This is a genomic window from Dactylosporangium sp. NPDC051087, assembly GCF_055586325.1.
In genome coordinates, this window is the sequence record NZ_JBVJIJ010000017.1 from 163,478 (window position 1) to 278,820 (window position 115,343).

A 115,343-nucleotide genomic window follows, 5' to 3' on the forward strand; every position below is an offset into this window, starting at 1 on the left:
TCTTCCACGCCCCCCCTGTCCGTGTCGTTGGCCTCGCTCCCCCCCCCCCCCCCCCCCCCCCCCGGAGCGCCTCGGTCAGCTCGGGCGCGGTGACCGGGTCGGCCATCGCGGTGAGGATCCGGCGGGGCGGGGTGAACGGCTCCCGGGCGTGCGCGGCGAGCATGTTCTCCACCAGCAGCACGTCGCCGCGCTGCCAGTCGAAGGATCGGGTCTCGGCGGTGTACGCCGCCCGCAGCTCGGCCAGCACCTCGTCGGGGATGGGCGTGCCGTCCCCGTACGCGGTCTGGTAGGGCAGGTCCTCCTCGTCGAGGGCGGCCCGCAGGCCGGCGCTGACGTCGTCGGGCAGGGAGGTGATGTGGAAGAACAAGGCGTGGTTGAACCAGGTCGGCTCCCCGGTGACCGGGTGGCGGCGCACCGCCGGGCGGACCTGCCGGGTGCGCAGCTGCCGGTCGCTGACCCATTCCACGTCGATCAGCGCCCGGGCGCAGTACGCCTCGACGTCCTCGCGTCGTTCGGTCTGGAACGCGGTCTGCCAGGAGAGGCTGATGCCGGGCAGGTAGTTGCGCCGGTAGAGCACCCCGCGCCGCTCGAACTCGGCGACGGTTTCCGGGCGGAGCCGGGCGAGCACCCGGCGGCTGTCGGCCAGCGGGGTGCGCCCGCCGGCGGCCGGCGCCACCTCGCAGTGGAACACGATGCGCAGCGGCCAGTTCACCGTGTACGACTGCTCGTTGTGCAGCACGATCGGTTGGTCGGCGGGGTGCTCGGTGGAGGTGTACACCCCCTCGGTGACCTTGCTGCGCGGTGAGGAGCGTTCGCCGTAGGAGAGCACGTCGTCGGAGAGGGCGGCCATCACGGTGCGGAAGTCGGCGGCGCCGGCCACCGCGAAGCCGCGGAACAGCACGGCTCCGGCGCGGCGGGCCAGCTCGTCGACCTCGTCGCGGTGACCGTCCAGCCAGGCGGCCAGGTCGACGTCGGGCACGTCGGCCCGCACCAGCGCCGGCAGCGGGCCGCCGGGCCAGTCGGGGCGCACGTCCACCAGGTTCCGCTCGCGGCCGCGCCGGGGGATGGCCCGCGCGACCCGGGTCTGCTCACTCATGTTTCGCTCCAAAGGTGTCGGCGAAGTCGGCCAGACTGCGCCGGGGGTCGGCGGCGGCGGTACGCAGCAGCGCGGTGAAGCGGCGGTGCCACGCGACCACCCCGTCGTGGTCGAACAGGTCGGTGCGGTAGGTCCAGAGCGCCTCCAGCCCGTCCCGCCGCTCGTCGAGCCAGAGGGTCAGGTCGAGCCGGGCGGTGTCCGGGGTCAGTTCCACGCCGGTGAACGTCCCGGCCGCGCCGCGGTGCCGGGCGGGCGGGGCGTTCTGCACGCCGAAGGCGACCTGCACCAGCGGGTTGCGGTGCGGCCGGCGGGTGGGCCGCAGCCGCTCCACCAGCCGGTCGAAGGGGACGTCCTGGTGGGCCGCAGCGAACAGGGTGACCCGGCGGGCGTCGTCGAGCAGGTCGGCGAAGCGGCGGCCGGGTGCGGGACGCAGCCGCAGCGGCAGCGTGTTGACGTAGCAGCCGACGCTCTGCTCGGCGGCGACGCTGGTACGGCCGGCGAAGGCGACGCCGATCAGCAGGTCGTGCCGGCCGGTGGCGGTGCCGAGCAGGGTGGCGAAGGCGGCCAGCCCGACCATGTGCAGGCTGACCCGCTCGGCCCGGGCCAGGTCCCGCACGGCGGCGGCGGTGCCGGCGTCCACCCGGGTGCGCAGCGCGGCGCCGGACGGGGCGCCCTGGCCCGGACGCGTGACGCGCGGCGGTGGCTGACCCGGCCGGGGCGGGGCCGGTGGCAGGTCGAGCAGGTCGGGGGCGCCACGCAGCTCGTCCAGCACGTCGGCCACCGCCTGCCGCCCCGCCGGCCCGGCGAGCCAGTCGCGCTGGGCCAGGGCGAGCGTCGCCGGGCCGACCACCGGGGGTTCGGGCGCCGCCGAGCTGTCCGCCCCGATGTCCGCCTCGGTGTCGTACGCGCGGGCCAGGTCCCGCACGATGACGCCGAACGACCAGTCGTCGCAGACGATGTGGTGCACGACCAGCAGCAGCGCCACCGCGCGGCCGGCGTCGTCCGGCACCAGACGGGTGCGCAGCAGCGGGCCGGTGGCCAGGTCCATGGGTGCCCGGGTGGCCTCGGCGGCGAGCCGGGTGAGCCGCGCGTCGAGCGGTGTGCCCGCCCCGGGCGGCGCGACGACCGGCGCCGCGCCGGCGGAGGGGTGGACGTGCTGCACCGGCCCGTCCGGGCCGGAGGGGAACACCGTGCGCAGGGCCGGATGCCGGTCCAGGACCCGGCGCAGCGCCCGTCCCAGCCGTTCCGGGTCCAGCGGCGTGGCGAACCGGATCGCGAAGGCCAGCAGGTAGGAGGTGTCGTCCGGGTCGAGCTGGTGCAGGAACCAGAGCCGGGTCTGCGGGGCGGACAGCGGGGCGGGACCGGCCGGCGCCGGGACGGACGGCTCCCCGGCCGGCGCCGGGACGGCGGTCAGCCCGTCGAGGTGGGCGGCCAACGCGGCGACGGTCGGGTGGGCGAAGAGGTCGCCCGGCCGGACCGGCCGGCCGGTCGCGGCGGCCAGCCGGGTGGCGCAGCGGACCGCGAGCAGGGAGTCGCCGCCGAGGGCGAGGAAGTCGCTGTCGGCGCCGGTGACCGGAACGTTGAGCACCTCGCGCCAGACCGCCGCCACCGCGCCGGCCGTCCCGTGCGGTGGCTCGCCGTCGGGCCCGGCGTCGGGCCCGGCGGCGTCGCTGAAGGTGGGGCCGGGCAGGGCTGAGCGGTCCACCTTGCCGTTGGGCAGGGTGGGCAGCCGGTCCAGCCAGAGCACGGTCGCGGGGACCAGCGGGGCGGGCAGCACCTCGGCGAGCCGGGCCCGGACGTCGTCGCGCCGTTCGCCGACCAGGTAGCCGACCAGCAGCGGGTCGCCGCTCGGTCCTTCCCGCACGGCGGCGCTCGCTTCGCGGACCCCGGGCAGTGCGGCGAGGCGGGCGGAGACCTCACCCAGCTCGATCCGGTGGCCCCGCAGCTTCACCTGGTCGTCGAGCCGGCCCAGGTATGCCAGCTGCCCGTCCGGCCGCAGCCGGACCCGGTCGCCGGTGCGGTACATCCGCTCGGCGGGCCGGAACGGGTCGGGCAGGAACCGGGCCCGGGTCTCCTCCGGCCGGTTGAGATACCCGCGGGCCAGCCCCTCCCCGGCAAGGTACAGCTCGCCCGGGGCGCCCGGCGGGACCGGCTGCCCGTCGGGGTCGAGGACGTAGGACCGGGTCTGCGGCAGCGGGCGGCCGATCGGCGGGTCCCCGCTGTCCGGTGGCACCTCCGCCCAGGTGGAGTAGGTGGTGTCCTCGGACGGGCCGTAGAGGTTGCACAGCCGCCGTACGTGCGGGCGCGACCACACCCGGGCGGCCAGCGCGGCGGTGAGCGGCTCGCCGGCCAGGCAGACCGTGCGCACGCTCTGCGGCAGAGCGTCCGCGGTGAGCAGCTCCCCCATCGCGGAGGGAACGGTGTTGACCAGGGTGACGGGCAGCCGGTCCGCGTCAGGGGCGGCGAGGGCCAGCACGTTGTCGGCGAGCAGCACCCTGCCGCCCCAGCAGAGCGGGGCGAAGATCTCGAAGACGGACAGGTCGAAGCAGACCGAGGTGGCGGCGAGCATGCCGCCCAGTTCGGCGTCGTCGAAGGTCTGCCGGGCCCAGTGCATGAGCACCGACGCCGAGCGGTGTTCGATGGCCACGCCCTTGGGCCGTCCGGTGGAGCCGGAGGTGTAGATGACGTAGGCCAGGTCCGTCGGTGTGGACGGCACCGACGGGTCGGTGCCGTCCCCGGCCGGATCCAGCCGGTCGACCGGGATCGCCGTGCCGGGGAACCGGTCGGCGAGGTCGGAGCGGGTCAGCACCAGCCGTACGCCGGAGTCGGCGGTCATGAAGCCCACCCGGGCCGGCGGGTAGGCCGGGTCCAGCGGGACGTAACAGGCGCCGGCCTTGAGCACGGCGAGCAGGGCGATCACCAGCTCGGGTGTGCGCGGCACGCAGACGCCGACGCGTTCCTCCGCGGTCACCCCGCGCTGGAGCAGCACCCGGGCGAGCCGGTTCGCCGCCTCGTCGAGCTCGCGGTAGGACAGGGTGCGGTCGGCGTGCCGTACCGCCTCCGCGTCGGGGGTCCGGGCGGCCTGCGCGGCGACCATCCGGTGCAGGCAGTCCGCGACAGGCGTCGCACCGGTCGCGCGCCGGTCGGTGGTCCGGCGGGTGGGTCCGGTGGGCCGGGTGGGTGCGCTCATCGGCGTGAGCCTCCGCTCCTGTGCAGCGCGAGCTGGCGGTCGGCCGCTTCCTGCAGGCGTTCCTTGTCGGCCAGGACGATCGTGCCGGGGTCGTTGTCGGGGAGTTCGTCCTCGACGTCGCGGATCGGCCGGTAGGCGATGCCGGCGGCGGCGAGGCCGAGGGAGCAGAGCCCGGCGACGATCGCCGCGAGGGCCATGCCGCGGCCCGGTCCGGTGCCGATGACCGAGGCGAGCACACCGCCGGAGGACACCATCGGGGCGAAGACGTGCTCGGCGAGCGGGCCGCCGCTGAGGAATCCGGCCGGCACCATCAGCCAGGACAGCATCTGGCTCATGGCCAGGACCCGTCCCTGCAGCTCGAGACCCACCTTGGCCTGCACGATGGCCAGCCAGTGCGTGTTCACCAGGGCCGTGGCCAGGCCCATGCCGAACAGGCCGAGGGTCGGGAACAGCGGGCTCGGTCGCAGGCCGACGGTGAGCAGCGACGCGCCGAGAAGCACGACGCCGACCAGGATGCCGGTGGTACGCCGGGGCGTGCCGCCCCACACGCCCATGAGGACAGCGCCGACGAGCATGCCGACCCCGCTCGCGGCGAGCACCCTGCCGAGCGCCGCCGGATCGCCGAACGAGAGGGTCAGCGGGGTGACGAGGACCTCGACCATGGCGAAGAAGTAGTTCAGCGACGCGGTCAGCACGACCAACGCCACCAGGCCGTGCCGGCGGGTGATGAACCGCCAGCCGCCCAGTACCTCCCGCAGGAACGGCTCCTCGCGCTTGACGAACAGGGTGTCCGGGAAGCGGACCGACAGGGCGACGGTGACCGCGCAGGCGAAGGTGAGCAGGTCGATGACGACGATCCCGCGCAGCCCGACCGCGATCACCAGAGCCCCGCCGACCAGCGGCGCCAGCACGGTGCTCGTCGCCGTGGCGAGGGAGACGATGCCGTTGGCGCGCCCGTAGTACCGCTTCGGTACCAGCTGGGTGACGGCCGCCAGGTATGCGGGTTGCTGGAAGGCGGTCGCCACCGCGGTGACGGTGATGGCGGTGAACACGTGCCAGAGCTGGAGCTGACCCAACCACAGGAGCAGGGCGAGGCTCACGGTGCCGGCGGCCGCCAGGGAGTCCGCGAGGATCATGATCAGCCGCCGGTTCCACCGGTCCGCCAGCGCACCCGCGAACGGGGAGAGGACCACGGCGGGCAGCAGCGCCAGGACGGTGGCCGTGGCGAACAGCGAGACCGACCGGGTCTCCTGGTACACCCACAGGCTCATGCCGAAGCCGGTCAGTCCGCTGCCGATGAGCGAGACGAGCTGACCGATCGCGATCAGGTAGAACACGGTCAGGCTGGGCATCGCGCGGCGCGCGGCCGGCCGCTGAACGGCCGGCCGGGACTGAACGGCCGGCTCCTGCCGCGCCACGGACACCGTCGTCGGCCCGGTCGGCTCGGCCGGCTCGGCCGGTGCGGCGCACCTCGCCAGGATGATGCTCGCCAGCTCGTCGGGCTGGTGCTTGGCGAAGTAGTGGCCGGCACCGTCGATGACCTCCAGCGACACCCGGTCGGAGAAGAACTCCCACTCCAGGTACCGCTCCTGGTACAGCTCCGTGGCGCGGTCACCGCTGCCGACGACGCAGACGAGCGGAGCCGCCAGTTTCCGGGTCAGCCCTTCGGCGTAGACATCGGTGTAGTAGTCCTCGCCCATCGCGGAGTCGGCCAGGACCACACGCATGACGAAGTCCTTCTCGTTCTCGTCGAAGACCTCGGTGAAGAAGCCCATCGCGCGCAGCCCTTCGAGGGTCCGCCGTTTCGACGTCCAGCGCTCCGTCGGGAACCAGCGGCGCAGCCAGGAGAACAGCCGGCCGGGCAGTCTCGGGGCCGGGAAGTGGGCGCCGACGACCACACCGGTGAGCTCGGCGCCGGCCGCCTCGAGCCGCCGGCCCAGCTCCACCGCGATGGCGCCGCCCACGCAGTGCCCGTACACCGCGACCGGGCCGCTGATCCCCTCGACGACCTCGGCCACGCAGCGGTCCACCAGCTCGTCCGTGCCCAGCAGGGGCTCGTCCGGGCGGTTCAGGTCATGACCGGGCCGCTCCAGGGCGAACAGCGACACGCCCGGTGGGAGGGCGTCCGCCAGCGGCTGGAAGGTGATCGCGCTGCCGCCGCCGAACGGCACGCACAGCAGCGTCAGCCGCGTCGGCGTCGCCGGTCGGGAAGGGGTCAGCTCGTGCAGCAGCCGTCCGGCGGAACCCCCGGTCACGTCCAGGTGCTCGGTCAACGACCGGATCGTCGGGTGGCGGAACAGGTCCAGGACGCTGATCGCGGGGTCGTTCCCGGCCAGCGCCTTGATGGCCTTGAAGGAGTCGCCGCCGAGGTCGAAGAAGTCGTCGTCGATGCCGACGCTGTCGTAACCGAGCACCGCCGCCCACCGCTCGGCCAGCGCCTTCCGCAGCGGGGTGTCCGCGGCGGTGGCACCGACGCCCGCGCCGCTGCGGCGGGGCGCGGGCAGGGCCGCCCGGTCGACCTTGCGGTTGGCGCTGAGCGGCATCCGGTCGAGCACCACGAAGGCGGACGGCACCATGTAGTCCGGCAGGTAGGTGCGGGCGAAGGCCCGCCACGGCGCCGGGTCGGCGTCGAAGTCGGCCGTGACGGCCGCCCTCGCCGTCTGGTCCGCGGACGCGTCCCCGCCGGGTTCCGCCGCGGTGGTCAGCGTCAGGTAGGCCACGATCGTCTTCTCGCCGTCGTCCTCGCGGACCACGACGGCGGTGTCGCGCACCGACGGGTGGCGGCGCAGCACCGCCTCGATCTCACCGAGTTCGATGCGGAATCCGCGCACCTTCACCTGGGAGTCGCCGCGGCCGACGAACTCGATGCGGCCGTCGGCCAGGTAACGACCGAGGTCGCCGGTGCGGTACAGCCGGCCGCCGCCGAACGGGTCCGGCACGAACCGTTGCGCGGTGAGCTCCGGGTCGCCGTGGTAGCCCCGGGCCAGTCCCGCACCACCGAGGAACAGCTCGCCCACGACGCCCACGGGGACCGGGGACAGCTGCGGGTCGAGCACGTAGACGCGCATGTTGCCGATCGGGCCGCCGATGGTGAGGTGGGTGAAGCCCGGCTCGACGCGTTCCATCGTGCACCACACAGCGGCCTCGGTCGGGCCGTAGAGGTTCCACAACGTGCCGACCCGCTCGGCCAGCCGCCGGGCGAGCGGCGCGGACACCGCCTCGCCGCCGCACACGGCCGTCAGGCCGGGCAGCCCGGTCCAGCCGGACTCGATCAGCAGCCGCCAGGTGGCCGGGGTGCCCTGGGCCAGGGTGACCCCCTCAGCGGCGAGCAGTTCGGCCAGCCGCGTCGCGTCGTAGGCGACGTCGCGACCGACCATCAGCATCCGGGCGCCGACGACGAGGGGCAGGAAGAGTTCCGGCACGGACATGTCGAAGGCGAAACTGGCCATCGCGAGCATCGTGCCGTCGCTGGTCAGACCCGGCCGTTCGCGCATGGCGGCCAGGAGGTTGACGACGGCGCCGTGCGTCACCCGTACGCCCTTGGGGCGTCCCGTCGACCCGGACGTGTAGATCACGTACGCGAGGTCGTCCGGCCCGGCCAGCGGCTCGAGGTCGGTGTCCGGCTCCGGCAGTGCCTCGCCGCCGTGCACCACCTCGCCGGCGTACCCGGAGAACCGGTCGGCGAGGTCCGCCTCGGTGACCAGGACCGCGGCGCCGCTGTGCTCCAGCACGTACCGCTGCCGGTCGATCGGGTAGTCGGGGTCCACCGGGACGTACGCGCCGCCCGCCTTGAGCACGCCGACGAGCGTGACCGGCAGCTCGTGCGAGCGGTTCAGGCAGACGGCGACGGTGACGTCCGGGCCGACGCCGGCCCGGCGGAGCCGGTGGGCCAGCCGGTTGGTCCGGGCGTTGAACTCGGCGTACGTGAGCGTGGTCGCCCCGAACGTCACGGCGGGCCGGTCGGGGTTCGTCGCGACCTGGTGTGCGATCAGCTCGACGAGGGTCGGCACGCGCGGGGCCGGCGTCGCCGCGTCCTGTCCGGACCAGTCCGGTGCGGTGGCGGTGTCGTTCCAAACGGCGACCCTGGCCAGTTCGGCCGGGGTGAGGACGGCCACGTCCGCCAGCCGGACGCCGGGGTCGGCGACGACGGCGGCGAGCAGCGTCTGCAGGTGTCCCATCATCCGCTCGGCGGTCGCCGCGTCGAACAGGCCGATGTTGTACTCCAGCCGGAACCGGAGCCCGTCGTCCACCTCGTAGGCGTACAGGGCCAGGTCCTGCTGGGCGATGCCCGACTCGACGGCGAACGGGACCATCCGCAGCGCGGTCGTCCCCAGGTCCCGTCCGGGCACGTTCACCATGTTGAACATCACCTGGAACAAGGGGTTCCGGCTGAGGTCACGCGGTACGCCGACGAGGTCCACCAGCCGCTCGAACGGCACCTCCTGGTGGTCGTACGCCCCCAGCGCCGTGCGCCGTACCTGCCCGAGCAGCTCCTCGAAGGTCCAGTCGCCGTCGACGACGGTCCGCATCGGCAGCATGTTGACGAAGAAGCCGACCATCGGTTCGAGCTCGGCGTGGACCCGTCCGGCGACCGGGGTGCCGACGCAGATGTCGGCCTGGCCGGTGTAGCGCCAGAGCAGGGCCTTCAGCGCGGCCAGCACCGTCATGGCCAGGGTGGCGCCCCTGGCCTGGCTGAAGCGGCGCAGGTCGTCCGCCGTCTCGGGAGGCAGGACTCGGGTGACGACCGCGCCGTCGAAGGTCTGCACCGGCGGGCGTGGCCGGTCGGCGGGGACTTCCAGGACGCTCGCCACACCGTCGAGCTGCCGGCGCCAGTACCGCATGTCGTCGCTGTCGGTGTCCGCCAGCCGGCCGCGCTGCCAGCGCGCGTAGTCGCCGTACTGGACGGCCAGGTCGGGCAGCGGCGAGGGGCGGCCGTCGACGACGGCGCCGTAGAGCGCGGACAACTCGCCGGCGATGACGCCGAGGGACCATCCGTCGGAGACGCTGTGGTGCATGGTCAGCGACAGCACGTGCCGGTCGCCGGCGATCCGCAGCAGCACGGCCCGGAACAGCGGCCCGCGGGCCAGGTCGAACGGGCGCCGGACGTCGGCGGCCAGGGCCTGGTGGACCCACTGCGGCACCGCGTCGGCGACCGCCGGCTCCACGATGCTGCGCGCACCCGGCGCCGGGGTGTCCGTCTCCGCACCCACCGGCGCGGACACGGTCGGCAGGTCGACCACGCCCGGCGGCAGCACCTCCTGGACCGGGTCGCCGTCGGGGCCGGGCGTGAAGACGGTGCGCAGTGCCTCGTGCCGCCGGACCAGCTCGGCCAGCGCGCCGCGCAGGGCGTCGACGTCGAGGGCGCCGTCCAGCAGCAGCGTGGTGCCGACGGTGTAGGCGTTCTGGTGGTACGCCTGGTCCAGGAACCACAGCCGGTACTGCCCGGAGGACAGCGGTGCCGGTCCGGCGCCGGGGTCGGCGCGAGGGATGACCGGCAGGGCCGGCACGACGGCGGACTCCACGGCCACGGCGGCTGCGGCGCGGGCGGGTGCGGTGCCGGCCGCGGGCAGCGTCGCCGCGATCTCGGCGACCGTCGGCTGCGCGAAGACCGCCTCGAGCGGCAACGCCACACCGAGCCGGGCACGCAGCCGCACGACGAGCTGGGTGGCGAGCAGCGAATGTCCCCCCAGCTCGAAGAAGTTGTCGAGCGCCCCGATCGGCCGGATGCCGAGCAGCTCGCTCCAGATCTCCGCGACGCGCGCCTGCGCGGGTGTGTCCGGAGCGACGTAGGACGTGCTGAGGGCCGGCCGGTTGCCGGCGTCGACGGGCTCGGGCACGTCCGGGCGGGCCGCGGGCGTTGCGCCGTCCAACGGGGCGGGCGCCGTGTCCGCCGCGATCGTCCGCGGCGCCGCGTCCACCCAGTGCCGGTGCCGCTCGAACGGGTACCCGGGCAGAGCCAGGCGGCGGCCCGGGTCACCGCGGAACCGTGTCCAGTCGACCGGTACGCCGGACAGCCACATCCGGCCGACGGCGTCGAGCATCGTGACGAGGTCGTCGGCGTCCTGGCGTGGATGCCGCATCGCCGCCACCACCTGACCGGGCCGCAGGCCGGCCAGTCGCGCCAGGCCGCCGAGGGCGTGCCCGGGGCCCAGCTCCGCGAGGACGACGTCCTGCTCGGCGAGCAGCGCGGCCGACTCGGCGAACCGCACCGGCTCGCGCATGTGCCGCACCCAGTACCCCGCATCGGTGACCTGGCCGGGGGTGACGACGCCGCCGGTCAGGTTGGCCAGGTAGGGGCGCTCGGGTTCCCGGTAGGTGACGCGGCGGGCGTGTTCGGCGAACTCGTCGAGCACCGGGTCGAGCAGGGCGGAGTGATAGCCGCGGGTGACCCGCAGCGGCCGGCAGTCGACCCCGTCGCCGGTCAGCCGCAGGCGGAGTTCCTCGATCGCCCCCGGTTCGCCGGACAGCACGCACAGTTCCGGGGCGTTGACGGCGGCCAGCGAAACCCGGTCGTCCAGCAGCCGGGCCACCGCCGTCTCGGGCAGGCTGACCGCCAGCATCGCCCCGGCCGGGGTCCGCTGGACCAGCTCACCGCGGGCGCACACCAGGCGCAACGCGTCGGCCAGGGAGAAGACCCCGGCGAGGCACGCGGCGACGTACTCGCCGAGGCTGTGCCCCACCATCAGGTCCGGGGTCACGCCGCGGGCGAGCAGCGTCCGGGCGAGGGCGTACTCGGTGACGAACAGCGCGGGCTGGATCAGCCGGGGCTGCCCGAGCAGCCGCTCTGCCCGCTCGTGTCCGCCGGGCTCGGGGCAGAGCAGGGTACGCAGGTCGAGCCGCAGGTCGTCGCGGAGCAGCTCGGCGCATTCGTCCACCACGGCCCGGTAGGTGGGCTCCGCGCGGTACAGGCCGGCGCCCATCGCCACGTGCTGGGCGCCGTGCCCGGGGAAGGCGAACACCAGCGGCCGCCGGCCGCCGGGGTGGATGCCGGTGAACTGCCGCCGCGGCGCGTCGAGGGCCTCGAGGGCGTCGGCGCGGTCCGCGGCGACGAGGAAACGCCGGTGGGTCATCGACTGGCGCCGGCCCAGGTTGGCCGCCGCGTCCCCGAGGTCCACCCCGGGATGCGCGTCCAGCCAGTCGCGGACCTGGCGGGTCTGGCGCGTCAGCGACTCGGCCGACCGGGCCGACACGGCCAGCACCTGCGGCCCGGCGGCTGCCGCGGCCGGCCGCGCGACTGTCGTGGCCGGCGGCTCCTCCAGCACGACGTGGGCGTTCGTGCCGCCCATGCCGAACGAGCTGACGCCGGCCCGGCGGGGGCCGTCGGAGGGCCACGGCTGGGCGGTGTCGTTGAGGTAGAACGGGCTGCCCTCGAAGTCGATCGCCGGGTTGGGCCGGCCGGCGTTGATCGTCGGGGGCAGCGTTCGGCTGTACAGCGCCATGATCGTCTTGATCAGGCCGGCGACGCCGGCCGCGGCGTCGGTGTGCCCGATGTTGGCCTTCACGGAGCCGAGCGCGCAGAAGCCGCGGTCGCCGGTGCCGCGCCGGAACGCCTCCGTCAGGGCGGTCACCTCGATGGGGTCGCCGAGGGTCGTGCCCGTCCCGTGGGCCTCCACGTAGCTCACCGAACGGGCGTCCACGCCGGCCGCGGCCAGCGCACTGCTGACCACTTCGACCTGGCCGTCGACGCCCGGCGCGGTGTACCCGGTGCGGCGGGCCCCGTCGTTGTTGATGGCGGAACCGCGGATCACGGCGTAGATCGTGTCGCCGTCCGCCACGGCGTCCTCGAGCCGCTTGAGCGCGACGATTCCGACACCGCTGGAGGCGATGCTGCCGCGCGCGTCCGCGCTGAACGGGCGGCAGTGCCCGTCCGGGGAGTACACCCCACCGTCGTGGTAGAGGTAGCCGCGCCGCTGGGCGGGGAAGATGCTGACGCCGCCGGCCAGGACCAGGTCGGACTCGCCGGTCAGCAGGCTCTGCCGGCCGAGGTGCACGGCCACCAGCGAGGTCGAACAGGCGGTGGCGACGGTGACGGCGGGGCCGGTGAGGTCGAGCTTGTAGGCGACCCGGCTGAGCAGGAAGTCCTTGTCGTTGTTGATGGACAGCTGGTGCTCGCCGATGGCGCTCATCAGCTCCGGCCTGCCGCTGAGGTGATCGAGGAGGTAGGAGCTGCGGCCTGACCCGGCGAACAGTCCGATCCGGCCGGGATGGCCGGACGGGTCGTAGCCGGCGTGCTCCAGGGCGTGCCAGGCGCATTCGAGCAGGAGCCGGTGCTGCGGGTCGAGGGTCTGCGCCTCGCGGGGCGTGATACCGAAGAAGGCCGCGTCGAACTGGTCGATCCCGGGCAGGTAGGTGCCGGACCGGACGTACCCCGGGTCGTCCAGCCTGCTCGGGTCCGCGCCGTCGGCCAGCATCTCCTCGACGCTGAACTCCTGCACCGACTCCACGCCGGTGCGGATGTTGTGCCAGTACTCGTCGACCGTCCGCGCGCCGGGGAACCGGCAGGCCATGCCGACGACGGCGATCATGCCGCCGGGCAGGCCGGTGCCGTCGCCCGCACCGGCGGACGGCCGTGCGACGCGGGCCGGCGCGGGGCGCGGGGCGACCGGTGCGGTCGTCGTGGCGGTGGTGGCGGTGGTGAGGAACGCCGCCAGGGATTCGACGGTGGGGTTCCGGAACAGGTCCGTGACCGTGAGGACGTCGCCGAGCTGCGTGCGCAGCCGTTCGAGGACGCTCAGCAGGCGCATCGAGTGGCCGCCGAGGTCGAAGAAGTTGTCCCGTACCCCGACCTGGGGCACGCCGAGCACGTCCCGCCACACGTCCACGACCAGCCGCTCGATGCGTATCCGTGCGGAGTCCCACCGCGCCGGGCCCGGGTCGGCGGACGCGGTCACCGGCGCTTCGGGCGCGGACCGCTGCCGCGGCACGGAGGGGGCGGGCAGCGAGGTGGTGTCCACCTTGCCGTTGCCGGTCAGCGGCAGCGCGTCGAGGAAGACGAACGCGGCGGGAACCATGTAGGACGGCAGGTCGGCGGCGAGGGCCGTCCGGAGGACGGCGGTGTCACGGCCGGTGGCCGCCCCGCCCGCCACGTACGCGACGAGCTGCGGGTCGTCGGGGTCGTCCCGGCGCAGCCGCACCGTCACGTCGCTGTCCGGCAGGCGCCGCCGGACGGCCGCCTCGATCTCGCCGCACTCGATACGGTAGCCGCGCAGCTTGACCTGGTTGTCGGTGCGGCCCAGGTATTCGAGGTTTCCGTCGCGGCGCATGCGCACGAGGTCGCCGGTGCGGTACAGCCGCGCGCCGGGGACCGGCGAGAACGGGTCCGCGACGAACCGCTCGTCCGTCAGCTCCGGCTGGTTCAGGTAGCCGCGCGCCAGGCCGGCCCCGCCGATGTACAGCTCTCCTACCACGCCCGCCGGGACCGGGTTCCCCCATGCGTCGAGCACGTACAGCTCGGTGTTGGCGATCGGCCGGCCGATGGGGACGGAGCCGTCGGCCGGTGTGGCCGGGTCGACCTCGTACGTGGCGCAACCGACCACCGTCTCCGTCGGCCCGTACTCGTTGACCAGCGCGGTGGCGGGCGAGTGGGCCCGCCAGGGTGCCACCTGGTCCGCGCGCAGGTTCTCCCCGCCGATGACGAAGCACCGGGTGCGGTCGGCCATCTCGGCGGGGCGGAGCTGGTGGTTGACGAGGTCGAGCTGGGCGGGGGTGATCTTGACCAGTCCGAACGGCTTCCGTTGGCGGCGCAGCGCCTCGCCCAGCGCCTCAGGGCCGAGGTGTTCGCCGATCATCAGGACGGTGGCCCCGCTGACCAGCGGGACCAGCAGGCTCGTGACGGTCAGGTCGAACCCGATCGAGGAGTGCAGCGGGACGGTGTCCTCGGGTTGCAGCCGGTAGGCCTGGGCCGCCCAGCGCACGTAGTTGCACACGCCGCGGTGCGTGACCATGACGCCCTTGGGGTGGCCCGTGGACCCGGAGGTGTAGATGACGTACGCGAGGTCCTCCGGCGACGGCGCCGGCAGTCGCCGCGGCCGGCGCTTCGGCCCGCCGCCCGCGCTGCCGGCCCCGCGACCGGGGTCGGGCGGCGTGACCGGCGTCGCCAGGTCCGGCACCAGCAGCGCCGTGCCGTCCGGCACCAGGTGCGCCAGCTCGGCGCAGGTGAGGACGACCGGGGCGGCCGTGTCGTCGACCATGTACCGCAGCCGGGCGGGCGGGTTGGACGGATCCATGGGTACGTAGGCCGCGCCGGTCTTCAGCACGGCGAGGACCGCCACGGCGAACGGGACCGAGCGCGGCAGGAGCACGCCCGCCAGGCCACCGATGCCGACGCCCCGCTGGCGCAGCGTCTCCGCCAGCGCCTCGGCCCGCGTATGCAGCTCGTGGTATGTCAGCGCGGTCTCGCCGTCGGTCACCGCCACGCCGTCGGGGGTCCGGCGCGCCTGCTGCTCGATCAGCACGTGGACCAGTTCGTCCGGCTCGGCGGGGGTGGCGGTGTGGTTCCACTCCACGACGAACTGCCGGTACTCGCCGGGGGTGAGCATCGCGGCCGAGCCGACCGGCGCGCCGGGGTCGGCCACCAGCGATCGCAGCAGCGTCTGGAAGTGCCCGCCGAGGCGGACCATCGTGTCGTCGTCGAACAGGTCGGTGCGGTACTCCAGCACGGTCCGCACGCCGTCGGCGTTCTCCCGTACCGAGACGGTGAGGTCGAACTTGGCGGTGCTGCCGGGTGTCTCGAGCGGGATGACCTCGAGGTCGTCGAAGCGCGGCGGCGCAGCCTCCCGGCCGTACACGAACATCACCTGGAACAGCGGGGTGAAGCCGGGCCGGCGGGCCGGGCCCAGCGACTCGAGCAACGCCTCGAAGGGAAGCTCCTCGTTGCCCAGGGCCTCGAGAGCGGCGGTACGCACCCGATCGAGCAGCGTCTCGAACGACGGGTTGTCGTCCAGCCGGGCGCGGATGGCAACGGTGTTCAGCAGCATCCCGACGAGTTTCTGCGCCTCGGGCCGCTGCCGGTTGGCCGTGGGCGTGCCCACCACGATGTCGCGCTGTCCCGTCCAGCGCGCCAGCAGCACCTGCACGGCGGCGAGCATGACCATGTACGGGGAGACGCCCACCCGATGGCAGAGCGCCATCAGCGTCTCGGTGGACACGTCCAGCGGGAACGACAGGGTGGACCCCGCGCTGGACGGCACGGTGGGCCGCGGCCCGCGGGTGGGCAGTTCGAGGACGGCGGGTGCGTCCGCGAGCTGGGCGCGCCAGTATTCACGCTGGGCGGCCGCCTCCGCGCCGCTGAGCCAGTCGTGCTGCCACGCCGCGTGGTCGCGGTGGTCGACATCGACCGGGTCGAGGTCCGCCGGCCGCCCCGTGCGGTGTGCGGTGTAGAGCCGTTCCCACTCGCCGAGGAGGATGCCGAGCGACCACTCGTCGACGGCGACGTGGTGCATCGTCAGCAGGAGCACGTGCTCCTCCGGCGCGCAGCGCAGCAGGAGGGCGCGCAGCACCGGTCCGCGGCCCAGGTCCAGCGGGGTGCGCGCCTCGGCGTGGATCCGGGTCTGCACCTCCTGGTCGCGTTGCCACGTGGGCAGCCCGCTCAGGTCGTGCACCCGCAACAGCCCAGGGCGCGGGTCGTGGACCACCTGGACCAGACGCCGCTCGGCACCGTCCGACGCCGCGTCCGACCGCCCGGCCGGGTCGTCCGCCGCCGGGTCGAGGGTGGTGCGCAGGGTCGTGCGCAGGGCGGTGTGCCGGGTCACCAGGGTGTCGAGCGCCGCCGACAACGCCGCCACGTCCAGCGGCCCGTTGAGCCGGTACGCCAGAGGCACCAGGTAGGTGGCGGCCCCGGGGTCGAGGCGGCTCAGATACCACATCTGGCGTTGCGCGTACGAGGCCGCGACCAGGCCGACGGCAGGGGCAGCGGCTTCGGAGCCGACCTGGAGCGGCACGACGGACGTCGCTCGCCGGGACCCCCGGACGCCGGTCGTTGCGTCCGCCTGCTGGATGCGTGTCGTGGCCTTCTCCAACACCCGGCACAGCTCCCTTCCTTCTGCGATGCCGGGCCATGCGGTCCGGCAGGCGCTATTGAAGGTCGCGCGACTTGTGACCGAATTGCAGCGCCATGTCGCCAATCGGACGGCGAATTGCGGCGGCCGGCCGCGGGGTTCGCGTATCGAGAAGGGTCACGGTGCCGCGGCCCGGAGTTGCCCGGAGCATGCCGCCCGAACAGCGCATACCGTGGGCGGGGAACCGTTCAGGCCGTGAGCGTCCGACCCGGGTCGGCACCGTCCCGGACGATCAACCGGGGCACGTCGTGGTCGGGCGTCCCGTGCAGCATCAACGCCGCGACGCCCTGGTCGAACGACTGCCGGACGGGCCGGCCGAAGCCGATCGCGGAGTAGAACGCGGCGGCGAAGATCGCGGCCGACCGGTCGTCGACCGGCGCCCGCATACCGATGACGAAGTCGATGTACCGTCCGATCGCCTGTGCCTGGACGGCGGAGTGGCAGGCGTTGAGCAGCACGACGCGGGTGTCGTCGGGGGTGGCGCGGAACACCGCCGCGAGGGCGTCCGCGGTGACCGGCTGGGCGCCGCCCCCGGCCGAGGCCAACACGATCTCACCGGTGTGGGTGCCGTGCCCGGAGAAGTGCACGATGTGCGGCCGGTGCTCGTTGATCGCCTGCAGCAGGTCGGCCGGGCGGACCGCCCACCGGGTGACCAGGTCGAAGTCGTCACCGTCCCGGGCGAGCCGCAGCTTCTCGGTGATCTCCCGGGCCTCCACGTCGAGGGCCAACCGGGCGTCCGGCTGGGGATTGGCGGCCAGCATGAGAATGCGCACCCGCCGGGCGGCGGGGTCCGGCAACGAGGCCGCGGCCGGCGCGTGGTAGATGATGTTGCCGTGCTGGGCGCCGAACGCCGTGCTGCCAGGGCCGGAGGCGGTGATGTGCATGACGGACTCCGGGGCCGGGTCCCGGGGGTCGGCATCGGTCACGGTCGCCTCCGTCCGTCAGATCCGCGCGGGTCCGCGCGCACCATCATCGCCGAGATCGGCCTCGACATGCGGGCCTTCCCCACCCCGGGACACCTCGTGTCCCGGGCCGGACTTTCCCACCATCAGTGGCGGTCGCTCATCCGCCGAGTTGACGACGCAGGGTGGCGGCCTCGCGGTGGCGCCCGGCGCGGTCGAGCAGTTCGGCGACGACCTGATATGCGGTGATCAGCTGGTCGCCGTAGACGTCGGGGTCCGGTTCGGCCAGCCGCTCGTAGATGTCCGCCGCCTCGGTCGCCGCCGCCCAGGCGCGGTCTAGGTCCAGCCCGCCGGTGGCACGTACGACGGCGAACCCCAGCAGCGCCCCGGCGAGGTCCGGCGACATCGGGGTCCCCGCCTCGGCGGCGAGCGCCCGCCGGACGTCCACCGACTCGGCGCTCAGCGCCGCCGCGCGGCGAAACTCGCCGAGATCCGCGAGCATGACCGCCAGATTGTTGAGCGCCCCGGCGAGCGAGTCGGCCTCGGCCCGGCCGGCGCTGCCGAGCCGGCGGTGGATGTCGAGCGCCTCCTCGGCGGCCGACACGCCGTCGCGCAGGTTGCCGAGCCTGCCGTGCGCGGCGGCGAGGTTGGTGAGCGCGAGGGCGAGCGACGGCGCGAAGGCGTCCGGCCGGTCCTGGCACAGTCTGCGGTGGATGGCGACCGCCTCGGCGGCCTTGGCCCGGGACTCCAGCGGCCGGCCGAGCCGGCCGTAGAGCATGCTCTGGCCGGTCAGGCACCCGCCCAGGTCGGCCAGGTGGGTGCGTTCGTTCTCGTGGACGAGCCGCCGATACGTGGCAGCCGACTCCTCGATACCGGCAACCCCGATCTCGGGCCGTCCCGCGCGGGCCTGGGTGAGGCCGAGGTTGTACTGCGCGCGGGCCAGCGCGGCGCCGTGGGTGGCGGGCGAGACCGCGGCAAGCTCCTGGCAGATACGCAGCGCCTCCTGCGCCGGTGCGAGCGCGTCCTCGGCACGCCCCAGCTCGCTGAGCCGGTTGACCAGGGCCTCCAGGGCCGCGGCGAGCCGATCGAGGTGGCCCTCCGGCGCGGCCTCGACCTGCGTGCGCAGCGCCGCGACCGCCTCCTCGGTCATCCGCAGCGCCTCGATCGGCCGGCCCATGGCGGCAAGCACCGCCCCGAGGGCCTTGCGGGCGGCACCGACCTCGGAGTGGTAGAGGGCCGGCTCGACGGCCGCCAGCCGCTCGGCGGCGGCCAGTGCCTCCTCGGCGGCACCCAGCGCATCCGGCCACCGACCGGACGCGGACAGCGCGGCGGTGCGCCCCTGCAGGCCTTCCAGGAGCGCCATGGTGTTAGCGACGGGGTTGCGCTCGACGAGCCCCCGGCTGACCGCGACGGCCTCGGCGAGCAACTCGGCCGCCTCGACCGATCGACCCGATCGGGTCAGCGCCTCGCCGTACGTCCGCAGCGCGGTGGCGAGCACGGGCAGGTAGCGCATCGGCGCGGCCGCGGCGAGCCGCCGGGCGTACGACAATGCCTGGTCCAGGACCGCGATCGCGTCGTCGGGCTGCCCGAGGAGCGACAGCAGTTTCCCGGTGGTGCTGAGAGTGTCCGAGAACTCGGGCACGAACCGGTCGTCGGTCTCCAGCACCTGCTCCCACGCGTCCACGGCGCGCAGCGCTTCCTCGAGCGCGTCGTCCGGCCGGCCGAGGTCGGCGAGGATGCCGGACAGGCCGGCCAGCGCGTGCGCGCGACCCCGCCGGACGAGGAGGTCGGTGTCCGTGACCCGCCCGTAGATGTCGCGCGCCTCCAGGGCCAACGGAAGCGCGTCCTGCGGCGCGCCCTGCTTCGCCCGTACCAGCGCCAGGTTCGTCAAGGCGAAGGCGAGCCCCGCGAGCTGCCCCGGGTCGGTGTCCGCGGCACGGCGGCGCAGCTGCACCGCACGCTGGTAGGCCCGGTCGCCCTCGGCGAACCGGCCGGAGTTCGTGAGGCGGAATCCCCACTGCGCCAGCGCGGTCGCCTGCTCCCGCTCGTCCCCGGTCGCCGTGAGCTGCTGCGGTACGAGCCGGTCGGCGAGCACGGCGGCGCCGACATCCAGGTCGGTGTCCGACTCGGGCTCCAGCACGGCGTCGATCGCCCGCAGCAGCGGCAGGTCGACCGCGGGCAGCCGGGCGATGAGACCGAGACCCGCACTGCCGGCCGCGACCGCCAGGGACGGATCGGCGCGTAGCAGGGGTGCGAGCAGCCGGACACCGACGTGCGGCCAGCGCGTCGCGGCGGAGGCCAGGAAGATCACCGCGCGGGAGACGTCCCGCGGACGCTGCTCGCGGGAGGCGAGCAGCGCTGTCGCGTGCCGGGCCGCCCACGACTGCGCCGGGTAGTCGGCGTCGTGGCCTTCGACGGTCAGGGCGAGGAAGTCCTCAGCGAGCCGGTCCGGGTACATCGGCTCGAGGACCAGCGCCGGCCCCGGGGCGGGCGGGTAGCACTGCGCGTGGTCGTCGAGGAGCTGGTCCGGGTCGGTGCCGATGTGCAGTTCTTCGACGAGTGCCGTCGCGCCGGGCCGGGCAGTGGAGCCCGTGAGTGCCGCCACGAACACCGCCTGGTTCATGGTCGCGGGCGGAGTGCGATAGGAGCGGCGCGCCGGGTCGGTCTCGTGACCGGCGTCGCCGTACCGGTTGGCCCAGTGCTGATGCTCCCGGTCGAGCAGATACAGCGTCAGGCCGCTGTGGTCGCCGGGCGGCGGATGTTTGCCGGCGGCGTGCGCGTCGACGGCCACCAGCGCGGCGAGGTGGACGGACAGGGTGAGCGCCATGTCGGGGTGCTCCAGCGGACCGGGCGGCGCGATCGCTTGCCGGTCGGCTACGCCGTACCGGGACGCGAACGCGTCGCGCGCCGCCCGGAACATGCCGCCCCGGTCGCCCGTGCCCTCGGGCAGCGGCGCGAGCGCCTGACTCGACGTCGATGCCTGCAGGTTGGCCACGGCGGCGCGTACCGCCGGCCAGCCGTCGGTGCCGCGGGCCAGTAGCAGGATGCGGGCAGGCACGCCGGGGCGATGCAGCAAGGCGTTGCTGAGCAACCACGTCAGATGCCCCAACGGCCACCGGTCGGCGTAGTCGACCACCAGCAGCACGCCACGGAACCCGTCCAGGCGCAGGTCCTGGCTGCCCGGCGGCGGCAGCACCGTGCCGGGACCGTGGACGGCGGTGACCACCTTCCAGCCGGCGGCCGCGCAGTCCGCGGCGAACCGCGCGGCGAGCCGGGTCTTGCCCTGCCCGCCCGGTCCGTGCAGCCACCTCAGCGCGAGCCTGCCGCGGCCGTCCCGCCAGCGGCGCAGCTCGCCGAGTTCGTCGGCGCGCCCGGTGAACGGGACGACCTCGTGCCGGGCGTTGAGCATCCGGCTCGGCAGCTCGGTGAGGTACTCGTCGTCGACAGTCCCGTGCGGCTGCCATTGCTGCAGCACGTACACCGGCAGGCCGTCACCGAAGACGTGGATGTCGGCGCCGATCACGCCGTAGCCGAAACCGCCCTCGACGCGGATGTATTGGCCGGCTCGGCCGTCAGCCGGCGAGCCGGGTCCCGCGGTCACCGCGGCGAAGTGCCGGAACCGCCGGGGTGGGCTCCGCTCTCGTGGTGGGGGATGTTGCCGTCCATCCCGTCGCGGGCGGCCTGCCACGCGTCGGTCACCACCGACTCCACCAGCGTGGTCGCGCCGGCCGAGGCCAGTGCTGCCAGCACCGCTTCCGTCAGCATCGGGCACCCTCTCCGCACAGCCCGGCCGTCCGGCCGAGCGCTCACCTGTTGACGCTGCCGGGCACGGCGCCGGAGCGGATCGGCCGAACAGCTTGCCGTGCCGGTCGTTTGCATGATGGCCGTACGATTTCGCCGCCGACACCGGGAGGAGCCGGTCGAGCAGGCCGGCATGGAACGGTTGCAGAACCTGACCGAGTTGACCGCCGAGCTGCTGGACGAGAACGAGGACCGAACCGCCTTGGTGCTGCAGCCGGCGGGCCGAGGCTGAGGTCCGAACCCGGGTTCCCCGACGCGGCGCCGTGCAGTTCAGCGGCCGAGGGTGAGCAGGCCGGTGACGACGAGGACGAGGAGCAGGACGAGCAGGAGCACCTTGACGGCCCGGCGGCGGGCGCGACGGCGGCGGCGCAGTTGCTGACGTTCGCGGCGGCGGCGTTGACGGGCCACGACCCGGGCGGCGTCCCGCTGCGTGGCGGCGGCGGACCGCTTCGGACCGACCGGCGCGTCCTGCGGCCGCGGCACGGTCCCGACGGGCTCGACCTCGACCGCCTCGACCGGCACAGCCTCGACCGGCACGGCTTCGACCGGCACGGCTTCGACCGGCACGGTCTCGTCGGGCGCGGGAACCGGCGCGGGCGCGGGAACCGGTGCGGGTGCGGGAACCGGTGCGGGTGCTGGGCGGGGCGACGGGATGCGGTGGGTGTCGGCGTCGGCACGGGCGATCAGCTTCGCGACGCGGAGGCTGGCCGCGCGGAGCCGGGCGGCCTTCTTCGACGTCAGCTTCCGGCCCGCGATGATGCCGCACGCCCGCGCGACGGCGACCACCAGCACCGGGTTGGACACGAGGTCGCGGTGGCCGACGAACAGTGCCGCCACCATGTTGCGGTCCACCCGCAGGCCCGGTGCGAGCTCGCCGGCGCGGATGACCTCGGCGATGTGGTGCCGGGTGCTCTTCGGGCGGCGGGAGCGTTTCCGGCCGCCGGGGCGCAGCCGGGTGTCCCGTCCCGCGGTCCGGGCCGCCTCCGCGAGGAGCGCGCCGACGAGTGACTCCACCGCCGCGTCGGCCTCCTGCCAGCGCGGCGACATTGCCTCGGTCAAAGCGGACGTCCCCCGGTGCGAGCCTGATAAAGACCATCCGAACCGTACCCGTTCGACGTCCGCCGACATCTTCCGCGGTGCGCGACCCCGCGTGCATCGGCGGCGGAAGTGGGTATGGGGAAGGAAACCCTGGAGGTGCAGCATGACAACCCCGTCGCAGCAGCCGATGCCACCGATCGTCCCCGTCCTGCCCGACTACGACCTCACCGGCGAGGGCGAGGACGGCGTCAACCGCGACTCCGACGGCACGCCGGTGGGGCGTGACGACCTCCGCGCCGACGTCGAGCGCTCGGGCGGCGACCCGGCCGACGTGTAAGGCGATCGTTTCGGCACAAACGATCCCGGCGGTGCGAGAATAGACGGATGCTGTTCCGTCGATGGCGTACACCGCAGCATGCGCAGGACGTCCTCGCGGCCGCGGTGTACGAGGGCAACGCCAGGGCGCGTGACCGGGTCGAGCGGTGGTGGGCCGCCGGCGGGGCCGAGCGCGAGCAGGTGTGGCGCGGCGCGTGGTTCCTGCTCACCTCGGCGTCCTTCCGGTTCGGCAACCACGAGCGGCCGGAGCGGGTCACGCCGGTGCTGGAGTTCCTGCTCGAGCCGGACCCGGCGGCGCCGTACCGGCCGCAGGTCCGGCTGACCGCGTGCCTGCCGCAGACCGCCGCCGCGCCGCCCTCCGGCGTGTACCAGGGCGACCCGGACGTGCAGCGGCTCGTCGACGCCGCCCTGGGCTTCCCCGACGCGAGGATCCGGCAGCGGCTGGCGGAGCTGCTGTCCGGCACCGACCAGCCCGGGCTGCTCGACGCCCTCGAGGTCGCGTTCCGGCCGCGGGCGAAGCCCGGCCCGACCTACCTGGGCGCCGCGCCGGACGGCGCCGAGACCCGGTGCAACCTGTGGTCCGGTGGTGAGCCCGGGTCGCTGCTGAAGATCGTCTCCGGCAACCCGAACCTGCCCCGGCTGCCCTCGGATCCGGGCGACATCGACCTGGCCCTGCTCGTGATGCTGAAGGACCGGCCCGGGCTGCTGCCGGCGTACGACCAGGGCGCGCTGGCCGCACGGCTGCTGGAGTACCTCACGTTCTGGCTGCCCGCCGCCGTCCACGACATGTGCCAGCGCGCGCTGCGGGACATGCGGGCCGAGGCGGGCGTCGCGGTGCTGTGCGAGCGGGCCATCCTCGGCGATGCCCAGGCCGCCGGCGCGGTCCGCGACGCCGGTCACCGGCCCGCCGACCCCGCCTGGACGCCGCTGCTGCTCCTGCTCACCCGCCAGTTCGACGCCTACCGCGCGGCCGATCCCGACGCGCGGGTGCTGCAGCTGGCGTGCGCAGCCCGCGGGACGGGCCTCGAGGCGGACGACATCGTCGGCCGGGTCCTGGCCGTGCTCGGCCCGGACCTCCCGGACGACGTGGCCGCGGCCGTCCGCCGGTCGCTGCGCACCCTTGAGCCGCTCGGCAGGCCCTCGGTCGAGGACCTCCGGCGCCGGTGGATGCGCCGGGCGCTCGTCGCCCGCGCGGTCAAGCTCCAGCCGGAGGCGGTCGCGGCCGTCGTCGACGCGGGCTACCTGCCCGAGGACGACGAGCGCGCGGTGCTCCCGCTGCTGTTCCTCACCGGGCAGTTCGCGCAGTACGACCGCGAGGACCCGGACGGCTCGAAGCTGCGTGCCGTGCTCACCGAGCGGCGGTACTGGTACGAGCGCGAACACTTCCGCAGCGTCGCCGAACGGGCCGGGCGCCCCGATCCGTGGCCGCCCGAGCCGCCGCCGTCGCGGACCAGGCCGGCGTCGGTGCACGTCACCACCTGGCCCAGCAGCATGGGTGGCGGTGGGCACTTCGGCGGGCACTTCTGAGCGCCGCCCGGCGAGGGTTCAGCGGCGCCAGGTCAGCTGTTTCGTGAACCGCAGCATCGTGCCGGTGCCGTCGACGGACACCACGTCCAGGCCGTCCACCACTGCGGCGACCATCTGCAGCCCCCGTCCGGAGTCGTCCAGCAGGTCGCCGGGCCGGACCAGCAACGGGTCGAACCCGCCGCCGTCGTCCGTCACCTCGATCACGCACCGGTCGCCCTCGACGGTGACGTCGACGTGATACGTGGCGGCGAGCGCGGCGTGCTCGATGACGTTGGTGCACGCCTCGGTCAGCGCGATGCGGATGTCGTCGCGGCACTCCTCCTCGACGCCCGCCCCGGCGAGGGCACCGTCGAGCATCCGGCGCGTCTGCCCCACCCGCTCGGACTCCCGGGGCAGATCCAGTGACATCTGCAGATGCACCTCGTCGGTCATGCGCCCACTCCCCGTCTCGGTTGCGATGCCCGACGGAATACCCAATGGGTGGCCGCGCGTAACGAGGCCGGCGGCCGGATCTCAGCCGCCCGCCGGTGCCGCCAGGACCGCGAACGCGTCGCGGAGCGCGCCGAGGGCCTGCGGGATCCGCCAGGCCGACCGGTCGCGGGGGCCGACCTCGTTGGAGACGGCCCGCAGCTCGCCGAACGGCGTTCCAGCCGCCGCGGCGGCGGTCGCCACGCCGAAGCCTTCCATGCCTTCCGCCGCCGCGTCGTGTACCCGCCGGCGCAGCGCCTCGGTCCGCGCGGCCGACCCGGTGGCGGTGCTGACGGTCACCACGGTGCCGACGGCCGCCGCGGGCAGGGCCTGCCGCAGGCGGCGCAGCAGGAGCGGGTCGGCGGCGTGCCGGCTGCGGCCGAACCCGAGGCGCTCCAGGTCGATGAACTCGGCACCGTCCTCGGCACCGAGGTCGCCGGCCGCGCTGAGGTGGCCCAGGACCAGGCCGCCGATGCCGGCCCGGCCCGGGAACGCGCCCCCGATCCCGGCGGACAGCACGGCGTCGAACGGCCGGCCGGCACACTCGGCCCGGGTCAGCAGCCTCGCGGTGGCGGCGGCCGCGTCGGCGGGCCCGACCCCACCCGCGACGACCACCACCGAGGCCGGGTCGACCTGACCGGCGGCGACGGGCGCGCTGCCGGATGGCGACGACGCGAGGCCGAGGCCGGTGAGGACGGCGGCGCGCTCCGGCTCGACCGCGGTCACGATCAGGACCCGCCGGAAACCGGGCAGGCCGGGCAGCGCCGACCGGACCGACCCGGTCGGCCCGTTGGCCCCCAACGGCCCGGGCGCGCCCGATGGCTCGGTCGGGTCGGTCGGCGCTGCCTGGTTCATCGGGCGGCCGGCACGAGGTCGAGGACCGGGGCCAGGCCGCGGTCGCCGGTGCGGTGCTCGGCCGGCAGGATGTAGCAGCGCAGCCCGGCCGCCGACGCGCCGCCGTCGCGGACCGGGTTGTCGCCGACCATGAGCGTCGCCCGCGGGTCGGCGCCCAGGTCGGCGCATGCCTTGCGGAACAGCTCCGGGTCCGGCTTCTCCCGGCCGGCCTCGTACGACAGGGCGTAGGTGTCGATCAGGTCGCCAAGACCGAAATGCCGGACATGCGCCCGGATGTCCCAGGCGATGTCGCTGACCACCCCGACCCGCACGCCACGTGCCCGCAGGCCGCGCAGCACTTCGGCGGTGTCCTGGTACGGCACCCACGACTCGGTGTGGATCATCCTGGCGTGCGCGGCCGGCTCGTGGCCGCGCAGGAACGGCACGGCGGCGAACCAGGCGAGCATCGCGTCGCGGTGCCGGTCGGCGGACAGGTCGCGGCCGGTCTGCACGGCGAGGACGTCGGGCAGCTGGTAGGCGGCGGTGAGGTCGGCGAGGGCCGCGGCGAGCGCGGCCGGGTCGTCGAGCTCGCCGGCCCGGCCGGTGTCCTCGGCGATCAGCCGCAGCCACCGCGAGGCGTCGATCATATGGAAGATCGTGTTGGCGAAGTCGAAGAGCACCGCCTGCACCGGCGGCACCGGGCCCGCCGAGGAGGCCGGGTCGAGCGTGTACGTGGAAGGCGTGTCGAACAAGGTGCGCATCGCCAGCACGCTACCGGTCACCACGCCTTGGCCCCGCCGCCGGGCAGCAGGTCCCGGCTGCGCCTGCGCTGGACCTTGCCGCTGGTGGTGCGGGGCAGGCCGCCGGGGCGCAGCAGCGTCACCGACGCGACGTGCAGCTGGTGCTCGTCCGACACGGCCCGGCGGACCGCGGTCACGACCTCCTCGTAGGGGACGCCGGGGCCGTCGGCGTCCCGGGTGACGCGGACCTGGCGGGCGGTCTCGGCGACGATGCCGAGCTGCCCGTCGTCCCCGTACGGGAACGCGGCCACGCCGTCCGCCGCGATCGCCGGGTGGGCGGCGCTGACGGTGCGCTCGATGTCGGTCGGGTAGTGGTTGCGGCCGTCGACGATGATCAGGTCGTCGATGCGGCCGAGCACGAACAGCTGCCCGTCGCGGACGAAGCCGAGGTCGCCGGTCTGCAGGTAGGCGGCGTCGGGCCGGTCGGCGAGCCGGCCGCCGAAGCGGGCCGCGGTCGCTTCCGGCTGCCGCCAGTAGCCGCTGGAGACGCTGTCCCCGGCGACCCAGATCTCGCCCACCCGGCCGTCGCCCGCCGGTACCCCGGCGGCGACGATCCGCACGTCGAGGTTGGCGGGGATGCGGCCGCAGGCGACGATCTGCCGTGCCGGGTGGCCCTGCCGCGCCGCGACGAGCTCGCCGCGCTCCTCCAGGGCGGCGGCGTCGAGGTCGACGCGGCGGGCGTCGCCGGGCGAGCGGGCGCCGCTGATGTAGACGACCGCCTCGGCCAGGCCGTAGCAGGGCCGCAGCGTCTCCGGGCTGAACCCGGCGCCGGCGAACGCGTCCATGAACCTCGTCAGGGTGCTGTACCGCACCGGTTCGGCGCCGTTGAGCGCGATCCGCCAGCCGCTCAGGTCCAGCCGCGCCTTCTGCTCCTCGGTGACCTTCGCGACGCACAGCTCGTAGGCGAAGTTCGGGGCCGAGGAGACCCAGGCACGGTAGCGGCTGACCGCGTCGAGCCAGACGAACGGGCGCATGAGCAGCGCCATCGGCGGCAGCAGTACGACCCGGCCCGCCGGGTACAGGGCGCCGAGCAGCTGCGCGAGGCCCATGTCGTGGAAGATCGGCAGCCAGCTCACCACGCAGTGCCCGCCGGGCGGGCAGTTGGGCGCGTCGGTGAGCACGGCGATGGCGGCGGCGTTGGCGAGCACGTTGCCGTGGGAGAGCACGACACCCTTCGGCGCGCTGGTGGAGCCGGACGTGTACTGCAGGAACGCCGGGTCCTCCGGCCGGACGCCGGGGTCGCGCCACAGCCCGGCGAGGCCGGCCGGCACGTCGGCGACGACGATCGGCTCGACGCTGCCGAGGTCCGCGACGAGCGCCGACTCGGCGTGCTGGGCGGTGGTGAGCACCACGGCCGGGTCGGCGTCCTTGACGATCCCGTCGAGCCGGCCGAGGGTCCGCTTCCCGCCGTGGATCGCGTCCGGCGACGGTGAGGGCACCGCGACCAGCCCGGCGTACGCGCAGGCGAAGAACGCGACGACGAAGTCGACGCCGTTGGGCAGCATCAGCATCGCCCGGTCTCCCGGCGACGTGGTCTGCTGCAGCAGCGCCGCGGTGTCCCGGACCCGCCGGTCCAGCTCCGCGTAGGTGAGGGTGGCCACCTCCGCGCCGTGGCTGTCCAGCTCCGTGCAGGCGGGCCGGTCCGGGATGCTCGCGGCGTGGTGGCGCAGCAGGTCGCCGAGCGTGTGCACACCCTCCAGCACGTGCAGCGGGTGCCGGTCGGCGGTCACGACTCCCCCACCGCGCCGGCCAGGATCGTCCGCGCGCCGGGGAACAGCCCGTTGGCGGTCATCGCGTCGGCGGCCTTGACGACGACCGCGACGATCCGGTCCAGGTCCTCGTCGGTGTGGGCGAGGGACAGGAAGCAGTTGCGCCCTTCCCAGATGTACAGGCCGTCGTGCACGAGCATGGTGTGGAAGATCTCGGTCCGCTCGGACTGGGCCGGCTCCTCGACGAGCCGCAGCCGGAACAGCGAACCGAACCGGGCGACCCGGATCGGCACGTCCGCCGCGGTGAACATCGCGTCCAGCTGCGCGCCGAACGCCTCGGTCCGGGCGTTGAGCTGTTCCTGCAGCGCCGGTCCGCGCCGGACCAGCTCGCGCAGGACGGCCCGGCCGGCGGCCAGCGACAGCGGGTGCTTGCAGAACGTGCCGGAGAAGAAGGTGCGCACCGACTGCGGGTACGGCTGGTCGCCGAACTCCCACGCGCCGCCGTCGATCGCGTCGAGGTACTTCGCGTCGCCGGCGACCACGCCGATCGGCATGCCGCCGCCGAGAACCTTGCCGTAGGTGGTGATGTCGGCGGTGATGCCGAAGACGCCCTGGGCGCCGTTCTGGTGCATCCGGAAGCCGGTGATGACCTCGTCGAAGATGAACGGGGTGCCCGCGTCGGCGGTGATCGCGCGGACCTCGCGCAGGAACTCGACCGGCTGGACGTCGGGGCGGCGGCTCTGCACCGGCTCGACGATCACGGCGGCGAGCTCGTGCGCCCGCTCCCGCAGCACCTGCAGCGACGCCGGGTCGCCGTAGGGCAGGACGAGCGCGTTGGCGCTGACCTCGGGCGGGATGCCCGGCGCCATCGGCACCGACTCGCCGGAGGAGCCCTCGATGTCCTGGCGGGCCAGGATCGGGTCGGCGGTGCCGTGGTAGGCGCCGGCGAACATGGCGATGCGGTGCCGTCCGGTGACCGCCCGGGCCAGCCGGACCGCCACCATCACCGCCTCGGAGCCGGTGTTGCAGTAGACGACCCGCTCCTTGCCGGTCAGCTGCCGGATGAGGTCGGTCATCTCCGGTACCAGCGGCGAGTGCGGGCCGAGCTGCATGCCGTCGGCGAGCTGGGCGGTGATCGCCTCGTTGATGAACGGCTCGTTGTGGCCGAACAGGTTGACCCCGAAGCCCATGGTGAGGTCGATGTACTCGTTGCCGTCGACGTCCCACACCTTGGCGCCGTGGGACCTGGCGACCACGATCGGGTAGCGGGTCTCCTTGAGGTTGAGGTACGGCTGCGGCGCGTGCCGGACGTCGGCGTGCCCCAGCCGCTCCGCGCCGGCCTGGGCGCGGGACCCGGCGGTGCGGGCGCAGTAGGCGCGGGACAGCTCGGCGATGAACGCCCGCTGCTCGTCGGTGAGCTTGCGCGAGGTGCCGCCGGTGCGGGGCCCGAACGCGACGAAGGTCCCCTGCGGCGCGGCCGGGATCACAGTGCGCGGCGCCGGCAGGACAGGCACGGCGGCCGTGGGCGCCGGCCCGGCCGGGGCCGGCTGGGCGGCGCCGGTCCGGCCGCGGCGCAGCAGCTCGAACGCCTGGTCCATCACCTGCGCGTGCACGTCGAGGAACCGGTCGACGGCGCCGCCACCACCCGGGCCGGCCGGCGGCAGCGGCACGGGTCCGGCAACCGGCGACGACACCGGCAACGACACCGGCAACGACACCGGCGCAGCCGCCGGCACCGGCATGGCCGCGGGCGGCGGTTCGCGCAGGGCGAGGACGCCGGCCGGGGCGTGCTGCGAGATGTAGCCGGCCAGCCGCCGCAGCGTGTTGACCTCCTCGAACAGCAACCCGATCGGGATGACCACCTCGAAGGTGCGCTGGATGCTCTGGATCGTGTGGAACAGCGTCATGGAGTCCGCGCCGAGCTCCAGGAACGACATGTCCGGGTCGATCGGGGAGGCGGACTCCAGCAGCGTCGTCACGACCTGGCCGAGCTCCGCCAGGATGCGGTCGTCCGCTCCTGCCGACGTCGGTTGTGCCACGTGCTCCTCAGCCCCTCTCTGGATGGGGATCACCGCCGGTGCGGCCGCCGTCGGCAGCCAGTACCGTCTGCGCTGGAACGGGTAGGTGGGCAGGTCGACCCGCCGGCGGCGGAACCCGTCGTGGAGCCCGGCCCAGTCGAGGTCGTGGCCGGCGGCGTACAGCTGGGCGAGCGAGTCGGTGAGCACGTCGCCGTCCTCGGCGCCGGTGCGCAGCGACGCCACCCACCGCGCCCCGGACACCACCCGGCGGCCGGCGCCGAGCAGCACCTGGCCGGGGCCGACCTCGACGAACGTGGCGCAGCCGGCCGCGGCGACGCTCCGCACGCCGTCGGCGTAGCGGATCGTCGAGGTGAGGTGCCTGGTCCAGTACGCGGCGTCGGGGCGGTGCGTGTCGTCGAAGTACCGGCCGTCGAGGTCGCTGACCAGCGGCACCCGCGGCGCCCGGTAGGTGACGGCGGCGGCGACCTCGGCGAACGCGTCGCGGGCCGCGGCCATCATCGGCGAGTGGAACGCGAGGTCCGACCGCACCGGCCGGACCGTCACGCCACCGGCGGTCAGGTGCGCCTCCACGGCGGCGACGGCCTCGGCGGTGCCGGCGACGGTGACGTTGGTGTCGGCGTTGACGGCGGCGATCGCCAGGCTCGGGTCGGCCACGGCGGCGAGCGCGGCGCGGACCGTGTCCTCGCCGGTGAACGCGGCCAGCATCGCGCCGGGTGCGCTGTGCTCCTGCACGAGCCGGCCGCGCGCGGCGACCAGGCGCAGCCCGTCCTCGAGGTCGAAGACCCCGGCGACGCACGCGGCGACCAGCTCGCCGACGCTGTGCCCGAGCAGGTGGCCGGGGGTCACGCCCCAGCCGGTCCACAGCTGCGCGAGGGCGTATTCGACGCAGAACAGCGCGGGCTGCGTGTAGCGGGTCTCGTCGAGGAGGTGCTGCTCGCCGGGCTGCGGGAACAGGACCGTCTGGATGCTGCGGCCGAGCAGGTCCCGCAGGGTTTCGTCACAGCGCAGAAGGGTGTCGCGGAAGCGGGCGTTCGTCACGTACAGCTGCCGGCCCATGTCGGCGTACTGCGACCCCTGCCCGCTGAACAGGAACGCGACGCTGCCGGCGCCGTCGGGTGGGCGCAGGCCGTTGTGCAGGCCCCGGTGGGCCGTCCCGGTGGCGACGCGGCGCAGCTGTTCGGCGGCTTCTTCGCGGGTACGCGCGGCGAAGGCGGCCCGGTGCCGCAGGTGCGACCGTCCGGTGTGCACGGACGAGGTGAAGTCGGCGAGCGGGAGCTTGTCCTCGAGCCGGTCCGCGTACCGGGACGCGAGCGCGGCGAGGGCCGCCGGGGACTTGGCGGCGACGGTGACCAGGTGCGAGGAGCGGACGTTGCCACCGGCGGGCGGTCTCGCCGGTGGCGGGGCGGCCTGGACGATGACGTGGGCGTTGGTGCCGCCGAAGCCGAAGGAGCTGACGCCGGCGGTGAGCGTGCCGTGCCGCGGCCGCCACGGCTGCCCGGTGGTCGGCACGGTCAGCGGCGCGTCGGCGGGGATCCGCGGGTTGCGCTCGCGCAGATGCAGGTGGGCGGGGACGTGCTCGTGCTGGAGCATCAGCACGACCTTGAGCACCCCGGCGATCCCGGCGGCGGCCTCGGCGTGGCCGATGTTCGTCTTCACCGAGCCGAGCAGCAGCGGCTCGCTTGCGGGCCGGCCCTCGCCGAGGACGGCGGCGAGCGCGGCGGCCTCGATCGGGTCGCCGAGGGGGGTGCCGGTGCCGTGCGCCTCGACGTAGTCGACCTCGCCGGGTGCCAGGCCCGCGTCGTGCAGGGCGTCGCGCAGCACGTCCTCCTGGGCGCCGCCGTGCGGGGCGGTGAGCCCGTTGCTGCGCCCGTCCTGGTTGACGGCGGAGCCGCGGATGACGGCGAGGACCCGGTCGCCGTCGCGGACGGCCGCGTCGAGCCGCTTGAGCAGTACCAGGCCGCAGCCCTCGGCGCGGACGTAGCCGTCGGCGGCGGCGTCGAACGTCTTGCACCGGCCGTCGGCGGCCATCATGCCGGCCTGCTCGAAGACGTCGGTGCCGTCGGTCGCGAGGAGCAGGTTCACGCCGCCGGCGAGCGCGGTGTCGGACTCGCCGAGGCGCAGGCTGCGGCAGGCCATGTGCAGCGCCACCAGCGACGACGAGCAGGCGGTGTCCACGGCCATGCTCGGGCCCTTGAGGTCCAGGGCGTAGGAGATGCGGTTCGCCGCGACGCTCAGCGCCTGCCCGGTCCCGGAGTGCGGGGTGTGCAGGTGCGGCTCGCGGGCGAGGAGCCGGCCGTAGTCGCTGCCGCTGATGCCGACGAACACGCCGGTGCGGGTGCCGGCCAGGCTCGCCGGCACGACCCCGGCGTGTTCGAGGGTCTCCCACGCCACCTCGAGCAGCAGCCGGTGCTGCGGGTCGACGTGCGCGGCCTCCTTGCCGGAGACGGCGAAGAACTCGGCGTCGAACTGGTCGACGCCGGCGAGCAGCCCGTGCGGCCGGCCGAGCGGCGGGTGGCCGGGCACGTCACCGCCGACGGCGTCGGTGCCGGACTCCAGCAGCCGCCAGAACGCGTCGGGGCCGTCCGCGCCGGGGAACCGGCAGCCCATGCCGATGACGGCGATCGGCCCGCCGTCGGCCGTGGCCGCCGGCGGCCGGGCCGGGCTCGTGGCGGGTCCGCCGGCGCCGGTGAGGTGCCGGGCCAGCTGCCGGGCCGTCGGGTACTGCCAGAACACGGTGGCCGCGACCGGCCGGCCGAGGTGTTCCTGCAGGTCGCCGAGCAGCACCAGGGCGTCGCGGGAGGACAGGCCGATGTCGGCGAGGACCGCGTCGGGCTCCACGCTGTCCGTGCCGGCCTTCTCCGCGACGTGCCGCAGGATCCATGCCTCGACCGCCGCCGCGTCGGTCGCCGCCTGCTTCGCTGGTTGCACGCCCGCCTCCCCCATGGTCGGGTTCGAGCATCGGCGATCACGCTTAGGGCAACCCCTAGATAGGCGATCGCGCCGAGAGGGGCGAGCGCGCGCCCGGTAGCGTTGGGGCAGTGACCACCGTCGAATCTCGCCGCCGCGCGGGCCTGCCGATCGCCACCGCTGTCTTCGCGGTGATCACCGCGCTCGGTGCGGCCGCCCAGCTCAACGACCCCGACGTCCTGGACCGGTTCCGGCGCAACTATCCCGCGCTGCACGACGGGGAGTGGTGGCGGTGGTTCACGCCGCTGCTGGTGCAGTCCGCCGGGTGGGGGCAGATCCTGTTCAACATCGGCTCGCTGATCGTCGTCGGGGTCATCGCCGAGCGGCGCTTCGGCACGCTGCGGTGGCTGGTGCTCTACGTGGGCATCGGGCTGGCCGGTGAGGCCTTCGGCGAGCGGCTCGACCCGACCGGCGCCGGCAACTCCCTCGCGGTGTGCGGCCTCGCCGGCGCGCTGGCGACGCTGCTGATCCTGCGGCCCGGCGCGGCGACCCGGCCGCACGCGTTCGTCGCCCCGTACTACGTGGCGTGCGTGGCCGGGCTCGGCTTCGGCGGGATCACCGGCGCGATCGTCGCGCCGACCGTCGTGCTGGTGGTGCTGAGCGTGCTGCTGCGGCAGGAGACCTACACCGGGGTGGCGTTCGTGGCCGGGCTCGCCGCGATCGCCGGCGCCGCGGCCCTGGCGGTGAAGCCGGACCAGCACGGCATCGCCCTGCTGTGCGGCGCGGTCGCCGGGCTGCTGCTCTTCCCGCCGCGGCACCGCGCGGGCCGGGTCTCGCAGGAGTGGCCGGTCCCCGCCCGCCGCTGACGACGCACAGGCCCGGCACCCAAACGGTGCCGGGCCTTCGGGTGTGCGCGGGTCAGCCGATGAGCGCGGGTTTGCGGGCCGGGACGGCGATGCTGGTGAGGACCAGGCCGCGGTCGACGAGCCAGCGGCCGCCGAACCCGGCGACCTCGACCCCGCCGACGACCGGGCCGGGCACCAGCAGCCACGCGTGGAACGTCTCGCGCTGCGGCGAGATCGTCACCGTGGCCTCGGTGAAGTCCAGCCAGCGGCCGGTCAGCGGGTACCACGCCTTGAACACCGACTCCTTGATGCTGAACAGCAGCCGGTCCCAGTGGACGCCGGGCCGCTGCCCTTCCAGCTGCCGCAGGTGCCGGCGCTCCTCGACGAGGGTGATGCTGGCGAGGACGCCGTCGGGCAGCGGCTCGTGCGGCTCGGCGTCGATGCCGATCGTGGTGAGCTGATCGGCCCGGGCGACGGCCGCGGCCCGGTAGCCGGCGCAGTGGGTGATGGTCCCGACGACGCCCGCCGGCCACAGCGGCTCCCGGCGCGGCCCGGACGGGATCGCGACCGGGCCGAAGCCGAGCCGGCCGAGCGCCTCGCGGGCGCACCGCCGGGCCGTCATGAACTCCGCGCGGCGCTTCGCCACGGCGTTGCCGAGCGCCGTCAGCTCCTGCGGGAACAGCGGCGCCGGCACCGAGTCGTCGAACGCCTCGACCACGGCCGTGCCCTCCGGCAGGAGCCTTCCGAGCAACGTCAGCGCGCCCTCGGCCGTCGTCATCGTCATGGCCTTACGCCTCTGGACCGTAAACTTCGACGCCGTCGTGCCGGCGGCGCACGTGGATGCAGTCGCCGGGGCACTCGTTCGCCGAGTCGATGACGTCCTGGGCCGCGACGAGCGGCACCAGCACGGCCGTGCCGGGCGAGTGCCGCAGCTCCCCGTCGTCACCCTTGACGTAGGCGAGCCCGTCGACGTCGAGCTCGAAGACGTCCGGCGCGTACTGCGCGCAGATCCCGTCGCCGGTGCACAGCCCCTGGTCGATCCAGACCTCGAGCTGCTCCTCCTGCTGTGCCGCCGCGGTCATCCGCGTTCACCTGCCTCGTCTCGTGGTTCGGTGGCTGTCACGGGTCAGACCCGCATCGGCTGGGGCGTCTCGCGGCGGTCGAGGTCGGGGCCCTCGAACTCGCGGATGACCTCGTAGCGGGTGTTGCGCTCGACCGGCCGGAACCCGGCGTTGCGGATCAGGTCGAGGAGGCTCTCGCGGGTCATCTTGTCCGGGGTGCCGAACTCGTCCGCGTCGTGGGTGATCTTGTACTCGACGACCGAGCCGTCGATGTCGTCGGCGCCGTGGTTGAGCGCCAGTTCGGCGGTCTGCAGGCCGTGCATCACCCAGAAGACCTTGACGTGCGGGACGTTGTCGAACAGCAGCCGGGACACGGCGAAGGTCTTGAGCGCCTCGGCGCCGGTCGCCATCGTGGTGCGGTCCATGAGCTTGTTGCGGATCTTGCCGTCCCGCGAGTCGTGGAAGTCGTGCTGGTAGCGCAGCGGGATGAAGACGTGGAAGCCGCCGGTCTCGTCCTGCAGCTCGCGCAGCCGCAGCACGTGGTCGACGCGGTGCTTCGGCTCCTCGATGTGCCCGTACAGCATGGTGCACGGGGTCTTGAGGCCCTTGCTGTGCGCGAGGCGGTGGATGCGCGACCAGTCCTCCCAGTGGGTGGCGTGGTCGACGATGTGCTGGCGGATCTCCCAGTCGAAGATCTCCGCGCCGCCGCCGGTGAGCGACTCGAGGCCGGCGTCGATGAGCTCGTCGAGGACCTCCTCGGCGGACAGCCCGGAGATGCGCTCGAACCAGTGGATCTCCGTCGCGGTGAAGGCCTTGATCGCCACGGTGGACGGCAGGGCCTCCTTCAGCGCCCGGATCGAGCGCGGGTAGTAGCGCCACGGCAGCGTGGGGTGCAGGCCGTTGACGATGTGCAGCTCGGTGAGCTGCTCGGACTCCATCGCCTTGGCCAGGCGGACGGCGTCCTCGATGCGCATCGTGTAGGCGTCCTTCTCCCCCGGCTTGCGCTGGAAGGAGCAGTACGCGCACGACGCCGTGCAGACGTTCGTCATGTTCAGGTGCCGGTTGACGTTGAAGTGGACGACGTCACCGTTCTTCTTGGTGCGGACGTGGTGGGCGAGCCCGCCGAGCCACGCGAGGTCGTCGCACGCGTACAGCGCGATGCCGTCCTCGCGGCTGAGCCGCTCACCGGCGAAGACCTTCGCCTCCAGTTCCCGCTTCAGTCCTGTGTCCACCAACGACTCCTCATCGACTCTTTTGTGGGGGCTTGCGGGCGGGGCTCAGTAGAGCCCTTCGGGCGCGGCGGAGGTGATCTGCAGCGGCCGTACATTGGCGACGGCGTCGCACGGCCAGCCGTCGACGCGGTGCCGGACGGCCTGGTCGCGCTCCATGATGTTGGGCAGGAACAGGTCGTCGTGCAGGACGGTGAGGCGCACCCGGCCGGTCTCGCCGTAGCCGACGGTGCGCCGCGGGTCCTCCTTGTCGACGACGGCCATCGTGACCTGCGGGTAGTTCGGCAGGTAGGGCAGGATCGCGCCGTCGCGCTCGACCGGCAGGCCCATCGCGCAGCCGAACGTGTTGCCGTAGGTCATGCCGATCAGCCCGCCCTGCAGCGCCTCGGCGATCTCGGTGTACATCGCCGGGGTCAGCTGGGTGCCGCCGAGGCCGACGCCTTCGAGGCCGGCGACCAGCTCGGGGCGGCGGGAGATGAGGGCCTGCAGGATCGCCGGGGTCGTCTCCAGGTAGTGCACCCGGCCGGTCTCCAGCACGTCGGTCATCTGCTCGATGGTGTGCTCGACGTACATGTTCATCTCGACGAGCCGGCTGTCGCGGATCAGCGTCTTGATCCACCGCGGGTCGAGGTCCATCGTGTAGACGGTCGAGTCGTACAGCTCGGCGATCTGGTTCGCGCCGCGGCCGACGATGTGCGGCCCGCTCGGGCACGCGTAGAGCCAGGTGCGGCCCGGCTCGAAGCCGGTCAGGCGCAGCCCCTGCAGCCGCCACGCGGTGTGGTGCTCGGCCATCGACGGGGTGTGGAAGATGCGGCACGGCTTGCCGGTGGTGCCGCCGGACTCCCAGATCCGCCCGGCCAGGGGCCGCGGCACGTCGGACGGCACGAGCTGGACCGGGTCGAGCTCGCGCAGCGTGGCGAGGGAGAACGGCCCGAACTGCGCCAGGTCGTCGTAGCGGGTGATCTCGAGGGGGTCGAAGCCGAGGTGCGGCCGGCGGGCCAGCCAGTAGGGGCTGCCGGTCGCCGGGTCGAAGTGCCGGCGGACCACCCGCACGGTCCACTCGTCCAGGTCGGCGGCCAGCCATGCGTCGGTGAGCGCCGCGGCGGGTTCCATGACGGTCGTCATCGATTCGTCCTTCGGGTGCCGGAAGCGAGCCCGGCTGGGATGCGCCGGACACGGGGAAACGGGCAGCGGTCTGCGACCGACGCAGTTCTGCTGGTGGCATCGTGCCGTGGCGGAGATTGGGGAAATCACCACACTTGATCCCCTGACGACCTGACGCCCCTACCGAACCGGGACAAGCCGCCCCGTCCGGCCGTAAGATCCGCCCATGACCGAGCGGCCGCTGTCGATCGCCTACTCGCCGTGCCCCAACGACACGTTCGTCTTCCACGCGTGGACGCACGGGCTCCTGCCGGACACCCCGGCGACGACCGTCACCCACGCCGACATCGACGTCACCAACCACCTGGCCGGCAGCGACCGGTTCGACGTCATGAAGATCTCCTACGCGGCGCTGCCCGGCTTCCTGGACCGCTTCGCGCTCGTGCCGTGCGGCGGGGCCCTCGGCCGCGGCTGCGGCCCGCTGCTGGTCGCCCGCTCGCCGCTGACGCCGGCGCAGCTGGGCGAGGCGGTCGTCGCCGTGCCGAGCGAGCAGTCCACGGCCTACCTGCTGCTGCGCCTGTGGGCCGAGCGCGGCGTGCCGGGCGGCTTCGGCGGCATCGTCGTCATGCCGTTCCACGAGATCATGCCCGCGGTCCGCGACGGCAAGGTCGACGCCGGGCTGATCATCCACGAGGCCCGGTTCACGTACCAGTCGTTCGGCCTGCTGGAGCTGGTCGACCTCGGCCGGTTCTGGGAGGAGGACACCGGCCTGCCGATCCCCCTCGGCGCGATCGTCGCCCGCCGCGACCTCGGCCCCGAGCGCATCGCCGCGGTCACCGGCGCGGTCCGCGCGTCCGTGCGGCACGCCTGGGCGCACCCCGAGGCGTCCCAGGACTACATCCGCGAGCACGCCCAGGAGATGGCGCCGGAGGTGACGGCGCAACACATCGCCCTGTACGTCAACGGGTTCACCGAGGACCTCGGCGACGACGGGCTGGCCGCCGTCCGCGCGCTGCTGGACCGGGCCGCCGCCGCCGGACTGTGCCCCGCCGTGCCGCCCGGTGCGCTCGACGCGGTACAACCGTCACCCGTGCCGTAACGCGGCAGATCCGTTCCACCGACCCCGGAGGTACCCCCGCACATGAAGCCGTCCGCAGTGCGTCCGCTCGCCATCGCCGGCGCCGCCGTCCTCGCTCTTGTCGTCTTCTTCATCGCCAGTTCGGTCGCCGGTGACCTGGTGGTCAAGTCCGGCGGCACCACCCAGACGGTCACCGCCGTCGCGGTCGTCCTCACCGTCGTCGTCGTCGGCCTCCTCGGCTGGGGCCTGCTCGCCCTGCTGGAGAAGCTCACCGCGAAGGGCCGCACGATCTGGACCGTCATCGCGGTCGTCTTCCTGCTGCTGTCGCTGCTCGGGCCGCTCGGCGGCACGGACGCCGGCACGAAGGTGTCGCTCGCGCTGCTGCACCTGCTGGTCGGTGCCGTGATCATCACGGGCTTCACCCGGGCGCCGCGGACCGCCTGACCGGGCACCGCGGGGCACCGCCCGGGGCACGACCGCAGGGACACCGACCGTACGGATGGGACACCGTCATGACACCGCAGCCCGCCGAACCGGACCGCAGCACCGGCACCCCGCCGGTGCGCGACGGCCGGCCGGTGCTCCCGGATGTCGAGGCCGTCGCCGTCGTCGTGGTCACCGGCGCGTACGGCACGGGCAAGACCAGCCTGCTGCGCGCGCCGGCCGCGCCGGGCGTGACGGTGCTGTCCGCGACCTGCACGGAGGCCGACGCCGCGGTGGAGTTCGCCGCGGCGCGGCAGCTGCTGCCGGTGCAGCCACGCTCCGGGACCCACGTCGTCCCCGCCGACGGCGGCCACCGCACCGTGCTCGACCTGTACCGGCGGGCGCTGGGCCTGCTCCAGTTCGGCCCGGTGCGGCTGGTCGTCGACGACGCCCACTGGTGCGACGGGGCGACCCTGCGCTGGCTGCACTACCTGCTGCGGCGCTGCACCAGCCGGCCGCTGCAGGTGGTCCTCGCCGTCGAGCCCCGTGAGCACCCGGCGCTCGACACCCTCTTCGCCGACATCCTCGCCGGCCCGCGGCAGCTGATCCTCGACCTCGACGCTCCCGAGCACGCCGGCGCCGAGCCGCGCACCGACCGGCTGCGCCGCTTCCTGAGCCGCCAGCCGAACCTGCTGAGGGTCGCCGTCGCCACCGCCGTGCTCCAGCAGGCCGACGCCGAGCTCGTCGGCGCGCTCGCCGGGCTGCCGCCGCAGCTCACCGTCGCCCGGCTGGCCACACTGCGCAACACCGGGGTCGTCACCGGCGACGCGGACCGGCCGGTGCCGCCCGCCGTCGCCGCGGAGCTGTTCGGGCTGATCGCCGCCGACGAGCTGCAGCGCCTGCGGCGCCGGGCCGCGGTCATGCTCAACGACGCCGACGCGCCCGTGCGGCGCATCGCCGAGGTGCTGCTGGAGCTCAGCGACCTCGACGAACCCTGGATGCTGGAGCGGCTGCGCGACGCGGCCGCCCTCGCCTACCGGCACGACGCGCCCGCCGCGGTCCGCATCCGGACCCGGCTGCTGGCCGCGCAGCCGCACTCGCCGGACGCCGCCGTCGACGTGGCCGTCGCGCTGCTCAACGTCGACCCGTCGGCCGCGCTCGTGCACGCCCGGCAGGCGCTGCCCCGCACCGGCGACGCCCGCACGAAGGCCCGGGCCGTGGTCTGCCTCGGTCTCGCCGCGCTGGTCACCGGGCGGGAGCCGACCGCTCCGTACCTGCTGCACGACGCCATGGAGACGCTGCGCCGCGCCGCCGGGAACACCCCGACGCTGCGGGACCGCGTCCAGCTCGCGACCGTCGACTCGACGCTCGCCGCCAACGCCGTCATCGGCGGCGCCACCTACCACACCGTGCGGTCTCGGATCGGTGACGCGCCGGCCAGCGTCGCGGGGGCGTCGTCCACCCACCGGATGCTCGCCGTGCACGCGCTCACCACCGCCTACGAGGGGCTCGACGTCGAGCGGGCCACCCGGTACGCCCGGCTGGTGCTGGACCGTCCGGTGACCGGCGACAGCTGGGCGCCGCTGATGGCGACCCGGGTGCTGCTGATGGCCGACGACACCGCCGGCGCGCTCGCCGCGGCGAGCCGGCTGGCCGGGCACCACCGCGACCGCGGCGAGCCGTGCGCCGAGGCGGTCGCCCGGGCGACCTGGGCACACGTGCTGCTCGAGGTCGGCGAGCTCGAGGCCGCCTGGGCGGAGGCGACGACGGCGCTGCGGCTCGCCGGGGACAACGAGTGGGGCGCCGCGACCTGGTCGGCGCACACGAGCATCTCGATCGTCAACAGCGCCCAGGCCCGGGTCCTCGCCGCCGAGGCGGGGATGGAGACGATCCTGGAACGCGGCTCCGACATGCCGCTGTGGGAGCAGGTGCAGGCCGTCGGCGCGACGGCGCTCGCCGCCTACTGGGGCCAGGACCACGACCGGGCGCTGCAGCGGCTCCGCGGCTGCGGGAAGGTCATCGACGAGGCGGGGGTGTGCAGCCCCGCGTTCAGCAGCTGGTGGCTCGACGAGATCATCCTGCTGTCGCAGCGCGGCCACCAGCGGGAGGCGCACCTGCGTCTCGAGCAGGCGGAGGAGCAGTGCGGCCGGTGGCGCACACCGCGGACGGCGGGCATGGCGCTGCTGGCCCGGGCCGCGCTCACCGAGCAGGGTGCCAAGGTCGAGCTGCTGCTCGCTGCCCTCGCCGAGCTCGAACGCTCACCGGCGCCGATCCACCAGGTGAAGGCGCAGCTGATGCTCGGACGGACCCTGACGGTCCTGGGCGACCGCACCGCCGCGCGGCGGCATCTGCGCGACGGCATGGTGCTGTCCAACCGGCTCGGCTACATGGTGCTGGCGGCGCACTGCCGCAACGTGCTCAGCTCCGCCGGTGGGCGCACCGGCACCGAGCTCGCCGCCTGTGGTGAGCTGTCCAGCAGCGAACGGGCCGTCGCGCGGCTGGCGGCCGGCGGCGCGACCAACCGGCAGATCTCCGAGGAGCTGTTCATCTCCATGCGGACCGTCGAGTTCCACCTCACCAACGTCTACCGCAGGCTCGGCATCCGGCGCAGGGACGCCCTCGCCGGCATCGTCGAGCCGATGCCGCTGACCCGCCGGGCCACCGCTCCGCTCGCGGAGCCGGCCGAAGGGGGCGTCTCGTGACCGGGACCCGTCCCGCCGGTGGTGGCGCCGGTGGCTCAGTGGGGAGCGCCGCGGCCGCCGCGCGGTGGCGGTCCGTGCTCGCCACCGCCGGTGGGGGCACCTTCGACGCGCACACCGGGACGCTGCTGGCCGCCGCGGCCGCCGGGGACCCCGCGGTGCTGCTCGCCGCCGCGGCCGCGGGTGACCCGGCGGTGCTGGTGGCCGCCGTCCGCCGGTACGGGCTGCACCACCTCGACCTCGACGGGCTCAACGCCGCCTGCCGCCAGGTGCGGCGCGACCAGGTCGCCGAGCGGCTGACCGAGCTGTCCGCCGCGCAGCTGCGCGGGCTGCGGATCCGGGCGCTGCTCGGGGCGGGCGTGCCGGAGCGCCTCGCCGCCAGGCTCACCCAGGGCCTGCCCGGCTGCCCCGGGCTCGACGCCACCGACCCCCTCGTCGCCGACGTGGTGCTCGCCGCGATGGACGGCGCCGACCGGGCCGCGCTGCGCCGGTACGCCGCCGAAACCGCCCACGACAAGGGCCTGCCACCCGTCGTCGTCGGCCGGCTGCTGAGCGCGACCGAGCCCGGCTGGCCCGCGTGGGCGCTCGGCGCGCTGCTGGCCGCGGCCGCGGCGGCCGCCGCCGAACGGTCCTGGGACGCGGCGACGACGCTGTACAGCCGCGCCCTGCGCGAGCCGATGGACGACCCGCTGCGGCTGACGACCTGGCTGACCCTCGGCGACGTGCAGCTGACCTGCTCGCCGGAGGCCGCCGGCCGCACCTACCGCACGGTGCTGCGCACGGCACCGGACGGCGGGGCGTCGCCGGTGCGGCTCGCCGCGGCGGACCGGCTCCTGGTCCGCGGCGACGACGAGGCCGCCCGGCGCGAGCTGGCCGCCACCCACCACCGGGTCGCCGCGCCGTCCGGTGAGGCGTCGGCCCTGGCCGCGCTGTACTGGCTGGCGGTCGACCGGTCCGGCACCGCACCCGAGCTGACCTCCGACCGGGTGCCCGCGCCCGACGGCGCCGCCACCGACCCCGCCGGGCGCGGCGTCCTCGCGTGGCGCGAAGCGGTCGCGGGCGACGACGTGGACCGCGCCCGCCGGCACGCCCTCGCCGCGCTGGACCCGCCGGCCGGTGCCGTAGTGCCGCCCGCCGTCCAGGTGGCGGCGGCCCGCGCGCTGACGTTCACCGAGGACTTCGACGCGGCGGAGCGCCGGCTCAACGGGCTCGTCGAGGCGTCCCGCGGCGCCGGCGGGCACGCGGCCGGGCCGCTCGCCGCGCGGGTGGAGCTGTGGCTGCGCACCGGCCGCCTCGCCGAGGCCGAGCGGGACCTGCACGACCTGGGGCAGTGCCTGCCGGAGCAGTCCTGGCACGCCAGCACCCTGCCGCGGCTGCGGGCGCTGCAGCTCATGCAGCTGCTGGCGACGGGCCGCGGGAAGCAGGCCCGCGCGGCGCTGGCCGCGCCCCTGCCGCCGGGCAGCGACCAGGGCGTCGCCTGGGCGTACCTGCTCTACGCCCGGGCGGTCGCCGAGGCCGCCGACGGTCACGTCGACGCGGCGGTGCGGATGCTGCACGAGTGCGGCCGCCGGTGCCTGGCCGCGGGGCACCGCAACCCGGCGCTGCTGCCGTGGCGGTCCCAGGCGGCGGTGTGGGAGCACGTCCGCGGCCGCGACGACGAGGCCGCGGCGCTGCTGCGGGCCGAGCGGCTGGCCGCCGAGCGGTGGGGCGCGAGCGGCACCGTCGCGCTCACCGAGCTGCGCGCGTCGCTGCTGCACGGCGACGGGGTGACCCGGGCGGACCGCGCGGTCGTGGCGCTGTGGGCCGCGATGCGGGGCGGCTGGTCGGCGGAGACGCTGCTGACCCTCGAGAGCGCGGCGGCGGGCCGGCCACGGTCGCCCGCCGCGGACGCGGCCCTGCGCGCCGCGGCCCGGATCGGGCCCGGCAACGGCTGGAGCGTCAGGGTCGGCGGCGCCGGCGCGGCCAGGGCCGGCAAGCGCGCCAAGGGCGTCACGGTGCACCGCAACACGGGACGGGCCGCCGGCCGGCACCCGGAGACCGGCGGCGGCGCCACGACCCTGTCGACCGCCCAGCTGCGGGTCGCCGAGCTGGCCGCGAACGGGCTGCCGAACGCGGCCATCGCGGAGATCCTCGCCATCACCAAGCGCACCGTTGAGCTGCACCTCAGCAACGCGTACCGGAAACTGGGAATCACCAGCAGATCGGAACTTTCCGATGTGCTGGGTGGCGCGGCTGGGGAACACTCTGCGGTGTGCTGATCGAGCGGGACCATGAGCGAGACGTCTGCGGCGCCGCACTGACCAGGCTCCGGGCCGGGACCGGCGGCGTCCTGGCCGTCACCGGCGACCTGGGCGCTGGCAAGTCCGCGCTGCTGATGCAGGCCGCGGAGGTCGCCCTCGCCGCCGGGGTGCCGGTGGTCGCGGCCGTCGCCACCCGGGTCGAGCAGGGCCTGTCACGCGGCCTGGCGTCGCGGCTGTGGCGCGACGTCCGCGCCTCGGCCGCGACCCGGACCGGCACGCTCCTCGTCACCGTCGACGACCTGCAGTGGGCCGACGACGCGAGCCTGGCCTGGCTCACCCGCCTGCACCGGCTGAGCGGACCGGCGGGCGGCCGGGCCGGCGGGGTGAGCGTCCTGGTCGTGTTCGCGGTCCTGGACGGCGACGCAGGCGCCGAGCGGCCGGGGGTCCGCGCCGCGCTGGCCCGCGCCGACCGGACGCTGCATCCGGCCCGGCTGACCATCGCCGGGGTCGAACGGCTCCTGGCCGGCACCGGGGCGGACCGGGCCGCGACGGACCGGGCCGCGGTGGAGCGCTGCCACCGGCTCAGCGGCGGCAACCCGTCGGTGGTGCGGGCGATGGCGGCGGACGCCGCCGGATGGTCCGGGTTCGCCGGCGGCCTGCCGGACGTCACCGGGCGCGCGTATCAGCCGCTGCGCCGGCGGGTGACCGCCGCGGTCGCGGCGCTGCCCGAGCCGCTGCGCGCCTACCTGCTGCGCGGCGTGCTGCTCGGCGCCGACGCGGAGCCCGGCCTCGTGGGCCGGATGGCCGGTCTCGACGACGTCGGCGCCCGCACCGCCGCCCGGGCGCTGCGGGCGATGGGGCTGCACGGCGCCGCCGAGCCGCAGCCGGTGCTGGACGCGGTCGTGCGGCACGTCGTGGGCGCCACGATCTGCCCGGAGTCGTTCGCGGTCGGCCATGTCCAGGCGGCGGAGGCGCTGTACCGGGCCGGTGCGCCCGCCGAGCGGGTCGCGGCGCACCTGGAGCAGTCGGTCACGCTGGAGCCGTACGCGCCGGGCGTGCTGTCCGACGCCGCCGCGAGCGCCCTCGCCCGCCATGACGTGGCCACCGCCGTGCGGTACCTGAGAGTGGCGCTGCGCGGCCTACCGCCCGGCGGCGCCGAACGGGCCCGGGTCCTCGTCGAGCTCGCCGTCGCCGAGCGGTGCGGCAACCCCTCGACGCTGTTGCGCCGGGTCCTGCAGGCGCTGCCGGAGCTGCCCGGCGACGACGCCCGGGCGGCCGCCCTGGCCCGGATCCCGCCGATGGCGCTGCAGGCCGGCGCGGACGCCGCCGGCGAGGCGATCGACGGTGTCCTGCAGCAGCTGTCGGTCGTGCCGGCCGCGGAGCAGGACCGTGACGCGCCGGCGGCGCCGGCCGCGGCGCTCACGCAGCGGCTGGAGGCGCGGCTGTGGATGGCCGGCTGGCAGGACCCCGCGGTGCTGGCCGCCGCCACGGCCCAGCTGCGCGGCCGGGCGGCGGCGCCGCGTACGCCGGCCGAACGGGAGCTCGCGGGGGTGCTGCTGTTCTGCGCGACCATGCTGGCGGAGCTGACCGCGGACGACCTCGCCCCGCTCGCGCAGCTGCTGTTCGAGTCCCTCCCGGCCGACCATGACACGCTCGCCTCGATCGCGCCGCTCCTGGTCGCCGGTGCCGTCGCCGTCGAGCGGGTGCCCGCGCTGCAGCCGTGGCTGATGGAGGCCCGCCGGGCGGCCGACGCCGGGCCGTGCCGCCGGGTCGCGGCGCAGGTGCATGCCCAGCTGGCGTTCCAGCAGTTGCACACCGGCCATCCGGGCGCGGCCGCGGCCAGCGCCCTCAACGCGCTCACCGTGCTGCCGGACGGTTTCGGCGACGACGGGATCAGCGTCGCGATGCTCTTCGCGGTCGCCGCCGCGGTGCCGGACGAGCGGCTGCGGCAGCGGGCGGCGGCGCTGTGCCGCACGGAGCGGGCCAACGCCGAGACGGGCATGCTGCCGATGGTCAGCAACCTGCTGTACGGCGCGACGCACTACACCACCGAGCCGCAGGCGGCGCTGGCCGCGCTGGTCGAGTGCGAACAGCAGCTGGCCACGCACGGCTGGCACAACCGGGCGCTCTTCCCCACCGGCACGATGGTCGCGCCGCTGCTGCACCGGCTCGGGCGGTCCGAGGAGGCCCTCGAGCGCATCGCCGAGGAGCACCGGCTGACGGCGGAGTGGGGGTCGCCCGCGGCGACCGGCCGGACGCTGCGGATCTGGGGTGAGCTCAGCCGCGGCCGGCAGGCGCTGCGCCTGCTCGACGAGGCCGTCGAGGTCCTCGAACGCTCCGTCAACCAGCTGGAGCTGGCGCGGGCGCTGCTGGCGCGGGGCACCCGGTTGCTCGCGACGGGACGGCGGGGCGCCGGGGAGGATCTGCGGCGCGGCGGGCAGCTGGCGGCCGAGGCCGGCTTCTCCTGGCTGGTGGAGCCGGCCAACGTGGCGCTCGAGGCACACCACGAGCAGCTGGCGCCCGGGATCGGCTCCTTCACCCCGTCGGAGCGGACCGTCACGGAGCTGGTCACGGCCGGCCTCACGAACCAGGCCATCGCCACCCGGCTGGGCATCTCCCAGCGGGCCGTGGAGAAACACCTGACCAACTGCTACCGCAAGCTGGGGGTCACCAACCGATCCGCACTAAAGGCGGTGCTCAACCAGGTAGCGGATAAAATGTCCGATGTACACTTCGAATAGGTTCGTTCGCTTCCGAACTCTGGAAGATCACCTTGGGTAATAATTAGGCCACTGAAAGCATTCGTGGATACGTCGCCAGGGCCTTGAACCCTCAAGACAATGCTCAAATTTTTCGCAAGATCGATGTCTGCCTCTACGTGCTACCGGACGGTCACATGTGGGGCCGAACCGGACTTCGGTCCGGAATCCGTTGCGCAGGGTGCGCGGATCCGGCCCCCGGGCGCGGTAGGCCGACCACCCGCACCCATATTGAGCTGCGTGAACACGTCACGGACGGCGCCCCTGCGGAAACCTTGGCCACCCGGCGTGTCCGATCGGCCACCCAACGCCGCCGACTACGGTCCACGACACCGAACTAGGCGCACGCCTACCACAGTCTTTGGTGCCCGATTTGCTCGCGTTGACGCTCGCGGAAAGCCGTGCAAGGCTCCCGATGCGATCACAAATTTGGAGCATTTGGGAGACGTGTCGATGCTTCTGGTCAGTAACTTGAAGGCAGACGTTCGAGACGCAACTCAGACCGGCCCGCTCCAGAGACAAAACAGGAGTGAAACACTGTCGGAACAATGCTGCACATTTACGCAGCCCAACCCGGCAGCTCTCGTCGGCGCGAGTGAATACGGCGAGCTGTTTCTGTCCATTGTCGAACGGACCGGGGTCGGCCTCGCCGTCCTCAATCCACAACTGCGCATCCAGCACACAAACTCCGCGCTGCTCGAGCACTGCGGCCAGCCGCGCTTCGACCTGTACGGATTCGACTTCTCCGAGCTGTTGCACCCGAGTGTGCGGCAGCACATGCGGCGGCAGTTCGAGCGACTTCTCACCGGTCGCAGCGGTCGTTTCGTGGAGCACCTCGCCGCCCTGTGGGCGACGCGCACCGCGTTCACCGGATCCCTCACCGGAATGGCCGTACAGGGCGACGCCGGGCAGCTCAAGACAATCGTCGTCCTGGTCGCACCCGACAAGGGCGAGGATGACCGCCGGGTGCTCATCAGCCCGAACAAGATCTTGACCGAGATCAATGCGAAGATCCTCGAGGGAGTGGCCACCGGTGTACCCACCGTGCAACTGGCCGCGAAGCTCTACCTGAGCCGGCAGGGCATCGAGTATCACGTCAGCAACATGCTGCGCCAGTTCAAGGTGCCGAACCGGGCGGCGCTGGTGTCGAAGGCCTACTCCATGGGGCTTTTCGGCGTCGGGTCGTGGCCGCCGAAGGTGCTCAGCGAGTACGTGCGGCGCTGAAGGCGGCAGGTGGGCACGCGACGATGGCCGGGACACCAGTCCCGGCCATCTCTGTGTCTACGGCAGCGATGCGGTGTGCGGGCCGCTCCCCCGGCGGGGAGCGGCCCGCCGCGGGTCAGGTCAGGCCCAGCTCGCGGTCGATCAGGTCGAACATCTCGTCGTCGTCGGCCTCGGCCAGCCCGTCCGCGGCCTCGGCCGGCCCGTCGTCCCAGCGGCGCAGCAGGCTGCGCAGCCGCTCGGCGACCTGCCGTCGCGTGCCCGGGTCGGCGTCCTCGGCGGGCAGCGCCGCGGCGAGCGCGTCCAGCGCCTGCAGCGGGTCGCCGCCGGCGTCCGGGACCAGCTCCGTGTTGAGGTGCCGGGCGAGCGCGGCCGGTGTCGGGTGGTCGAACACGACCGTCACCGGCAGCCGCAACCCCGTCACCGCGGTCAGCTTGTTGCGCAGGTCGACCGCGGTCAGGGAGTCGAAGCCCAGCTCACGGAACGGCCGCTGCGCGGACACCGCGTCGGGGGTGGCGTGGCCGAGGGTGCCGGCGGCGTGGCTGCGGACCAGGTGCACCAGCTCCCGCTGCCGCTCGTCGTCGGCGAGGCCGAGCAGCCGCTGCGCCGGCTCGGGGCGGCCCGTCCCGGACTCCTCCACGGCGGCCGGCGCCGGCCGCGCCTCGGGCAGCCCGTCGAGCAGCGGGCGGTGCCGCGCCATCGAGTACAGGGCACCGAACCGGGCCCAGTCGACCCGCGCCACCACGAGTGCGGCCTCGCCGTGCTCGACCGCGTCCCGCAGCGCCGCGACCGCGTGCCGCGGGTCCATGGCGAGGATCCCGTGCGAGGCGAGCCGGTCGGACTCGCCCGCGTCGACCATGCCGCCGGCCTCCCACGCGCCCCACGCCACGCACGTCGCCGCCTGGCCACGGTGCCGCCGGTGCCGGGCGAGCGCCTCCAGGTAGGCGTTGCCCGCCGCGTACGCCGCCTGGCCGAGGTTGCCCCAGACGCCCGCGCCGGAGGAGAACATGACGAACGCGTCGAGCGGCACCGTGGCCAGCAGCGCGTCGAGATGCATCGCACCGGCGGCCTTCCCGCGCAGCACCGCGGCCATGTCCGCCAGGTCGGTGCCGGCCACTGGCCGCTCGTCGCCGGGTACCCCGGCCGCGTGCACCACCGCGGTGAGCGGCGAACCCGCCGGCAGCTCGGCCAGCAGCCGGCGGACCTGCTCGCGGTCGCCGACGTCGCAGGCCACCACGGTCGCCTCGGCGCCGAGCGCGGCGAGCTCCGCGACGAGTTCGGCGGCGCCGGGCGCCGCCATCCCGCGGCGGCTGGTCAGCACCAGGCGGGTCGCGCCGGCGCCGGCGAGCCAGCGGGCGACGTGCCCGCCGAGCGCCCCGGTGCCGCCGGTCACCAGCACCGTCCCGCTCGGGCGCCACGGGCGGCCACGGCCGCCGGCGAGCGGCGCCCGGACCAGCCGCCGGCCGAAGGTACCGGCGGCGCGGACGGCGACCTGGTCCTCGTCGCCGATCCCGGCAAGCACGGCGCACAGCCGCCCGGCCGCGGCGGCGTCCACTGTGGAGGGCAGGTCGACCAGGCCGCCCCACCCGTCGGGGTCGTCGAGGCCGGCGACGATGCCCATGCCCCACACCTGTGCCTGGGCCGGGCGGTGCAGCACGTCACCGGCGCCGACGGAGACCGCCCCGCCGGTCGCGCACCACAGCTTCGCGCCGGTGCCGGCGTCGTGCAGCGCCTGCAGCAGCCCGACGTTGCCGGCGAGGCCCGCCGGCAGCTCCGGCATGCTGCCGTGCGGCGACTCGTCCCAGGCCAGCAGCGACAGCACACCCTCGACCGGGCCGTCCGCGCACGCGCGGAGCCGCTCGGCGATCCGGTCGCGGTCGGCCTCGCCCGCCGGGAGCCGCAGCAGCCGCGCCGCCGCGCCGTGGGCGTTGAGCGCGTCCAGCAGCACCCCGGCCGGACCGTCGACGCCGCCGTCCGCCGACTCGGCGGCCACCACCAGCCAGCTGCCGGTGAGCCTCGCCGAGGCGGACTCGGCGAGGGCGTCCCAGCGCACGGCGTAGCGCAGCTCGTCGACCGCGGCCCGGACCCGGGAGTCCTCGTGCCAGGTCCGCAGCGCGGGCAGGACCGCGGCGAGCGCGGTGGGATCGGCCGACGTGGCGCCGGCCAGACCGGTGACGTCGCCGCGGCGGACCGCGTCCCAGAACCGGTCGTCGGCGGGCGCGCCCGCGGCCGGCCCGGCGGGCGCCGCGTCGAGCCAGAACCGGCGCCGCTGGTAGGCGTACGTCGGCAGGTCCACGGTGCGCCGGCCGGTGCCGAGCAGCGGCGTGAGGTCCACCGCGCAGCCACGCACGTGCAGCTCGGCGACGGAGCGGGCGAAGCGGTCCGGGCCGCCCTCGCCGCGGCGCAGTGACCCGACCACCACGTAGGCGCCGTCGGTGCTCGCGTCGGCGGTCTCCTGGACCGCCACCGTCAGCACCGGGTGCGGGCTGCATTCCACGAACGCCCGGTAGCCGTCCTCGACCAGGCGCTGGACGCCGTCGGCGAAGCGGACCGTCGCCCGCAGGTTGCGGAACCAGTAGCCGGCGTCCAACTGCGGGCCGGCGAGCCACTCCCCGGTCGCGGTCGACAGCATCGGCACCGTGCCGGGGACGCCCCGGACCGGCGCGAGCGCCTCCAGCAGCGCGCCTTCGATCGACTCGACCTGCTCGGAGTGCGAGGCGTAGTCGACGTCGACGAGCCGGGCCCTGATGCCGTCGGCGGTGCAGTCCGCCACGAACCGGTGCACGGCCGCGACCTCGCCGGCGACGACGACCGCCGTCGGCGCGTTGACGACGGCGACGCTGATCCGGCCGCTGTCGGCGCCGAGGTTCGCGATGCGGTCCCGCACCGCCTCGGCGGGCAGCGCGACGGACGCCATCGCGCCGCTGCCGGCGAGGGTGACGATCGCCTTGCTGCGCTCCGCGACGACCCGGGCGGCGTCGGCGAGGCTGAGCATCCCGGCGACGCAGGCGGCGGCGATCTCGCCCTGGGAGTGGCCGACGACCGCGTCGGGCCGCACGCCGTGGGCGCGCCACAGCGCCGCGAGGGAGACCATCACCGCCCACGACGCGGGCTGCACGACGTCGACCCGGTCCAGGCCGGGAGCGCCGTCCTCGCCGCGCAGGACCGCGCTCAGGGACCAGTCCACGAAGGGCGCGAGGGCCTCCTCGCAGTCCCGCACGGACGCGGCGAAGACGGGTGCGGTGTCCAGCAGCTCGGCGGCCATCCCGGCCCACTGCGCGCCCTGGCCGGGGAAGACGAACACGACCCGGCCGTCGACGTCGGCGGTGCCCCGCACGACGGCCGGTCCGGTGGCGGGCTCCGCACCGGTCGCGAGGGCGGTGAGGCCCTCGGCGAGGTCGGCGCGGTCCCGGCCGAGGACGACGGCGCGTTGCGGCAGGGCGGCCCGGGTGGTCAGCAGCGACCACGCGACGTCGGCGAGGTCCGCCGGGTCGTCGTCGGCGGCGTCGGTACGAGGTCCCGCCCCGCCGATCCGCGCCCGCAGCAGCGCGGCCTGCGCGGCGAGTGCCTGCGGCCCGTGCGCGGACAGCAGCAGCGGCACCGGCCCGGCGACCGGCGTGCCACCGGCGTCGGGCGCGGTGTCCACCGGTGGCTCTTCGAGGATGACGTGGGCGTTGGTGCCGCTGATGCCGAACGACGACACCCCGGCGCGGCGCGGCCGCTCGCCCGCCGGCCACGGCCGGGCCCGCGTGAGCAGCTCGACGGACCCGGCCGACCAGTCGATGTGCGGCGACGGCTCGTCGGCGTGCAGCGTCCTGGGCAGCGTGCCGTGCTCCATCGCCAGGACCATCTTGATGACGCCGCCGATGCCGGCCGCGGTCTGCGTGTGCCCGATGTTCGACTTCAGCGACCCGAGCCACAGGGGCGTGGAGCGGTCCTGCCCGTAGGTGGCGAGGATCGCCTGCGCCTCGATCGGGTCGCCGAGCAGGGTACCGGTGCCGTGCCCCTCGACCGCGTCCACCTCGGACGGTGCGAGGCCCGCGGCGGCGAGCGCGGTGCGGATGACCCGCTGCTGCGACGGGCCGTTGGGCGCGGTGAGCCCGTTGGAGGCGCCGTCCTGGTTGACCGCGGTGCCGCGCACGACGGCGAGGACCGGGTGGCCGTTGGCGCGGGCGTCGGACAACCGCTCCAGCAGCACCATGCCGGCGCCCTCGGAGAGGCCGAAGCCGTCGGCGCCGGCCCCGAACGCCTTGCAGCGGCCGTCGCGGGCGAGGCCGCGCTGCCGGCTGAACCCGACGAACTGCGACGGCGTCGACATCACCATCGCGGCCCCGGCGAGGGCGAGGTCGCACTCGCCGCGGCGCAGCGACTCCACCGCGAGGTGCAGCGCGACCAGCGACGACGAGCACGCGGTGTCGACGGTGACCGCCGGGCCCTCCAGGCCCAGCACGTAGGAGACCCGGCCGGACGCGACGCTCGACGCGCCACCGGTGACGAGGTACCCCTCGATGCCCTCGGCACCGGACTGCAGCCGGGAGCCGTAGGCCTGGTCGGCCATGCCGACGAAGACCCCGGTGCGGCTGTCGCGCAGCGACGTCGGGGCGATCCGGGCGTGTTCGCACGCGTCCCAGGCGACCTCGAGCAGCAGCCGCTGCTGCGGGTCCATGGCGACGGCCTCCCGCGGGCTGATCCCGAACGCCTCCGGGTCGAAGTCGGCGGCGTCGTAGAGGAAGCCACCGTGCCGCACGTACGTGGTGCCGGCGCGGTCGGGGTCCGGGTCGTAGAGGCCGGCGAGGTCCCAGCCGCGGTCGGCGGGCATCGCGCCGACCGCGTCGACCTCGCCCTCGACCAGCCGCCACAGGTCCTCGGGGTTGCGGACGCCGCCGGGGTACCGGCAGCCGATCCCGACGATGACGATCGGGTCGCCACGGTCGGCGGCCGCGACGGGCGCCGCCACCGGCGTCTCCGGCGCCTCCCCGAACAGCTCGGCACGCAGGAACCGGGCCAGGTGCGCGGGCGTCGGGTGGTCGAACACGGCGGTCGCGGGCAGCCGCAGCCCGGTCGCCTTGCTGAGCCCGTTGCGCAGCTCGACCGCCGACAGCGAGTCGAAGCCCAGCTCCATGAACGCCCGCGACGACTCGACCGTGGCCGTCGACGCGTGCCCGAGGACCCGGGCGACCTGCCCGCGGACCAGGTCGAGCAGGACCCGGTCACGCTCGGCGGGGGCGAGCCCGGCGAGGCTGCGGGCGAGTTCGCCGCCGCCCGCCGCTCCTGCCGTCCCGGCCGGCTCGGCCGCCGCTTCGAGCAGACGGCGGGTCTCGGGCAGCGCGCCGATGAGCGGGCTCGGCCGGGCGCTGCCGAAGACGGCGGCGAAGCGCTCCCAGTCGACGTCGGCGACCGCGACCGTGGTGTCGTCGTGGTCCAGGACCTGCTGCAGTGCGTGCATCGACGGCTCGGGGTCGATCAGCGGGACGCCCCGGCGGCGCAGCGTGTCGGCGAGGGAGTCGACGATCATCCCGCCGCCGGCCCACGGCCCCCACGCGACCGAGTGCGCCGGGACGCCGTCGGCGCGCTGCTGCTCGGCGAGCGCGTCGAGGTGGGCGTTCGCCGCCGCGTAGGCGCCGTGGTCGCCGACGCCCCAGACGGCCGCGATGGAGGAGAAGTAGACGACCGCGTCGAGCGTGGACCGGTCCAGCAGCTCGTGCAGGTGCAGGGCACCGCCGACCTTGCCGGCGGCGACGGTGGCCAGCCCGTCGAGGGTCAGGTCCGGCAGCGCGGCGAGGTCGGCGATGCCGGCGGTGTGCATGACGGCGGTGATCGGCTCGCCCCGGTCGGCGCAGTCGGCGACGAGCGCCGCGACGGCGTCCCGGTCGGCGACGTCGCACGCGACGACGGACGCCTCGGCGCCGGCCGCGGCGAGCTCCGCGACGAGCGCGGCCGCCCCGGGCGCCTCCGCGCCGCGGCGGCTGGTGAGCACCAGGCGGCGGGCGCCGGCGGCGGCGAGCCACCGGGCGACGTGCCCGCCGATCGCGCCGGTGCCGCCGGTGATGAGGACCGTCCCCGACGGCCGCCACGCGCGGGCCGGGGCGGTGCCGCCGGTCCCGGCGTGCACCAGCCGCCGCCCGAGGACGGCGGTGGCCCGCACCGCGACCTGGTCCTCCCCCGCGAGACCGCCGAGGCCACCGAGCACCGCGCACAGCCTGGCCGCGGCCCGGGCGTCCAACCCGGTGACCGGCAGGTCGATCAGGCCGCCCCAGGTGCGCGGGTACTCCAGCGCCGCGACCCGGCCGAGGCCCCACGTCTGTGCCTGCGCGGGTGCGGCGAGGCGCTCCCCGTCGACGGCGACCGCGCCCCGGGTCGCGCACCACAGGGGCGCGGTCACTCCGAGGTCGTCGAGGGCCTGGACGAGCAGCAGGTTCCCGGCGGCGGGCACCCGCTCGTCGGTGCCGAGCAGCGACAGCACCCCGGCGACGGGGATGTCGCCGGCGAGCGCGCCGCGCAGCGACCCGCCGAGCCCGGCCCGGTCGGTGCCGGCCGGGTCCACGGCGAGGGTGCGCACCGTCGCGCCGTGCGCGGTCAGCGCGGCGATGACCGGCCCCGGCACCGTCTCCGGGTCCGGGTGGACGATCAGCCACTCGCCGGTGAGCATGACGTCCGGCGGCTCCGGCAGGGCGTCCCAGCGGATCTTGTACCGCCACCCGTCGACCTGGCCGCGCACGGCGCGGTGCTCGTGCCAGGCGCGCAGGGCGGGCAGCACGGCGGCGACCGCACCGGCGTCGGCGGACAGGACGCCGGCGAGCCCGGCCGCGTCCGACTGCTCGACGGCGGTCCAGAAGTCGCCGTCGACGGTCTGCCCGGTCGCGACGGACGCGGCGTCCTCCAGCAGCGGGGCCTCGAGCCAGAAGCGCTGGCGCTGGAACGCGTACGTGGGCAGGGCGACGGTCCGCCGGTCGGGGCCGAAGACGCCGGTCCAGTCGACGGCCGCGCCGTGGGCGTAGGCGGCGCCGAGCGAGTCGAGGAACCGGTCCCGGCCGCCGTCGTCGCGGCGCAGCGTGCCGGTGACGAACGCGTCCACGGCCAGGCTCTCCAGGGTCTCCTGGATCCCGACGGTCAGCACCGGGTGGGCACTGACCTCGATGAACGTCGTCACACCGGCGCCGGTGAGGGCCTGGACGGCGCCGGCGAACTCGACGCTGTGGCGCAGGTTGCGGTACCAGTAGTCGGCCCCGCCGACGGTGACGCCGCTCAGGTCGGCGCCGACCGTCGAGTGCATCGGCACGGCGGCCGGCCGCGGCGCGACGGGGGCGAGCAGCTCCAGGAGCCGGTCGCGGATCGCCTCGACCTGCACCCCGTGGGAGGCGTAGTCGACGTCGACGCGCTTCGTGCGTACCGCCGCCGCCGCGCACACCGCGGCGAACTCGTCGAGGGCGCCGGGCTCGCCGGACACCACGGCGGACGTGGTGCCGTTGACGGCCGCGACACCGAGCCGGCCGTCCCATTCCGCGATGCGCCGCGCGACCTCGTCCGCGGGCAGCGCCACCGACAGCATCCCGCCCTTGCCGGCGAGGGCGGACAGCGCCTGGCTCCGCAGCACCACGACGCGGGCGGCGTCGTCGAGGGAGAGGATGCCGGCGACGCACGCGGCGGCGATCTCGCCCTGGGAGTGCCCGACGACGACGTCGGGTTCGACGCCGGCGGCCCGCCACATCCCGGCGAGGGACACCATGACCGCGAACAGGACCGGCTGGACCACGTCGACGCGGCTCAGCGGGGCGGCGTCCGGTTCGCCGCGCAGCACGGCGGTCAGCGACCAGTCGGCGTACGGCGCGAACGCCGCCTCGCACCGGGCGATCGACGCCGCGAACCCGGGATCGGTGTCCAGCAGGCGCACGGCCATGCCGGCCCACTGCGAGCCCTGGCCGGGGAAGACGAACGCGACCTTCCCGCCGGGCCGGGCGAGCGCGCCGGGCGTGGTCCCGTCGGCGACCCGCAGCAGCTGCTCGCGGACGGACCCGTGGTCGGCGCCGACGACGACGGCCCGGTGCGGCAGGGCGGCCCGGGTGCTGACCAGGGACCAGCCGACAGCGGCGAGGTCCTGGTCGCCGAGGAACCCGGCCAGCCGGGCGGCCTGCGCCCGCAGCGCCGCTTCGCCCCGGCCGGACACCACGATCGGCACCGGCACCGCCGGCCCCGAGGACACCGGCGGCGTGGGCGCGTCGGTGTCCTCGGGCGCGGGGGCCTCGAGGACGACATGGGCGTTGGTGCCGGAGACACCGAACGACGACACGGCGGCGCGGCGCGGCCGGCCCGTCTCCGGCCAGGCGACCGCCTCGCGGAGCAGCGCGACGTTGCCGCTCGCCCAGTCGACGTGGGTGGACGGCGCCGAGACGTGCAGGGTCTGCGGGAGCACGCCGTGGTGCATGGCGAGGATCATCTTGATGACCCCGCCGACGCCGGCCGCGGCCTGCGTGTGCCCGACGTTCGACTTCAGCGACCCCAGCCACAGCGGGTCACCGTCGCGGTCCCGGCCGTAGGTGGCGAGGATGGCCTGCGCCTCGATCGGGTCGCCGAGGGCGGTGCCGGTGCCGTGCGCCTCGACAGCGTCCACATCGGACGGTCCGAGGCCGGCGTCGGCGAGCGCCGCGCGGATGACCCGCTGCTGCGACGGGCCGTTCGGGGCCGTCAGACCGTTGGACGCGCCGTCCTGGTTGAGGGCGGAGCCGCGCACGACGGCGAGGACCCGGTGGCCGCGGGCCCGGGCGGTGGACAGCCGCTCCAGGACGAGCATGCCGGCGCCCTCGCCCCAGCCGGTGCCGTCGGCGTCGTCGGAGAACGCCTTGCAGCGGCCGTCGAGCGACAGCCCCCGCTTGCGGCTGAACTCCATGAGCACACCCGGCGTCGACATGACCGTGACCCCGCCGACGAGGGCGAGCTCGCACTCGCCGCCGCGCAGCGCCCGGGTCGCCAGGTGCAGCGCGACCAGCGACGACGAGCAGGCGGTGTCGACGGTGACGGCCTGCCCCTCCAGGCCAAGGGTGTAGGCGACCCGGCCGGACGCGACGCTGGTGAGGCTGCCGGTCAGCAGGTAGCCGTGCATCCCGTCGGCGGGCTTGTGCAGCGCCGGGCCGTAGTGGGTGTAGGGCACGCCGACGTAGACGCCGCCGGGCCGGCCGGCCACCGACAGCGGGTCGATGCGGGCCGACTCGAGCGCCTCCCAGGCGACCTCGAGCAGCAGCCGGTGCTGCGGGTCCATGCCGAGCGCCTCGCGCGGGCTGATCCCGAAGAACGCCGGGTCGAACTGGGCGGCGTCGTGCAGGAACGAGCCGTGCCGGGTGCAGCACCTGCCGACCGCGTCCGGGTCGGGGTCGTAGAGGTCGGTCCGCCAGCCGCGGTCGGTGGGGAACGTGGTGACGGCGTCCGACCCGTCGGCGACGAGCCGCCACAGGGCTTCCGGTGTGTCGACGCCGCCCGCGTACCGGCAGCTCATGCCGACGATCACGACCGGGTCGTCGGCCGCAGCACCCGCACCGGCCACCGCGACCTGGGCCTCGGCTTCCGAGCCGAGCAGCTCGTCGCGCAGGAACCGGGCGACGGCGCGGGGCGTCGGGTAGTCGAACAGCAGCGTCGCGGGGATGCGGACCCCGGTCGCGGCGGCCAGCTCCTCCCGCAACGCGGTGCCGATCGCGCGGTACACGCCGAGCTGCCGGAACGCGAGACCCGCGTCGACCGGTCCGGGCTTGCCGGTGGCCGCGACGACCGCGGCGCGGACCACGTCCAGCAGCAGCCGGTCCCGGTCGGTGTCGCCGGCGGCCAGCAGCCGGGCGAGCAACCCGTCTCGAGCGCTGGAGGGCCGGTCGTCGAGATGCTCGGGCGCCATGGGGCTGCACCGCCTTCGGTGGGGCCCGGGCCCTCCGGCGGTGGACCGCGGACAGACCGGGGCGTGAGCGGGAAGTCGAGTATCACGCGGCCCACCGGCACCCCGGGCCGGCCGCGGTGCTTCTCTAGCGAAACCCTTAGCCCGCTCACGGGGCCGCGACGGACCGGGCCTCTTCGGTACGGTCCACGGGCCACCCGCCCGATCGATGGAAGGAACTGCGTTGTCCCGTGTAACCCGCCCCTCGGCCGGCCGCGGGGGCCGGCCGAGGGCGCCCCGATGGGCCGCCGGTCTGCTCGCCGCGCCCGCTTTGCTGGTCGCCCCGCCGCCCGCCCCGCTGCCTGCCGCACAGCCCGCCTCGTCGGCTGCCGGCGCGTACACGTCCATGGACGTCGGCTTCAACGGCGGGGTGCAGGACCTCGACCGGATGGCCGCCTTCGTGCCCGGGCAGGCGCCGTTCCTGCGGGTCGAGCTCGACTGGTGGGCGCGGCAGGGTGCCGCGACCGGCGCGCCCGACTTCGCCGGCACCGACGCCGTCGTCGACGCGGCGGTCGCCCGCGGCATGCGCGTCATGATCATTCTTGGGTACGCGCCGCCGTGGGCCAACGGCGAGCACGACCCGGCGGGTCCCGCGAACCGCGACTTCGACGGCGGCGCGCAGGACCCGCACGCCTACGTCACCACCTGGCTGCCCGACGACGACGCCGAGTGGGCCGCGATCGTGTCCGCGACCGCCGGGCACTACAGCGCGCCGCGGTTTCAGGGCCGGGTCCAGGCCTAGCCGAACCTGTGGACGTTCGGCAAGTACGGCGGCAACACCCCGCACGAGGTGATGGTCCGCTACTGGCAGCTGACCCGCATCGCCGGTCAGGCCGTGCACGCCCGCTGCGCCGACTGCGTGGTGGTCGCGGGCGGCTCCGCCGGCGTGCCCGACAACGACCCGGCCCGGGCCCCATCGGCGTGGCTGGAGTGGGCATACGCCAACGGCTACGGCGGCGACTTCGACGCCGTCGCGCACCACCCCTACTTCGAGTGGAACCCCGACCTGCCCGTCGTCGACCCGGCAACCGGGCAGTGCGTGCCCTGGCGCAACATGCTCGGACCCGACACCGGCTGCGGGGAGCTGGCCCGGGTCCGCGCCGTCATGCTCGCGCACGGCGACGGCGGCAAGAAGATCTGGGGCACCGAATGGGGTCTGCCGATGACGGTCCTGGAGCACGGCCGGCCGGTCATGACCCTGGCGCAGGTGCGCGACCGGATGGTCCGGGCGGTGCAGCTGTGGCGCGCCCGGCCCTACACCGGGCCGCTGTTCCTCTACACGTTCCGCGACCCGTGCACCGACCTCACCAACGGCGAATGCACGTTCGGTGTCCTGCGCGCCGACGGCACCGCGAAGGAACCCGTCCACACCGGCCTGTCGGAGGCCTACCGGTTCCTGCGCCCGGAGTGCGTCGGCGCACCAGCGGTGCCGCCCGCCGACCCGGCCCTGCCCGCCATGGACCCGGGCCGGTGCTGGCGGCCGCTCTGGTCGCAGCAGGTCGTGTCGCCGGACGGCCGGTTCCGCCTGCTGCTGCAGACCGACGGCAACCTGGTCCTCTACGGTGGCGCGGCGCCGCTGTGGGCGAGCGGCACCAGCGGTGCCGGCGGTGGCGTCCGGCTGGACAACCAGCTCGACGGTAACGTCGTGCTCTACCGCGCCGACGGCACCGCCGCGTGGTCCACCGGCACCTGGAGCCAGGGACCGTCGGCGCTGCGGCTCGGTGACGACGGCAGGCTCACCCTGACCCGCGTCACCGGCGGCGGCACCACCTGGTCCACGCCGGTCTGGGAGCCGGCCGGCGGCACCCTGGTCCGCGACGACGACTGGGGCATCGCGGTCGTCGCCGGGGGCGCCGCCGTGTGGTTCACCAGCCCGGCCGAGCTGCAGGCCGCCGGATACGCCGGGGTGACCCCGCGGCCGATGTCCGACGCGGAGCTCGCCGTGCTGCTCGGCGCGCCCCGCGACGGCACCCTGATCCGTGACCGGCAGAGCGGCGGGGTGTGGGTGGTCGCCGGCGGCGCGAGGATGTGGTTCGCCTCGCCGGACGAGCTCACCGCGGCCGGCTACGGCGGCACCCCGAGCACCTCCGTGCCGCCGAGGTGGATCACCACGCTGCCGGACGGCCGGCCCGCCGACGGCACCCTGGTCAAGGCCGGCACTTCCGCGCAGGTCTGGCGGGTGGCCGGCGGCCGGCGCACCGCGGTCGCCGCGCCGCCCGGCGCGCGGGTCACGACGATCGGCGCGAGCGCTCTCGCCGCGATCCCGGTCGGCTGAGCGCCCGCGATCAGCCCGGCGGGCGGGGCGGCCGTCCCGCCCGCCGGGCGCACGTTCCCGCGCTCAGCGCGCCCGCTTGACCGTCGTGGCCCGCACTCACCGCGCCGGGTCGCCTGCCGTGGCCCGCGCGCGGCGCTGCCAGCCGACGGAGGGCGAGGCCGTCCTCAGCGCGGAAGCGCACGTTCCAGCGCTCAGCGCGCCGGGTCGCCTGCAGTGGTCTGTGCGCGGCGCTGCCAGTCGGCGGGGGCGAGGCCGTATTCGGCGCGGAAGCGGCGGGCGAAGTGCCGGGCGTCGGCGAAGCCCCAGCCCTTCGCGACCGACGCCACCGTCGCCGAGGGCCGCTCGGCCAGCTCGCGGTGCGCGCCGCGCAGGCGGCCCCGGATGACGGACTCGGCGAGCCGCTCGCCGCGGGCGGCGAAGGCGGCGTAGACGGCCCGGACCGAGACGCCGTGCTCGACGGCCAGCCGGGCGGCGGACAGGTCGGGGTCACGCTGGTGGGCGTGGACGAAGGCGGTCACCCGCGCGAACAGGCTGCCGGCGCGCAGCCACGACGCGTCCGGGGCGGCGACCGAAGCGATCAGGGCCCGCAGCAGCTCGACCGCCGAGGAGCCCAGCAGCCGGACCGACTCGTCCGGGCAGTCCTCGTCCAGGACCGCCGGCAGCTGGGCCAGGTGGCGGCGCAGCAGGTCGTGCATCGGGCTCGCGGCCAGCCGTGGCGCCGCGCTGCGGACCGCGTCGACCGGCACGCCGAGACGGTCGTGGTCCACCAGCAGCGCGACGATGACCGACGGCTCCTCGACGTGCAGGTCGAAGGGCTGGTCGAGGTCGGTCAGGAACAGCTCGCCGACGCCGCCGGCGGCGGGCAGGTCGCGGCGCCGCAGCCGGATCGCGCCGCTGACCGGCAGGCCGAGCGCCAGGCGTGGTGGTCCGCCGCGCGGCTGACCGGACGTGCGGGTGCACCGCAGCGGGCCGGTCCCGGCGTGCAGCAGGCGCGCGCCGGGGCCCAGCGGCCAGACGCCGAGGCGGGCGTCGGCGGGCTCCGCGACCGACACCGCGGCCGGTGCGAGCTGCGCGGCCAGGGCCGCGCGGACCGCCTCGGCGCGCCTCGCCACCGGCAGTCGCGAGGTGTCGAGCACGATCGCCATCGCGCCGATTGTGCACTGTGAGCCCACGGTGTGCACGCACAGACCAGCCGGACGCGCTCCCAGCCGCCTAATGTCGCGCCCAGCGGGAGGAGGAACGGATGCACGGCCGGGACGAGGAGCTCGCCACCGTCGAGCGGCTCCTGGCCGAGGCCCGCGCCGGACGCGGGGCGGCGCTGGTGGTCCGCGGCGACGCCGGGATCGGCAAGACCATGCTGCTGGCGGCCGCCCGGCGGTCCGCCGCGACGGCCGGGATGGCGGTGCTGCAGGCCAACGGCGCCGAGGCGGAGGCGGCGCTGCCGTACGCCGGGCTGCACCAGCTGCTCGGCCCGCTGCTGGGCGACCTGGGCGCGCTCACCCCGCGCCTGCGGCGCACCCTGCGCGGCGCGTTCGGCGAGGACGGCGACCGGCCCGACTGGTTCGCCGTCGGGCTGGCCGTGCTGGAGCTGCTCGGCGACCGCGCCGTCCGCACCCCGCTGCTGCTCGTCGCCGAGGACGCGCACTGGCTCGACCCGGAGACCCTCAACGTGCTGGTCTTCGTCGCCCGCCGGCTGGCCGGCGAGCCGATCGCCGCGGTGCTGGCCGTGCGCGGCCAGCCGGCCGGCGAGCTCACCGGCACCGGCCTGGGCCAGCTGACCCTCGGCGGCCTCGGCCCGGACGCGGCGGCCCGGGTGCTGGCCGAGCACGCCCCGCACCTGTCGCCGGCCGCCCGCGACTGGGTGACGGCCCAGGCGGCGGGCAACCCGCTCGCCCTGATCGAGCTGCCCCGCTCCGTCGAGGCCGGGCCGCTGACGGCGCCGGACGGGCTGCTGCCGCTGAGCGAGCGGCTGGAGACCGCGTTCGCGGGCCGGTTCGCGCAGCTGCCGGCCGGGACCCGCGCCGCGGTGGCCGCGTTCTCCGCCGACCCGAACTGTCCGGTGCCGACCCTGCTGGCCGCCGCGCGGGCGACGACCGGGACCGCCGTCGCGCCGGGAGCGTTCCAGCCGGCGATCGACGCGGGCCTGCTGCAGGTGCAGGGCCGGCGGCTGCGGTTCCGGCACCCGTTGATGCGTTCCGCGGTGTACCGCGGCGTCACCGAGTTCGACCGGCTGACGATCCACGCCGTCCTCGCCGACGCGCTCACCGACGACCCGGACCGGCGGGCCTGGCACCGCAGCGCCGCGACCCTGGGCCCCGACGAGGACGCCTGCGCCGAGCTGGAAGCGGCGGCGGGCCGGGCGCTCGGCCGTGGCGCGGTGCGCGCCGCGGTCGGCGGTCTCGGCCGGGCCGCCGAGCTGACCGGCCGCCCGGTGCGCCGCTCGGTGCTGCTGTTGCGGGCGGCCGAGCTCGCCTCGACGGAGGACCTTGGGCTGGCCGCGGAGCTGGTGGGCCGGATCGAGCCGGTGCTCACCGGCGCCGCCGACCGGGCCCGCCTCGCGATGGTCCGGGACGCGATCGAGCCGGCCGGCGTCGCCGACGCGGCCCGCATCCACCGGCTGTGCGACCACGCCGCCGAGGCGCACGCCGTCGGCGAGACCGGCCTGGCCGCGCTGCTGTGCTGGCGGGCGTCGCTGTGCCGCTGGTTCGCGGGCCTGCCGGAGCCCGCCGGCGCGCGGATCACGGCCGTGCTCGGCACGCTCGGCCTGCCCGCCGACGAGCCGATCGCACTGGCGGTCCAGGCGCACGCCCAGCCCGACGCGCTCGGACCCGGCGTGCTGCACCAGCTGCCCCGCCTGGTGCCGGACCGCACGGACGCCGACGGGATGCGCTACCTCGGCAGTGCGGCGCTCACCCTCGGCGACTTCCCGTCGGCGGCGTCGTTCATGAGCACCGCGGCCGCCGGCTACCGCGCACAGGGCCGGGCGGCGCTGCTGACCCGCCCGCTCGCCATCTCGGGCTACGTCCGGCTGTGGCTGGGCGGGTGGCCGGCGGTCCGCGCCGACCTCGAGGAGGCCGAGGCGCTCGCCGACGAGACCGGTGACCCGTTCTGGTCGGTGACGGCGCGGGCCAGCCGGGCGATGCACGACGCGTTGACCGGCAACCACGCCGCGGCGCTGCGCCTCGCCGACGACATCGCCGCGAGCCCGGCCACGGCGGGGGTCCGGGCGGCGGCCGGTGCCGCCCAGCACGCCCGCGGCATCGTCGCCAACGCCGAAGGTCGGCACGACGATGCCCTCGACCTGCTGTCGCGCATGTACTCCCCCGCCGACCCGGCCTATCAGCCCGACATGCACGGCTGGGCGCTGGCCGACCTCGCCGACGCCGCCGTCCGCGCGGGACGCGCCGGCGAGGTCCGCGGGATCGTCGCGGCGGCCGGCGAGCGCGCCGCCCGGCTGCCGTCGCCGATGCTGGTGCGCTGCCACGCCTACGCCGCCGCCGTCCTGGCCGTCGTCGACGACGACACCACCGCCGGCGCCGCGTTCGAGCGGGCCCGCGCGATGGACCTGGCGGCCTGGCCGGTGCACCGGGCGCGGCTGGACCTCGCCTACGGCGCCTGGCTGCGCCGCCGCAAGCGGATCCTGGAGTCGCGGGTGCCGCTGCGCGCGGCCCGGGACGGTTTCGACGCGCTGGGCGCCGCGGCGTGGGGCCGGCTCGCCCGTGAGGAGCTGCGCGCCGCCGGGGAGGAGAGCGCGGGCCGGGCGGTGCCGTCGCGGGAGCGGCTGACCGCGCAGGAGCTGCAGACGGCGACCCTGGCGGCGGCCGGCCTCAGCAACCGCGAGATCGGGCAGCGGCTGTTCGTCTCGCACCGCACGGTCAGCTCCCACCTGTACCGGATCTTCCCGAAGCTCGGCATCACCGGCCGTGCCCAGCTCCGCGATGCCCTGGAGGCGCTGACCCAGTCACCTGACGGGTCCGCCGCCGCCGCCGAGCCGGGCCGTTAGGCTCGCATCATGGTCATCCTGGTGGACACCCACCCGCTCAGTGCGCGGGAGTCCGCCGACGCCATCCACGCCACCCTCAGCACCGCCTCCTCGCCGACCGCCGTCACCGTCGTCCCCGGCACCCGCTCCCGCATCGAGGGCTGGCAGTTCAGCACCGGCGTCAACCTGGTCAGCACCGCCACCACCGGCGGGTTGCGCATGCGGCGGACGGCCCGGCACCTGCGCGCCGACGCACCCGAGCGGATCTCCCTCGGGTACAACGTCAGCGGCACCTGCCGTGCCTCGCACCTGGCGCCCGTGGCCCACGACAGCGTGCTGCTCGACCACGAGCTGACCCTGCTGGACCTCACGTCCGGCTACGAGACCCGGTGGGACGGGCCGAACGCCGCGACCGGGTTCAACGCCGACTACACCGACCTGGGCCTGCCCGTCGACCTCGTGCGGGCGGCGATCCCGCGGGTGCGCTCCAGCCCGCTGTACGACCTGACCCGCCGGCACGTCGCGCAGCTGCCCGGCATCGCCCGGCGGACCCCGTCCGGCCCGGCGCTGAGCATGCTCGGCACCGCCACCGTGGACCTGGTCCGGGCGCTCATCACGTCGATCGTCCCGGACCATCCGCGGTCGCCGGACGGACGGGCCGAGTCGCTGCGGACCGTCATCCTGGCCGGTGTCGAGGCAGATCTCGGCGACCCGGCGCTCACCCCCGAGCGGATCGCGCGGCGGCACGGCATCTCGCTGCGCTACCTCTACCGGCTCTTCGAGGGCGAGGCCGACACGCCCGCGGAGGCGATCACCCGCCGCCGGCTGGAAGGCGCCCGCGGCGAGCTGGCCCGCGCGGCCCACGGCACGCTGGTCGCGGCGGTCGCCCGCCGGTGGGGCTTCACCGACCCCCGGCACTTCGCCCGCCGCTTCCGCGCCGCCTACGGCATGCCGCCCAGCGAATGGCTGCGCCGGCACCGCCACCCTGACTAGACGCTCTGGTGCTCCATCGCGCGGCGCAGGCTCAGCGGGCGCATGTCGGTCCAGACCTCACTGACGTGGGCGAGGCACTCGTCCTTGGTGCCGGCGAACCCGGCGGCGCGCCAGCCGGCGGGGATGTCGCGGCCGTCGGCCCAGATCGAGTACTGCTCCTCGTCGTTGACCACCACGCTGTAGCGGCGGCTGTCGTCGTCTGCCATGTCGGTGTCCTCTCGAAAACGGTGGAAGAAGGGCTCAGCGCAGGGCGAGCTCGTCGGCGAGCCGGCCGGTGACGAGCTCCGCGTGGCTCAGGACGGCGAAGTGGTCGCCGGGCAGGACCCGCCGGTCGAAGCGGCCGGAGGTCACCGCCGCCCAGCCGTCGACGTCCTCGGGGCTGGACACGGTGTCGCCGTCGCCGACGTAGGCGCTGATCGGGCAGGTGAGCAGCGGCCCCGGTTCGGGGACGTAGGTCTCGACCATCGCCATGTCGGCGCGCAGCACCGGCAGGTAGATCTCGGCGATCTGCGGGTCTTCGAGCACCTGGGCGGGGATGCCGCCGTGCCGGGCCTGCATCGCCCGGCCGAACTCGAGGTCCGGCAGGTGGCTCAGGTGCGGCATGCGGGCCGCGCCGCCGGGCGGTTTCGCGCCGGCGATCACCAGCCGGGTCGGCGACAGCAGGTACCGCCGGCGCAGGTGCCGGGCCAGCTCGTAGGCGACGAGCGCGCCCATGCTGTTGCCCAGCAGCGCGAACGGCACGTCCAGCGCGGGCAGTAGCGCCGCGGCGAGGTCCGGGACGAGGTCGACGACGCCGGTCGGCAGCGGCTCGCCGAAGCGGGACTCGCGGCCGGGCAGCTGGACCGGGCACACCTCCAGCCCGTGCGGCAGGTGCTGCTGCCAGGTCCGGAACGCGGAGGCGGCGCCGCCGGCGTGCGGGAAGCAGAACACCCGCAGCACGGTGCCGGTCGTGCGCCGCCGGTTGGGCAGCCAGGGGTTGGGCGTGAGGTCACTCACCAGCGGTCACCGTCTTCGCAGAAGCATCGTGGGGGGCGCGGACATCAAGGGGGCGGCAGCACCGGGTCTCCGGGTCGGCGACGACCTCGGCGAGCAGCGCCGCGTACTGGTCGGCGAGCCGCCGCACGGTCCCGTCGTCGAACAGGTCCGCGCTGTATTCGAGCAGGCCGTCGACGCCGAGGCAGGCGCCGTCGGGGCCGATGCGCTCACGCAGCATCAGGTTGAGGTCGAACTTGGCGGTCGTCGACGTCGTCGGCTCGATCCGCATCCGCAGCCCCGGCAGCTCCAGCGCGTCACGGTCGGTGTCGTCGGCGACGATCATCACCTGGAACAGCGGGTGCCGGGAGCTGGACCGGGCCGGGTTCAGCGCTCGCACCAGGTGGTCGAAGGGCACGTCCTGGTTGGCGTAGGCGTCGAGGTCGGCGTCGCGGACCCGGCCGAGCAGGTCGGCGAAGGCCGGGTCGCCGGACGTGTCGGTGCGCAGCACGACCGTGTTGACGAAGAAGCCGACGAGGTCGTCGAGCGCCGGGTCGGTGCGTCCCGCGGCGGGCGTGCCCATGGGGATGTCCGTGCCGGCGCCGACGCTGGTGAGCAGCGCCGCGAACGCCGCCTGGGCGACCATGAACGTGCTGGCCCGGTGGCCGCGGGCGAGGACGGCCATGCCGTCGTGGACCCCGGCCGGGACGGTGAAGCGGACTCCCCCGCCCGCGGACGTCGGCACGGCCGGGCGGGGCCGGTCGAACGGCAGCGCCAGTTCGGCCGGCGCCTTCGCCAGGGCCCGCCGCCAGAAGGCGGTCTGCCGCGACAGCAGGCTGCGGGCGTCGCGGGCGCTGCCGAGCAGCTGCTGCTGCCACAGGGTGTAGTCGGCGTACTGGGCGGTCAGCGGCTCCCACCGGACCCGGTCGCCGGCGACCCTGGCGGCGTACGCGCGGGCGAGGTCGGTGGCCAGCGGCACCATCGACCAGCCGTCGCAGGCGATGTGGTGCAGCACCACGCTCAGCACGTGCTCGTCCGGGCCGGCGGACAGCAGCCACGCCCGCAGCGGCAGGTCGTCCTCCAGCCGGAACGCGGTGTCGACGGCGCCGGCGAGCGCGTCGGCGAGCCGCTGCCCGGTGCTCAGTCCGGTGTCCTGTCCGCAGTCGACGACGGTCAGGTCGGGGCGGGCGTCGGCGGCGGGCACGATCCGCTGCGCGGCGACCCCGCCGACCTCGACGACCGTGGTCCGCAGGCTCTCGTGCCGGCCGACGACGTCGCGCAGCGCCCCGGCGATCGCCTCGACGTCCAGGGCACCGGTGAGCCGGATCGTCAGCGGCACGTTGTAGGTGGCGCTCGGGCCGGTCAGCCGGTACAGGAACCAGAGCCGCTGCTGGGCGAACGACAGCGGCACGACGTCGGGCCGCGGCCCGGGGACCAGCGGCGGGCGGACGCTGCCGGCGGCGCCGTCGACGTACGCCGCGAGCCCGGCCGGGGTCGGCGCCTCGAACACGGCCCGGACCGGCACCTCCACGCCGGACTCGGCGCGCAGCCGGGCGACCAGCCGGGTGGCGAGCATCGAGTGGCCGCCGAGGGCGAAGAAGTCGTCCTCGACGCCGATGCCGGGCCGGCCCAGGACGTCCTCCCACAGCCGCAGCATCGCGGCCTCGCCGGCGGTGCGCGGCGCCACGTACGTGGTGACGACGGCCTGCAGCGGCACGGTGGCCAGGGTCCGCTCGTCGGTCTTGCCGCTGGCCAGCAGCGGCAGCGCGGGCATCGGCACCAGCCGGGCCGGGACCATCGCCGCGGGCAGCACCGCCCGCAGCCGCTTGAGCACCGCGGCGGTGGCCGGCGCCGGGGCGTCGCCGTGCGCGACGAACCCGACCAGGGTCGGCTCGCCGTCGACCGCCCGGACGAGCACCGCCGCGTCGAGGACCCCGGGCACGTCGAGCAGCGCGGCGGTGACCTCGCCGAGCTCGATCCGGACCCCGCGGAGCTTCACCTGCGTGTCGACGCGGCGCAGGAACAGCAGCTCGCCGTCGTCGTTCCAGCGGACCAGGTCCCCGGTGCGGTACATCCGGCCGCCGGGCGGCCCGAACGGATCCGGGATGAACGCGGCGGCGGTGAGGTCGGGCCGGTCGAGGTAGCCGTGGGCAAGCCCGGCCCCGGCGAGGTGCAGCTGGCCGACCGCGCCGGGCGGGACCGGGCGCAGCCGCTCGTCCAGGACGTAGGCACGGGTGTTGGCGACCGGCCGGCCGATCGGGACCCGGGCCGGCACGGCGCCGCGGCGGGCCCGCCACGACGTCGCCTCGACCGCCGCCTCGGTCGGCCCGTACAGGTTGACCAGTTCCAGGTCGAGGACGTCCAGGCAGCGGGCGGCGAGCTCGGCGGACAGCTTCTCCCCGCCGCAGAGGATGTGGCGCAGGGTCGTACACCTGCCGGCGTCGATGACGTCGAGGAACTGCCGCATCGTGGTCGGCACGAACCGCACCGACGTGATCGCGAACCGCTCGACGGTCCGGGCGATGTATTCGGGGTCGCGGTAACCGTCGGGCTCGGCCATGACGAGGGTGGCGCCGGCGGCGAGCGTGGCGAACAGTTCCAGCAGCGACGGGTCGAAGGTGATCGGCGTCTTGAACAGCACCCGGTCGGCGGCGGTGACGAGGCCCTCGCCGATGTACCAGCGCAGGGTGTTCAGGATCGCCCGGTGCGGCACGAGGATGCCCTTGGGCCGTCCGGTGGAGCCGGACGTGAACAGCAGGTACGCCGCGTCGCCGGGCTGCGGTGCCGCGTCCACCGGCAGCGGCGCCGCGGTGGCGTCCTCGTCGATGAGCACCATCCGCACGTCGGGCAGCAGGTCGCGGTGCGCGGCGTCGGTCACCACGACCGCGGGCCGGGCGTCCCGCAGCAGCTGCGCGATGCGGGCCTTCGGCGCGTCGAGGTCGATCGGCAGGAACGCCGCCCCGGCCTTCCCGGCGGCGAACGCGGCGGCGACGAGCCCGGCGCCGCGCGGCACGGCCAAAGCGACCCGGCCGTCGCGGCCGGCGCCGTGGGCGTGCAGGCGGGCGGCGAGCCGGGCCGCCCACGCGTCCAGCTCGGCGTAGGTGACCGGCCCGTCCGGCCCGTCGAGGGCGACGGCGTGCGGGTGCAGCCGGGCCTGCGCCTCGACCAGCGCGGGCAGCGTCCGCGGCGCGGCGGGGGCGGCGGGCAGGACGTTGCCGGCGGGCCAGGTGCGCAGGACCAGGTCGCGTTCGGTGTCGTCCATGACGTCGAGGGCGGCGCAGCGCACGTCCGGGTCGGCCGCCACGGCGGTGAGGACCCGCAGCAGGCGGGTGGTGAGCCGCTCCGCGTCGGCGGGCTCGAAGCGGTCGGTGCGGTAGCGCAGGTCGGCGCGGATGCCGGCGCACCCGCCGTCGGCGGTGAACCGCTCCCGCAGCACCAGCACCAGGTCGAACGTCGAGGTCGTCGCGGCGACCGGCTCCTCGGCGATCCGCAGCCCGGGCAGCTCCGCGTGGACCTGTTCGGTGCCGTCGGCGACGAGCATCACCTGGAAGAACGGGCTGCGGCCCTCGACGCGCGGCGGGTTGAGCGCGAGGACGAGATGTTCGAACGGCACGTCCTGGTTGGCGTACGCGGCGAGGTCGGTGTCGCGGACCCGGTCGAGCAGCTCCCGGAATGTGGGGTCGCCCGACGTGTCGGTGCGCAGCACCAGGGTGTTGACGAAGAAGCCGACGAGGTCGTCGAGGGCCTCGTCGAGGCGGCCGGCGACCGGGCTGCCGATGGGGATGTCGGTGCCGGCGCCGAGGTTCGTGAGCAGCGCGGCGAGGGCGGCCTGCACGACCATGAAGACGCTGCCGCGGCCGCTTCTGGCCAGCCCCGCGAGGGCGGTGTGCAGCGCGGGCGCGACGGTGAAGCGCACGTCGGCGCCGTCGGCCTCGCCGGTCCCGCCGGTGCCGCTGCCGGGCAGTTCGAGGGCGTCGGGGGCGCCGGCAAGGGCGTCGCGCCAGTAGGCGACCTGCCGGCTCAGGACGCTGCCGGGGTCGGTCTCGGCGCCGAGGAGCCGCTGCTGCCAGAGGGTGTAGTCGGCGTACTGCACCGGCAGCGGCGCCCACGACGGCGGGGTGCCGTCGCGCCGGGCGGCGTAGGCGGTGGTGAGGTCGCGGGCCAGCGGCGCCACCGACCAGGCGTCGGCGGCGATGTGGTGCAGCACCGCGACGACGACGTGCTCGTGGACGGCCTCGCCCGACCCGGGCGGTGGGTCACCGGCGGCGAGGGCGAACAGGTGCACCCGCAGCGGCAGGTCGGTGGTGAGGTCGAACGGCGCGCCCGCGGCGGCGGCGACGGCGGCCGGCAGGCCGGCCGGGTGGACGGACGAGGTCAGGAACGGGATCTGTACCGTGCCGGCGGGCGCGACCTGCTGCACCGCGGTCCCGGCGACGGTCCGCACCGTCGTGCGCAGCGACTCGTGACGGGTGACGACGTCGTGGAACGCTTCCCGCAGCGCGTCGCGGTCCAGGGGGCCGGTCAGGCGCAGCGCGAGCGGGATGTTGTACGTGGCGGCCGGCCCCTCGAACTCGTGCAGGAACCACAGCCGCTGCTGCGCCGGCGAGAGCGTCACGGCCGCCGGGCGGTCGGTGGCGGCGCGCAGCGCGGGCCGGGTCGCGGCGGGGGTGGTGCCCGCCGCGGCGGCGTCGCCGGTCTCGAGGCCGCGCGCGATGGCGGCGATCGTCGGGGTCTCGAACAGCACCCGGAGGCTCAGCTCCAGCCCCAGTGCGGTGCGGACCCGGCTGACCAGCCGCGTGGCGAGCAGCGAGTGCCCGCCGAGGGCGAAGAAGTCGTCCTCGACGCCGATCCACTCCCGGTCGAACACGTCGGACCACACGCCGGCGAGGTCCCGCTCGAGGTCGGTGCGGGGCGCGACGTAGGCGCGGCGGGCGATCTGGACACCGTCGGTGCCGCGGGCCAGCAGCGCGGCCCGGTCGACCTTGCCGTTGCGGCTGACGGGCAGCGCGGTGTGCAGCACGTAGCCGTCGGGGACCATGTACCGCGGCAGCCGCTGCCCGAGCCGTTCGTGCCAGTCGGCCAGCCGCCCCTCCCCCGACGCGCCGGGCACGCCGGTGGCGACGTGCGCGACGAGCCGGTCGTCGCCGTCGGTGTCGCCGCGGTGCGGCAGGACGACGACCTCGGCGGCGCCGGTGACCGCGCGCAGCGCCGCCTCGACCTCGCCGAGCTCGATCCGGTAGCCGCGGATCTTCACCTGGTGGTCGCGGCGGCCGAGGTACTCGATGGTGAGCCCGTCGCCGCGGCGGCGGTAGCGGGCCAGGTCGCCGGTGCGGTACAGCCGGGCGCCGGGCACCGTCGCGTGCGGGTGCGGGACGAACGCGGCCGCGGTGAGGTCCGGCCGGCCGGCGTAGCCGCGGGCGAGTGCGCCGCCGACGTACAGCATGCCGGGCACGCCGACGGGCACCGGCCGCAGGTCGTCGTCGAGCACGTACGCCTCGGCGTTCGGGTACGGCCCGCCGATGAGGCACAGCGCGCCGCCGTCCTCGGCCCGGTCATGGATGAGGTAGGTGCTGTCGATGGTGGCCTCGGTCAGGCCGTAGGAGTTGACGACCTCGCCGCCCGGGCCGAGCAGGTCCCGCAGCCGGACGAGGTCGTCGGCGTGGACCAGGTCGGAGCCGACGATCAGGGTCCGCAGCCCGTCGAGGCGGGCGCCGGTCGCGGCGGCGTGGTCGGCGAGGCGCCGGGCGACGAGCGGCACGAACTCGGCGCAGTCGACGGCTTCCCGCCGCAGCAGCGCGAGCAGCGGCTCCGGTTGCAGCAGCAGGTCGCGCGGGCACAGGACGAGCCGGGCGCCGTTGCACAGGGCGCGGGTGAGGTCGCCGACGAAGACGTCGAAGCCGAAGTTGGCCATCTGCAGCACCGACGTGACCCTGCCCGGCAGCCGGTACGCCTGGTCCCAGCCCTGCTGCACGGCCAGCAGCGCGTCGTCGGTGACCATGACGCCCTTGGGCTTCCCGGTCGACCCGGAGGTGTAGACGACGTAGGCGAGCGCGCCGGGCAGCCTTCGCACGGGCGCGGCGGTGGTGGTCTCCAGGCGGTCCAGGCACACGGCGGTGCCGTCGAACTGCGCGGCCAGACCGGTGATGGTGACCGCGATCCGTACCCCGGCATCGGCGACCACCGCGGCCCGGCGGGCGGCGGGCTGGTCCGGGTCGAGCGCGACGAACGCCGCCCCGGCCTTCCACACGCCGAGGACCGCGACGACCAGGTCGGCGCCGCGGGGCAGGAACACGCCGACGCGGTCCTCCGCCCCGACGCCTTCCCCGCGCAGCCGCGCCGCGAGCGCCGCCGCCCTGGTGTCGAGGTCCTCATAGGACAGTCGCTCGCCGCCGTGCACGACCGCGGTCGCCGCCGGGGTCGCCGCGGCCCGCGTCTCGAACAGTTCCAGGACGTTGCGCGCGGCAGTCGGCGGCGTCGGGGCGCCGCGGCCGGCGGCGAGCAGCTCCAGGCGCTGCGCCGGCGGGGTCAGCTCCAGCGTGTCGACCCGGTCGCCGGGCCGGGCGGTCAGGCCGCGCAGCACGTGCTCGTACATGACCGCGAAGCCGTGCACGGTCCTGGCGTCGAACAGGTCGGTGTCGTATTCGAAGATGACGGTGAGGTCGCGGTCGACGACGAGCATGTCGACGAACAGGTCGACCTTCGCGACCGCCGCGGGCGTGGTCACGATCGAGGCGTGCAGCCCGGTCGGGTGCGGCACCGCACGCGCCCGGTCGAGGTTGAAGAACGTCCGCAGCAGCGGTCCCGGCTCGGCGCCGCCGGTCCCGCCGCTGTCGCCGCGCAGCAGCTCGATGCTGAAGTCCGGGTGGCTGTAGGCGCCGACGAGGGCCTGCTGCACGGCCCGGACCTGCTCGGCGAAGGTGGCGGCGCCGTCGCGGGTCAGCCGGATCGGCAGCACGGTGTTGCAGTGCCCGACGAGCACGTCCGCGCCGGGATGGTCGCGCTGCGCCACCGGGATGCCGACGACGACGTCGTCCTCGCCGTTGAGGCGGTGCAGCAGGTGGGCGTACGCGGCGAACAGCACCGTGAACAGGGTCGTGCGCAGCTCCTTGGCCCGCGCGGCGGCGAGGCCGGCGACCGCGGGGTCCAGCGCCAGGTCGATGCGGGCGGCCCGGCCGGCGCCGCGGGCGGGCCGGGGTCGGTCCAGCGGCAGCTGCAGCACCGGCCGCGGGCCGCGGAAGCGTTCGGTCCAGTACCGCGCCGCCGCCTGCCCGGCCGGGCCGTCGCGGCGGGCCGTCTGGCGGGCGACGTGGTCACGGTAGGCCGGGGCGGGCACCAGTCCCGCGGAGACGCCGGTGCGCTGCTGCTCGTACAGGCGCAGCAGCTCGTCGAGGATGACCACGAACGACCATCCGTCCACGACGCTGTGGTGCACGAGCAGGTGCAGCTGGTGGTGCTCGGGGCCGAGCCGCAGCAGGGCGGCGCGCAGCAGCGGCCCGCGCGTCACGTCGAACGTCTCCTGCACCCGTCCTTCGAGCCACTCGGTGCGCCCGGTGCTCACGTCGACGACGGGCAGGTCGACCGGGGTGTGCGGGAGCACCCGCTGCCAGGAGCCGTCGGCGGCGAAGACGGTGCGGAGGCTGTCGTGCCGCGCCACCACCGTGTCCAGCGCGCGCCGCAGCGTCCCGGGGTCGAGCGGCCCGGCCAGGTCCAGCAGCACGGTCTCGTTGTAGGCCCGCGCCGACGCGTCGCCGAGCTGGTCGAGGAACAGGATCTCCCGCTGCGTCGAGGACAGCGGATACGGCTCCCCCGTCGTCGGCGGCTGCTCCGGTACCTCCGGCGCGGCCACCATCGCCGCGGCGGGCCCGGGACCGGCCTCGATGAGCAGCGCGTACGCGTGGGCCATGACCCTCGCGTGCACGCCGAGCAGCCGGTCGACCGATGCTTCCAGCTCCGTCTGCGTCGTCCAGTCGTCTGTCGGCCGCACTGGTCCCCCGTCTCGATGGTGCCCGCGACTGACCGTAGGCGGTGGGTATTAACAAGTTCCCTAGTCCACGTCGTGTTGCCTGTCAGCAGACGCGGGCGTGACGACGCCCGCGCGCGACGGAGGGGACCCCCGATGAGCACCAGCACCAGCCCGGAGCGCCTGTCAACGGACGTGCGCAGCCTGGTGGAGCAGCGGCTGGCGCGACTCACCGCCGGTGCGCCCGCGCAGACGATCACGCCCGGCAGCGGTCCCCGGCCGGCGTCCCCGGCGCAGCAGCGGCTGCTGTTCCTGGAGCAGCTGAACCCCGGCACCCCGACGTACCACGTGATCTTCACGCTGCGGATCGACGGGCCGCTGGACGCCGACGCCCTGGAGCGGGCGTTACGCGGCGTCGAGGAGCGGCACGAGATCCTGCGCACGACGTACCGGCGCACCGACGGCGTCGAGGAGCAGGTGACCGGGCCGGTCGGCCTCCGGCTGCGGCGGGTGGACCTGCCCGGCGCCGCCGACACCGCGCTGGACGAGCTGACCCGCGACGAGTACCAGCGCCCGTTCGACCTGCGGGAAGGGCCGGTGTGGCGGGCGGTGCTCGCGCGGACCGGCGACGACCGGCACCACCTGGTCCTCAGCCTGCACCACATCGCCTTCGACGGCTGGTCCGTCGACGTCCTCGCCCGGGAGCTGTCCGCCGGATACGCCGCAGAGCTGGGCGACGGCCCGGCACCGGGCCCGGCCCGGCTGCAGTACGCCGACTATGCCGCCTGGCAGGTGCGCCGCCTCGCCGACGGCGGCTTCGACCGGCAGCTCGCCTACTGGACCGGGCAGCTCGCCGGCGCCGCCGAGCGCCTCGAGCTGCCGTCGCCGGGTCCCGGCGTCTGCGGCGCCACCGGCGGCGACCGGCTGAAGGCCAGGGTCGGCGCCGACGTCGCCGCGGCGGTCCGGGCCCTCGCCCGTGCGCACGGCGCGACCCCGCACGCGGTCATGCTGGCGGCGCTGCACGCGCTGCTGCACCGGTACAGCGGCCAGCGCGACATCCTCGTCGGCACCCCCGTCGCGAACCGCGCGCTGCCGGAGGTGGAGCCGCTCATCGGCCTGTTCGTCAACACGGTCGTGGTCCGCGCCGACGTCGACCCGCGACTGCCGTTCGCGGCGCTGCTGGAGCGGGTCCGCGACGCGGCCACCGCCGCGCAGACCAACCAGGACGTGCCGTTCGAGCGGGTCGTCGCGGCGCTGCCGCTGGCCCGCGACACCGACGCGACCCCGCTGTTCCAGGTGGTGTTCGACTGGAACAGTTCCGCCGCCCGGACCGGCACCACGGTGCGGCTCGGCGCGGCCCGGATGACCCTCGTCGAGCGGTTCCGCCCGGACACCGCGAAGTTCGACCTCGCCGTCTCGGTCACCGAGCTCACCGACGGGCTGGAGGTCGAGCTGGAGTACCGGCGCGACATCTGGGACGAGCCCGCCGCCCGGCGCGCGATGCACCACTACCTGAACCTGCTCGGCGCCGCCGTCACCGACCCGCGGCTGCCCGTGGACCGGCTGCCGCTGCTGGAGGAGACCGAGCACGCGCTGGTCACCGGGGCCTGGCAGGGACCGGTCCGGGTGCACACCGACGTGCCCGACCTCACCGCCCGGATCGCCGCCCGCCGCGACAGCGACGCGGTCGCGCTGGTCCAGAGCGGCCGCCAGGTCACCTACCGGGAGCTGATGGCCCGCGTCGACCGGCTCGCCGCCCACCTGCGCGACGCCGGCGCCGCCCCCGACCGGCCCGTCGGCGTGCTGCTGCACCGGGGCATCGACATGATCGTCGCGATCGTCGCGATCGTGCGGTCCGGCGCGCCCTACCTGCCGCTGGACCCGGACCACCCGGCCGACCGCACCGTCACCGTCGTCCAGGACGCCGGCGCCGCCCTCGTCGTCACCGACACCGCGCTCGCCGGGGTCCTCGACGGCACCGGCGCCCGTGCCGTGCGGGTCGACGCCGAGCGGGACCTGATCGCCGCCCGGCCGGAGCGGTGCCCCGACCCGCGGATCGTCGGCGAGCACCTCGCCTACGTCTTCTACACGTCGGGGTCGACCGGGCGGCCCAAGGGCGTCATGGTCAGCCACCGCGCCGCCCACAACCAGGTGCACTGGCAGGTCGACCGCTTCGGTCTCGGCCCCGACGCGACCGTGCTGTTCAAGACCAACGTCACCTTCGACGACTCGGTCGTGGAGATCTTCGCCGCCCTGTCCAGCGGCGCCCGGCTGGTCATCGCCGAGCCCGGCGGCCACCGCGACCCCGCCTACCTGCGCTCGCTGCTCGCCGCCGAGCGGGTCACCTACGTGCGGTTCGTGCCGACGATGCTCGCGGCGCTGCTGGCGTACGGCGGCGACACCCCGCTGCCCGCGCTGCGGGTGGTGAAGAGCGCCGGCGAGGCCCTCACCCCCGAGCTGCGGGGCAGGTTCCTCACGTCGCTGGGCGCGGAGCTGTACAACGCGTACGGGCCGACGGAGACCGCCGTCAACGTCACCGCCGACCGGTGCCGCCTCGACGGGGACCCGCGGGTGCCGATCGGCGCCGCGACCACCAACGTGCGCTGCTACGTCCTCGACGAGGCGTTGCAGGTTCAGCCGGTCGGCGTGCCCGGCGAGCTGTGCATCGGCGGGGTGCAGCTGGCCCGCGGCTACCTCGGCCGGCCCGACCTGACCGCCGACAGGTTCGTGCCCGACCCCTACGGCCCGCCCGGCGGCAGGCTGTACCGCACCGGCGACCTCGTGCGGTGGCGCGCCGACGGCCTCATCGACTTCCTCGGCCGGGTCGACCGGCAGGTGAAGCTGCGCGGCTTCCGGGTCGAGCTCGGCGAGATCGAGTCGGTGCTCACCGCCCGGGTCCGGCACGCCGCCGTCGTCGCCCGCGACGAGCGTCTCATCGCCTACGTGACCCCCGGCGACACCGACCCGGACCCCGCCGAGCTGCAGACCTGGCTGCGGTCGCGGCTGCCGGAGTACATGGTGCCGGCCGCGATCGTGGTGCTGCCGGCGCTGCCGCAGCTGTCCAGCGGCAAGGTCGACTACAAGCGGCTGCCGGACCCGCCGGACGTGGCACCGGACCGCGCCGACTACACCGCACCGGAAGGCGCCGACGAGGAGGCCCTCGCGGCGCTGTGGTCGGAGGTCCTCGGCGTCGAACGGGTCGGCCGCGACGACGACTTCTTCTCCCTCGGCGGCCACTCGATCCTCGCGGTGCGGCTGCTGTCACGGGTACAGCAGACCCTCGGCGTCGACGCGCCGCTGAAATGGGCGTTCGACGCGCCGACCCCGGCCCGGTTCGCCGAGCTGCTGCGGCGCGCCACGAACGCCGGGCCGCAGCTGCCCGCGGTCCCGGCCGCGACCGGCCCGGTGCCGGAGCTGTCCGCCGCCGAGGCCGGCCTGTGGCTGGTCGACCAGCTCCACCCGGCCGACCCGTCCTACGTGGTGCCGGTCGTCAGCCGGCTGCGCGGCGCCCTGGACGCCGACGCTCTCGTCGCCGCGCTGACCTCGCTGCCGCAGCGGCACGACGCGCTGCGGACCACGTTCGTCGCCGACGGCGGAGCACCCCGCCGGGTCGTCGCCGACCGGCTCGACCTCACCGTGCACCGGCACGACCTGCGGGGTGCGCCCGCCGCGGCCCTGGACGACCTCGTCGGCGAGGTCACCGGCACCGGGTTCGACCTGGCCGCCGCGCCGCTCATGCGGGCCGCGCTGATCACCGTCGCCGACGACGAGCACGTCCTCGCGCTCGCGTTCCACCACGCCGTCGTCGACGCCTGGTCGATGAACGTCCTGCACGACGACCTCGTCACCGCCTACGAGGCCGCCGCCGCGGGCCGCCCGCAGCCGCCGGTCCCGGCCCGCCGCACCGCCGCGGACTACGCGCGCTGGCAGCGCGGCCTCGCCGGCGGCGACCGGCTCGACGCCGAGCTCGCCTACTGGCGCGACCGCCTGCGCGACCTGCCCGCCGGTCCGGACCTGCCCGCCGACCGGCCCCGGCCGGCGACCTTGGATCCGGCCGGGTCCGCGCACCGCTTCACCGTCCCGGACCCCGTCGCGACGGCGCTGCGCGACCTCGCCGGCGCCGAGGGCGGCACCCCGTTCATGGTGCTGCTCGCCGCGTACGTGACGCTGCTGCACCGCTTCACCGGCGGCGACGACGTGGTCCTGGCGATGCCGGTCGCCGACCGGGCCCGGCCGGAGCTGGAGCAGGTCGTCGGGATGCTGCTCAACACCGTGCTGCTGCGGGTCCGGGTGACCGGTGCCGCCACGTTCCGCGAGCTCGTCCGCGACGTGCGGACCGCGGTCGTCGAGGCCTACGAGCACCGGCAGCTGCCCTTCGCCCGGCTCGTCGAGGCGCTGCGGCTGGACGCGGCGGCGGTCACCCGGTGCACCGTCACCATCGACCAGACACCGGCCGTGGCGACCCTCGCCGGCGGGGTGACGCTGTCCCCCGAGCCGTTCGTCCCGTCGTCGGCGAAGGCCGAGCTCAACCTGTCCTTCGAGGACGGGCCCGACGGTCTGTCCGGGTCGCTGCTCTACCAGACGGCCCGCTTCGACGCCGACCGCGTCGCCCGCACCGCGGGGCACCTGCTGACGCTGCTCGCCGGCGCCGTCGCCGCCCCCGACACGCCGCTGGACCGCCTCGACCTGCTCGACCCGGCGCAACGCGAAGCGCTCACCGGCGACGACCTCGCGGACCGGCCCGCGCCGACGTGCCTGCACACGCTCGTCGACGACGAGATCCTCCGCCGGCCCGACGCCGTCGCGGTCCTCGCCCCGGCCCCCGTCACGTACCGCGAGCTCGGCGAGCGCGCCGGCGAGCTGGCCGCGCGGCTGCGCAGCGCCGGGGTGCGGGCCGGGCACGTCGTCGGCATCGCCCTGCCCCGCGGCGCCGACCAGGTCGTGGCCGTGCTCGGGGTGCTGCGGACCGGCGCCGCGTACGTCGCGCTCGACCTGCGCCACCCACCGGCCCGGTGGGAGGCCGTGCTGCGCGACAGCGGCGCGCACAGCCTCGTCACCGGCGGCCTCACCGTCGTCCGCCTCGACCCGGATGCGCCCGCCCTGTCCGGTGACGGCCGGCCCCGACCGCGGTCGGTGGCGTACCTCGCCTACACCTCCGGGTCGACGGGCACCCCGAAGGGCGTCCGCACCCCGCACGCCGCCGCGGCCGGGTACCTCACCGAATACCTGCTGCCGACGTTCCGGCTCGGACCCGCCGACACCGTCCTGCAGCTGCCGGCGCTCGCGTTCGACGCGTCCGTCCGGGACCTCATCGGGCCCCTGGCCGGCGGCGCCCGCGTGGTGCTGCTCAGCGACGAGCAGGCCACGGACCCGGCGGCCATCCTCGACGCGATCGACCGGGAAGGCGTCACCTGCCTGCTCAGCGTCGTGCCGACCCTGCTGCGGTCGCTGCTCGCCGAGGCCGCGTCCCGGCCCGGCACCGGCGACCGGCTGCGCCTCGTCCTCACCGCCGGGGAGGTCCTCGACCGGCACGACGCCGCGCGGGCCCGGACCCTGTTCGCGGGACGGCCGGCGATCGTCAACCAGTACGGGCCGACCGAGGCCACCATGACCACCACCTGGCACCCCGTGGCCGCCGATCCACACCTCGCCGGGCACGGCGGCGCGCCGATCGGCGTCCCGGCCCCCGGCGCCCGCGTGTGGCTCGTCGACCGGGCCGGTGACCTCGCCGCCACCGGCGTGCCCGGCGAGGTGTGGATCGGCGGCGACCGGCTCGCCGACGGCTACCACGGCCTGCCGGCGCTGACCGCGGCCCGGTTCGTGCCGGACCCGTTCTCGCGGGTTCCGGGTGCTCGCGCGTACCGGACCGGCGACACCGCGGTCCGCGACGCCGACGGGGTGCTGCACTTCGTCGGCCGCGACGACGACCAGGTGAAGATCCGCGGCGTCCGGGTCGAGCCCGGCGAGCTGGAGGCGGTCCTGCGCGGCCTGCCCGGCGTCGCCGAGGCCGCCGTCGTGGTCACCGGATCCCCGGCCCGCCTGGCCGCGTTCGTGGCACCCGATGCTCTCGACGTCGCCGGGGTACTGGCGGCGCTGCGCGCACGGCTGCCGGAGCACCTGGTGCCCGCGACGCTGCACGCGATGGCGGTCCTGCCGCGCACCACCAACCAGAAGGTCGACCGGAAGGCCCTCGCCGCGCTGCGGGTCGCGGCGCCGGCCGCCGACCCGCCGCGGACCGACCTCGAGCGGCGGGTCGCCGCCGTGTTCCACGAGGTGCTGCGCACGGAGCTGCCGGACGCCGGGCCGGTCGGCCGCGACGACGACTTCTTCGCCCTCGGCGGTCACTCGCTGCTCGCCGCCCGCCTCGCCGCGGCGCTGCAGGCCGCGTTCGGCCGGGCCGTGCCGCTGCGGGCGGTCTTCGACCTGCGCACCGTCGCGGCGATCGCCGCCACCGTGTCCACACCGGCCCCGTCGGCGTCCACAGTGGAGCTTTCCGGCGACGACCGGGCCACGCCCGCGCAGGCGGCCATGGTGCGGCACCGGGACGCCGGCGCGGCCTACCACATCGGCTTCGCCGGCTGGCTGGACGGCACCCTCGACGTCGTCGCGCTCGCCCGGGCCGTCGACGCCGTCGTGGCCCGGCATCCCGCGCTGCGCACCAGGTTCGCCGGCGACGGCGACCGCGCGGTCGTGGAGCCGGTCCTGCCCGCTTCGGTGACCGTCGGGGACGCCGGGAGCGCGGCCGAGGCCGTCGCACTGGCCGAGGCGGCCCTTCGGCGGCCGTTCGACCTCGGCGACGGCCCGCTGGTGCGGGCCACCATCGCCCGCGTCGCCGGCGACCGGCACCTGTTCGCGTTCGCCGTGCACCACGCCGTCGCCGACGGGTGGTCGCTCAGCGTCATCCAGCGCGACATCGCCGCGTACTACACGCACCTGACCGGTGGTGCCCGGCCGGCGCTGCCACCGGTCGCCGGGTTCGGTTCCTACGCCGCGCCCCGCACCGGCGACCTCACGTTCTGGGACGGCCTGCTGCGCGACGTGCCCGTCGACGTCAGCGCGTCGCCCGACCGGCCCCGCGCCGGGACCTGGTCCCTGGACGGCGCCGTGCACCGCTTCACGCTGCCCGCCGAGCTGTCCACGGCGGTCCGGGAGGCGGCCGGCGCGACGGGCGCGACCACGTTCATGGTCCTGCTCGCCGCCGTCCAGGTATGGCTGGCCCGGCAGACCGGCACCGAGCGGTTCCTCGTCGCGGTGCCCGTCGCCGACCGGCCCGCCGCGGCGCACGACGAGGTCGGCCCGTTCGCCGACGTCGTCCCGGTCCCGGCCGACGTCACCGGGTCGCCCTCGTTCCGGGACCTGATCACCCGGGTGCGCGGCACGATGCTCGGGATCTGGGAGCACCAGGGGACCCCGTTCGAGGTCCTCGCCGACCGCTACGACCCGGACGCGCGCAAGGGCGACCGGCCGCCGCTGTGCCGCTTCATGTTCGCGGTGCAGAACCTGCCGCCAGGTGCCGGCGACATGGCCGGGCTGCGGGCCTCACACGTCGACGTGGACCGCGGCACCTGCCGCTACGACCTGCACCTGCGCTGCCGGGAGACCCCGGACGGGATCAGCGGCTGGGTCGAGTACAGCACCGCGCTGTACGACGCCGCGACCGTGCGGGCCCGCCTCGCCGAGCTGTTCGAGCTGCTCACCGACCTGACGGAAGGCGTCTGAGATGCGGCTGTTCCATGTCGTCTGGGCCGGGCAGGCGGTCTCGCTCATCGGCTCGTCGGTGACCGCGTTCGCCGCCGGCATCTGGGTCTACGACCAGACCGGCTCACCGACCGCGTTCACGCTCATGGTCCTCGCCGCGACGCTGCCGGGGATCGTGCTGCTCCCGCTCGCCGGCGCGCTCGTGGACCGGTGGGACCGCCGCCGGGCGATGCTGCTCAGCGACGCCGGCACCGCCGCCGTCACGCTGCTGGCCCTGATCCTGGTCAGCGCCGGACTGTTCGCGGTCTGGCAGGTGTACGTCGTCGCGGTCCTGCTCTCGGTGTTCAAAGCCATCCAGTGGCCGGCGTTCTCGGCGCTCGTCGGCGAGATCGTGCCCCGGGAGCACCTGAGCAAGGCCAACGGCCGGGTCGGGCTCGCCGAGGCGCTCGGCGAGGTCCTCGGCGCGGTCATCGCCGGCAGCCTCTACGGCGTGCTCGGGCTGCGCGGGCTGCTGCTCGTCGACGTGCTCACGTTCACCGCGGCGCTCGGCACGATGCTGTGGTCGCTGCGGCGGATGCCGCCCGCACCGGCCCGCGACCGGGACCGGTCGGCGCCCCTGACGGGCGAGCTCAGCGCCGGGTGGCGCTACATCCGGGCCCGGCCGGGCCTGTCCGGGCTCCTGCTGTTCTTCGCCGTCAACAACTTCGGCATGCAATGGGTGATCGTGCTGGTGCCGCCGCTGGTGCTGAGCCTGTCCGGGCCCACCGCGTACGGCATCGTCGAGGCCGTCGGCTGGGCCGGCATGGTCATCGGCGGCGGCGTCATCAGCGTCACCCGGGAGCCGCGGCACCGGATCCGGGCGATCCTCACCGTCGCCACCGTGCAGGCGCTCCTCGTCGTCGCGATGGGCGCCGGGCACGCCGTGTGGACGGCCGCGGCCGGCATGTTCGGCATCCTCGCCGGCTACGCCGTGACGAACGCGGTCACCGCCACCCTGTGGCAGCGCAAGACGCCGCAGGAGGTGCAGGGCCGGGTGTTCGCGGTCCGGCGGATGATCGCCTGGTCCGCGCAGCCCCTCGCCTACGCGACCGCGGGGCCCCTCGCGCAGTACGCCGCGACGCCGCTGGTCGACCCGGGCGGTCCGCTCGCCGGCTCGCTCGGGCGGGTCACCGGCGGCGGGACCGCGGGCGGTATCGCGCTGGTCTTCCTCGCCGCCGCGCCGCTGCTGCTGGGCATCGTCGTGCTCACCGCGCTCCGCCCGCGGGTCCGGCTGCTGGAACGGGAGCTCCCCGACGCCCCGGCGCCGCAACCGCCCACTGATCAGGAGCCGGTCCCGGAGCCGGAGCCGGTCGTCGCGCCCGGTGCGGTGCCGCAGCCGACGGCGGTGTGAGGCGGCGATGCGAATGGAAACGGGTCCGAGTCCGGGGAAACCCCCAGACTTGATTTGCATGCGGCACCGATCCCGTTCGTCTGCCGCACGATGGCAGGACGGTGGCGGCGTCGGCGCGGCCACCGTGCTCACCGCGGCCACCGGGGGCGCTGAGGAGGCCGTCATGCACACGACCGGACCGACCCGGGACCCGGCGCCGCACGCGGTGGTGTTCGGGGCGACAGGGTTCGTCGGGCGCAACGTCAGCACGATGATGCTGGCGGCCGGCTGGCGGGTCACCGCCGCCGTCCGCGACCCGGCGACCGCCGGCGCGCGGCTCGCCCCCGGCTGCCGGACGCTGCGGATCGACCCCGTCCGCGACCGGCCCGGGGACCTCGCCGCCGCGCTGCTGCAAGCCGCGCCCACCGTCGTCGTCAACGCCGCCGGCGCGCTGTGGGGCGCCGCCGCGGCCGACGAGCGGCAACTGATCGCCGGCAACGTGGTGCTCGTCGAACGGCTCGTGGACGCCGTCGCCGAGCTGCCGCCGCGGGCCGCCGGCGGCAGGGTCAGGCTCGTGCACATCGGCTCCGGATACGAGTACGGCGACCAGCCACCCGGCCTGCCGCTCACCGAGGACGTCACCCCCCGCCCCGTGAGCCGCTACGCGCAGACCAAGCTGGCCGGCACCAGTACCGTGGCCGCCGCCGTCAACGCGGGACGCCTCGACGCGGTCGTCCTGCGCATCTCCACCGCCGTCGGCCCGTGGGCGCCGCCGGAGGGACTGCTCGGCGGCATCGCCCGGCGGATCGCCGAGGACCCGGCGGACGTCGAACTGCCGCCGCTGTACGGTGCCCGGGACTTCGTCGACGTCCGCGACGTCGGCGACGCCGTCCTGTGCGCCGCCGAGGCCCCCGCGGTGCCGGCCGTCGTCAACATCGGCGGCGGGCGGCTCACCGACGTCACCGACCTCGTCGGCCTGCTGTTGCGGTGCGCCGGCGGCACCGCACGACCGACCGATCGGACCGCGCCCGGCGAACGCCGCGACGCGGGCGTCACAGCCACTCCCCTCGACCTCGGCACCGCCCGGCGCGACCTGCGCTGGGAGCCGACCCGCCCGCTCGCTGACGCGGTCGCCGCACTGTGGCTGCAGGCCCGGGCACACCGGCCGGCGCTCCAGCCGGCCGGCACCGGTGGCGCGGCCGCCCCCCATCGAAGCTCCGCAGCGAATGGAGAACTCACGCATGGCTGACGACGTCAAGCAGCTCATCCTGGAGCAGACCCGCAAACTCCACCGCGACAGAGCAGCGGCCGAGCAGGGTTTCGTGCCCGGGGTCACGCACATCATGCCGTCCGGCGCGGTCCTCGACGAGGACGACCGCGCCGCCCTGGTCGAGCAGGCCCTGGAGATGCGGATCGCGTCGGGAGCGACCGCGCTGCGCTTCGAGCGGCTGTTCGCCCGCGCGATCGGCGTGCGCAAGGCGCACCTGACGAACTCCGGCTCCTCGGCCAACCTCCTCGCGGTCGCGTCGCTGACCGCGCCGGAGCTCGGCGACCAGCGGCTGCGCCCCGGCGACGAGGTCATCACGGTCGCCGCCAGCTTCCCGACGACCGTCAACCCGCTGCTGCAGCACGGCCTGGTGCCGGTCTTCGTCGACGTCGACCTCGGCACCTACAACACCACGGTCGAGCGGGTCGAGGCGGCGCTGAGCCCGAAGACCCGCATGGTGATGATGGCGCACACGATGGGCAACCCGTTCCCCGTCGCGGAGATCCGGCAGCTGTGCAAGGACCGCGGGCTGTTCCTCGTCGAGGACAACTGCGACGCGGTGCTGTCGACGTACCAGGGCAAGACGACCGGCACGTTCGGCGACTACTCGACGGTGAGCTTCTACCCCGCGCACCACCTGACGATGGGCGAGGGCGGCTGCATCCTGTCCGACAGCCTGGAGCTGGCCCGGATCACCGAGTCGATGCGGGACTGGGGCCGGGACTGCTGGTGCGAGCCGGGGCAGGACAACAAGTGCCTCAAGCGGTTCGACTACCAGATGGGCGACCTGCCGTACGGCTACGACCACAAGTACATCTTCTCCCACGTCGGCTACAACCTGAAGGCCACCGACATCCAGGCGGCGCTGGGCCTGACCCAGCTCACCAAGCTGCAGGACTTCGTCGACGCCCGCCGCCGCAACTGGCAGCGGCTGCGCGACGGCCTCGACGGCACGCCGGGGCTGCTGCTGCCGGAGGCGACGCCGGGCAGCGACCCGAGCTGGTTCGGCTTCGTCATCACCCTGACCGCGGACGCCGGCTTCGAGCGGCGGGCGATGGTGGACTTCCTGCAGTCGCGCAACATCGGCACCCGGCTGCTGTTCGCCGGCAACCTGGCCCGGCAGCCCGCATACCGCAACGAGCCCTACCGGGTCAGCGGCAGCCTCGAGAACAGCGACGTCATCACCGAGCGCACCTTCTGGATCGGCGTGTTCCCGGGCGTCACCGCCGAAATGATCGACTACATGGTGTCCTCGATCCGCGAGTTCGCGGAGCGCCGCCACTGAGCGCTAACCCGCCGCGAGTTTCTCCAGGCGTGGCAGCAGTTCCACGGGGGTCGGCCGGTTGACCGCGGCCCGGCGCAGGCCGGCCGCGGCTCGGCGGTGACCGGGATCCGCCAGCAGCGCCGTGACCGCGGCACCGATCGTGTCCACGGTGGCGGTGTGCCCCGGCAGGTGCAGTCCGGCGCCGGAGGAGGCGATCCGCTCGGCGAGGCAGGCCTGTTCGCTGGCGAACGTGATGGCCAGCTGCGGGGTGCCGGTCACCATGGCGGTCATCGCGCTGCCCGCGCCGCCGTGGTGGATGACCGCGTCGCAGTCGGGCAGCAGCGCGTACAGCGGGCAGCGTTCCAACAGGCGCACCGAGGACGGGACCGGGCCGAGCGCCGCGGCGTCCTCCTTCGTGGCGGTCAGCACCGTCTCCACGCCGAGGGCGGTGAGCGCCTCGACGATCGCGGGCAGCGCGTACGAGCGCGGGCCCGTCATCGTGCTCAGCGCCGTCGACCACGTGACGCAGACCCGCGGCCGTCCCTCGATCCGCGGCAGCGGCGCCGGCGGGACGCCGGGGCCGTTGTAGGGCACGTACCGCACCGGCAGACGCAGCCCGCGCACCGGCGGGGCCACCTCGTCGGGGCACGGGTCGAGCACGTGCCGGATCAGGTCGGGGCTGAACGGCCCGAAGCCGTGCCTGGCGAACGAGTCGCCGAGGTCGTCGGGCAGGATCCGCACCGGCGGCGGCTCGTGCGTGCCCACCGGTCCCCAGAGCGCGAGCACCGCCGGTACACCTGCCACCAATGCCGCGAGCAGGCCCTCCGTGCTCACCGGGTCGTGGACGACGAGGTCGGGACGCCACTGCCCGGCGAAATCCACCGCCGCGTCGTGGCCCGCCGCCGACGCCGCGGCGAACCGGGCGCCGTCGGTGCGCGCGTACTCCCCGGCGTCGAAACCGTCCAGTGTGGACATCGCCGCGCCGGTCACCGGGTGCAGCGGCGTCCACGGGTACGGCCACTGCCCGGCCCGCGCCTCGCGGATGTAGGACATCCGGTTGTGCACCGCGACCTCCATCCCGCCCAGCAGCGGCACCGGCGGCAGCCCGGCACCGGCGACCGCCGCGGTCTGCGACGGCATGCACAGCACCCGCAGCTCGTGCCCGGCGGCCTGCAGGGCCCAGCCGAGCGGCACCATCGCCGAGTAGTGGGTCGGCCAGGACGACACGGAGAACAGCACGCGCACCCGCCCAGAATGCCGCCGCCGCCTTGTCACGGACGGGACACGACGCAAGAACCCGGGAAACCCCCAGACTTCGAGTGCATCGGCGGGCCGCGGTCCCTTCTGTGTTGGATAGTGACCGTCGTCCCGGCCGCTCGACATCAGGAGCTGCGATGCCTGAACCGCTCGGCACCCTCACGTACACCGGTGTCGCACCCGCCGAGTGGCGCCGCCCGGCGCGCCCGCGTGTCGGGCACATCGAGTTCCTCAACTGCGTGCCGCTGTTCTGGGGGCTCGCCCGCACCGGCAGCCTGCTCGACCTCGACCTGCGCCGGGACAGCCCCGACGGGCTCAGCGACGCCCTCACCGCCGGCGACCTGGACATCGGGCCGATCAGCCTGATGGAGTTCCTGAAGCACGCCGACGACCTCGTCGCCCTGCCCGACATCGCCGTCGGCAGCGACGGTCCCGTCATGTCGTGCCTCATCGTGAGCAAGGTGCCGCTCGACCAGCTCGACGGGGCGCCGCTCGCGCTCGGCTCCACCAGCCGCACCTCGATCCGGCTGGCGGAGCTGCTGCTCAGCGACCTCGTCGGGGTCAAACCGCAATACTTCGCGGCCGCGCCCGACCTCGACGTCATGCTGCGTGACGCGCCGGCGGCGGTGGTCATCGGCGACGTGGCGCTGCGCGCCGCGCTCACCGACGCGCAGCGGCTCGGTCTGCACGTCTACGACCTCGGCGAGATGTGGCGGGAGTGGACGGGCCTGCCGTTCGTCTTCGCGGTGTTCGCCGCCCGCCGCGACTTCGTGGCCCGCGAACCTTCGACGGTGCAGCGGGTGCACCGGGCGTTCCTCGAGTCGCGGGACCTGTCGCTGCTCGAGGTCGACGCCGTGTGCGAGCAGGCGGCCCGCTGGGAGCCGTTCGACGCGGCGATCCTGCGCCGCTACTACATGACGGCGCTCGACTTCAGCCTCGGCGCGCGGCAGCTGGCCGGCATCGCCGAGTTCGCCCGCCGGGTCGGCGGGCCGGACGCCGGCTTCCCGCCGGACGTCGAGGTGCGCTTGCTGTCAACGCCGTGACCCACTTCCTGAAAGGCTCTGCCATGTCCGGATCTGCCAGCGCGGTGCTCGACCGAGCCGCCGCGGGCGAACGCATCACCCCCGAGGAGGCGCTGGACCTGTACCGCTCGGCGCCGCTGCACGCCCTCGGCGCGGCGGCCGACACGGTGCGCCGCCGCCGCTACGCCGGTGTCGAGCACATCGCGACGTACATCATCGAGCGCAACATCAACTACACCAACGTCTGCGTGACGGCGTGCAAGTTCTGCGCCTTCTACGCCGCGCCGAAGAGCGACAAGACGTGGGAACGCGACCTCACCGACATCCTGCGCCGCTGCGCGGAGACCGTCGAGCTCGGCGGCACGCAGATCATGTTCCAGGGCGGTCACCACCCGGACTACGGCGTCGAGTACTACGAGGGCATGTTCAAGGCCATCAAGGACGCGCACCCGTCGCTGGTCATCCACTCCCTCGGCGCGTCCGAGGTGCAGCACATGGCGAAGGTCTCCGGGGTCACCCCGGAGGAGGCGATCACCCGGATCAAGGCCGCCGGCCTCGACTCGTTCGCCGGCGCCGGCGCGGAGCTGCTGCCGGAGCGGGCCCGCACGGCGATCGCCCCGCTGAAGGAGAGCGGCGAGCGCTGGCTGGAGATCATGGAGATCGCGCACGGCCTCGGCGTCGAGTCGACCTGCACGATGCTCATGGGCACCGGCGAGACCAACGAGGAGCGCATCGAGCACCTGCGCATGGTCCGTGACGTGCAGGACCGCACCGGCGGCTTCCGGGCGTTCATCCCCTACACGTACCAGCCGGAGAACAACAAGCTGAAGGGCCAGACGCAGGCGACGTCGCTGGAGTACCTGCGGATGATCGCGATCGCCCGGCTGTTCTTCGACAACGTCGCGCACATCCAGGGCTCGTGGCTGACCACCGGCAAGGAGATCGGCCAGCTGTCGCTGCACTACGGCGCCGACGACCTCGGCTCGGTCATGCTGGAGGAGAACGTGGTCTCCTCCGCCGGCGCGAAGCACCGCTCCAACCTGCTGGAGATGATCCACCTGATCCGCGCCTCCGGTCGGGTACCGGCACAGCGCAGCACCACGTACGAGCACCTGCGGGTGCTCGAGGACCCGGCCGACGACCCCGCCGACGACCGCGTGGTGTCGCACCTGTCCTCGACCGCGGTCGAGGGTGGCGGTATCGGCGCGATCGCGCCCCAGCGGCTGTTGAAGGTGACACCGGTCGGATGAGCCACGCGGGTGGCTGTCGCGGGGGGGGGGGGGGGGGGGGGGGGGGGGAGGGGGGGGGGGGGGGGGGGGGGGGGGGGGGGGGGAGGGGAAGGGGAGGGGGAAGAGAAATACGCGGGAAAAAAGAAACACGGGGGGTGGGGGGGGGGGGGGGGTTTTTTTTCTCCCCCCCCCCCCCCCCCCCCCCCCCCCCGACCCGGTCGGGAGGATGACATGCAGATCATCGGCAACGGATTCCTGGCGAAGAACCTCGTCGCGGCGTTCGGCGACCGGTTCCCGGACGTGACGGCGCTGGCCGCGGGTGTCTCCAGCACGTCCGTCACCGACCCGGCCGAGTTCGACCGGGAGGCCGAGGCGCTCTACGCCGCCCTGCACCTGTGCGCGGCGCAGGGCCGGACGCTGCTGTACTTCTCGACCGCGTCGTTCGCGATGTACGGCCACACCGCCGCGCCGGCGACGGAGGACGGCCCGCTGTTCCCGCCGTCGGCGTACGGGCGGCACAAGCTCGCGCTGGAGGCCTGCGTGCGGGCGTCCGGGGTGCGGCACGTCGTGCTGCGGCTCAGCCACGTGGTCGGCCCGCACCAGCGGCCGCACCAGCTGCTGCCGGCGATCGTGCGGCAGGTCGGCAGCGGCACCGTCACCGTGTACCGCGGGGCGCACCGCGACCTGCTCGACGCCCGCGACCTGATGCACGCCATCGACGGCCTGCTCCTCGCGGACGCCGGCGACGTCGTCGTCAACGTCGCCTCCGGCCGGCCGCTGCCGGTCGAGGAGATCGTCGACGGCGTCGCGAAACGGCTCGGCGCCGCGCCCGACCGGGTGTACTCGGCCGGGCCGTTCTCACGCACCGAGGTGTCCCTGGAGCGGCTGCGCGCGCTCGTGCCGGACTTCGCGCCGGACGACCCCGGCTACCTCGACATGCTGCTGGACCGGTACCTGGACCGGGCGGTGGTGGCCCAGACGCGCTGAGGACGCCCTCAGCACGCGCTGAGCACGAGTCTGCGGGCCGGCCCTTGGGAAGGGGAGCCGGCCCGCTCCCAGGTTGGCGTGTCGGATCCCTTACCGGACGTGGCCGGGTCGTGATGCCGCCGCAACCATGGCGCGATCCGCGCCACAGCCGACGGAGGCGGGCGCCGCGTCCAAGGAGGTCCGTCGATGGACCGATGTACCGTTCTGCTGCTCACCGCCGCCGCGATCCCCGCCGGGGCGGGCGTCTTCGGCGGCGCGCGGGCCGCGAACGCCGCACCGCCGGCCCCGGTCGGCATCATGGTCGAGCCCCTGGAGGGCGGCGACGCGGCGTACGCCACGCTCGCCCCGCCGACCGCCGGCGACCCGGAAGGCGTCAAGCTCGTCCTGCGGCTGCTGCTCACCAACCAGGGCACGACCGACTTCAAGGTGACGGGAATCGAGTACGACTTCCCCGGCGCGACCCCCACCAAGGTGATGCAGGAGCTCGACGCGTACCTGGTGAAGAAGGACGAGGACGCCGGCACCGACGACGGCGGGATCTTCAAGCCCGGTGACTCCAAGTGGTGGTCCAACGGCACCATCACCGTCGGCAACGGCAAGGTGTTCAACCAGGTGTTCCTGCCGGCGCCGGCGCCCGCCTGGGTGAAGGTCCGGGTGTCCGTCACCGGCTTCCAGAGCCCGGCCGAGGTGACGCTGCCGCTGGTGCCGTACGGGATCAGCCACCGCCTGCCGATCGACGTCGCGGACCTGCGCCCGGGCGAGGTCCTCACCGTGTCCGCCGACCACTGGGCCAACGGCGGCGCGCGGGGCAACCAGATCTACGCCCACGACGTCATCGTGCGCGGCTGGGACGGCTCCACCTGGAACGAGCTGATCCCCGGCGGGGACAAGACGAAGAACGAGGACTACCGCGGCTGGGACCTGCCGGTGCGGGCGGTCGCCGACGGTGTCGTGTTCAACAGCAACGACGGCGAGGTGGACAACAAGGACACGCCGAACTTCCCGTCGGCGGACCCGCCGGGCGGCAACAACCTCTGGGTGGCGCACCCGGACGGCTCCTCGACGCTGTACACCCACCTGCGCCAGGGCTCGATGACGGTCAAGGACGGTGACGTGGTGCAGGCCGGGCAGATCCTGGGCCGGCTGGGCGCCTCGGGCCAGGCGGCGTTCCCGCACATCCACCTCGAGGTGTGCCGGCACGTCTCCGGCGACTTCCGGCTGCGCCCGATGCAGTTCACGGACGCCTGGCTGGTGAAGCAGGTGAACTGCACCCCGTGGAACGCCGACGCCGCCGCCTGGGTCAAGGCCTCGAACCGGGCGCTGCCACGCGAGGAGACGCTCATCTGGCCGGCCGCGTCCAAGCCCGCCTGGTACCCGCCGGGCCGCGCCGAGATCGTCCTCTACGACATCCCGTCGTCGCAGTACCAGCAGACCTTCGACCGCCTGAAGGCCAGCGGCTACCGGCCGGTCTCCGTCGACGCGCACGAGGTGAACGAGGGCGACACCCGCTTCAACGTCATCTGCCGCCCGCTGAACGGCGTCGCCTGGTCCGCCTCGCACGACATGGACGGGGTGGCGTACCAGCAGGAGTTCGACGACCAGGTCGAGCGCGACTACCGGCTCACCAACGTGACCAGCTACCTGTCCCACGGCACGGTCCGCTACGCCGCGATCTGGGAGAAGTCGGCCGGCCCGGTGTGGGGCGCCTACCACGGCCTCTCCCCCGCCGACCACGACCAGGAGTTCGAGGCGTTCCGCAAGGCCGGCTACCACCCGGTCAACATCTCCGTCGTCGCCCCCGGCGCCGTGGTCTCGGTGACCGCGCTGTACTACCGGGAGAGCTACGCCAGCATGGACGTCCAGTCCTTTGTGGACTCGAAGGGCTACCAGCAGGCGTTCGACACCAACACGAAGGCGGGCCGGCACCTGACGTACTTCAGCGCCTGCCAGTACGCCGGCGGCTTCCGCATCTCAGCGATCTTCCTGGAGAAGACGGCCGGCTCCGGCGGCACCCCCGGCAAGCACGACCAGTCCGGCGACAGCCTGTTCCGGCTGCTCGACAAGTACCGCTACGAGCGCACCGGCTACCTGACCCGCGCGCTCGGCGGCTACCTGGACGGCAAGACGGTCCGCTACGGCGCCGCCTGGCGCAGGTAGTTGTCGGCCGGCTCCTCCAGTGACGCTCCCCGGCGGGCGCCGTGGGTTCGACGCGGTAGGTGGCAGGGTCGTAGCCATTCATGAGCTCCGGGACTGCTTCACCCGCCGCGTCGATCCCCGCTCGTCGGTGGGCTCCCCGTACAGGCCTCTCTGGTACCTCGGCCGGATGCGCTGGTCAGTCGTCCGCTGCCCAGTAGGCTCGCAGCCGGTCGAGCGCATCTTCTCTCGTCATTGCGGCAACCACGCGCTCGTCGAGTCCCACCCTCGTGACAAGCAGATGAACAAGATCGGCCGGCAGCGATGCTTTCGGTGGACTCGGCTCGCCCCGTCCCGGCCGCGTTCCGTCACGCACGCACGCCCAGAACTCGGCTTCCGGCACCTGCAGTTGGTCGCGCAGGATGTGCGCCCACAGTCTGGCTGCGTATCCGGTGCGATCCGGCGGATTTGAGATACGGGTCCGCAACGTCCGCCCGTCTCTCAGGACCAGCTTGTAGATCACATGATGGGTACCCACCCGGCCCTGAGCGTCCCGAACCCGCACCCATCCCTCGACCTGACAGAACCGCTCATGGTCCTGCCTGGTCGGCACTGGATACTTCACTGACGTGGTCCGACCAGCCAGTCCCGAAGCTGCTCGTCCGTGCTGAGTCCGATGAGCTGGACGAGTCCCCAGTTCCCGGCGTGGTTCGGCGCATCCAGGAGCCACTCCTGCCAGTCCGTGGCGTAGTCGCGCAGTGCGTCGGCCATCTCCTCGATCGCGTCGTCGAACGTCGCCCCATCTGCGGAGATCGGCAGTCCCGGGATGAACACGGACCATCCCCCACCCTCGGCCACGGCCTCGGCGCGCGCCGGGACCAGTGCACTGAGCAGCGCCTGCAAGCGCACCCGGTCAACAATTGCCGCGCCCCGATGCTCGCGCTGGACGGTCACCACGCGGCCACGTTCGGCATCGTCAAGCAGGTCCTTGAAATGCGCTCTGGCCTCCGAGTAGCTGCTGTAGTGCACACAATTCACGATCCGCCCTTCCGGTGCGTACGTCAAGTACGTCGCGTACGCAACATATACACCAGTAGGCCATATGGCCACACGGTGAAGAGGGTGGTCAGGCGTCCCTGACACAGCCGAAGTCGGCGTCTCCGATCAACGAGTCGCGGCGCCTCGCTCAGAACTGGCTGTCGGCGCTGCGCGGCGACGACAGTGCGGTGCCGCGCCTCCGGGGCTTCCTACGCCTCGTGAAGTTCGACAGGTTTGACGAGAGTGGTCGATGACGCAGAATGCAGGTGAGCCGGACGTGGTGTTCGGGCCGGTGAGAAGGAAGCTCGGCGGCCGTAAGCGCATCGTGGTCTCGGCCGCGCTGGTCACAGCTGTCTTGCTGATGCCGATCGACACGCCGCGGTTGCACCTGCTGCACGGCGACAACATCGCGTGAGGTAACCCGGGACCGCTCCGGGGCCTCGACGGCGCCCTGTTCGGGTTGGCGTTTCCGCAGGCGGTGCGGAACTCCCCGCTCGGCGTGACAGTCATCCAGTCGCCGGTCGTGGACCACCAGGTGATCTACGAACGCGCCGCCGAGGTCGGCTTCACCGCCCTGCCGCTGGCCACCGTGGAGCGGTTCCTCCCCCGGTGAGCCTCGGGGTGGTGAGCGACGGTCAGGCGTCGACCGCGCAGCGGAAGCCGGCGTGGCCCGTGGTGCTGTCGGGGGTGGAGGAGGTGCGGGCCGAGACGCGGTACCTGTTGCAGTACGACTCGTGGCACAGGTAGGAGCCGCCGCGCATCACCCGGTTCGTGCCGGCGGGCGGGCCCTTCGGGTCGACGCGGGTGAGTGGGCCGTCGGTGACGTGCCAGTCGGGGCTGAACCAGTCGGCGCACCATTCCCAGACGTTGCCGCTGGTGTTGTACAGGCCGAGGCCGTTGGGACGGAACGCCGTCACCGGCGCGGTGCCGAGGTATCCGTCGGCGCCGGTGTTCGTGTGCGGGAACTCGCCCTGCCAGGTGTTGCACCGGTGCTGCCCGCGCGGGGTGAAGTCGTCGCCCCACGGGAAGCGGGCCTGGTCCAGGCCGCCGCGGGCGGCCTTCTCCCACTCCGCCTCGGTCGGCAGGCGTTTGCCGGCCCAGGTGGCGTACGCGGTCGCGTCGTTCCACGACACGTGCACGACGGGGTGGTTGGCGCGCTTCGCGACGTCGGAGCCGGGGCCCTCGGGGGCGCGCCACGACGCGCCCTCGACGGGGAGCCACCAGGGAGCGCCGGGCACCGTGCCGCGCAGCACCCGCCGGGCCGCCTCGCCCTGCACGAACAGGTGGAAGACGAAGGACCAGGCGAAGCGCTCCGCGTCGGTGACGTAGCCGGTGGCCTTGACGAACGTGGCGAACTGCGCGTTCGTCACGGCCTTCGGGTCGATCCGGAAGGCGGCGAGGGACACCTCACGCACGGGTCCCTCGCCGTCGTCCGGGAAGACGTCCGGGTCGTCGCTGCCCATCCGGAACGGCCCGGCCGGGACGAGCACCGTGCCGCGGGCCGCCTCGCGCGGGTCGACGACCCGTACGGGCAACGACGGCGACTCGGAGGAACGACCACCACCGGATGGGGAGCAACACGCGGACGTCATGGGTTCAGCCTTTCAGAGAAACGTCGAACGGCAGGCCGCTGTCCTCGTCCCGGCAGATCGTGCGCAGCTGCTGGTACAGCGACGAAACCACGTCGGGCGAGGCGTCCCACAGGTTCATGGTCTCTCCTGGGTCGACGGACACGTCGTAGAGCTGCCCGTCGGGGTGCGCGGCGTCCCACGGCGGGTTGGCGTGTGCCTTGCCCGACCCGGACGCGAACAGGTTGGAGATCGACGGCTCGGAGAACCCGCCGCCGGACCCGGGCGCGAACACCGCCTTCCACCGCCCGGCGCGCAGCGCGAAGCGGCCGCCGAGGCTGTGGTGCACGATCGGCCGGTCCGCCGGCGGCGGCTCGGCCACCCCGGCGAGCGCGCCGAGCAGGTCGAGGCCGTCCTCGGCGGCGCCGTCCGGCAGCGGGACGCCGGCCGCCGCGGCGGCGGTCGGCAGCACGTCGGTGAGGCACACCGGCGCTTCGAAGACCGTGCCCTCGGGCAGGTGGCCCGGCCAGGCGGCGACGAACGGCTCGCGGTGCCCGCCGTCCCACAGGTCGCCCTTCTGGCCGCGCCAGTCGCCGTTGGGCTTGTGCACGGTCACGTCGCCGTCGTCGGTGAAGATGAGCGGCGCGCCGTTGTCGCTGGTGACGATCACCAGCGTATTGTCGCGCTGTCCACGCTCGTCGATGGCGGCGACCAGCTGCCCGACCATGTCATCGACCAGGCAGACGCCGTCGGCGCGGTCGCCGAGGCCGGACCGGCCGCGGACGCCCTCGTGCGGCACGTTGGGCCGGTGCGGCGCCGAGGGTGCGACGTAGCACAGGAACGGCTGGTCGGTGGGGACCGTCCGGATCCAGGCGACCGCCTCGGCGGCGAACCGGACGTCGATCTCCTCCTCCCGGAACCCTTCGACCTGCAGGCCGGGTCGCTGCTCGGTGAGATACCGCTCCTTCTCCCGGTCCGGGATGCCGAGCGTGCGGTCCTGGTCGAGGAAGGTGTACGGCGGCATGTCCAGGGATCCGGCGATGCCGAAGAAGCGGTCGAAGCCCAGCGCGGTCGGCCCGCCGGTGACGGCGGCGGTGTAGTCGATGTCGCGGCCGAAGTCGGTCTCGACGTCGTCGTGCAGCCGGGCGCCGGGGGCGAACGCGTCGCGGACGGTGCCGTCCTGGTGCCGCCAGCCGAGGCCGAGGTGCCACTTGCCGAACGCGCCGGTGGCGTAGCCGGCGTCGTGCAGCACCGAGGCGAGGGTCGGGCGGTCCGGCTCGATGAGCGCCGGGCCGTGACCCATGAGGACGAAGTTCTTCAGCGGGCCGCGCCAGGCGTACCGTCCGGTCATCAGCGCGTACCGGCTCGGGGTGCAGACCGCCGAGGCGGCGTGCGCGTCGGTGGCGCGGACCCCGCGGGCGGCGAGCGCGTCGATGTTCGGGGTGGGGATCTTCGAGCCGTAGCAGCCCAGGTCCCCCCAGCCCATGTCGTCGGCGAGGACGACGACGATGTTGGGTTTGCTCATGTGCGGCAACTCCCGTCGGTGCTGCGGTAGATGCGGATGGCGTTGGTGGTCGCCGGGTCGACGGTGAAGTTGCCGGCCTGGACGTTGTTGAAGCAGACGCCGTTGGCGTACACGTTCTGGAAGTTGATGTTGCGCAGCTTGTGGGTGGCGTCGTAGCCCTGCACGAGGTTGGGTTTCGTGTACGTGGTGTAGGCGTAGATGTTGCGGAAGATGACCTGCTCGATCTCACCGTGGCCGAGCGCCGGGTCGTACCACTTGTTGTCCTCGATGGCGAGGTAGAACAGCCGCCAGGTGGCGTTCTCGACGCGGATGTCGTCGAAGAGGTAGCGCGACAGGGTGCCGCTGCCGGCGTGCAGCGCGCGGAAGATGCCCGACTTCTCGATCTGGTAGTGCTCGGCGTGGATGACGTCGTTGTCGTAGACGTTGAACGTCTGCGGGTTGACGTGGATGTTCCAGCTGATCATGAACGGGGCGCCGTTCTCCAGCTGCCAGATGGTGTTGCCGCGGGCGGTCGTGTCGCCCCAGAACAGTTTGATCGAGTCGTCGTTGGACTTGACGAAGTTGTTCTCCAGGAGGCTCTTGTTGCCGCCGACCATCCCGTCGGTGCTGTACCACCAGGACATCGTCTTGACGTTGTGGATGGTGGTGTACTGGGCGAGGGCCCGCACGTTGAAGCGTGGCGCGTCGACGAACGTGATGCCCTCGACGAGGAGGTTCGTCGAGCCCTGGTCGGCGATGTCGATCATGCCGGGCTGGTCCTTGTTGAGGTCCTGGTTCCCGGTGTCCATGAACAGGCCCGACATCACGCCGCGGCCCTTGATGGTGACGCCTGCGACGGGTCCGGTGGCGATGAACGCGCCGGAGACGAACGCGCCGCCGGCGAGGTAGATCGTCTGGCCGGAGGTGATGGGCTGGCCGGCGCCGATGTTGTGGATGCCGGGCGCGAAGTAGCGCACGTTGGGGTCGCTCGCCGAGGGGACGTCGACCTCCGGCGGGTTGGCGAAGACCAGCATCGGGTGCAGGATCGGGTTGTGGATGTCCGGCAGGAACTCCACCGACAGGTTGCCCGGCTCGGTGAGGGTGAACGTGCAGGTGCTGCCGCTGAAGCTGGTCACCACATTGGCCGAGTAGGGCCGCACCATGCAGCCGGTCGCGCCGGGTGCGGTGCGGGTCACCCGCACCGTCACCGAACCGGCGAACGAGAACGACGTCCACGACGTGTCCAGCTCGCGGTTGGTGTCGGTCTTACGGGCGAGGATCTTGTAGACGTACGACGACACCGGCCCGCCGGACTGCTGGACGGTCGCCGTGTACTGGTTGGACGCGGCCATCCCGGGCGGCCCGGGGTAGGTGGTCAGCTGGGCCGGGGTGCCGGGTGCGGGGTAGATGTCGCCGTAAGGCAGCGTGGCCCGCTGCGCGGCGATCTGGTTGACGGTCGCGGCGGTCGAGGTCTTGATGCTGTTCGCGACGTCGTCGACGGTCTGGACGCTGCCGCTGATCTGGGTGATCGCGCCGCCGTAGTCGTACTGCTTGCCGGTGTAGGGCGCGCCGTTCGCTTGCGCCGCGGTCGAGGGCAGGAGTGCCAGTACCAGAGCCGCGACGATGAAATAGACAGACCGAAGGGGCATGGCGGACCCGCTTTCTGCAGTTGTCATCCGAATCTGCGTTGGAACTTCGCTTCCGGGTCCCACTCGTTCAGGCCCGGCTGCCCGAAGGCGGGGGCGAGCACGTAGTGGTCGTGCGTCTGCGCGAGCCGGTCGCGCAGCAGGGCGTGGTGGCGGGCGACCTCGTCCGCGTGGGCGGGGTCGTCGACGAGGTTGCGCTGTTCGTAGGGGTCGGCTTCGAGGTCGAAGAACTGCCACGGCCGGCCGCCGTGCGCGTCGCCGAGCACGGTGTACTTGCAGCGGGCGGTCCGCAGGCCGCGCCAGGTCTCGTCGTGGAACGGCAGCCCGGGCCGCATCTCCGCGACGAACTCCAGCAGGACCCCTTCGCGGTCCGTGGTGGTGGCCTCGCCCCGGACGACGGGGCTGAGGTCGAGCCCGGGCTTCGGCCCGGCGGGGGTGATCCCGGCGAGCCCGAGCAGGGTCGGGAAGAGGTCCTCGGTGCAGACCGGGTCGGCGACGGTGGCCGCGACCGCGGGGCCGCCGGAGACGATGAGCGGGATGCCGATCGACTCCTCCCACGGCCGCTGCTTGGCGAGGAGGCCGTGTGAGCCGAGCAGCTCGCCGTGGTCGGCGGTCAGCGCGATGACGGTGTTGTCGAGCTGCCCGCGTTCGCGGAGCGCGGCGACGAGCCGGCCGATGTTGTCGTCGAGGTTCTCGATCATGGCGTAGTAGACGCGGAGGTCGTCGATCAGGTCCTGGCCGTGCGGGCCGCGCTTGTTGTACTCCTTGCCGAGCTCGACGTTGTCGCGCAGCACGATCTCCTTGTCGCGCCAGCGGTCCAGGTACTGCTCCGGCGCGGTGAAGATCGGGTGCGGCGGCTCGACGGACAGGACGGTGGCGAAGGGGCCGTCGACCGCGTCGAGGTGCTCGATGGCGAGGTCGAAGAGGCCGTCGGTCTGGAAGCCGTCGATGCGGTGCGGGGTGGGGTCGGCCTCGTTCCAGTAGTAGGTGTCCCACGGGTCGTTGCAGATGTCGAAGCCCGCGAAGCGCTGGAAGCGGCCCTGGAACGGGCGCGGGACCGGGGTGCGGGACGCCTTGACCACGTTGTGGCCCGGGTAGTGGCCGAAGTTGCCGTACAGGTGCCACTTGCCGAACAGGGCGGTGGCGTAGCCGGCGTCGTTGAGCTCGTCGGCGAGGGTCCGCTCGGCCGGCGACATCCGCCACTCGATCGACGGGATGAAGCGGGTGTGCGCGTATTCGCCGGTCATCAGCGTGAAGCGGTACGGCACGCAGACCGGGTAGGTGGAGGACGCGGCGTCGAAGCGGGTGCCGGCGGCGGCCAGGGCGTCGATGTTCGGGGTGGCCACGTTCGGGTCGCCGTAGCAGCCCAGGGCCTGGCGGCGCAGCTGGTCGGCGATGACGAGGATGATGTTCGGGCGGGTCACTTGACGCCTCCGGAGGTCAGGCCGCTCACGAACTTGCGCTGCAGCACGAGGAACAGGAGCACGACGGGGCCGAGCATGAAGATGGCCGCGGCGCTGGTGAGGCCCCAGTCGGTGGAGTACTGGTCCTGGAAGGCCAGGAAGCTCGTCGACACGGGCCGCAGTTCGGGGGTGTGGATGAAGGTGATCGCCCAGAAGAACTCGTTCCACGACCACAGCGCCACGATGAGCGCGACGGTCAGGAACCCGGGCCACGCGAGGGGCAGCACGACCTTCCACGCGATCTGCAGGCTGGACGCGCCGTCGAGGCGGGCCGCCTCGGTGAAGTCCTTCGGGATCTTCAGCAGGAACGAGCGCAGCAGCAGCGTGGCGAAGGGCGCGTCGGTGGCCCAGTAGATGATGATCAGGCCGAACAGGTTGTCGGTGAGGTGCAGCTGGGTCCACAGGAAGAACAGCGGCACGAGGAACAGCTGCACGGGCAGGGCGCTGCCGAGGAACAGGTAGGCGACGACCGCCCCGCCGCCGGGCACCTTCAGCTGGCTCAGCGCGAACGCGGCGAGTCCGGCGATGACACACGTACCGGCGACCGAGCCCAGGCAGATGATGAGGCTGTTGCGCATGGTGGTGGCGAAGTCGCCACGGGTCCACGCCTCGGTGAAGTTCTCGAGGCTGAACGACGTCGGCGGCGCGAGGGGGTTGGAGCCGATCTCGGCGTTGTTCTTGAACGCGTTGAACACGACGGCGACGAGCGGCCCGACGGCGAACAGCGCGAGGACGATCAGGATCAGGTAGTAGTGCGCCTTCCCCTTCTTCCGGCGCGCGGCGGTCTTCTTCTCCGGAGCCGTGACCGGCTTCTCCAATGTCGCCGCGCTCATGCGTCCTCCCAGCCCTTCTTGCGCATCCACTGGTAGAACGCGAGGATCACCGCGGTCACCAGGGTCATGGACAGGCCGAGCGCGGCCGCGTAGCCGGCGGAGTACTCGTTGAACGCCTGCTTGTACATCAGCGTCGACACGACCTCACTGGACCCGGCCGGACCGCCCTGGGTCATGATGAAGATGTAGTCGAACGCCTTCAGCGACCAGATCACCGTCATCAGGACGATGAACACCATGGTCGGGCGGATGCCGGGCAGCGTGACGCTGCGGTACTGCTGCCAGGCGCTGGCGCCGTCCATCTTGGCCGCGTCGTAGAGCTCCGGGTCGACGCCCTGCATCGCGGACAGGAAGATCACCGCGAGGAAGCCCCACCAGTGCCAGTCGACGACGAAGTTCACCGACAGCAGCGCCGTGCGGGTGTCGCCCAGCCAGGACTGGTCGATGCCGAACTGGGCGAGCACGCCGCTGGTCGGCGACAGCAGCATCTTCCAGACGGCCGCGTTGACGACGCTGGCGATGACGTACGGGATGAAGTACAGCGCCCGGAACAGCATCTGCCCGCGCTTGACCTGGCTCAGCAGGTAGGCGCCGAGCAGGCCCATCGCCATCGGCGCGCTCAGGAACAGCACGAACCAGACGAGGTTGTGCCACAGCGCCTGGTGCACCTTCGCGTCGCCGAACGCCTTGACGTAGTTGTCGAGGCCGATGAAGGTCGCCGGGCCGAGCCCGGACCAGTCGGTGAACGAGTAGTACACGGTGGCCACCGACGGCCCGAGCACGACGAGAGCGTTGAGCAGCAGGAGCGGTGCCAGGAACGCCCAGCCGACGACCGCCGCGCGCCACCGCGCGCGGCGCGCACCTGTGCTGGCCGGCGCGGCGGTGACGGTCACTTCGCGGGTCCCTTGGCGGGCAGCTGCGGCAGGTTGCCGTCGGCCTTCTCGGTGCTGAACTGCTGGGCGAGCTGCTTGCAGTAGTCCGCGGGGGTGAGCTTGCCGGTGAGCACCTGCTCGAGGCCCTCGTAGATGAACACGTCGGTCTTCGGCGGCCACCAGGTCCAGGTGACGAAGCCGTAGTCGCCGGTGCTCACGGCCTTGTTGAGCGAGGTGAGCACCCGGCCGGCGCGGGGGTCGATCGTCTGCGGGATGTCCGTGTCGTTGAAGTCGATCGGGATGTTGTACGTCGAGGGCACCTCGGCCATCCGCTGCAGCGCGGCGGTCTTGTCGCCGTAGTACCAGTTGAGGTATTCGGCGGCGGCGTCCTTGTTCTTGCTCGCCTCGTTGATGGCGAGGGAGCCGCCGATGCCCATCTCGAACAGCGGGTACTTCACCTCGGACCGCAGCGCCGGCATCGGCATCCAGTCCCAGTCGTTCTCGTTCTTGGCCTTCGCGCCGAAGTACTGGCCGACCTGGCTCATGAACCAGTTGCCCTGCGGGATCATCGCGACGGTGCCCTTGCCGAAGTTGGCGCCGATCTCCTGCGACGGGACGGCGAAGTACTTGTCGACGCCGCCGCCGATCCAGCCCTTGTCGAACCAGCTCTTCACGAGCGCGACCGCGTCGACGAACACCGGGTCGCTGAACTGGATCTCACCGGTGAGCGCCTGGCGCAGCGCGTCGGGGCCGGAGAAGTGGTTCCAGAACACCGTCATCAGCCACTCGCCGGCGGCCTTCCAGTCCACGTTGGACGAGCCGAACGGCACGATGCCCTTGCCCATCGCCTCGGCGGCGAGGCCTTCCAGGGAGGCCCGGTCGGTCGGCTGCTTCCAGCCCTGCTTCTCGAACAGGGTCTTGTTGAAGTACAGCAGCATCGTGTCGACCCGCATCGGCAGCGCGTACAGCTTGCCGTCGGTGGTGAAGGCGTCCACGGCCCAGGCGGACAGCTTGTCCTTCCAGCCGAACTTCTTGGCGTACGGCGTGAGGTCGCCGAGCACGTGCGCCTTGCTCCAGGCGATCGTCTGGGTGGCGCTCGGCCCGCGCACGATGTCCGGGCCGGACCGGGACTGCAGCGCGGTCTGCACCAGGCGGCGCAGGTCGTCGCCCTTGTAGAAGGTGGTGTTCAGGTCGATCTTCGGGTTGGCCTGCTCGAACGCGGCGGCGACCTTGTCGTTGAAGTACTTCTGGTTGGCGTCGCCCTGGATGTCCAGCCACAGGTCGACCTTGCCGGTGCCGTCACCGGTCGACCCGCCGCCGCCCCCGCCGCAGGCGGCGAGCAGGCTCGGGGCGGTCAGGCCGAGGGCGGCGACGCCGGTCCCGGACAGGAATCTGCGGCGGCTCAACGAGGCGGTCATGATGGCTCCTCAACAATTTCGGCGGGGGTGATCTGAACGGAGTGGGTGGCGGTGCGTCCCTGGGTGACCAGGAGCGCGACGCCGCCGCAGGTGAGGGTGTCGTCCTGCAGGTCGAAGAGGGTCTCGCCGTCGACGGCGGCGGTGATCCGGGTGCCGTCGACCCGGACCGTGAGGCGGTAGGTGGTGCCGTACTCCCACGGAAGGTCGCGGGTGGCGAGGACCGTGTCGTGCCGCACCAGCTCGGCCCGGTCACGGCCGGCCAGGCGCAGCGCGTAGTAGCGGGTGAGGCCCTGCACCCGGACGGCGAGCCCGGCGGCCTGCGCCAGGTGCGGGGTGACGTCGGCCTCGGCGGTGTAGTCGCGCCAGCCGCGCTCGCCCTGGATGAGCAGGCCGGTGCCGCGGTTCTGCACGATGCGGAACGGCTCCGGCCAGTGCGGGTCCCACCGGTCGGTGGCCCGGACCCAGGCGCGCCGCCACATGGCGTCCGGCGGCGAGTCGAGGCCGGTGGTGGAGCCCTCCGGGCGGGTCAGCGTCAGGGCCGGCGCGCCGTCCCAGGTGAGCATGTCGACGTCGACGTCGCCGGTACAGCGCAAGCCCACGTGGACGATCGGCTGCCCGCCGGTGTCCGGCACGGTCCAGGCGCACCCGTCCGTTGCCGCCGGGCCTTCGATCCAGCGGATCGTCGCGTCCTCACCGGCGTAGACGCCGATGACGGGCGTGGCCGGCGCGGTGGCGGTGAACCGGGCGTGGATCGTCTGGCCGCTGTACAGGGTGGGGCTCGCGATGAGGCCGTAGATGGGCATGGCCCGGGCCTCGGGCGGGATGAAGGTGGGCGTCGCGACGGTGCATCCGGCCGTTCGCACCGTGAGGCGACCGCCGGTGTTCTGGATGGTCCCTTCGCCGTCCTGGACGGTGAAGCCCTGCACGCTGCCCGGCAGCGCGAAGTGGAACCTGGCGTTCTTCCCCAGGTCGCGGGCCGGCTCCCCGGCCCAGGCGCGGCCGTGGACGGCGAGGGCGAGCGCTTCGCGGGCCGCGTCGGTGACGGTCGACCCGCCGTCGGTGCTCGGCAGGTACATCCGCTCGGCGATCGGGCCGCGGTAGTCCGGTCCCGCGCCGTCGATCCCGTCGAGGCCGCCGAGGATGCCGCAGACCGCGCCGACGCAGCCGGCGTTGGAGTCGGTGTCCCAGCCTGACGTGTTGACGATCGTCATCGCCGGGCCGAACGCGCCGCGGCTGCGGGCGATCGCGTGGATGACGGTCGCGTGGTTGGGCACGACGTGGCAGTTGCCGCCGTACCGGTGGTAGCCGTACTGCTCGTCGATCCGGGCCCGGGTGGCCTTCCAGTCCTCGTCGGCGGCGACCCACTCGCGGACGTCGGCGATGACCCGGTGGATCAGGCTGTCCTTCGGGATGAGCCCGGCCGCGGTGTCCAGGAGCCGGTCGGTGTCCGGCTCGGTGAACGCCCCGGCGACCAGCGCCGCGACGACCCGGGCCGCGTGGATCGACTCGCCGTCGTGGCTCACCCGCGCCGCCCGCTCGACCAGGTCGGCGGCGGCCGCCGGGTCGCCGGGCCGGGTCATCGCGAAGCCCTCGACGAAGATCTGCGCGCCGACCTGCTCGGCGACGACGACGCCGTTGCGGGCGATCGAGCCGCTGTCCGGCGGGCGGATGCCATCCTTGAGGTTGAGGTACGCGGTGTGCTCGGTGGAGTTGCCGATGCCGCCCCACCAGAGCACCGACTGGCCTTCGAGGATCTCGTTGAGCCAGGTGTCGCCGATCTGCGCCGGCGTCGGCTCGGTGCCGTGGTCGCGCAGCGCCCGCGGGAACATGAACGTGCCGCTGATGTCGTCGTCGGTGACGACGAGGAGGTGGTGCTTGAGCGCGACCTCGACGCGGTCGTTGACGTAGCCGGTGATGTCGCCGAGCTCGGCCTGGATGCGGTCGAAGCGCCAGCCCTCGTACGGGCGGCCGAGGTACACCGCGATGACCTTGCCGAGCACGCCGGCGTAGACGCGCTCCTCGTAGTCGCTGGGGAACCCGGTCATCAGAACGGCACCCCCGCCCGCAGGATCACGTTGGCGTACGGGGTCGCCTCGCCGGTCCGGACGATGGCCCGGGCGCTCCTGGTGGCGACCTTGAACGCCTCGTGCGGGACGGCCCGCAGCGGGAAACCGGCCAGCCCGGCCCGGATCCCCTCGTCGGTCAGTTCCTCGGCGACGGTGGCCTCCTCGACGACCAGCTCCGCGGTGATGGCGGCGAGGACCGGCAGGAAGGCCGGGACGCCGCGGGTGACCGCGAGCTGGACGACCTCGACGCCGGGCGGGACCGGCAGGCCGGCGTCGGCGACGACGATGGTGTCGGTGTGGCCCATCCCGGCGACCAGCGCTGCCAGCCGGGGGTGCCAGAGGCCGCTGTCACGCATGGCTGAGCTCCTCGTGGACGCTTTGGAAGGTGTCGAGCTCGCCGCGGGTCGGCAGCGCCGACTGGGCACCCATCCGGGTGGTGGCCAGGGCACCGGCGGCGCAGCCGCGGCGGACGGCGGCGCCGAGGGGCAGCCCTTCGGCGAGCGAGGCGGCGAGCGCGCCGACGAAGCTGTCGCCGGCACCGGTCGTGTCGACGGCGTCGACCTTGTAGGCGGGGTGCGCGTCGGTGCCGTCGGCGTCGGCGTGGACCGCGCCCTGCGCACCGAGCGTGATGACCACGGCGGCCGGGCCGAGGGTGCGCAGTCCGGCGGCGAGCGCCGGCCAGTCCGCGGTGCTGCCGCTCAGCCGCAGCGCCTCGCCCTCGTTGACGACCAGGACGTCGACCTCGCGGAGCAGGGCGGCCATGTCCGGCGGCACCGGATCCGGCAGCGGCGCGGCGTTGAGCACCACCCTGGCCCCCGCGGCCTTTCCGTGCCGTGCGGCGGCGAGGCAGGTGGCCGGCGGGATCTCCAGCTGCAGGACGAGCACCGTGGCCGGGTCCAGCGCGGCGGGCAGCCCGGCGAGGGCGCCGTCGGCGAGGCGGGCGTTGGCTCCGGGTGCCACCACGATGGTGTTCTCCCCCGCCGGGTCGACCACGATCAGGGCCACGCCGGTCGCGACGCCCTCGACGGTGGTCAGGTGGTCCAGCGGTACGCCTTCCGCGGCGAGCGCGGCCCGCACGTCGTCGCCGAAGCGGTCGTCGCCGATCGCGGCGAAGAACCGGGTCTCGACGCCGAGCCGGCAGGCCGCGACGGCCTGGTTGGAACCCTTGCCGCCGGGCCGGGCGGCGACGTCGTCGCCGAGCACCGTCTCGCCGGGTGCGGGCAGGTGCGGCACGGCCACCCCGAGATCCAGGTTGGCGCTGCCGACCACCACAACGCGGGTCACGCCGCCGCCTCCGCTTCGCTCCGGCGTCGGCCTGACCCAACGCTGTCACATGATGAGCGGCCCGAGCCGCTTCGCTGACCGCTCATGCCTGTTCTCCTTCGTTCGGCTCCGCCACGGCGGTTTCGTCGCCGCCGGGCGGGTCGTCGCACCCGCACGAGCCGCGGCGGACCAGCACGACCGGAAGCACGTCGGTCGGGCCTGCCGTCCCCGCCTGCTGGGCGAGCAGATGTGTCATGGCGGCCCGGCCGATCGCGGCGAACGGCTGGGCCATGGTGGTGAGGGCGGGCGTGGAGTACGCAGCGCCGGGAATCCCGTCGAACGAGGCGACCGCGACGTCGTCCGGGCAGCGCAGCCCGGCCTCGCCGATCGCCCGGAGCACGCCGACGGCCTGCTCGTCGGAGGCCACGAACACCGCGTCCGGCCGGTCCGGCCGGGCGAGCAGCTCGCGGGCCGCCCGGTAGCCGGCCCGCCGCCCGAACTCGGAGTGCACGACGGCCATGTCGCGGCGGCTCACGCCCTCCTCGTCGAGCGCGTCGCGCCAGCCGCTGACCCGGTCGTGGGCCGGCAGCACGTCCTCGGGGCCGCCGATGCAGGCGATCCGGGTGCGGCCGTGCTCGATGAGGTGCCGGGTCGCGGCATACGCACCGCCGCGGTTGTCGACCAGGACGCCGGGCGCGGCGGCCCCCGGCACCTGCCGGTCGAGGGAGACCCACGGGGTCTGCGAGCGCTGCAGCTCCGGCAGGAACCCGGCCGGTCCGTGCGCCGGGACGATGAACAGCCCGTCGACCTGCCGGGCCAGGAACGTGCGGACGTAGCTGGTCTGCCGGTCGTCGCTCTCGGCCGCGTTGCCGATGAGCAGGGTGTAGCCCTGCGCGAAGGACTCCTCCTCCACGGCGCGGGCCAACTCGGCGAAGTAGGGGTTGGCGTTGTCCGGCACGACCAGGCCGAGCGTCATCGTGCGGCTCATCCGCAGCGACCGGGCGATGCCGTTGGGGCGGTAGCCGAGCTGTTCGATCGCGGCGAGCACCTTGGCCCGCGTCTCGGTCGACACCGGGCGGGGCCCGTTGTTGAGCACATAGCTCACCACCGCCGGCGACGTCCCCGCCAGGCGGGCCACGTCCATGCGCCGAACAGTCACGCCGACCTCCGTCAACACGAGTTGCGTCCGATGTGACGGCAATCATGTGACAGGCGTGTTAACTCGCGCAACACGTGTTGAATGCCCGTGACCCAAACGAGATCTGTGATCACTTGACAGCACGCTGTGGCCCAGGCCGTCGACGGGTCGGCGCCGTGGGGCGGTCAGCGACCCGGCGGCCGGTACCACCGGCGCTGCAGCCAGCCGCGCAGATCCGAGTTGAAGTTGTCGAGGCCGTCGGCGCTGTCGAGCGCCTCCTCAAACGTGCGGCCGGTCAACTCGGCGGGGCTCTGGCTGTTGCTCGCGGCCAGCACGACGCACTGGACCAGCTCCACCCAGTACCTCGTCCGGGGGTCGTTGGACGGCTGCCGCCGGGTGAGCTCGGGTCGCACGCCTTCGCCGAACGCGGGACCGGCGCCGCCGTGCACCGCGGGCCGGTCGAACTCGGGCGCCGGCACGCCTTCGGGGGCACCGTTCGACATCGCCGACTGCACCAGGGCCGCCCACCGGTCGAGCTGGAAGCTGAGCCATGCCCACTGGACGTAGGCGTGCACCTCGCGCCGCAGGTCTTCGGCGACCTGACGGACCCGGACGTGGGTCTCGTCGATGATGCGGCGCCGCTCCACCTCGGCCTCGGTCGTCGACAGCACCAGCAGACGGGCCCGCTCGGCCGCGGCCCGCTGCAAGGTGCGGTCGAAGTGGTGACGGGGTGCATGACTCTCGGCGTTGTGCCGGGACACCCGCGCGGGAGTTCCGTGTCCGCTTGCTGGGCGGTTACCCTGGCCCGCCGGCGTGCGGACGTGCCGGACACCGACGTTGTGGGTCGTCTCGCTCTGCTTCGCGTGCTCGCGCAGCTCCTCGGCCTCCCTCGCGGCCCGGCGCATGGTGGCATCGGCCGCGGCGAGTGCGGCCTCCTCCCAGCTGACGGCCTCGGCGGCCCGCTTGATCTCGGTCAACCTGGCCTGGATGTCGGACACCGGAGCGGCCTTGCGACCGTGCCGTTTCCGCAGCGCTTCGAGGAGTCTCTCCACCTCCGGCGACCGTCCGCCATGGTCAGCCGAGGTCATTGCCACCCACGCCTTCGCCGGCCCGACCGGTCACGGACGAACGGGTCCACCAGCGGACCAACCTGGTGCACACCTCCAGGGTCGGCGCCTCGAACAGCGCCACGATGTGCTGGTCGTCCAGTCGCTCGTAGACCTCCTCGACGAGGGCGCGCTCGTCGGGGTGCAGGTCGCCGAGGATCGCCCGGAGTCCGTCGGCCGTGTCGTACGGCGAACGGGAGCCGCCTGCCGCCGCCCGCAGCCGACCACGAAGCGCGGCGGCCTGCAGCCGGGCCCGCAGGAGAAACGTCAGCGACAACGCGTCGAGAAACGGCAGGGACGGATCGACGAGCCCGGCGGTATAGATGGCCGCGAGTGCGTTGCCCACGGCGTCCGCGGCATCGGCAGGCTCCGCGCCGGTCATGCAGAGCAGTTCCACCGCGTCGTCGTAGTGAGACTTGACGAACAGGTCGAAGTCCGAAGAGTCGTGGAACTGGCCAGGTTCGTGCCGCCTGCCACGGTTCAGGGCCGCGAAGTTCGCGTGGTCGTTCATGGGCAGCGACCGCGGGTGTCGCAAAAGCGGTGCATGTGACCTGCCTCACAGGATTTGACGTTGGGGTGGGCCGCGACCTTCTCTTGATGATGCGTCGGCAGTCGCTTGCTGCTCGGCGCCGAAGCGAGGCGCGGCATTGTCGTGTCTTGAGGGGGCCCGCCATCCCGCGCTCCGGGCAAAGAGAAGGTCGGGTTGGCGGGCCCAGCTTCTACGCGGCAGCAGGCTCCAGGTCGAGCCGCGTGCCGTGGCGCTCTGCGAGCAGCCGGCCCAACCGGCGACGGGCGAGGTTGAGATTCGAGCGCACCGTCGCGGCGTTCTTGCCCATGATCTCGGCGATCTCGGCGGGCCGGTAGCCGTTGACCAGCAACGCGAGCACCTCGCGCTGGGTTCGCGGCAGCAGCCTGATCATTCGCGCGGCGTCTTGTTGCTCGGCGATCCGTCGCATGACGTCTGCCGGGTCGGCGCCCGGCGCATACCGCACGGCGCCCGGCTCGACCTGCTCGGCCGAGACTCCGGCCGGGATCGCGATCGCCTGCCGGCGCATCGCACGCATCCAGACGTTGCGAGCGACGACCCGGACCCACGCCGCCGGAGACCGGACGTCGTCGGCGCGGCGCAGCAGCAGCTCCATGGCGCTCTGCACGGCGTCCTCCGCCTCCGCACGGTCCGCCCCGAACTTCAGAAGGTAGTTCACGACCAGCGGAAACTGGTCCTGGTAGAAGACGGCAAAATCCTGCCGGCTGAGATCGTCCCGCATTCCCCGCTCCGCTCCGGTCGGCATTCCTCGCGATCAGGCGCGCCGGCCGCCGAGCGGCGTCCGGCGCGCTCCGCTTCAGTGCCGGTCCCGGACCAGCGCCATGATTTCGAGGAACCGCCGGGTGTACGGGGCCACGACGTAGCCGCACCCGGCAAGGCAGAGCATGAGATGGGTCCGTTCGAGCCAGGCGCCGGACACGGTGTCGTGCCCGAGCACCGGCAGAGCGGCGCGGGCGAGGCCGAGCACGGCCAGCGTCACCGCCGCCCGGTGGTAGTACTTGAACAGCCCGAGCACCTTACGGTATTCACCGTCAGGCGGGTCGCCTTTGGGCATGGCGATGCGTGATGCCATGACACTCCTATGTGTCTTGAGGTGGCCGTCCCCGTGCGCTCCGGGCAGAAGGTACGAGTGTGGCCAAGCCGATCGAGACGTCACTATAACGAGCAGCGCACCGGCGTCCAGCAAGCGCCAATCTTGCCTGCCCGTCTACGGAAACCAGCCCGAGGTTGCCACCATTTCCGCAGCCCAGTGCCGCCGGAAGGAGGTGGGGGACCTGAGGAGCGACGTCCACACCGGCAGAATCTACTAATCGGTACTTAAATATCGACCGCCATGCAAGTTGCATTGCCGCGCGCCGAGCAGCGCATATAGACGCACTCCTCTGCCATAACTTGATGCTTCATCTATCGCAGCAACATCATTACGACTAGGTCACGATCAAAGCTGCTTCCGCAACCAGATATTGGCCTCGATCGTTGGCCCAGGATTGTGCGCCGACGGCCGGTCTCCTCGCGGCGCCCTGCTCGACGCGAGAACCGCGCCCCGGAAAGGAGCGCGGTTCTCACATACGCACGGGCAGGCCGGATCAGCGCAGAAGGCGCTCGATGACGTCGGCGCCTTCGGCGGGGCCGCCGCCGGCGCGCATCGCCGCGCTCATGGCGGCCACGCGGGCGAGGACCTCCGGGTCCTTGGTGAGCTCGTCGACCGCGGCCCGCAGCGTGGCCGGGGTAAGGGTCGAGGCGGGCAGGTAGCGACCGATGCCGATCTCGTCCACCCGGCGGGCGTTGACGGCGTTCTCCGGGGTGTGCGGCACGACGACGCACGGGCAGCCGTGGTACAGCGCCTCCACGAGGCTGCCCATGCCGCCGTGGGTCACGAAGACCGACGCGCGGGGCAGGACCGCCAGGTGCGGCATCCACTCGTGGGCCTCGACGTTGACCGCCGACACGCCCTCGTCCAGGGCGTTGCCGCGGCCGAGGGTCATGACGACGTGCCACGTCTTGTCGGCGAAGGCGTCGGCGCACAGCTGGAACATGCCGGTGCGTTCGTTGGACTCGGTGCCCATGGAGATGAGCGCCACCGGTACATCGGGATCCGGAGCCGTCCAGGTGACCGCCGGTGGCGTGGAGGGCAGGCAGTGGCCGAGGAACGTGAACTTCTCGTCGAACGTCTCGCCGTGCGGCTGCAGCGCCCGGGGCAGGAAGACGAGGTTGTGCTCGTCGGCGACGGCCATCATCGCCCACATCTTCGCCGGGTCCGGCTCGACCTCCGAGAGGATCTCCATGATCGCCTCGACGCCCTTGTGGACGTAGTCGGAGTCGCGGTCCATCGTCTCGGCGTGCAGGGAGAAGTGGTCGTTGGAGGCCGTGTACGGGAAGTACTGCAGGGTCCGGGTGCCCCACTCGCGGGCCAGGATCCGGGCCGGGACGAAGCTCTCGAAGTCGTAGACGATCAGGTCGGGCCGGTCGCCGGTGAACGCGGCGCGCGCGGCCGGGATGACGCGCGTGTTCGCGTCGGCGAGGATGTCCAGGCCGAGCTCGGCGATCTCGTCGCTCTCGACGTGGCTGCCGGTGCTGAGCCGGCGCCGGACGGACGTGTAGCCGGCCAGGTCCGCGCCGACCGAGGCCACCGCCGCCGAGTACATCGAGTCGACGACGTAGGTGACCCGGTGGCCGCGCGCGACCAGGTGCCTGGCGATCGGCAGCGTCGGGTTGAAGTGCCCGTAGTCCGGGAAGACGAAGATGGCGATGTGGGCCGTCATGACACTCGCTTCGGGGGGAGGACGACGCCGTTGTCGAAGATGGCCGCCATGACCTCGGGCAGGTCGGCGGGCGACTCGACGTGCACGACGGGGAACGGGAAGCCGATCCAGCCGCGCGGCAGCGACGGGCCGAGGACCAGCCCGACGCGGGTCTTGTGCCGGTGCATCTCGGCGCTCATGTCGTCGATGCGGATCGTCTCGACGGCGTTGCGGCTGAACATGTCGGCGACCTCGGCCGCGCTCGTCAGGGTGCGCTGCTCCAGCGACGAGCACAGCGGCAGCACCGGGGTGCCGAGGCCGGCGCCGGGGGCGATGGCGGCGATGGAGTCGGCGACCGCCTGCCGCAGCGGCGTGTGTACCGCCACCGAGTTGGCCTCCTGCACCTGGACCTGCCCGAGCCCGCCGGACGCGGTGTATTCGGCGGCGAGCGCGTCGAGGGCCTCGCGGTAGCCGCTGAGCAGCAGGATGCGGAACGTGCCGCTGGGGTGGGTGCCGAAGTCGCCGGCGAGCCAGACCCCGTCGCGTTTCGGCTCGACGAGCAGCGCCTCGTCGTGGTCGACGGGCAGGAACGCGACGGCGACGCCTTCGGCGCGGCCGTCGGGGTCGCGGGGGCCGACGTGGTCCATCCGCATCAGCAGGTCGAACAGGTCCTTGCGGGGCAGCGCCCCGGCGAGGGACGAGCTGACCATCGAGCCGAGGCTGAGCCCGCCGACGGCGGCCGGGTGGATGCCCTGCGTGCCGAGGACGTCGTGGATGCCGACCATGGCGGCGGCGAGGGCGACCGAGCCGTGCCGGGACCGCGCCTCCATGTCGTCCTGCTCGTCCTCGCGGCGGCGCAGCAGCAGGTCGAGGTCCAGGCCGGTCCAGGTGCTGACCTGGTCGTAGACCTTCTGCATGGCGGGGTTGGCCGCGTGGAACTCCATGATGCCGCGCGGGTCGTAGTTGAGCAGGTTCGTTCCGAAGATGAACGCGAGGCTCATGATGGCAGCCTTCTTCCGAGGTGGGTCACGTGGGCAGGAGCACGTCGTGCTCGCGGACCGCGGCCACGACCTGGCCGATGTCGTCCGGGGCGTCGACGTAGACGACGGGGAACGGGAACTCGAACCCGTCGCGGGGCAGGGTCGGGCCGAGGATGACACCGAGCCGGGCGCCGAGCTTGCGCATCTGGCCGGTGAGGTGGTCGGCCCGGATCGGCTCGACGACGTTGCGGCTGAACTCGCTGCGGACCTGCTCGGCGCTGTGCAGCACGCGCGGCTCCAGCGACGAGCACATCGGCGTCGTCGGGTCGGTGAACGCGATGTCGGCGGCGATGCGGGCGAGGACGTCGCGGGCGCGGTACCGCAGCGGGCTGTGCACCGCCACGGTCTCGTCGCTGAACACGAAGTACTCCGGCGGGTAGCCGGAGGCGAGCTGGTCCAGGGCCTCGCGGTAGCCGCTGAGCAGCAGCATCCGGAACGCGCCGCTGGTGTGCATGCCGAAGTCGCCGCCGAACCAGATGCCGGGCCGGGTGCCGTAGAACGACTCGTAGGTCTGCCCGAGCGGCAGGACGGCGGCGACGCAGCCCTCCGCCAGGTCGGCGCGGTCGGGGCGCTGGTCGCCGTCGGTGTGGCCGAGCAGCCCGATGACGTCCTGCCGGGGTACCGCGCCGGACAGTGCGCCGGACACCATGGCGCCGAGGCTGATCCCGCCGACCATCGCCGGCTGGATGCCGTGCTCCCCGAGGAGGTCGGCGATGCCGAGCATGGCCGCGGCGAGCCCGACGGAGCAGGTGCGGGAGCGTTGCGTGTCGTCCTCGACGGTGCGCAGCAGGAGGCCGACGTCGAGGCCGGTCCACTCCGCCGCCCGCTCATAGGCGACCCGGACGGCCTCGTGCTGCTCGTACAGTCCGATGAGGCCGGTCGGGTCGTAGGTGAGGTTCTTCTGGCCGAGGATGAACGCGAGGCTCACGGCGGCTCCTCTCGATGGGGACGGGGACGGCGGGCTCAGCGGGCGGCGGTGAGGCGTTCGAGCTCCGCGACGACCTCGGACGGAGCCGGCCGCCGCAGCGCCTCGTCCCGCAGCGTCGCGGCGTTACGGGCGAACCCGGGCTCGGCCACCAGCCGGCTGACCGCGTCGCGGATCTCCTGCGGTCCGGCCTGGTCGTGCGGCAGGTACAGGCCGGCGCCGGCGTCCCGCAGCCCGCTGCCGCGCAGGGTCTGGTCGGCGACGGGCGTGGAGACGAACAGCTGCGGCACGCCGTGCACGAGCGCGGTGCCGTAGCTGCCGAAGCCGCCGTGGTGGATGAGGGCGGCGCAGCTGGGCAGCAGCGCGTGCAGCGGCACCGACTGCACGACCCGGGCGTTGTCCGGGATCTTGTCGATCTCCTGCACCTGGACCGGCAGGAGCGCGGCGACGACCTCGACGTCGAGGTCGCTCAGCGCGTCGAGGATCGCGGCCTTCGACACGTAGTCGCCGCCGTACCGCTCGGTGTTGGCGGCGCCGAGGCTCAGGCACACGCGGGGCCGCGCGGGCGGCTCGGTGAGCCAGTCCGGCACGACGGCCGGGCCGTTGTAAGGCACGAACCGCACCGGGATCCGTCGCACGTCCGACGGCACCGACAGCCGGTCCGGCAGCGGGTCGAGGGTCGCCTGGCCGGTGATGAGCTCCTCGCTGAACGCGGCGCCGAGCTTGTCGGCGTGTGCGCCGAGCCAGTCGGCCATCGGGTCCTCGCGCCGGTCCTCGGGCCGCTCGTCGCGGAGCTTGGTGAACAGCTGCCGTTTCATCGCCCACACGTCGGCGAAGCACATCGACCGGACGTGCGCGGCGCCGACGGCGGTGGCGGCGAGGGCACCGGCGTACGTGAGCGGATCCCACACGACGAGGTCGGGCTGCCAGTGCCGGGCGAACGCGACGAGGTCGCCGATCATCGGCTCGTTGTAGTAGGCGAAGCCCCAGGCGCCCATCTGGGCCCGTTCGAGCTCGCGCTCCCAGGTCAGCTTCGCCGGGTCGAGCTCGCTCCAGTCGACGGACTCGACCTCCTGCGACTCGCGGTGCTGCGCCATCGCGGAGCTGATGTTGCTGTCGTCGCCGACGCCGACGGCGGTCATGCCGGTGCGGGCGATGACGTCGGTGAACGCCGGCGAGCTGGCGACGCGGACCTCGTGACCGGCGGCGCGCATGGCCCACGCCATCGGCGTCATGCAGAACAGGTGGGACTTCTCCGGCAGCGTGACGAACAGCACCCGCATCGGTTCGGCTCCTAACGAAATCGCGGACGGGATCTCAGGCGGCGGTGGCCGCGCCGGCCAGGGTCCCGGTGACGACCGCGATGACGGCGGCGGCGTGCGTGGTGAGGAAGAAGTGGCCGCCGTCGTAGACGTGCAGCACCGTCGGCCCGGTCGTGTGCTCGCGCCAGGCGTCGGCCTCCTCGACGCTGACCTTCGGGTCGTCGTGCCCGGTGAAGGCGGTGATCGGGCAGTGCAGCGGCTCGCCGGCGGTGTACACGTAGGTCTCGGCGGCCTTGTAGTCGTTGCGGACGATCGGCAGGACCGCCTGCAGCAGGTCCTCCTCGTCGAAGACCCGGGTGTCGGTGCCGCTGAGGGACTTCATCTCGGCGATGATGCCGGCGTCGTCGCGGCGGTGGACCTGCTCGTCGCGCAGCCGGGACGGGGCACGGCGCCCGGACGCGAACAGGTGCATCGGCTCGCGGCCCTGGGCGGTGAGCCGGCGGGCGACCTCGAACGCGACGGTGGCGCCCATGCTGTGCCCGAACAGCGCGAACGGCCGGTCCAGCCACGGCAGGATCGCCTCGGTCGACTGCGCGGCGAGCTCCCCGATGTCGTCGATGAGCGGCTCGTTGCGGCGTTCCTGCCGGCCCGGGTACTGCAGCGACAGCACGTCCACGCCGGGTCCCGCGTTCGCGGAGACGGGCACGTAGTAGGGCGCGGAGCTGCCGGCGTGCGGGAAGCACACCAGCCGCACGGCCGCGTCGGGGCGCGGGTGGTACCGGCGCACCCACAGGTCGCTGGTGGTCGTGGTGATGCTCATCGTGAACCTCTCAAGTCGTCGACCCACTGCCGCACCGCCTGGGCGGTCGAGCCGGCGTGGTGCTCCATCATCGTGAAGTGGTTGCCGGGCACGTCGATCGTCGTGTCCGCGTCCTGCCACGAGGTCTGCCACTCGTGCCGGGCGTAGGGCCCGTCGGGGCCGTTGGCGACGATCGGCTCCGAGGAGCGCAGCAGCAGCGTGGGCGTGGCCAGCGGCGCGGGCCGCCAGCCGCCGAACAGGTCGAAGTACCAGCTCATCGCGGTCAGCCGGGCCGAGTCGAGGGTGGTGAACAGGCCCTGCCGGTCGAACATGCCGTCGATGAGCTCGGCCTGGAACTTGGCCAGGGGCGAGTCCTCGGTCGCCGGGTACGTGTCGAGCAGGACCACGCCGGCGGCGGGGGCGCCGAGGTC

At 74.2% G+C, this 115,343-nt stretch carries 68 protein-coding genes (2 of these 68 running past the window's edge); 23 read left to right on the plus strand and 45 right to left on the minus strand.

Annotated features, from left to right (window positions below; all coding sequences use genetic code 11):
• The 6 genes from ACZ6TV_RS30725 to ACZ6TV_RS30750 all read right to left on the minus strand — a co-directional run.
• A protein-coding gene (locus ACZ6TV_RS30725; RefSeq protein WP_465300777.1) for a TauD/TfdA family dioxygenase crosses the window boundary here: on the minus strand, window positions 1-1,096 show its 5' portion. The gene continues 1,091 nt to the left of window position 1, outside the view; the window shows 1,096 of its 2,187 coding nt (coding positions 1-1,096); it begins with the start codon at window positions 1,094-1,096; its stop codon lies beyond the left edge, outside the window.
• The gene (locus ACZ6TV_RS30730; protein WP_465300778.1) at window positions 1,089-4,286 is read right to left on the minus strand and encodes an amino acid adenylation domain-containing protein; all 3,198 of its coding nucleotides are present in this window, start codon (window positions 4,284-4,286) and stop codon (window positions 1,089-1,091) included. Before ACZ6TV_RS30730 ends, ACZ6TV_RS30725 begins: the two co-directional genes overlap by 8 nt.
• On the minus strand, window positions 4,283-16,306 hold the full coding sequence (locus ACZ6TV_RS30735) for an amino acid adenylation domain-containing protein (protein WP_465300779.1): 12,024 nt from the start codon (window positions 16,304-16,306) through the stop codon (window positions 4,283-4,285). The genes ACZ6TV_RS30730 and ACZ6TV_RS30735 overlap by 4 nt, the downstream gene beginning before the upstream one ends.
• 224 nt (window positions 16,307-16,530) lie before the next feature.
• Window positions 16,531-17,268, minus strand: a complete 738-nt coding sequence (locus ACZ6TV_RS30740) for a CHAT domain-containing protein (protein ID WP_465300780.1) — start codon at window positions 17,266-17,268, stop codon at window positions 16,531-16,533.
• A 136-nt stretch (window positions 17,269-17,404) separates the two neighbouring features.
• The gene (locus tag ACZ6TV_RS30745) at window positions 17,405-20,845 is read right to left on the minus strand and encodes a tetratricopeptide repeat protein (RefSeq protein ID WP_465300781.1); all 3,441 of its coding nucleotides are present in this window, start codon (window positions 20,843-20,845) and stop codon (window positions 17,405-17,407) included.
• Window positions 20,842-21,009: a hypothetical protein gene (locus ACZ6TV_RS30750; RefSeq protein WP_465300782.1), complete on the minus strand. Its 168-nt coding sequence runs from the start codon at window positions 21,007-21,009 to the stop codon at window positions 20,842-20,844. The genes ACZ6TV_RS30745 and ACZ6TV_RS30750 overlap by 4 nt, the downstream gene beginning before the upstream one ends.
• A gap of 112 nt (window positions 21,010-21,121) precedes the next feature.
• Here ACZ6TV_RS30750 and ACZ6TV_RS30755 point away from each other — a divergent pair, with 112 nt between their 5' ends.
• The gene (locus ACZ6TV_RS30755; RefSeq protein WP_465300783.1) at window positions 21,122-21,277 is read left to right on the plus strand and encodes a hypothetical protein; all 156 of its coding nucleotides are present in this window, start codon (window positions 21,122-21,124) and stop codon (window positions 21,275-21,277) included.
• Between the two features lie 38 nt (window positions 21,278-21,315).
• Here the strand turns inward: ACZ6TV_RS30755 and ACZ6TV_RS30760 are convergent, their stop codons facing one another.
• On the minus strand, window positions 21,316-22,104 hold the full coding sequence (locus ACZ6TV_RS30760; protein ID WP_465300784.1) for a hypothetical protein: 789 nt from the start codon (window positions 22,102-22,104) through the stop codon (window positions 21,316-21,318).
• Window positions 22,105-22,246: 142 nt separating this feature from the next.
• Here ACZ6TV_RS30760 and ACZ6TV_RS30765 point away from each other — a divergent pair, with 142 nt between their 5' ends.
• Window positions 22,247-22,420, plus strand: coding sequence for a hypothetical protein (locus ACZ6TV_RS30765; RefSeq protein ID WP_465300785.1), 174 nt, complete (start codon window positions 22,247-22,249; stop codon window positions 22,418-22,420).
• A gap of 47 nt (window positions 22,421-22,467) precedes the next feature.
• The gene (locus ACZ6TV_RS30770; protein ID WP_465300786.1) at window positions 22,468-23,946 is read left to right on the plus strand and encodes a hypothetical protein; all 1,479 of its coding nucleotides are present in this window, start codon (window positions 22,468-22,470) and stop codon (window positions 23,944-23,946) included.
• Window positions 23,947-23,964: 18 nt separating this feature from the next.
• On the opposite strand, the gene ACZ6TV_RS30775 is transcribed toward ACZ6TV_RS30770, so the two are convergent.
• The 5 genes from ACZ6TV_RS30775 to ACZ6TV_RS30795 all read right to left on the minus strand — a co-directional run bounded on the left by ACZ6TV_RS30775 (window position 23,965) and on the right by ACZ6TV_RS30795 (window position 32,724).
• Complete coding sequence (locus ACZ6TV_RS30775; protein WP_465300787.1) at window positions 23,965-24,378, minus strand: ATP-binding protein; 414 nt, start codon at window positions 24,376-24,378, stop codon at window positions 23,965-23,967.
• Between the two features lie 81 nt (window positions 24,379-24,459).
• A complete protein-coding gene (locus ACZ6TV_RS30780; RefSeq protein WP_465300788.1) occupies window positions 24,460-25,269 on the minus strand; it encodes a futalosine hydrolase in 810 nt (269 codons plus the stop codon).
• Window positions 25,266-26,009 carry an HAD family hydrolase gene (locus tag ACZ6TV_RS30785; RefSeq protein ID WP_465300789.1) on the minus strand — a complete coding sequence of 248 codons (744 nt, stop codon included), beginning with the start codon at window positions 26,007-26,009 and terminating at the stop codon, window positions 25,266-25,268. The genes ACZ6TV_RS30780 and ACZ6TV_RS30785 overlap by 4 nt, the downstream gene beginning before the upstream one ends.
• A 17-nt stretch (window positions 26,010-26,026) precedes the next feature.
• Window positions 26,027-27,778 (minus strand): fatty acyl-AMP ligase, encoded by a 1,752-nt coding sequence (locus ACZ6TV_RS30790; RefSeq protein WP_465300790.1) that lies wholly within the window; start codon window positions 27,776-27,778, stop codon window positions 26,027-26,029.
• A complete protein-coding gene (locus ACZ6TV_RS30795) occupies window positions 27,775-32,724 on the minus strand; it encodes a type I polyketide synthase (RefSeq protein WP_465300791.1) in 4,950 nt (1,649 codons plus the stop codon). The genes ACZ6TV_RS30790 and ACZ6TV_RS30795 overlap by 4 nt, the downstream gene beginning before the upstream one ends.
• Before the next feature lie 110 nt (window positions 32,725-32,834).
• On the opposite strand from ACZ6TV_RS30795, the gene ACZ6TV_RS30800 reads away from it, so the two are divergent.
• On the plus strand, window positions 32,835-33,569 hold the full coding sequence (locus tag ACZ6TV_RS30800; RefSeq protein WP_465300792.1) for a rhomboid family intramembrane serine protease: 735 nt from the start codon (window positions 32,835-32,837) through the stop codon (window positions 33,567-33,569).
• Window positions 33,570-33,621: 52 nt separating this feature from the next.
• Here ACZ6TV_RS30800 and ACZ6TV_RS30805 read toward each other — a convergent pair whose 3' ends face one another.
• From ACZ6TV_RS30805 to ACZ6TV_RS30820, 4 genes are read right to left on the minus strand one after another with little or no spacing between them, the layout of a single operon-like run.
• The gene (locus ACZ6TV_RS30805) at window positions 33,622-34,332 is read right to left on the minus strand and encodes a 4'-phosphopantetheinyl transferase family protein (RefSeq protein WP_465300793.1); all 711 of its coding nucleotides are present in this window, start codon (window positions 34,330-34,332) and stop codon (window positions 33,622-33,624) included.
• A gap of 4 nt (window positions 34,333-34,336) precedes the next feature.
• The gene (locus tag ACZ6TV_RS30810; RefSeq protein ID WP_465300794.1) at window positions 34,337-34,630 is read right to left on the minus strand and encodes a ferredoxin; all 294 of its coding nucleotides are present in this window, start codon (window positions 34,628-34,630) and stop codon (window positions 34,337-34,339) included.
• Between the two features lie 44 nt (window positions 34,631-34,674).
• On the minus strand, window positions 34,675-35,841 hold the full coding sequence (gene mqnE, locus ACZ6TV_RS30815) for an aminofutalosine synthase MqnE (protein WP_465300795.1): 1,167 nt from the start codon (window positions 35,839-35,841) through the stop codon (window positions 34,675-34,677).
• A 45-nt stretch (window positions 35,842-35,886) separates the two neighbouring features.
• The gene (locus tag ACZ6TV_RS30820; protein WP_465300796.1) at window positions 35,887-36,963 is read right to left on the minus strand and encodes a hypothetical protein; all 1,077 of its coding nucleotides are present in this window, start codon (window positions 36,961-36,963) and stop codon (window positions 35,887-35,889) included.
• A 205-nt stretch (window positions 36,964-37,168) separates the two neighbouring features.
• Here ACZ6TV_RS30820 and ACZ6TV_RS30825 point away from each other — a divergent pair, with 205 nt between their 5' ends.
• The 6 genes from ACZ6TV_RS30825 (at window position 37,169) to ACZ6TV_RS30850 (ending at window position 47,365) form a co-directional block, all read left to right on the plus strand.
• Window positions 37,169-38,041 (plus strand): 1,4-dihydroxy-6-naphthoate synthase, encoded by an 873-nt coding sequence (locus tag ACZ6TV_RS30825; RefSeq protein WP_465300797.1) that lies wholly within the window; start codon window positions 37,169-37,171, stop codon window positions 38,039-38,041.
• Between the two features lie 42 nt (window positions 38,042-38,083).
• Entirely contained in the window at window positions 38,084-38,464 is a 381-nt protein-coding gene (locus ACZ6TV_RS30830) for a DUF6069 family protein (RefSeq protein WP_465300798.1), read from the plus strand.
• Window positions 38,465-38,532: 68 nt separating this feature from the next.
• Window positions 38,533-41,145, plus strand: coding sequence for a LuxR C-terminal-related transcriptional regulator (locus tag ACZ6TV_RS30835; RefSeq protein WP_465300799.1), 2,613 nt, complete (start codon window positions 38,533-38,535; stop codon window positions 41,143-41,145).
• Window positions 41,142-43,400: a LuxR C-terminal-related transcriptional regulator gene (locus ACZ6TV_RS30840; RefSeq protein WP_465300800.1), complete on the plus strand. Its 2,259-nt coding sequence runs from the start codon at window positions 41,142-41,144 to the stop codon at window positions 43,398-43,400. The genes ACZ6TV_RS30835 and ACZ6TV_RS30840 overlap by 4 nt, the downstream gene beginning before the upstream one ends.
• The gene (locus ACZ6TV_RS30845; RefSeq protein WP_465300801.1) at window positions 43,394-46,123 is read left to right on the plus strand and encodes a LuxR C-terminal-related transcriptional regulator; all 2,730 of its coding nucleotides are present in this window, start codon (window positions 43,394-43,396) and stop codon (window positions 46,121-46,123) included. The genes ACZ6TV_RS30840 and ACZ6TV_RS30845 overlap by 7 nt, the downstream gene beginning before the upstream one ends.
• Window positions 46,124-46,594: 471 nt before the next feature.
• Entirely contained in the window at window positions 46,595-47,365 is a 771-nt protein-coding gene (locus ACZ6TV_RS30850; protein WP_465300846.1) for a helix-turn-helix transcriptional regulator, read from the plus strand.
• A gap of 115 nt (window positions 47,366-47,480) precedes the next feature.
• On the opposite strand, the gene ACZ6TV_RS30855 is transcribed toward ACZ6TV_RS30850, so the two are convergent.
• Window positions 47,481-57,239 (minus strand): type I polyketide synthase, encoded by a 9,759-nt coding sequence (locus ACZ6TV_RS30855; protein WP_465300802.1) that lies wholly within the window; start codon window positions 57,237-57,239, stop codon window positions 47,481-47,483.
• A 220-nt stretch (window positions 57,240-57,459) separates the two neighbouring features.
• Here ACZ6TV_RS30855 and ACZ6TV_RS30860 point away from each other — a divergent pair, with 220 nt between their 5' ends.
• Together ACZ6TV_RS30860 and ACZ6TV_RS30865 are read left to right on the plus strand one after the other, a co-directional pair.
• The gene (locus tag ACZ6TV_RS30860) at window positions 57,460-58,017 is read left to right on the plus strand and encodes a hypothetical protein (RefSeq protein ID WP_465300803.1); all 558 of its coding nucleotides are present in this window, start codon (window positions 57,460-57,462) and stop codon (window positions 58,015-58,017) included.
• 48 nt (window positions 58,018-58,065) lie between these two features.
• A complete protein-coding gene (locus ACZ6TV_RS30865; RefSeq protein WP_465300804.1) occupies window positions 58,066-59,550 on the plus strand; it encodes a hypothetical protein in 1,485 nt (494 codons plus the stop codon).
• 191 nt (window positions 59,551-59,741) lie between these two features.
• On the opposite strand, the gene ACZ6TV_RS30870 is transcribed toward ACZ6TV_RS30865, so the two are convergent.
• A complete protein-coding gene (locus tag ACZ6TV_RS30870) occupies window positions 59,742-60,695 on the minus strand; it encodes a helix-turn-helix domain-containing protein (RefSeq protein WP_465300805.1) in 954 nt (317 codons plus the stop codon).
• Between the two features lie 98 nt (window positions 60,696-60,793).
• Here ACZ6TV_RS30870 and ACZ6TV_RS30875 point away from each other — a divergent pair, with 98 nt between their 5' ends.
• Both ACZ6TV_RS30875 and ACZ6TV_RS30880 read left to right on the plus strand, forming a co-directional pair.
• Window positions 60,794-63,553 (plus strand): ATP-binding protein, encoded by a 2,760-nt coding sequence (locus ACZ6TV_RS30875; protein WP_465300806.1) that lies wholly within the window; start codon window positions 60,794-60,796, stop codon window positions 63,551-63,553.
• 9 nt (window positions 63,554-63,562) lie between these two features.
• On the plus strand, window positions 63,563-64,525 hold the full coding sequence (locus tag ACZ6TV_RS30880; protein ID WP_465300807.1) for a helix-turn-helix domain-containing protein: 963 nt from the start codon (window positions 63,563-63,565) through the stop codon (window positions 64,523-64,525).
• Here the strand turns inward: ACZ6TV_RS30880 and ACZ6TV_RS30885 are convergent.
• Genes ACZ6TV_RS30885 through ACZ6TV_RS30895 form a run of 3 tightly spaced genes read right to left on the minus strand, consistent with a single transcriptional unit; the run spans window position 64,522 to window position 73,481 of the window.
• A complete protein-coding gene (locus ACZ6TV_RS30885; protein ID WP_465300808.1) occupies window positions 64,522-64,731 on the minus strand; it encodes an MbtH family protein in 210 nt (69 codons plus the stop codon). The two genes, ACZ6TV_RS30880 and ACZ6TV_RS30885, sit on opposite strands and share 4 nt — an antisense overlap.
• Before the next feature lie 34 nt (window positions 64,732-64,765).
• Window positions 64,766-65,521 (minus strand): thioesterase II family protein, encoded by a 756-nt coding sequence (locus ACZ6TV_RS30890; protein WP_465300809.1) that lies wholly within the window; start codon window positions 65,519-65,521, stop codon window positions 64,766-64,768.
• Window positions 65,514-73,481, minus strand: coding sequence for an amino acid adenylation domain-containing protein (locus ACZ6TV_RS30895; protein WP_465300810.1), 7,968 nt, complete (start codon window positions 73,479-73,481; stop codon window positions 65,514-65,516). Before ACZ6TV_RS30895 ends, ACZ6TV_RS30890 begins: the two co-directional genes overlap by 8 nt.
• A 132-nt stretch (window positions 73,482-73,613) precedes the next feature.
• On the opposite strand from ACZ6TV_RS30895, the gene ACZ6TV_RS30900 reads away from it, so the two are divergent.
• From ACZ6TV_RS30900 to rfbH, 4 genes are all read left to right on the plus strand, one after another.
• Window positions 73,614-81,176, plus strand: a complete 7,563-nt coding sequence (locus ACZ6TV_RS30900) for an amino acid adenylation domain-containing protein (protein ID WP_465300811.1) — start codon at window positions 73,614-73,616, stop codon at window positions 81,174-81,176.
• 1 nt (window position 81,177) lies between these two features.
• On the plus strand, window positions 81,178-82,545 hold the full coding sequence (locus ACZ6TV_RS30905; protein ID WP_465300812.1) for an MFS transporter: 1,368 nt from the start codon (window positions 81,178-81,180) through the stop codon (window positions 82,543-82,545).
• A 163-nt stretch (window positions 82,546-82,708) separates the two neighbouring features.
• Window positions 82,709-83,773: an NAD-dependent epimerase/dehydratase family protein gene (locus ACZ6TV_RS30910; RefSeq protein WP_465300813.1), complete on the plus strand. Its 1,065-nt coding sequence runs from the start codon at window positions 82,709-82,711 to the stop codon at window positions 83,771-83,773.
• The gene (gene rfbH, locus ACZ6TV_RS30915) at window positions 83,766-85,076 is read left to right on the plus strand and encodes a lipopolysaccharide biosynthesis protein RfbH (protein WP_465300814.1); all 1,311 of its coding nucleotides are present in this window, start codon (window positions 83,766-83,768) and stop codon (window positions 85,074-85,076) included. Before ACZ6TV_RS30910 ends, rfbH begins: the two co-directional genes overlap by 8 nt.
• A 3-nt stretch (window positions 85,077-85,079) precedes the next feature.
• On the opposite strand, the gene ACZ6TV_RS30920 is transcribed toward rfbH, so the two are convergent.
• The gene (locus ACZ6TV_RS30920) at window positions 85,080-86,300 is read right to left on the minus strand and encodes a nucleotide disphospho-sugar-binding domain-containing protein (RefSeq protein ID WP_465300815.1); all 1,221 of its coding nucleotides are present in this window, start codon (window positions 86,298-86,300) and stop codon (window positions 85,080-85,082) included.
• 149 nt (window positions 86,301-86,449) lie between these two features.
• Here ACZ6TV_RS30920 and ACZ6TV_RS30925 point away from each other — a divergent pair, with 149 nt between their 5' ends.
• The 4 genes from ACZ6TV_RS30925 (at window position 86,450) to ACZ6TV_RS30940 (ending at window position 91,707) form a co-directional block, all read left to right on the plus strand.
• Window positions 86,450-87,355, plus strand: a complete 906-nt coding sequence (locus tag ACZ6TV_RS30925; protein ID WP_465300816.1) for a menaquinone biosynthetic enzyme MqnA/MqnD family protein — start codon at window positions 86,450-86,452, stop codon at window positions 87,353-87,355.
• Window positions 87,356-87,378: 23 nt separating this feature from the next.
• Window positions 87,379-88,584 (plus strand): cyclic dehypoxanthinyl futalosine synthase, encoded by a 1,206-nt coding sequence (gene mqnC, locus ACZ6TV_RS30930; RefSeq protein WP_465300817.1) that lies wholly within the window; start codon window positions 87,379-87,381, stop codon window positions 88,582-88,584.
• A 210-nt stretch (window positions 88,585-88,794) separates the two neighbouring features.
• Window positions 88,795-89,550, plus strand: a complete 756-nt coding sequence (locus ACZ6TV_RS30935) for an NAD-dependent epimerase/dehydratase family protein (protein ID WP_465300818.1) — start codon at window positions 88,795-88,797, stop codon at window positions 89,548-89,550.
• A gap of 186 nt (window positions 89,551-89,736) precedes the next feature.
• Window positions 89,737-91,707 (plus strand): peptidoglycan DD-metalloendopeptidase family protein, encoded by a 1,971-nt coding sequence (locus tag ACZ6TV_RS30940; RefSeq protein WP_465300819.1) that lies wholly within the window; start codon window positions 89,737-89,739, stop codon window positions 91,705-91,707.
• A gap of 175 nt (window positions 91,708-91,882) precedes the next feature.
• Here ACZ6TV_RS30940 and ACZ6TV_RS30945 read toward each other — a convergent pair whose 3' ends face one another.
• Window positions 91,883-92,206, minus strand: coding sequence for a hypothetical protein (locus ACZ6TV_RS30945; RefSeq protein ID WP_465300820.1), 324 nt, complete (start codon window positions 92,204-92,206; stop codon window positions 91,883-91,885).
• A gap of 98 nt (window positions 92,207-92,304) precedes the next feature.
• Entirely contained in the window at window positions 92,305-92,712 is a 408-nt protein-coding gene (locus tag ACZ6TV_RS30950; RefSeq protein WP_465300821.1) for a hypothetical protein, read from the minus strand.
• 259 nt (window positions 92,713-92,971) lie between these two features.
• Between ACZ6TV_RS30950 and ACZ6TV_RS30955 the strand changes: the two genes are divergently transcribed.
• Window positions 92,972-93,136 (plus strand): hypothetical protein, encoded by a 165-nt coding sequence (locus ACZ6TV_RS30955; protein ID WP_465300822.1) that lies wholly within the window; start codon window positions 92,972-92,974, stop codon window positions 93,134-93,136.
• Between the two features lie 220 nt (window positions 93,137-93,356).
• On the opposite strand, the gene ACZ6TV_RS30960 is transcribed toward ACZ6TV_RS30955, so the two are convergent.
• The 21 genes from ACZ6TV_RS30960 to ACZ6TV_RS31060 all read right to left on the minus strand — a co-directional run.
• Window positions 93,357-94,184 carry a formylglycine-generating enzyme family protein gene (locus ACZ6TV_RS30960; protein ID WP_465300847.1) on the minus strand — a complete coding sequence of 276 codons (828 nt, stop codon included), beginning with the start codon at window positions 94,182-94,184 and terminating at the stop codon, window positions 93,357-93,359.
• 133 nt (window positions 94,185-94,317) lie between these two features.
• Complete coding sequence (locus ACZ6TV_RS30965) at window positions 94,318-95,814, minus strand: sulfatase family protein (RefSeq protein WP_465300823.1); 1,497 nt, start codon at window positions 95,812-95,814, stop codon at window positions 94,318-94,320.
• Window positions 95,811-97,442 (minus strand): hypothetical protein, encoded by a 1,632-nt coding sequence (locus tag ACZ6TV_RS30970; protein WP_465300824.1) that lies wholly within the window; start codon window positions 97,440-97,442, stop codon window positions 95,811-95,813. Before ACZ6TV_RS30970 ends, ACZ6TV_RS30965 begins: the two co-directional genes overlap by 4 nt.
• 23 nt (window positions 97,443-97,465) lie before the next feature.
• Window positions 97,466-98,863, minus strand: a complete 1,398-nt coding sequence (locus tag ACZ6TV_RS30975; RefSeq protein ID WP_465300825.1) for a sulfatase family protein — start codon at window positions 98,861-98,863, stop codon at window positions 97,466-97,468.
• On the minus strand, window positions 98,860-99,735 hold the full coding sequence (locus ACZ6TV_RS30980) for a carbohydrate ABC transporter permease (protein ID WP_465300826.1): 876 nt from the start codon (window positions 99,733-99,735) through the stop codon (window positions 98,860-98,862). The genes ACZ6TV_RS30975 and ACZ6TV_RS30980 overlap by 4 nt, the downstream gene beginning before the upstream one ends.
• Window positions 99,732-100,628 carry a carbohydrate ABC transporter permease gene (locus ACZ6TV_RS30985; RefSeq protein WP_465300827.1) on the minus strand — a complete coding sequence of 299 codons (897 nt, stop codon included), beginning with the start codon at window positions 100,626-100,628 and terminating at the stop codon, window positions 99,732-99,734. The genes ACZ6TV_RS30980 and ACZ6TV_RS30985 overlap by 4 nt, the downstream gene beginning before the upstream one ends.
• Window positions 100,625-102,025 carry an ABC transporter substrate-binding protein gene (locus ACZ6TV_RS30990; RefSeq protein WP_465300828.1) on the minus strand — a complete coding sequence of 467 codons (1,401 nt, stop codon included), beginning with the start codon at window positions 102,023-102,025 and terminating at the stop codon, window positions 100,625-100,627. Before ACZ6TV_RS30990 ends, ACZ6TV_RS30985 begins: the two co-directional genes overlap by 4 nt.
• A complete protein-coding gene (locus ACZ6TV_RS30995; protein ID WP_465300829.1) occupies window positions 102,022-104,070 on the minus strand; it encodes an ADP-ribosylglycohydrolase family protein in 2,049 nt (682 codons plus the stop codon). Before ACZ6TV_RS30995 ends, ACZ6TV_RS30990 begins: the two co-directional genes overlap by 4 nt.
• Window positions 104,070-104,447, minus strand: a complete 378-nt coding sequence (rbsD, locus tag ACZ6TV_RS31000) for a D-ribose pyranase (RefSeq protein WP_465300830.1) — start codon at window positions 104,445-104,447, stop codon at window positions 104,070-104,072. Before rbsD ends, ACZ6TV_RS30995 begins: the two co-directional genes overlap by 1 nt.
• Window positions 104,440-105,375 carry a ribokinase gene (locus tag ACZ6TV_RS31005; protein WP_465300831.1) on the minus strand — a complete coding sequence of 312 codons (936 nt, stop codon included), beginning with the start codon at window positions 105,373-105,375 and terminating at the stop codon, window positions 104,440-104,442. Before ACZ6TV_RS31005 ends, rbsD begins: the two co-directional genes overlap by 8 nt.
• Before the next feature lie 82 nt (window positions 105,376-105,457).
• Complete coding sequence (locus tag ACZ6TV_RS31010; RefSeq protein ID WP_465300832.1) at window positions 105,458-106,513, minus strand: LacI family DNA-binding transcriptional regulator; 1,056 nt, start codon at window positions 106,511-106,513, stop codon at window positions 105,458-105,460.
• Between the two features lie 164 nt (window positions 106,514-106,677).
• The gene (locus ACZ6TV_RS31015) at window positions 106,678-107,544 is read right to left on the minus strand and encodes a hypothetical protein (protein WP_465300833.1); all 867 of its coding nucleotides are present in this window, start codon (window positions 107,542-107,544) and stop codon (window positions 106,678-106,680) included.
• A 22-nt stretch (window positions 107,545-107,566) separates the two neighbouring features.
• Window positions 107,567-108,109: a hypothetical protein gene (locus tag ACZ6TV_RS31020; protein ID WP_465300834.1), complete on the minus strand. Its 543-nt coding sequence runs from the start codon at window positions 108,107-108,109 to the stop codon at window positions 107,567-107,569.
• A gap of 208 nt (window positions 108,110-108,317) precedes the next feature.
• Window positions 108,318-108,866, minus strand: coding sequence for an RNA polymerase sigma factor (locus ACZ6TV_RS31025; RefSeq protein WP_465300835.1), 549 nt, complete (start codon window positions 108,864-108,866; stop codon window positions 108,318-108,320).
• A 75-nt stretch (window positions 108,867-108,941) separates the two neighbouring features.
• Window positions 108,942-109,217: a hypothetical protein gene (locus ACZ6TV_RS31030; RefSeq protein WP_465300836.1), complete on the minus strand. Its 276-nt coding sequence runs from the start codon at window positions 109,215-109,217 to the stop codon at window positions 108,942-108,944.
• A gap of 514 nt (window positions 109,218-109,731) precedes the next feature.
• Window positions 109,732-110,907, minus strand: a complete 1,176-nt coding sequence (locus ACZ6TV_RS31035; protein WP_465300837.1) for a macrolide family glycosyltransferase — start codon at window positions 110,905-110,907, stop codon at window positions 109,732-109,734.
• Window positions 110,904-111,887, minus strand: a complete 984-nt coding sequence (locus ACZ6TV_RS31040; protein WP_465300838.1) for a hypothetical protein — start codon at window positions 111,885-111,887, stop codon at window positions 110,904-110,906. Before ACZ6TV_RS31040 ends, ACZ6TV_RS31035 begins: the two co-directional genes overlap by 4 nt.
• A 25-nt stretch (window positions 111,888-111,912) precedes the next feature.
• A complete protein-coding gene (locus tag ACZ6TV_RS31045) occupies window positions 111,913-112,854 on the minus strand; it encodes a hypothetical protein (RefSeq protein WP_465300839.1) in 942 nt (313 codons plus the stop codon).
• A gap of 35 nt (window positions 112,855-112,889) precedes the next feature.
• Window positions 112,890-114,134, minus strand: coding sequence for an activator-dependent family glycosyltransferase (locus ACZ6TV_RS31050; protein ID WP_465300840.1), 1,245 nt, complete (start codon window positions 114,132-114,134; stop codon window positions 112,890-112,892).
• Between the two features lie 34 nt (window positions 114,135-114,168).
• Complete coding sequence (locus ACZ6TV_RS31055) at window positions 114,169-114,933, minus strand: thioesterase II family protein (protein WP_465300841.1); 765 nt, start codon at window positions 114,931-114,933, stop codon at window positions 114,169-114,171.
• Window positions 114,930-115,343: the end of a type I polyketide synthase gene (locus ACZ6TV_RS31060; protein ID WP_465300842.1), read on the minus strand. Its footprint extends 19,617 nt past the window's final position; the window shows 414 of its 20,031 coding nt (coding positions 19,618-20,031); its start codon lies beyond the right edge, outside the window — the gene reads right to left on this strand; it ends in the stop codon at window positions 114,930-114,932. The genes ACZ6TV_RS31055 and ACZ6TV_RS31060 overlap by 4 nt, the downstream gene beginning before the upstream one ends.

Excerpts from the sequence above, each read along its gene's own strand:
- ACZ6TV_RS30730 (WP_465300778.1), bottom strand. The coding sequence starts at position 4,286 with ATGAGCGCACCCACCCGGCCCACCGGACCCACCCGCCGGACCACCGAC.
- ACZ6TV_RS30750 (WP_465300782.1), bottom strand. The coding sequence starts at position 21,009 with ATGCTGACGGAAGCGGTGCTGGCAGCACTGGCCTCGGCCGGCGCGACC.
- ACZ6TV_RS30755 (WP_465300783.1), top strand. The coding sequence starts at position 21,122 with ATGATGGCCGTACGATTTCGCCGCCGACACCGGGAGGAGCCGGTCGAG.
- ACZ6TV_RS30765 (WP_465300785.1), top strand. The coding sequence starts at position 22,247 with ATGACAACCCCGTCGCAGCAGCCGATGCCACCGATCGTCCCCGTCCTG.
- ACZ6TV_RS30770 (WP_465300786.1), top strand. The coding sequence starts at position 22,468 with ATGCTGTTCCGTCGATGGCGTACACCGCAGCATGCGCAGGACGTCCTC.
- ACZ6TV_RS30775 (WP_465300787.1), bottom strand. The coding sequence starts at position 24,378 with ATGACCGACGAGGTGCATCTGCAGATGTCACTGGATCTGCCCCGGGAG.
- ACZ6TV_RS30780 (WP_465300788.1), bottom strand. The coding sequence starts at position 25,269 with ATGAACCAGGCAGCGCCGACCGACCCGACCGAGCCATCGGGCGCGCCC.
- ACZ6TV_RS30785 (WP_465300789.1), bottom strand. The coding sequence starts at position 26,009 with ATGCGCACCTTGTTCGACACGCCTTCCACGTACACGCTCGACCCGGCC.
- ACZ6TV_RS30805 (WP_465300793.1), bottom strand. The coding sequence starts at position 34,332 with ATGACGATGACGACGGCCGAGGGCGCGCTGACGTTGCTCGGAAGGCTC.
- ACZ6TV_RS30810 (WP_465300794.1), bottom strand. The coding sequence starts at position 34,630 with ATGACCGCGGCGGCACAGCAGGAGGAGCAGCTCGAGGTCTGGATCGAC.
- ACZ6TV_RS30820 (WP_465300796.1), bottom strand. The coding sequence starts at position 36,963 with ATGACGACCGTCATGGAACCCGCCGCGGCGCTCACCGACGCATGGCTG.
- ACZ6TV_RS30825 (WP_465300797.1), top strand. The coding sequence starts at position 37,169 with ATGACCGAGCGGCCGCTGTCGATCGCCTACTCGCCGTGCCCCAACGAC.
- ACZ6TV_RS30830 (WP_465300798.1), top strand. The coding sequence starts at position 38,084 with ATGAAGCCGTCCGCAGTGCGTCCGCTCGCCATCGCCGGCGCCGCCGTC.
- ACZ6TV_RS30835 (WP_465300799.1), top strand. The coding sequence starts at position 38,533 with ATGACACCGCAGCCCGCCGAACCGGACCGCAGCACCGGCACCCCGCCG.
- ACZ6TV_RS30850 (WP_465300846.1), top strand. The coding sequence starts at position 46,595 with ATGCTTCTGGTCAGTAACTTGAAGGCAGACGTTCGAGACGCAACTCAG.
- ACZ6TV_RS30855 (WP_465300802.1), bottom strand. The coding sequence starts at position 57,239 with ATGGCGCCCGAGCATCTCGACGACCGGCCCTCCAGCGCTCGAGACGGG.
- ACZ6TV_RS30870 (WP_465300805.1), bottom strand. The coding sequence starts at position 60,695 with ATGGCGATCGTGCTCGACACCTCGCGACTGCCGGTGGCGAGGCGCGCC.
- ACZ6TV_RS30875 (WP_465300806.1), top strand. The coding sequence starts at position 60,794 with ATGCACGGCCGGGACGAGGAGCTCGCCACCGTCGAGCGGCTCCTGGCC.
- ACZ6TV_RS30880 (WP_465300807.1), top strand. The coding sequence starts at position 63,563 with ATGGTCATCCTGGTGGACACCCACCCGCTCAGTGCGCGGGAGTCCGCC.
- ACZ6TV_RS30885 (WP_465300808.1), bottom strand. The coding sequence starts at position 64,731 with ATGGCAGACGACGACAGCCGCCGCTACAGCGTGGTGGTCAACGACGAG.
- ACZ6TV_RS30900 (WP_465300811.1), top strand. The coding sequence starts at position 73,614 with ATGAGCACCAGCACCAGCCCGGAGCGCCTGTCAACGGACGTGCGCAGC.
- ACZ6TV_RS30905 (WP_465300812.1), top strand. The coding sequence starts at position 81,178 with ATGCGGCTGTTCCATGTCGTCTGGGCCGGGCAGGCGGTCTCGCTCATC.
- ACZ6TV_RS30910 (WP_465300813.1), top strand. The coding sequence starts at position 82,709 with ATGCACACGACCGGACCGACCCGGGACCCGGCGCCGCACGCGGTGGTG.
- rfbH (WP_465300814.1), top strand. The coding sequence starts at position 83,766 with ATGGCTGACGACGTCAAGCAGCTCATCCTGGAGCAGACCCGCAAACTC.
- ACZ6TV_RS30925 (WP_465300816.1), top strand. The coding sequence starts at position 86,450 with ATGCCTGAACCGCTCGGCACCCTCACGTACACCGGTGTCGCACCCGCC.
- mqnC (WP_465300817.1), top strand. The coding sequence starts at position 87,379 with ATGTCCGGATCTGCCAGCGCGGTGCTCGACCGAGCCGCCGCGGGCGAA.
- ACZ6TV_RS30935 (WP_465300818.1), top strand. The coding sequence starts at position 88,795 with ATGCAGATCATCGGCAACGGATTCCTGGCGAAGAACCTCGTCGCGGCG.
- ACZ6TV_RS30940 (WP_465300819.1), top strand. The coding sequence starts at position 89,737 with ATGGACCGATGTACCGTTCTGCTGCTCACCGCCGCCGCGATCCCCGCC.
- ACZ6TV_RS30955 (WP_465300822.1), top strand. The coding sequence starts at position 92,972 with ATGACGCAGAATGCAGGTGAGCCGGACGTGGTGTTCGGGCCGGTGAGA.
- ACZ6TV_RS30960 (WP_465300847.1), bottom strand. The coding sequence starts at position 94,184 with ATGGGCAGCGACGACCCGGACGTCTTCCCGGACGACGGCGAGGGACCC.
- ACZ6TV_RS30965 (WP_465300823.1), bottom strand. The coding sequence starts at position 95,814 with ATGAGCAAACCCAACATCGTCGTCGTCCTCGCCGACGACATGGGCTGG.
- ACZ6TV_RS30970 (WP_465300824.1), bottom strand. The coding sequence starts at position 97,442 with ATGCCCCTTCGGTCTGTCTATTTCATCGTCGCGGCTCTGGTACTGGCA.
- ACZ6TV_RS30980 (WP_465300826.1), bottom strand. The coding sequence starts at position 99,735 with ATGAGCGCGGCGACATTGGAGAAGCCGGTCACGGCTCCGGAGAAGAAG.
- ACZ6TV_RS30990 (WP_465300828.1), bottom strand. The coding sequence starts at position 102,025 with ATGACCGCCTCGTTGAGCCGCCGCAGATTCCTGTCCGGGACCGGCGTC.
- ACZ6TV_RS30995 (WP_465300829.1), bottom strand. The coding sequence starts at position 104,070 with ATGACCGGGTTCCCCAGCGACTACGAGGAGCGCGTCTACGCCGGCGTG.
- rbsD (WP_465300830.1), bottom strand. The coding sequence starts at position 104,447 with ATGCGTGACAGCGGCCTCTGGCACCCCCGGCTGGCAGCGCTGGTCGCC.
- ACZ6TV_RS31020 (WP_465300834.1), bottom strand. The coding sequence starts at position 108,109 with ATGAACGACCACGCGAACTTCGCGGCCCTGAACCGTGGCAGGCGGCAC.
- ACZ6TV_RS31025 (WP_465300835.1), bottom strand. The coding sequence starts at position 108,866 with ATGCGGGACGATCTCAGCCGGCAGGATTTTGCCGTCTTCTACCAGGAC.
- ACZ6TV_RS31030 (WP_465300836.1), bottom strand. The coding sequence starts at position 109,217 with ATGGCATCACGCATCGCCATGCCCAAAGGCGACCCGCCTGACGGTGAA.
- ACZ6TV_RS31035 (WP_465300837.1), bottom strand. The coding sequence starts at position 110,907 with ATGACGGCCCACATCGCCATCTTCGTCTTCCCGGACTACGGGCACTTC.
- ACZ6TV_RS31040 (WP_465300838.1), bottom strand. The coding sequence starts at position 111,887 with ATGAGCCTCGCGTTCATCTTCGGAACGAACCTGCTCAACTACGACCCG.
- ACZ6TV_RS31050 (WP_465300840.1), bottom strand. The coding sequence starts at position 114,134 with ATGCGGGTGCTGTTCGTCACGCTGCCGGAGAAGTCCCACCTGTTCTGC.
- ACZ6TV_RS31055 (WP_465300841.1), bottom strand. The coding sequence starts at position 114,933 with ATGAGCATCACCACGACCACCAGCGACCTGTGGGTGCGCCGGTACCAC.